Source organism: Runella sp. MFBS21 (genome assembly GCF_029433105.1).
In the GTDB taxonomy this organism is placed as follows: Bacteria; Bacteroidota; Bacteroidia; order Cytophagales; family Spirosomataceae; genus Runella.
In genome coordinates this window covers 57,672-145,989 of the sequence record NZ_JARNTW010000011.1, presented here as the reverse complement: position 1 = coordinate 145,989, position 88,318 = coordinate 57,672, and the positions used below count along the sequence as shown (strand labels likewise).

Below are 88,318 nucleotides of genomic sequence, written 5' to 3'. Positions count from 1 at the left end.
TCCGACCTCTCAGGGAGGAACTGTTGGAAATGCGCAAACCATCTGTGCGAATTCTTCCCCAGCTGATGTAAGTTTATCCAGCCAAGTCGGAAGTGTTGTTAAATGGCAAAAATCCAGCGATGCGGCTTTTAGCAATCCGTCGGATATTGCTAGTACTTCTACCACGCTGACCAGTGCCTTGATAGGCAATCTAACGGCCGATACGTGGTTTAGAGCCGTTGTACAAAGTGGCGTTTGTGCCACTACCAATTCAGAATCGGTCAAAATTACCGTCATTCCTACTTCAGTAGGTGGTAGCGTGAATAGCGCTCAAACAATTTACGCGGGTTCTTCTCCAGTGGATATAAGCGTATCCAATCAAATAGGAAGTGTCGTAAAATGGCAATGGTCGTCGGATGCCACCTTTAGCAATCCTGTCGATATCGCCAGCACTTCTACTACGCTGACCAGCGCACAAATGGGAGCCTTGACGGCTGATACATGGTTCAGAGCTGTTGTGCAAAGTGGTGTTTGTGCTGCTACTAACTCTGCTTCGATCAAAATCACCATTAATGCGACGCCTACTATTTTTAACGTGGCAGGCGGCGGAAGCAGTTGTGTAGGTAATTCAGGCGGCAATGGTCCTACCGTATTAATCACCCTGTCGGGGTCTCAAGTGGGCACTAGTTATCAACTCCAACGCGATGGTAACAATGTAGGCGCACCTCAAGCTGGAACTGGAAATATTTTGAATTTTACGGGTCAACGTGTAGCAGGCACTTATACAGTGATTGCTACCTCTTCGGCCAGTTGTGTTGCACCTATGAATGGCTCAGCCTCAATCATCGTCGGTACTACACCAACGGCCTTCTCAGTAACTGGCGGCGGTAGTATTTGTAGAGGTAGCACAGCAGGGCTAGCGATTGGGTTGAGTAGTTCGCAAGTAGGGGTAAATTATCAACTGAAAAGAAGTAATATAGATTTGGGTAGCCCCATAGATGGCACCAGTCAGGCGATCAACTTTGGCAATCAAACCACGGCCGGGACCTATACGGTCTTAGCCATAGAGGCCAGCTCAGGATGTAGCCGTGTCATGACGGGGTCTAAAACTATAGTGGTGACCACTTGTACGGGTCGGGAAGGAGTAGCCTTGGAAGCAAACGAAGAATTCACCAACGAAGGGCAACTTTGGGCGGTGATTGCTCCCAATCCCATCACCTCCGAAAAACTAACGGTACAAGTAAAGGGAGTCATGAATCAGACCATTCAATGGCAATTGGTCAACACTCAGGGAGTGGTTCTGAATCAACATCAGTTTAAGGCGCAGACCCAGACTCATTCGCAAGAAATTAATGTGGCCCATCTCTCGACTGGCTCTTACTTGTTACAATTACAAACTCAACAGCGTAAGATTACGTTGAAGGTGATAAAAATCAATTAATCCTATTTAGGCAATCAGCCAAAATAACGAGTGTTTTTACCAAAAAGAGGCTGCCATAGCATAATTTTTGATGGTCTTTAACTGATAAGCGTCTAAAGTCGTTGATTTTCTATTTTTAGAGTGCTTTTTTGAGTTGTTTTTTGCTTTTTCGGCAAGGTAATGGTTTTAATATAACTGATATGTATATTTAGGTCAAAGACTCAGAAATATGATAATAGAAAAGAAATTGTGCCGTCATTGTGGGAGTGAAAATCTGAGAAAAAATGGTCTTTGTAAAGTTACTCACAAGCAAAAATTTCACTGTAAAGATTGCAATAAATAGGGTACTCTTGAATTAGATGAGGGGGTTACTGTGGCACGTAAAAAAGAGATTTTAGCTGCTTATTTTGAACGTCCAAGTATGCGAGGTATCGCTCGAATATTTCATATTTCCCGCAATACACTGCGAGATTGGTTAGTACAAGAGGGTGAAAAAAACTTGATTTGAGTGAAACTTTACAGGATGTTCCAACAAGTGGAGATATACTGGAATATGATGAGCTACAGCACTTTGTAAAAAAAACCAAAAAAGGTGGTTGTGGACAGTTATAAGCCGAAATACCCGAAAAATTATTGCATTTTTTATCGGTGATCACAGTTTAGATAGCTGCAAACGACTTTGGAAGCGGATTCCTCATCAATTTCGATTTCAACACAGCTTTATCGGACCGATTTCTATGATTCATGCAACTAATGGCGTATAAAAATCTTTATATTTTTCACGCTTCGGCGTTCCGATTTCGATGAACACAAGAAAATACACGATGAACAAGTTTGTTACAAACGTTATTAACGACAAGCATTTCATTCTTGCCTTCTGCTGTTTTTCGCAGATAATATTCTCGAATTTCGGGTGAGTGAACGCACCTCATCGCGATTTTTATAAGCATATGTGGCAATTCTTTGGGCATCTACTTTATCATTTTTACCTCGAATCATGCCCAGGCTATCCTTGATGTGAATGGGATGTTCAAGCCAAACCTTTGCTTGTTTTGAATGCAGGAAGTTTAGTAGATGGTTGGTATAGATACCCGTATGCTCCATGCAATACAAGCTATTGGCAAAAGTTGCGTTAGGGCATTGGATTTTCAGGTGTTTGAAAAATGATTCAATATCTTTTTTATCATTGCTTGATTGAAAATGAAATAACATTTTGTTAGCTACTACAACCGCAAAATCAAGCGTCACTTTTGAGATGTCAATACCGATGAAAAAATTAAAAATTTCCATAATTTTGAAATGATCGGAGCGCCGATGCGATTTAATGTTTTACTCAAGTCAGCAAGCTGTCACACATTCAATACGCCACGGGGCGCCCCGCTTGCTCATGGGTCTTAAACCCGAATTTCTATTTGAATCTTGTGCTACAGCAAACCAGTGGGGTCTTAAATCGATCGCCACGGGGCGCCCCGCATGAGTCTTACTCAGCCGAAGGCGATAAGGCATCCCCACTGGTGCTGGCTTACTCTCATTTTGAGAGCACTCCAAGTTATGATTATCTTGGAATTTTTATATCACACAAATCTAAAGGCCGATGCGGTGATTTTGGGCAGCCTATAACTACATCTTTGAGCAAACTCAGCAACACCAGCTTGTAGGTAAAGACAGTGGGCAAACCAATCACATGGAACGTTGGAACAATACCATTCGGCAATGGGTCGGAAGACTGACTCGTAAAACCTTATCTTTTTCAAAATTAGACTTTTTCAATGAACTCGTAATTAGGCTCTTTATTATTCGATACAATAACTATAAAATAGTTACCTAAAAACCACTACCAAAAACGTTTCTTCTTTACTCTAATTTATAAATATTCTTAATAAAAATCCCGACATCAATGATGTCGGGATTTCGATTTTATTCAACCCACCAATATACGTCAGTATACAGTTTCCTTATAATTATGAACCTCAGGCATGAACCAGCGATTTGGCTGCCACCTGTCGATCATTTTGATATATATTTTTAAGGCTTTGTAGTATATAATCTACGTCAGCAGGAGTGTTGTACTTACTAAAGGAAAACCTTACATTTTCTAGCTCAAGATTCGTTTGAAGAGCTGTCAACACGTGCGAATGTGAAGTATGTAAATTAGAGCAGGCACTTCCACCCGATACTGCTACCCCATAAAGATTCAATTGGCTAACCAATGACTCCGAAGAATTTAAGTTTGGAAATGCAACATTGAGTATAGTATATAAGCTTTTTTCAAGGGAATCACTTTCTCCATTAAATTTTATATCGCCCATAACGGTACTTGGTAAACGCGCTATTAAACGGTTTTTGACAAATGCAATATGCTTTTGATTGATTCTCAAATCTCTATACGAAATTTCCAGTGCTTTGGCCATTCCGATGATGTTGGGGGTATTTTCGGTGCCGGGACGAATCCCGCTTTCCTGAGCTCCTCCAAAAGTCAAGGCTTTAAATCCTCTTGGATTACGAATATAAGCAAATCCCACCCCTTTGGGCCCATGAAATTTGTGAGCTGACCCAACGACAAAATCCACCGGAATCGTTTGTAGATCAATGGGTAATTTGCCGATTGTTTGGGTAGTATCAGCTAAAAAAAGGGCTTTAAATGCCTGACTCAACGCTCCGATATGTGTCAAATCATTTAAATTCCCGATTTCATTGTTGCCATGTGCCAAACTAACTAAGCTCTTCAGAGGCAATCGCAATAACCGCTCAAGATGATTAAAATCTATGTTTCCTTTTTCATCTATATTTACCAAACTCAATGTTATTTTCTTTGCCTTGACCAATTGATTCAAGGGTTCCAATACCGCCTTATGTTCAATAGGGCTTGTTATGACATGCTGAACACCAAATGTCTCTATCGCTCCAGACAAGATGATGTTAAGTGCTTCGGTAGCACCTGAAGTAAAAAACGTCTGCCCAGGGGTCACGTTCAGATGATTGGCGACTGTTTCGCGGGCTTTATAAATAGCCTCTCTGACAGTTTGTCCATAAAAATGACTCGACGACGGATTGCCGTAATAACGAGTCAAATAAGGCATCATTGCTTCCAAAACATCTCTGTCAAGGGCTGTTGTAGCGGCATTATCGCAGTATACATTCATGCGCTGTTAGTATTTTTCGTCGTTATCCGTCAACATTAGGCTTCCCAAGTTTTATGTCTATACCTTTAACTTGGAAAGTTTAATTTTGCATAAACACTTATCTAGTATTTTTTTGGATAACGACGTTCTGAATCATGGAATAATAGCAAATTATGATACCATTAGGCAATTTTGATATGAGTTTGATGCCCTTCGAAAGAGTTTATTTTCTTTAATGGATTTTCAAAAAAATCCTCACCGAGTTCTATATATTCCGAACTCTGAACTTGGTCAAGCCATTGCCTATGTTTTTGCTCAAGGTAATTTTTTAGGGCTTTAGTAGCCTCTTCTAAGCTCACAAAATGATGAAGTTTTACGGACGATTGTATAAGTAAACCTCCCTCTCCTTCGTAGAGAAACATCCATCCATTTCTGTCAAAATCAAAGACTTGCGGATAGAATTTTTCTGTTTTGTCGTTTAGTGTTTCCTTAAAAATCCTAAATTTTGTTTTTTCTTTGCTCATGGTCTTTTTTGTTTAAATAGCTCATATCATTATTTTAGTAACTATAGATTATATATAGTAGTACATCAAAAAAAGTACCGTCAAGCTAGAAGCCCGACGGTATCTCATCCATCACTTTCCAGTTTTGGCAGCTTCATGTGCCGCATTAGCTACCAAATTGACATCTAACCGAAAATCGTTATCAATGGCCTTGTCACCAAGGTTTTCAAAGAAATTTGTAGAGCGAAACTTGATATTATATTTAGTTCTATCTACAGGAATATTTGCTTTTGCTGTAAGTTGGCCTTTCTCCGCTTTTACTTCAGCCGGGAATTTTACCTCGTGAGTGATTCCTTTGATGGTAAGTTTTCCCAAGATTTCGTAGCTATCCCCTCCTTTGGGTGTTACAGACGATATGGAGAAACTAGCTTTTGGAAATTTGTCAACCGCAAAGAAGTCATCGTTTTTCAAATGTTCAACCAACTTGGCATTGTAAGAAGCATCGGTTATGTCGGTAACCGTCAACTCTTTTACATTTATTTCAAAACTACCTCCTTTTAGCCTATTGTTGGCCCAAATCAAAGTTCCATTACTGAACGGTACAGTCCCCGAATGCTCTCCTGTCACTTTTTTGCCAACCCATACCAATTTACTTTTCTGATTGTCAACCCTAAAGGAAGTTTCTCCTTTGCTGGGACCTGCTATCGCTAAGCCTACTGTTGCAAAGATTGCAAATACAAACGATGCTGTTTTTTTCATGGTTTTAAATTTAAAATACAAAAACTATAATATATATATACTTAAAGCAAATACAAAAAGCTTAAACAAGCTTTACGTTAAAAGATGAAAGACTCAACCTAAGATTATTTCTTGAAAGAGGCAATCAACCGAAAAGTCAAATTACAAAACTGGGTTTCTAGATTTATCATACATTAGGCTGGAGCACCTTACAGGTGGTTTGCAGGTTGCTGGAAGTTCATAGAGCCTATCTCTCCCTTCACTCTTCATAAATCTTTTGGGTCAGTGGGTAGCGGTGGTTATTACCAACAGACCTTTTTAAACAAATACTCTTTTTTATCTACTGACTTAATTCCAGTGCAAAGGTTTCATTAAAATCTCGAATGTTCCAAATTTTTTTTTACTTTTTTTTTAAATAGATTTTTATTCTTTCTTTTTCCAAGCAAACCACTTGGCAATCATAAAAGAAACTACTCAGCTAATTGAAGACCGCAAAAATAAAAAATAATAAATTTGTTTGAATATAGAATAAATAGATTAAGTTTGCATCGCATATTCTTCTTACGAAGAAAATATTTGCTTTAATTTTAGTATATATAATCAATGTACTATATATTTTAAAAACAACTTTCCAACTAATGTCTGAATTAAACAAAAAACAAACTGCCCTTGGGGATGTCGCAGCTAGACAATTAGCAATCGCAACCCGTACAGTCCCACAGATGTCGACCATCACTCCACGTTGGTTGACTCACCTGCTCAATTGGATTCCTGTTGAATCTGGGGTATATCGCCTCAACAAAGTCAAAGATGCAAGTAGTGTTGAAGTAGATTGCTCAAATCGCGACGAAAGACCTCTACCTCAAACCTTTGTAGACTATATCGAAAACCCAAGAGAATACAACCTGAGTGCGGTCAATACGGTATTGGATGTGCATACCCGCGTATCCGACTTGTATAGCAAACCTTACAATCAAATCAGTGAGCAGCTACGTCTGACAATTGAGACAATCAAAGAGCGTCAAGAAAGTGAATTGATTAACAACAAAGAATATGGGCTTTTACACAGTATCGCCCCCTCACAGCGTATCAAAACCCGTACTGGAGCACCTACTCCCGATGATCTAGATGAGCTCATCACAAAAGTGTGGAAAGAACCGGGGTTTTTCTTGCTTCACCCTTTGGCTATTGCGGCTTTTGGACGTGAATGTACCCGCCGTGGTGTTCCGCCACCAACTATTTCATTGTTTGGATCGCAGTTTATCACATGGCGAGGTTTGCCGCTTATTCCCTCCGATAAGGTTCCTATTGAAAATGGAAAGTCCAAAATTCTATTGCTCCGGACAGGCGAAAGCCGTCAGGGCGTAGTAGGTCTCTATCAGCCTGGACTTCCAGGCGAACAATCCCCCGGTTTATCGGTTCGGTTTATGGGTATCAATGAGAAAGCGATTGCTTCTTACTTGATTTCGTTGTATTGCTCGTTGGCTGTATTGGTAGACGATGCCATTGCGGTATTGGATGATGTCGAAATTGGAAAATATCATGAGTACAATTACTGATACATTTGATTTTCCGAAGGGCAATGATTTTGCTTCGGACGACCTTACGGGTAGCCTCGAAAAGCTAGCTAATGATTTTTTTAAATCTTTACCTAGTACATTGACACCCACCGGCTTTCACTCGCCAAAACCTTCCTCCCAAAATTATGAGCAAGCAATAAGCCAAGTAGCTCCTTTCAACTTAGGAGACCCACAAACTAGCTTACCAGATCCTCATTTTGCAGGAGGACAAATCCCCAAGTCGGTGGCAGGGAGTGGAGTGTCACCTTCTGCACTTCATGCTGAAAGACTATTTGATGTGGGGCAAAACCAACCTGCACTTCCAGACCCTCATTTTGCCGGACAAGGTAGAGTACCTCAGTCGGTAGCAGGAAGCGGTATTTCGCCTTCGGCTGCCCACCAAGGAAATGCCGTAGACCTCAACAACCCACAGACTAGCCTCCCCGATCCGCATTTTGCAGGGCAAGGTAGAGTACCACAATCTGTGGCGGGAAGTGGCATTTCGCCTTCTATTGCTCCCCAAAATAGCATTTTTGAGGCTTTGCCCTTTGCCAATGATTATCCCTATGAAAATGGTTTATCAGAAGCTTTAGCTTCCATTAGTATATTTTCTACTCACCCTCAATTACCCATTTATACTCCCGCCGAATCTTCCTTCTATTTTTTGAAAGAAGCAGCGGCATTGCCTGTTGTTAGAGAAAAAACGAAATCTTTAAGTAGCCAAAGTACGATTGTGGCAAGTCCTCCTTTTGATGTTAATTTAATCAAAAAAGACTTCCCTATTTTACAAGAGCGTGTCAATGGGCGCCCCTTAGTGTGGCTCGACAATGCTGCTACTACCCAAAAACCCAAGCAGGTAATTGAACGCATCAGCTACTTTTACGAACACGAAAATTCTAATATTCATAGAGCGGCTCACGAATTGGCAGCTCGCGCTACCGATGCCTACGAAGAAGCCAGAGAAACTGTTCGGAAGTTTTTGAATGCGAGTTCTACCAATGAGGTCATTTTTGTAAGAGGAGCAACAGAGGCTATCAACTTGGTGGCTAAGAGTTGGGGAGAACAAAACCTACAATCGGGAGATGAGATAATAGTCAGCCATCTTGAACATCACGCAAACATCGTTCCTTGGCAGCAACTCGCGGCCAAAAAGAATTTAAAACTGCGAGTAATTCCAGTGGATGACGATGGACAAATCCTGCTTGATGAATACACAAAGTTGTTGAACTCTAAAACAAAGCTTGTTTCATTTACCCAAGTTTCTAACGCTTTAGGAACAGTCACCCCCGCCAAACAAATCGTTGAATTGGCTCACCAAGCGGGTGCAAAAGTACTAGTAGATGGTGCTCAATCAGTCTCTCACATGCGGGTTGATGTACGGTATCTTGATGCCGATTGGTTTGTATTTTCAGGACATAAAATCTTTGGACCTACAGGTATAGGAGTACTTTATGGAAAAGAAGCTATCCTCAACGAGACTGCACCTTGGCAAGGAGGAGGCAATATGATTAAGGATGTCACTTTTGAACATACTCAATACCATAATGCGCCTTCACGGTTTGAGGCTGGCACTGGCAACATAGCAGATGCAGTAGGATTGGGGGCGGCATTAGATTATGTGTCAAAGATTGGGATTGATCTCATCAACCAATACGAACATTATCTTCTGGTATATGCTACCAAACTTCTCAAGGAGGTTTCGGGGATACGACTCGTAGGAACAGCTGCTGACAAAGCAAGCGTATTGTCTTTTACCCTCAATGGATACACTAATGATGAAGTCGGTCAAGCACTCAACAAAGAAGGTATAGCCGTGCGAACAGGGCATCACTGTGCGCAGCCCATTTTAAGACGATTTGGACTTGAAAGTACCGTGCGCCCATCCTTGGCATTTTATAACACTTGCGCAGATGTAGATTTATTGGTCTCTACCTTACATCGCTTGCAGCATTACAGAGTAAAAAAATAAAGCGCCTATTTGACGGCCAATCATGTGCCTTTTTGGCCGTCAAATTCAATCTGTTTTCCCAATGTACAACGACCAGACTTTCATTGACATCCTCCATCAAACCCATAAAGCCGAATGGGAAGCGACCCCCAAGATACAAAACTCTATTGCTTGGCTAAACGACCTTTTTGAGTTTTTGTTTCCCAACAATCGTTTACACAAAAAAGAAACCTATATTGGTATCTTAAAGAAAAATCAAATCGACCTTGAAAACATATTACTTAGTTATTTAGATTTAGAAGTTGGGAAGATTGAGGAGATTGTGTCGTCTTTTTATGAATCGCTCGAAGCAATCTACCATAACCTCCGCCAAGATGCCAACAAAATTTATGAATTTGATCCCGCGGCTACAAGCATACACGAAGTAATTGTTTCGTATCCAGGGTTTTATGCCATTGCAGTTTATCGAGTTGCCCATCGACTTACTGAGCTTGATGTACCTGTTTTGCCTCGTATATTGAGCGAATATGCCCACCGCAACACAGGAACGGATATTCATCCAGCAGCACAAATTGGAGTGCCTTTTATGATTGACCACAGTACAGGGATTGTCATTGGAGCTACGGCTGTGATTGGAAACAATGTTTCTATTTATCAAGGAGTGACACTTGGAGCTTTGCAAGTAGCCAAAGAACTTGCCGAAACTAAGAGACACCCTACTGTAGAAGACAATGTAATTATCTACGCCCGTACCACTATTTTGGGAGGCAAGACCGTAATCGGCAAAAATAGTATCATTGGAGGAAGTGTTTTTCTCACTAAAAGTGTCGCCCCTAATTCCCATGTTTTCAACACACATCAGCTTAGAATAGAAGTGAAGCAGTAGAATCCGACATAATTCGCTCCACTTTTTATTATAAAACCACACTATTTTAGTATATTTAATATGTATATTTGGTATCTTTTAAACAATACAATCATATGAAACCTTTTGAAGCAACCTCGTTCACTTTAGGTGATACACTTACGCAAGAGCAAATTGTTTTTTTTAATAACAACGGTTTTCTTCACTTCAAAAACTTTATTCCGAAAGACATTGTGCAATTGTTTTTGAGTGAGGCCAAGCGAGTCGAAGAATTTTTACTGGCCAAGAATGTTGAGAAAATCAACGGAGTTCCCCTAAAATTCGGCAAAGATTTAGATGGGAGCCGCTTGATACAACGGCTTTGCTTTACTTCACAGTATAGTTCAGTGCTTCACGAGTATCTACAAGACTCTCGTATTCAGAACCTTACTCAACTACTTGGGGGCAATGCAAGAATCGGAGAAATCGAAAAAGATGGATTGGTTTTTAACCATTATGTAAGAGATGAAAACAGCAAATTTACCTCTATGGGATGGCATACAGACAGTCCTCGTGATTTGTTTTTAGGTCAAAAAATCAACAAAATGCTCAACATCGGCACCCACCTTGACGATTGTTTACAAAAAAATGGAGGCTTGAAAGTTTTACCTGGCACTCACAAACAAAACATTTTTCAGACTTTATTCCGTAAAAAACAATTTATTGATCATAATCCTGACATCAATGAAGTGGGTTTTGATATTGAAGCCGGGGATTTGACCGTTCATGACGGTGACTTATGGCATCGAGTGGAGGCTAGCTCTTTTATAGGTGAAAAGTCGCGTCGTCGTGTAATGTACATTCCGATTGTAACTGGTAAATATGACCCCAAACACGAAAATAGTAAAACGCCTCTTTATCAACGCTTTGCTAAATACGTAGTCAAATAATCCCTTTTACTTATGTCCATAACTCATCAGTATGCATTAGTCACCGGTGCTTCTTCTGGTATAGGGAAAGCCATAGCCCAACAACTGGCTCTAAGAGGTTATCATCTTTTGTTGATTAGTTCGAATCCTGATAAACTAAAGGCTACTTCTCAGGCAATGAAAACCGATTTCCCAAGGATAGACATTCAATTTTTTGCACAAGATTTGTCAAAAACTGAAGCCATAAAAGCAATTTATGAATGGAGTCTTCCTTTTCATTCCTCCCTTACTATCATTGTTAATAATGCTGGCTATGGTCTTGCTGGGCGATTTGAAGAAATTCCCATTCAAGAACAACTAAATATCATTGATGTAAACTTAAAAGCATTGGTTGAATTGACTTACGTTTTTATTCCTGTTTTGAAACGACATGACAATCGCAAGACCTTTGTGCTCAATGTAGCTAGTACAACCGCCTATCAATCTATTCCCTTTTTTGCCATTTACACCGCTTCCAAAACAGCCGTACTGTCTTTTAGCCGTAGCCTTAGATACGAGCTTCGAGATACAAACATATCGGTGTCGGTACTAAGTCCCGGAAGCACCAATACTGATTTTGTGAATCGAGCACGTATGAGTGAACACATCAAAAAGCTAGCTACCAAATTCAGTATGACTCCAGACGAAGTCGCCACCATAGCTTTGAAAGGGCTATTTCGGGGAAAAGCGGAGATTATTCCAGGCTTTTTGAATGTACTAAATGCCATTTTGCCGCGCTTTGTACCTAAAATTTGGGTAGAAAGTATTGGAAGTAATATCTATAAGCCCAAAAATTAGGCTAGGTCTATTGTAGTTTGTTAACTACAATAGAAGGTTTTTCTTCTAATATCTTTCTTAAGTAAATGTGCAAATTTCAAAACGAGCCAATCTAAAAACAATTCATTGATAATCAGACAATTAAATCACCTTAAATATCTCAATTACTATTAACGGACTGTGGCTTATGTTCCTATTTTTTAAACGCTTTCACATGTTCAGTTACGCCTAGTATGGTGTCGATATAAATATCTTTTTCGTTTTCTTTCAAATACCGAAGCAATGCGCGATGAGCTGTTAAGGATACGTCCAGAGAATGCTCTCCCCCTACTCCATGAAATAAAAACACCAGCAATTTTCCCTCATTTACAGCTTGTTTTACTAATTCAATCAACTGTTGACCCGTTTGGCCATTAATCATATAAGAATCAAAATCGTAGGGATTAATTTCCTCTATCTTTTGCATTCGAGCCCGCACTGCTCTTGCTCCAGAAAGGTCATTTTTTAACTCATTCATAAATTCTACACCGCCTACTTTGGTGTCGCCACAGGTAAAAGCAAAGGTTCGTTGTTTTTTTCCGTCTACTGATTCAAGGAGGGTATTAGTCAGTCGGATTTCGTCGGTGATGCGCTTGAGGGTATATTTACTGAGGTCATTTTCGGGATTTACCCAAGTTCGATTAGGTAAAGACGCATCGCAAGGGTGAAATAAGGTATGATTGCCTAGTTCGTGGCCACGGTTCGCCGCTTTTTTCCAATCATTCATTCGGTTTTTAAACCCAGGAAAAGCTCCTGCAATATAAAAAGTCCCTTTTAAACTAAGCGAATCAAGCTGAGGAATGGCATAGTCGAGATGCACATTGAGGGCATCATCGTAGGTCAGCACAACCGCGCATTTTTTTCCTTTCCAAGGTTTAGACTCGTCCAGATTTTCGGCATCTGTCCGAAAAGGTGAGGCTGGCAAACCTGCTGAATTATAAAAATTTACTCCTTCGGGATTGTCTTGCCAAGCATAACGTACATATTTAGGGTGCTTCACGGCTTCAGCCCAAAGCTCTATTTTATCTTTTCCAATGATTTTGGCGTTAGCCCACACAAATTTTTTATCATAATCAGCTACCGAAAACCACCTTAGAGGCTCTGTATCCTTTGCCACTATCCCGCCCGAAACATGGTCAAAAGTGAGAATAACTTTTTCATTTTCAATGGTTTGTGATTTCAAAACGGGCCCTGAGTATTCGATGTCTTTTTCGCCATATGCCAAGTTGCGTGCGGCCAAGGCTAAGCGTTGGCCAATATCTTTTTTGTTGAGTGGGTGAATGTCGTTCCATTCGCCCAAATCTATCGTTACCGTTACGGCGGCATTGGGTAAAGTAAGGGCCTTGTTTTGAGCTTCTCTCAGCCTTGCCCAACTGCTTTCGGTTGGAGTGTAATTAATGTCTTGAAAATTTGCCAATTGTACTACCAAAAATGGATGAGTAGGACTTTGCCAAAGCGCTCTCCAATTGTTAATCAATGCAGGTAGTAAGGCATCATAAGGCTCAGGACGCCCAGCATTGGTTTCTCCTTGATACCAAACAAATCCTTTGAGCTTCAAGGGCAAAATAGGCGCAATCATCGCATTGTAGAGCGCCGTGGGTTGATTTTGCTTCACCAAGCCCCCTCCTACTCCTGACCACCCTGTTGGCTGATATACTTCCCCCACCTTATATTGCCAAGTCCCTTTCAGGTCTATTTGTTCGTTGTTGGTCGTCATGAAATAGGGTTTATCAGGCACAAATCCCCCTTTGCCTGCTGTATTGGTAACCCTAATCACAAAGGTATTTTTTCCTTCTTTCAATACCTCAGCGGGGATTTCGTAGCGGCGAGGTGGGTATTGGTAAGTTACATTCCCTATTTTTTTCCCATTGACATACATCTCGTCGGCATCCACGATTCGACCCATGTATAATTTTACAGGTTTGCCCAACCAAGATTTGGGTACTTCAAACTCCCGACGAAACCACACAACACCGTTTAAATCTTTGAGTCCTTGGTCTTCCCAATAGCCTGGAATATTAAAATTTCGCCATCCTTTTGGTTGATAATCAACACTTTCCCAATGTTCAACCAATCCCGCATCTTGAACTTTTGGGCGGTTAAGCATTGCCATCGGCCTGATGCTCGAAGCATTTACGAAGTTTGTATCTTTGTTTTGAGATATGATTTTCTGAATATCTCCAAAATCCTTGTACCCACTTTCACTAATCCAAGCTTCTATGGGGGTTCCTCCTACCGAACTATTGATGATGCCAATCGGCACTTTGTATTTCTCGTACATATCACGCGCAAAAAAGTAACTTACGGCACCAAAAGTAAGTACATCTTTAGGATTTGCTTGGAGCCATTTTCCCGTCGGAAAATCTTCTTTGGGACCATTTAAGTCGGTGAGTGTCTGCACAAAAAAATTGCGGATGTCAGGATAGTTGGCGTTGGCGATGTCTTCAAAATATTTTTCTTTGACTCTTTCCATTGGCAATACCATATTGCTTTGTCCGCTACAAAGCCACACATCCCCAAAAGCGATATTTTTGAGAATGATTTGATTTTTGCCTTTTAACACCATGTCAAACCCCACTCCCGCCGACTGTGCGGGCAGCGTAATTTCCCATTGACCATTAGGATTAGTGGTAGTTTTAAACGTCTTTTTATTAAAACTCAATTCTACTTTTTCTTTGGGTGACGCCCAACCCCATATTTTCAGCGGCTGGTCACGCTGCAAAACCATATGATCCGAAATTAACTTTGGCAATCGGATTTGGGACCTGACCGACAAAGAAAGCGCAAGGCAGGCAAAGAAAGTATAAAATGACTTCATGAGTAATGGCTTCTTACTTTGATTTTTGGGGGACTTTCAATACTGCATCAAAAGCAGGTTTCGGCTGTTTTTTTCGGTCCCACAGCAGTGGGTAATTGGTGCGGTTAGGAATAGGATAATCGTTTTTCCAGGACATATCATCGTTAATTCCCCACATGGTTACGCGGTCGATTTTATCTCTTTTTCGGTAAAATATCTCAAAAAGTTGCGCATATCTATCTGCCAACGCTTTTTGTATGTTGTCTGGCAACCCATTGGGATAAGGATCTAAAAACGTCTTAAATTCTTCATTTTGAAACTGTTTTTCGCTCATCCCTTGCCCGATGATTTGTCCTTCTTTGGTCAGTGGTAACACATCTACGTCTAATTCCGTAATCATTACTTTTAGACCCAACGCCGCATAGGCTTCAATGGCAGCTTCAATATATTCGGTTTTGGGGTAGTTGAGTCCCCAATGACCTTGTATGCCGATACCATCGATTTTGATTCCTTCTTTCTGAAGCATTTTCACCATCTTCACAATACCATCTCTTTTGGAAGGTCGCCAGGCATTAAAATCGTTGTAGTAAAGCTCCGTATTAGGAGCGTACTGAGCGGCATATTTAAAGGCCAGTTTTACCAATTCTTCCCCACTCCCGATTCCTTTTACCCAAGTGGTAGGGCGGTAGTTGCCATCATCATCTATGACTTCATTGACCACATCCCAAGCATGTACTTTTCCGGCATACCTGCCAGCTACCGTTTTGATGTGCTCATGCAAGCGCTCCGCTACCGCCTCTTTTGACTTAGGTTTTCCACTTTCATCCTGAAAAAACCAAGCCGGGGTTTGATTATGCCATACCAAGGTATGACCTACGATAAACATGTTATTTTTTTGTCCAAAAGCTACATAGGCATCCGCAGGCTCAAACTTAAATACACCCGGTTGGGGATTGATAAGCCCAGCTTTCATGGAGTTTTCGAGGGTGATGGTATTAAACTGCTGCTCTACGATTAGCTGAGAAGCTTTGTCTTTTCCCGAAACAATGGCGTCATTCACTGCCACGCCCATTTTAAAAGCTCCTTTATAAGCTTCTTTGAGCGTAAGCTGCGCCCAAGAAGTATTTAGATTTAAAAAAAGAAGTACAAAAAGTAACGATTGTTTTTTCATAATTTTTAAAATAAAGACCATAGGTTTCTTACAAATAGTGAGTCTTTCGAGGCTCTTCCTTCATAAAGAGGGCGGGGTTGCTCAAATACTTATCTGAATTTTAAAGCACTTCCATTTTCAAAAAAGCGCATAAACTTTTACGAACAAACCGCCTTACTTCATAGCTTTGACATATCATGGTTCGAAAACTGTTTAGCAGACCTAAATAGTTTTTGAAAGAAATTTACACCAACTTATAGCAGGTTTGGAATAACTAAGCCTTGAAAAAAACAACAACTTTAAAGTAGAAACCAGTCGTGCTGGTCTATTTATTATCAAAAATCATCCTATTTGTACTTAAAACCATTTCTAACAAATAGCACTTAATCATTAAAAAGCATTTTTCTTGTGTAACATATTGATTAACAAATAACTAACCTTTAATATTTCTGTACTATATGAAAGCTAAGTGCCGCTTATTACTTCTCCTTATTTTGGGATTTTGTACTACTTTAGAGCTAGTAGCTCAAAAAAACAAAGTCCTTAAAGCACTCATTATTGACGGTCAAAACAACCACGATCAATGGCCCAAAATCACCTACATGATGAAGCATTATCTGGAAGAAACTGGAAAATTTACGGTGGATGTCCAGCGTACTTATTATACTTGGAACGGTGGAGATTTGGTCGAGAAATTCCCAATCGATGGTGTCCCCAAAACGGTAGCTCTCCCCAAACCTCGTATGGATTCAGCCTTTCACCCTGATTTTCATAAATACGATGTCGTCATTTGTAATTTTGGATGGAACGCCGCTCCTTGGTCGGATGGGACGCAAGCGGATTTTGAAAAATATATTCAAAACGGCGGCGGACTCGTGGTGGTACATGCGGCTAACAATTCTTTTCCTCTATGGCCCGCTTACAATCGGATGATTGGACTTGGTGGATGGGGCAACCGTACCGAAAAAGACGGCCCTTATGTGTACTATGACGAAACCGGCAAACTTATCAAAGATACCAAACCCGGCAATGCGGGCTCACATGGCGCACAAAAAGAGTTTTTGATTACGATTCGGGACTCAAAACATCCGATTACCAAAGGAATGCCCCTCAAATGGATGCACACCAAAGACGAAATGTATGACCGTCTGCGTGGCCCGGCCGAAAACATGGAAGTACTAGCAACTGCTTTTTCTCCCAAAGACAATAACGGCACAGACCGCCACGAGCCAATGCTCATGACTATCAAACAAGGTAAGGGACGTATTTTTCATACACCACTAGGACACGTTGATTATTCAGTAGAATGTGTAGGTTTTATCACTTGTCTCCAACGTGGCGCTCAGTGGGCAGCTACTGGAAAAGTGGATATCCCGATTCCTAAAGATTTTCCTACCGAAAGTGCCACAAGTCAGCGTAAATTTTCGGAAAAATAAATGGTATTTTCCCTACCCTTTTATGATAAAGAAGGGTAGGGAAAATACCATTTAGGGATTGGATATACCCACAACCTGATATACCTTCCCGTCGGCTTTTGTAAAAATAAAAAGCTCTCCTTTAGGGCCTTCTCCAAGTCTCAAATCAGGTTTGATTGTAGGATGAAGATCCAGAAAAGTTTTCTCCTCACCATCTATTTTCAGTAAAACCTCCTGGATATTGGCTTGTTTTCCAAGTTTTAATTGATCCGTTTCGACGGCAAATACTCGTCCATTGTTGATATCCCCAAAAATATACTTTCCTTTTAGCGCAGGTACAGCCGTCCCGTTGTACACTACCCCACCCGAAATAGCCTTTCCTTCATCATGGTCATACTGAACCACAGGATAGGTGTATTTGTTGCGAGGCTCGTCAGCAGGCAAGGCATAAACCCGATCCATTTTGCCTCGATGATTGATAACAAAAGTCCCCTCTCGCTCAGGCCATCCATAATCAGCTCCTGCCTTTGCAATATTCAGCTCCTCTATGTTGGTTTGTCCAATATCAACTACAATCAACCTACCATCAGTCGTCCAAGTATATCTATTGGGGTTTCGAAAACCTCGTATGTATACTTCACCCAATGTCTTTTCATTTTTGTCATTAGCAAAAGGATTGTTTTTGGGGATGCCATATTTGCCATTTTTACTATTGCGTCCCATAGGGTCAATCCGCAACACTGATGACCAAGGACGGGTATTGTCGGCACAAATAAAAGCAAAACCATTTTCGGAGGCTCCTCCGTCTCCTATTCCTACATATAGAAGTCCATAGTCACTACTGCCTTTGCGAGCTGTGGGGTTAAAAGCTATTTCCTGCATTCCATGAATTGGCGACACCATGTTAATACGGAATATTTCACGGCTTTTTCCCGAAAATGAACTAGCAGTTGGATTATCTATTTTCCACTCAGTGATTACCCACTGAAGCGTCACTTTGATAGAATCTGCATACCCAAAATCCGCTTTGGCCGAGTTAGGTTTTTCGGTATGAGTCGTATAAAATAACCCATTTTTATAAAATTCGGGATGAAAGGCAAAACTTCCAAAACCAGTAGCTAATCCTGGGATTGGAATAAAATTGGGACGTTCTTTGGCCATATCTAGGTAAACCTGCCATTGATTATCGACCAACTCGTACAATATTCCCCGCAAATCCACTATGAAAGTCCTTTCCTTAGCACCACCCCGCAAAACATCCATTTTCGTAATCCGAGCCAAAGGACCTTTGCTTGCAGTAAAAGGAGCTGTAGCAAAATGCTTAAGTTCCATCTTCCAGATAGCCGGCTGAATCTTAGCCTCAACGGGATTTGTAACAACTACACCTTTGTACGAATCTTTGGTGTTTTCTTTTTGCTGATTGGTGTGAATAAAGGCCAAAATTGACTCTATTTCTTGTGGTTTGAGATGAGTAAAAGTAGGCATCATTTGTTTGTATTCCTCAAAAAGAGTCGCCGCTCTGGCATCCCCCGCCGAAATCATCTCTGGGGCATTTGAAATAAACTTTGTAAGCCATTCGGAGGGTAAATCAGTCGTGGCTTTTTCTAGGCTAGGTCCGATTCCTTTTTGGGTGAAATTATGACAAGCCGTACAGTTGCTTAAGAATAATTGTTTTCCTTTTTCGACTACTTTAGGGTCGCTAGAATACCCTTCTTTTTTTGAAGAGGTGCTATTAGTTTGAGCATGAATGCTTATTGTTCCACAAAAGAAAAGAAAAAAGAATGCGTATTTGTGCCAATTTGTACTATAACTGAGAAACATTTGAAAAGGAGGTTATGGAAGATGTATCTTTTAAAGATAAAGCAAGTTTTCTTTTTAAGTTACCCCTTTTAACCAGTCTCCTCTTTCGTTAAAATGAAGGCATAGGGCATGCTACGCCTTCATTTAATAGTAAAATATTATTGTTTTTTCGGTTAATATAAATTCATAACTTCTACATTTTCCATTTAACCCAATAATAAACAGGAACGCCTACCCCCGCAATGATAAGCCCGGGCCAGGTGTAGGTGGGTTTGTAAATGATTAACAAGGTACAAAACGCCAGTCCCATTAAGATGTAAATGGCAGGCAAAATAGGGTAACCCCAGGCTTTGTAGGGGCGGTCGAGGGTGGGTTCTTTTTTGCGTAGAACGTAGATAGCGGCTATCGTCAATACGTAAAAAATGACAACCACAAACGAAATCATGTCGAGCAAATCGCCGTAGCGACCGCTCAGGCTCAGCGCTACCGCCACCAAAAACTGCAACCAAAGGGCGTATTCGGGAACGGCATTTTTATTGAGTTCGCCCGTTTTGTTGAAAAAGAGGCCATCTTGCGCCATGCTGTAATACACCCTTGCCCCCGCTAAAATCATTCCGTTGGCACAACCAAAGGAAGAAATCAGGATTAAAATCGCAATAACGGCCGTGCCACTTGCCCCAAAAATAGCCTGTGCGGCCACGATTCCAACGCGGTCTTTTTCGGGCGTACCCAGGGCTTCAATGGGCAAAACCGCCGTGAACATGAGGTTGATGGAAACATAAATGAACGTAACCACGGCAGTTCCTATCAGTAAACTCAACCCAATATTTCGTTTGGGGTTTTTGATTTCGCCCGCCACAAAGGTTACGTTGTTCCAAGCGTCGTAGCTAATCACCGTTCCGACCAACGCCGCCGCAATAGCTCCCCACAGCGCGGGCGTATCGGCATATTGCTCAAAGTTTCCTGCTTTGGTAAGTCGCTGCAAGTGAAAAGGTTCACTCCAGTTTGACTGCCAGATGTCGGGCTTGAGATAAATAAACCCGAACAGCGTAAGCCCCAATAAGCTCAAGAGTTTGGTGCTGGTAAAAATACTTTGAACGATTTTTCCCAGTTTTACTCCTTTGGTATTGAGGTACGTCAACAAAAAAAGTAAAACGATGGAAGAGAGCTGAGCAGGTGACACTTTAAAGGAATCACCTAGCTGAAAAGCCACTAAATCTTCGCTGAAAATAGGAAAAAAGTAGGCCAAAAACTTGAAAAAAGACACGCAAACGGCCGCTATTGTGCCCGTTTGGATGACGGTAAAAAGGCTCCAACCGTAGAGAAAAGCCACCAAACGGCCGTAAGCTTCCTTCAAATACACGTATTGCCCCCCTGCTTTGGGGTACATTCCGCTGAGTTCGCCGTAACTTACGGCTGCCGTTAGGGTCATAAAACCGCCAATGAGCCAGACGATAATGAGCCAACCCGCCGAGCCGACGTTTCGGGTTACGTCGGCGCTGACGATGAATATCCCCGAGCCAATCATGCCGCTCGCAGCGAGCAAAGCCGCATCGACGAGTCCTAGTTCGCGTTTAAATTCAACTTTTTCTTCTTGTTGAGACATAGGCTTACACCAGTTCGGCGGTGGTTAGGGGAGTGGCGGGTATTTCGGTCGGGATTTTGTCGTAAAGCCTCGGCAACGAAACATTAGGCAAATGAGGTAAAACCAGTTCTGCAAAGTAATTGGCTTCTTCAATCAGCGGAAAACCCGAAAAGATGAAAGCTCGGAAGCCCATGTCCATGTAACGATTGAGTTTAGTGACAATCTGTTCGGCACTTCCTACCAGCCCACTACCGCAGCCCGAAAAGACTTTTCCAATGTGGGTCCAGAGAATTTCTTCCGTGTAGCCCTCGTCGTCGGCCGTTTTACGGAACTCATCTTGTCGAATAACGCCTAACGAACGAGAGTCTTCGCCCCGCGCTCGGATTTCGGCGGCGCGTTTTTCATCAAATTTGGAAATCAGCTTTTTGGCATACGCCCGTGCTTCTTCTTGCGTTTCGCGGGCTACTACGTGAATTCGGAGGCCAAAATCTATTTTTCGACCGTATTTTGCCGCTCTTGCGGTCATGTCTTGCATGGTTGCGTACATGGCTTCTTCCGATTCTGGCCACATCAAAAACACGTCGCAGTATTTGGCGCATACTTCTCTCGAACCCTCAGAAGTTCCGCCAAAATAGAGCAGCGGGCCGCCGTTTTGGTAAGGTTTCACGGGGTCGGCGGGCATATCAAAGTTGTAAATTTCGCCCTTAAATTGGATGCGTTCCTGCGTCCAAGCTTGTTTCAGAATTTCGATGACTTCGGTACAGCGTTGGTACCTAAAATCGGCATTTTCGCGCGTACCTGGAAGGTCAGAATTAATGATGTTTAAGATAAGGCGTCCCTTCAGTTGGTGATCGAGCGAAGCCAACGCTCTTGCCAACATGGGTGGGTGGATTTCGCCCGTCCGAATGGCCGCCAAAAAAGTGATTTGACTTGTTTCTTGGGCCAATGCCGACGTAACCGTCAGCACGTCTTGGCCTACGGTATAAGCCGTTGGGTACAAAATATTGCTAAACCCTAGGCGTTCGGCTTCCAACGTGATGTCTCGACAATGGTCAAAACTACTTCTTCGAGTGCTGTCTAGTATGCCTAAGTATTCGGTATCTCCACCAATGATGTCATTAAACCATGCTATTTCGGCGACTCTTTGGGTGGTTCGGATGTCGGCCGTTGTTATTTTCGAAAGTGTCATTATTTTTTCTTGTATACTGTTTTTCCCTCTTTAATGGTTTCGAGAACGACCACGTCTTTGATTTTTGAGGGTTCAATCGTCAAAATATCGTCCGAAAGCACGACTAAGTCGGCCAATTTTCCTTTTTCAATCGAACCTTTGGTATTTTCTTCAAAATACTCGTAAGCTCCATTGATGGTAATGGCGCGCAGTCCTTCAAGCGGCGTAAGGCGTTCTTCGGGGCCAATGACCTTTCCCGAACGAGATTTTCGTTCGACAGACGTCCACAACAAAAACAATTGATTGATGGGTGTCACGCCAAAGTCGGTGTGATTGGTCGCAATGATTCCTTTGGTTTGGGCGGTTTTCAACGGACTCAAGAATTTCGCTCGGTCGTAGCCTAAGTTGGTCTCGTGCACATCGCCCCAGAAGAAGGCGTGGTTGCTAAAAAGCGAAGGTAAAAAACCGAGTTCTTTGTATTTATCGAGCTGGTCGAGGCGTACAAACTGCGAGTGAATCACGACGGGGCGGCGGCCGAGGCTGGTTAAGCCTAGCACCTTATTGGCATTCTCTACGGCTGTGATATACATGTCAATCGCCGCGTCGCCATTGCAGTGCACGTAAGGCTGAATGTTGTTGGCAAAAGCTTTGATAATCGCATCGTTGAACTGTTCCTGCGTTACTACTGGAAATCCACGGCATTCGGCATGGTCGCAACCCGGTACTTTGGTCAAATAAGCTTTGCCAAAAAAAGCGGTTTTTCCTTGGGGCGAACCGTCTGAGAAGAACTTAAACCCGTTGATTTTGAAGTGGTTTTTCAGCACTCCGTACTGGTAATTGGGATTATTGATGACTTTGTCAACAATGGGATACGAGGGTAATGCCTCAATATCAATCACTAATTCGCCCCGTTTTGAAGCTTCGCGGAGCAGCTCCAACGACTCAAAACTGCTGCTTCCGTCTTGGGCGGTAGTGACGCCAAAACTGGCGTAGTATTCCTGTTGCTCTTTGAGTTGGGCCAATCGTTCTTCTGTGGTTCCCTTACTTGAACCGCTCAGATTGACCCGCACCAATCCTTGGGCTTTTTCTTGGAGCAGCCCCGTTGGTTCTTTGGAGTTTTCTTTGCGTTCAATGACACCCCCCGAGGGGTCAGGTGTTTCTGACGTGACGCTTCCTGCTTTCAAGGCAGCCGAGTTGGCGACCGACATGTGCCCAGATACGTGCGTAATCACGACAGGGTTGTTGGGAAAAGCAGCGTCAAAATCTTCTTTGCGCGGGTGTCGTTTTTCTTCCAGTTGGTCAACGTCGTAGCCAAACCCACTAATCCAATCGCCGTCTTTGAGTCCCTTTTGGGCTTTAAATTTCTGCAACTCAGAGACGATGTCGGCAATTTTACGGATGTTTCCAACGGGCGGTGGGTTGAGGTTGGCCAAATTAGCCCTGCCAAAACTCATGAAATGGCTGTGGCCATCAATAAAGCCTGGCGTGACCGTTTTTCCACCCAAATCCACTACTTGGGTGTTTTTTCCTTTCAGTTTTTCAATGTCTTTGGTGGTGCCTACGGCCAAGATTTTACCCTCGTGCACCGCTACCGCTTGGGCAATGGAATTTTGGTTGTCCACCGTTATGATTTTACCGTTAATAAAAATCTTATCGGCGGAAGTTTTCTGAGCAAACACCGCCGTGCTTGCCCAGAAAAGTGAGATACTAAGAATGACTTTTTTCATCGAATGGTCAATTGAAATTTGGGAGTAGGTTTTATCTTGGGGCTAATTTGTTGTAAGCCAGTTCATTGCTCGGAACAGCCCATACGTAGTTGGCCGCCGTCGGCAATACTTCGGGCGCAACGCCTGCATTACCGACTTTGGCGGGTAGTTTTTGGACTCTTCTCAACAAATCAGGCGTTCGGAAACCTTCTCCCAACAATTCAATGCGACGTTCGTTAAGAATCGTTTCGATTAATTCTTCCTTGGTTGAGATGCCTTTGGTAAAGGAGTAACTCGCATCCGAACGGTTCCGCACCGCTTTTAGCAAGGCCGTGGCCGTGGGTAAATCACCCGTTTGGGCAGCGGCTTCGGCATAGTTAAGCAATACTTCGGCATAGCGAATGAGCGGGACGTAGTCGGAAAAAGGAGCTGAGTTTTTAGGAAATTTTCTCAATAGCTTTTGTCCCGTCGCATTGGTGGAAATCAATCCTTTACGGGCATCCGTAGAGGTGGCAGAGGCAAACACAGGATCCGCTACAATCCCTGCCGTATTTAGGTAAATAACGGGCGTTAAGTAGTTGGCCGACAACGAACTTTGTAAGCCAGGTGCTTCGGTCGGGTTAATGTACGGAATGGTCAAAAGTACTTCATTGCCAACGTACGAACCCCCGAAAACAGTGGCGATGTTGGCTTCTAATTTATGCGTCAACGTGCCCGAAACGTACTGGTAAGGAGCGGCATCCGAAACGAGTTTTTTAGCGTCGGTAACCACGGCAGCATAGTCGCCTTTGACCAAATTAACGCGTGTTTTCAGGGCAATCGCCGTTGCTTTGTGGGCTCTCGAAGCGACCAACAACGACGTAGAGTACGTCACGGGCAAATCAGCTTCCGCCTCGTTGAGGTCTTTCAAAATTTGGGTATATACTTCGGCGACGGTACTAAACGCAAAGTCGTTGTTTCCGCCCGAGGTTTCGGCTTTTAAGCGAAGGGGCAGGGCCGCCGCTGTACTGCTTTGGAGGTAAGGTTTTGCGTAGGTTTGTACCAAACTGAAATAAGCAAACGCCCTTAAAAACTTAGCTTCTGCAATGTAATTTTTCCGTAAATCATCGGTCAATACCGTGGACGTACTCAGGTTTTCAATCAAAATATTGGCCGAGTTGATGGTCGTGTAGGCCGAACTCCAAACGGCATTTACGAAATCGCCCGAAGACGTAATCGACTGGTTCCAGACGTTGGCGCCCGTGGAGTTGTTCCCATCGTTTTGGCTAAATTCGTCCCCTCGTTGTTCATTAAAGACCACATGACGACCTCCAAAATAGGATTGACTCCCAAAGAGTGAATACAAGCCGTTGACCTGTGCCAAAATTTTGGCAGGCGTACTGTAGGCGGCGTCTGTCGAAATGCTAGTGACGGGGACAGGATTTAGGAGGTTTTCGCGGCAGCCTGAGAGCGAGCCGATTAGGGCCGCAGCAACCAGAAATGAGCGACCAACATTGATTGTATAGAAAGATTGTCTTTTCATTTTTTCAAAAAATTTGGAGCAGTGATAAAAAAACACTCAAAAGGTTCTTAGCACTAACTGATTTTGAACGACTAACAATTAGAAGCCAACGTTTAAGCCCAACGTGATGACCGACGCATTGACAGGTACATTCTGGTCTTTTCCAGAGTTAACGGAGTTTCCATTGATTGAAATTTCAGGGTCGGAGCCAGTGTATTTCGTGAAAGTGAGGATGTTGGAAGCCTGAACGTACGTTTTGATGGACGATACATACTTCGAAAACGAGCCATTTTGGAGTGGTATATTATAGCTGAGGGCGATGTTTTTCAGTTTCAGAAACGAGCCGTCTTCAACAAAAGCAGAGTTGGTCGAAGAGAAACCGCCGCTGAAGCTGTCGCCCCACACGAGCTTAGGTACATCGGTGACTTGGCCTGGGGTAGTCCAACGGTCTTTGATCCACGTGCCGTTGTTGAAATAGCGTTGGTCAGAAAGTGTTCCTTTGGTTCCGTTGTAGAGTTTATTTCCTCCCGAGAAAATCAGCCCAATGGCCAAATCGAAGTTGCCGTACGTCAAGGTATTGTTGAACCCGCCGTAGTAAGTTGGTAACGACGGCCCCTGAATACGCCCGTCTTTGTAGTTGTCAATGGCCGCAACGGTCGTTCCTTCAAGCGTAGTAAAGGTACGTTTGAGGGCATCGTACTGAACTTGTTGGTCGTTGGCATTGAGGTAGATACGGTTGCCGTTGGCGGGGTTGATGCCCAGCGAAGGAACGGCAAAAATTGAACCTGCCGAATAACCCACGCGGGTGATGTTTTGAATCCCAAACGTGCTGATGACGGTTGGGTAAATGTCGCCTCCCGTGCCTAAGGCCGTCACGCGGTTTTTGAGGGTAGCAATGTTAAAATTGGCATTCCACTGAAATTTCTTGCCGTTGATAATGCTACCGTTGATGGCAAATTCAAACCCTTCGTTGTACAACGAGCCTACGTTGGCCGCGATGGAGTTGCCAGGGATTCCTTGTGAAAGCGACTGTGGCGCGCTCAAAATCAGGTCGTTAATGGTGTTTTTGTAGTAATCGGCTTCCAGCGTAAATCGGTTGTTCAAAATGCCGAGACTCAGACCAATATCGGTTTTCTTGCTCGATTCCCACCGTAAATTGGCGTTTCCTGCTTGCCCAAAAAACAACGTTGGTACGCCTGCGTAGGTACTCGAACTATACTGGGAAAGGGAAGCATAGTCGCTCAAGCTACTGTTGCCGACTACGCCATAACTTGCCCTGATTTTGAAGGAGTTGATGTAGTTTTTGAGCGGCGAGTTTTGGTAAAAGCTTTCTTCCGATACGTTCCACCCAACCGAGCCCCCTCCGAAATTACCCCATTTGTTTCCCGCTGCCAAGGCCGATAGCCCATCCCGACGGAAGTTGAGGCTTACTAAGTATTTGCGGTTGTAATCGTAGTTGACGCTGCTGAAGAATGACAACAAACCGTTTTCTGACTGAATGGTAGAAGAAGGAGTGATGTTGGTAAAACCGCCTTGATACGAGGTAAAGAAAGGGTCGGAAAGTCCCGTGCGCGTTGCTCCCCAGCCATCGACTTTGCGGTAGATTTCTTCGTGCCCGAGCAATACTTTTAGATTATGAACATTCGCGAAAGTAGTGTTGTAGGTAAGGGTGTTGGTCCAGTTGGAACGGAAAAAGGTGGTATTGGAGTTTGATGCGGTGCCTCGCGTGGCAAAACCGTCGCCACTTTGTAAGTTACGAAACTCTTTGTTTTCAATCACCAAATTATTGATACCATATACGGTCTTGAATTTGAGGTCTTTGAAAAGTTCCACCTCCGCAAAAATGCTCCCTAACAACGTGTTATTTTCCGAAGAGTTCTTATCAAGGTCGAGAATTGTCTGCAAGTTGTAAGCATTAAATACGCCCAAAGCGGTGCTGTTGGGGCCGTAACCGATGTTGCCGTTGGCCGTGTTGATATTGTAAGTTCCGTCGGCGTTATAAACGGGCACGTTCGGTGGCAAAATGTACGTCATACGAGCCAACGGTTGTAACCCAATGTACTGGGTATTCACGCTATTTCCTGAAGAACTTGCCACGGAGTTGGGGCCAATTCCACCTGAGTTAGGACCTGCGTTGACAGAATTAGTGAAAGAGAAATTGGTACCAATCGTAATGCTTTTGTTCAGTTTGTGGTCTAAGTTTACCCGTGCCGTTTTGCGGTCAAACGTATTGGTTTTTAGAATCCCGTTTTGTTTGGTGTAATTGACCGACACAAAATAGCTGGTCGCGTCGTTGGCACCCGATACATTCAAGGTGTGGTTTTGCGAAACGCCTGTTTGATAAGCGACATCGTACCAGTTGGTTTCGGTAGTAGAGCCGTCGGCGTTTTTGCCTAATACAAATCCCGGCGTCAGACCTGCATTGGTACGGGCTTCGTTTTTGATGGTTACGTAGTCTTCGGCGTTGAGTAGTTGAGGCAAATTAAAAGGCTTACTCCAGCTTACCCACGTATCATAAGTTACTTTTGTTTTGCCTTTTTTGCCTTTTTTAGTGGTAATGACGACGACACCGTTGGCGGCCCGAGACCCATAAATGGCTGCGGAGGAAGCATCTTTAAGGACATCAATAGACTCAATGTCATTGGGGTTAATGTCGGCCAACGGGTTGTTTCCAACTGAACCTCCCGCCGAACCTGTAAATACGGTTACGCCGTCAACAATAATCAGTGGATAAACCGATGAGGTGATGGAGTTGATACCACGGATGCGGAAAACGGGCGTGCTGTTCAAAGCGCCACTGGGCTGGACGATGTTGACCCCCGCCGCTTGCCCACCTAACAATTGGTCAAGACTTTGAGCTGGTCGATTTTCTAACTGCGCCGCCGACACCTTCACGGCTGAGCCCGTAAATGCTTTTTTGCTTTCACTACCGTAGCCCGTTACGACCACTTCCGAAAGCTGCTTGGCGTCTTCTTCGAGGTCAATGACAATGGGGCTAGATTCTACTTTTACTTCTTTGGATTTGTAACCGATAAAACTAACCACGAGCGTAAACGGAAATTTCTGCCCTGTTTGCAGGTGAAAAGCCCCTTCCTGGTTGGTAGAAGCACCGTTGGTTGTCCCTTTGATTTGAATGGTTGCACCGATGACGGGCTCATTGGTGCGTTGGTCAAATATGCGCCCGTTTAATTTGGCGTTGATGGTTGGCTCGCTGTTTTGAGCGTGGAGGGTGTACGTTCCCAAGAATGCCAACGCCAAGAGAAGTATGGAGACTGTTTTTCTCATTTTTGTCAAAATGTTAGGTGAGTTAAAACGAAACTGGCAATTAAAATACTTAGACTATATTTTTTATATATAAATAAAAAACGGTGCAAAAATATTCTCCTTCTCAGGGGTTTTCCCTTAGAAGTATCACGTTCGACTCATTAAATAAGGATTGTTAAATGCCTATAATGCAGTCTTTGCACAAATAAACTCACATCATTGCGCTCTTTAGCCTACTTTCTTTATCTAGGAAGAAGAGACGTGCAAATGTGAGCTTATTTGAAACAAAAAACAAAAAATAAATATGATTTTTTTTAGTAAAACAACCCTTTTCTCTATCTGTTTATAGTACTAAAAATAGCACGTCTGATAAGTAGAGTATTGCTTGAGTGATTCATTTCTTTCGCGAAAAAAGCGTTGGATTGAACGAAACCATCAAATAACTCCAGACGGGAGTGGTGGTGGTGTTTCGTATTTTTTTTAGTAGCAACGTACTGGACGTGGGGTCATAAAACGATAGTCCATAATTGACGTCAACGTAAGTTGTTGGTTTATAATTGACGGAAAAATCAGCTTCGTATCCGAGGTATTTTTGGGCTTGGTTGGTCAAAGCGTATTGGCTGTAAAACAATTGGCTGTCGAGCCGGAACTGTAGTTTTTTGTTAAGGCGATAAAACAAAAAAAGATAGGGGTTAAACAAGCCTTTGTTGGCTACATCGGCGGGGAATTTTGCGTAAAAATTCATGTTACCCATAAATTTCCACGCAACCCCGTAGGCGATTTCGTACGAATTAGAATAGCCACTTTTAACATCGGCTGGATTACCGCTCAGAAGTTCAGTGCCCACCCTCAACGTAAATTTTTTAAGGGTAGCGCTGACCTCGGGTTGAATATAATAGGCCCTTACGCGCTGATTTTGTTGGTTTCGTCCGTATTGGTAAAAGGCACTGAGCGTGGTATAAATACCTTTTAGGTTGTATTCCAGTCGCCCCCCCGTCGCGTAGCGTTTGGCATTAAAATAGGTTTTGTCAAAGAGCTCTGCCGAATTGATGAGGGTGTAAGTGAGTTGATGATGGCTTCCTTTTAGTTGATGAACCAACAAATACTGATACTTATGCGAAGCCACGGGCGAATAACTAGCCTCGAAGCGGTTGCCGTAATTTCGCGTGAAAAAGGCAGCGAAATCGGTTCGGAACGAACGGGTAACGTACTGAAGCCGAATGCCTTCGTGCGAACGATGTTGCTGTGACCAAGGAGCGGCCGAAAACATCCGCCCGTTGTCTAATTGAAAGTTTTGACGCCCGATAATGGCCGAAAAATGCTTCCCTACCTTTGGTTCAATGTACAATTCATTAAAATTGACACTACCCACCTGTGAGCCAATGCCATTTTTCAAGAACAAATGGATTTCCTGAAAGGAGATTCTGAGGTTGAAGCTTTTGCGTACGTTGTTGATATTTAATCTGTTGCGCTGACTGATGAATGTCGTTGGGTCAAATGTTTCTTCCGAAGAAAGCCGATAGTTTTCTTTAAATTCTAGGCGCGGACGTATTTCTACGCTGACTGAAATGTCGTTTTTTATCGAATCTTGTGCGGGTGTTTGAAAAAACAAAAAGAAAGAAAAAATAACCGCTACCATATTCTAAGTAGATTATTGAATTTAGTTTGCATCCTTTTGTTATTTTCACTTCACAAGACAAGTAATAGGCAATTTTTTTAAGAATTAGAACTATCCTTTTCGGATGCATTGTCCCAATATTTTATTGAAAGTAGATGTTTGTAAATCAAGAGATGTGGGGCAGTGCCATGAATCAGTCGAACAAGCTGCTATCGTGAAGACAGCACGGCCCAATCGGCAACAAATTTCTCTTAGCGACTGTACCCCTAGCCGTAAAATGCAAACTCAAACCAGTTGTTTATGGACATAAAATCAAAATACTTGCGGCATATCCTTCAACATTCTTATCACTATCTATCCTACTTTACTTATCTATAAAAAAGAGATATACAAAAGTGAATTTATTTGAAACAAAAAACAAAGATTAAAATATAATTTTTTTAGCAAAAAAACCTAATTATCTATCTATTTTTAGGACTAAAGCAATATGTTTATTGGATACAATGACGCTGTAATTTTCTTTGTTTGCTCGATTGGCTATCCCAAAAATACCTCAAGCTATTCGAACAAATAACGGTTCTTTGTAAGAGCTTCTGCTTACTCCTCTGCTTTTTGTATCTGTGCTTGCTCATAATAAAATCAATCTCCTTCTCAAAAAGGAAGGTATCATAAAAGCACAGATTTATGTTGTTTTTTGAGTTAAATGAGATGTTTCTTTTGAACATATCACCCCCTAAATCATTTTAACCTACTTGCAAAAAAGACTTTTGGGCTTAGGTATAAAGTGGAAAAGTAAATATGACCGTGAATCGAGTGGAGGAGATTTGTCAAAACAATTGGCATATGAGTTTAAGATAATATCAACGAACCATCAAAAACGAGGCTAATTTTGCCGCTGGTTTATCTAAACTTGTTCCAGAATTGCAGCAGAGAGTGTTGGCAGGAGATGGCGCATTAAGTAAAACAGTAATACAGAACCTTGCCAAAAGAGAAGATATAAAAGATGGAGAGGTCAAAACGATTGAAGATATTTGTATCCTGAAGGGAGTAAAGAAGAGGAGATAACCCAAAGGAAAAAGAAATTTCTAAGCTCGTTTTAAATAGGACTAGCAGAAGTGATTACAATCAATTAATGCAAAAGACAAAAGAACTAAAAAAAACCTATAAACACCTTAAAATCAACCGATAATCTATAAGTACAAAACTTGCATTTATAGCTTATCGGTTGATCGTCGTGACCTTGCCTCCAATAAGAAATTGATAAAAAAACAGTAATTAAAATCATTTTTTAAGTTTTATAGACAACATGATAAATGAGATGAAATTCTCTCAAAAATTTACCAAATTCGATAATGCAAACTACCCGCAGAAATTTTCTTAAGAGTTCTTTAGGTCTGGCATTGGCGTCGTCTTTCGATGTCTCTGCAAAAAAAATAAAACCTCGCTTGGCTTTTTCAACCTTGGGCTGCCCGACTTGGCCTTTGTCAAAAATTGTCCAAACTGCTGTGGCTACCCAATACGAGGCCATTGAAATCAGAGGCCTAGAAAAAGAAATGTATCTACCCAAGCGCCCTGAGTTTAGTACAGACATTGCCCAAACTCGTCAACTCTTTGCCGATAATAAACTCAAAATATGCAATTTAGGTGCTTCGTCTAATCTGCATTTTATGGATACTACGAAGAGACAAAAAAACATGGACGAAGCCAAACGCTTCATTGACCTTGCGCATGAGTTGTCGTGTCCGTATGTGCGAGTTTTCCCCAATGACTTACCCAAAGATCAAGACCGGGAGCAAACCATTAATCTTATCAGCGAAAATTTATCAGAACTGGGGCGCTATGCTAAGGAAGCAAAAGTGACAGTATTGCTCGAATCGCATGGTCAGGTGATTTGGAAAGATGTGTTGCTTCAAATTATGCAACAAGCCAATCACCCGAATGTGGGTCTCATTTGGGATATTTTCAATATGTGGTCAATCACGAAAGAATCTCCAACTGAAGTGTATAAGACGCTCAAAAAATACATTGTTCATACCCATATCAAAGATGGAAGTATGGTAAATGGCAAACCTGCTTATACATTTGTAGGAAAGGGTGAAGCACCGCTCAAAGAGGCCATTGATGCTCTCAAATCGGGAGGGTATAAGGGCTACTACAGTTTTGAATGGGAAAAAATGTGGCACCCAGAAATTCCTGAACCTGAATTGGCTTTTGCTGATTATCCCCAAGCAATACAGCAATATTTTTAGAAGAAAGCACAAAATGTATTTCCTGTCTCTATGTTTACAAAAAAGAATATTTGCCTGATTGTTTTGGTGGGTGTGGCTTGGGGGTTTCAAAAATTAGATAATCGTATCGATTGGCCAGAATACAATGGTGATGGAGCTCGCAGTCATTATTCACCTTTGACCCAAATCAACAAAGACAATGTCGGAAAGCTAAAAATGGCTTGGAGCTATGCGTCGGGAGGAGCTGATACCCTCCAAAACCGTACGCAGATGCAATGCAATCCCATTATCATTGACGGTATTCTTTATGGCGTGTCTGCCAATACACAGGCGTTTGCGATAGAGGCAGCTACGGGTAAAGAACTTTGGAAAACTGATTTCACGGATAATGGTGGCACCACTAGCCGAGGAGTCACCTATTGGGGAGAAGGGGCAGATAAACGCATTTTTTTTGGAGCAGGTAGATGGCTTTATGCCTTGGATGCCACTTCCGGAAAACTTGTTGAGGGATTTGGTGACAAAGGTAAAATAGACCTTAAGATTGGCATTGAACGTCCAGGTGCCGATAACTATGTGGTGTCGAATACCCCCAATACAATTTATAAAAACCTCCTAATTACTGGTACGCGCGTCTCCGAAAGTGAAACCGCCTTATTAGGAGATATTCGGGCTTATGATACCCGAACAGGTAAATTGGTGTGGACATTTCGTACCATTCCCCAAAAGGGAGAGGCCGGCTATGAAACTTGGTCGCCCGAAAACCCGCGCCAACGAATCGGTGCAGCAAACAATTGGATGGGAATGGCGATTGACCGAGAACGAGGAATCGTATATGCTCCAACCGGCTCGGCAGCCCATGATTTTTACGGGGCAAACCGAAAAGGAAATAATTTATATGCAAACTGTTTACTCGCCTTGGATGCCGCCACTGGTAAAAGACTTTGGCACTATCAACTCGTGCATCATGATATTTGGGATCGCGACCCGCCAGCACCACCCAATTTGTTGACTATTACTCGAACGGGCTCCGATGGTCGTCCCAGAAAAATCGATGTTGTGGCTCAAATTACAAAACAGGGATTTACGTTTGTGTTTGATAGAGTGACGGGCGAACCTATTTTTCCTATCAAAGAAACCTCTTTCCCACAAAAAGCGGTAGTAGGTGAACAACCCAGTCAGACCCAGCCAATTCCCCAATTACCGACACCATTTACCCGACAATCATTTACCGAGAAAGACATCAATCCGTGGGCTTCTAATCTTGACTCTGTGAAGCTAATGCTTCGTAAGGCTCAAACAGGAACACCTTATATTCCTTTGAGTGAAAAAATGACGGTATTTTTTCCGGGTACCGATGGAGGGGCCCAATGGGGGGGCGCCGCCGCAGACCCCGATGGTGTACTGTATGTGCCAGCTAAAGAAATCCCGGTTCATATGACTTTGATTCGTCGAAATCAAGAAGACAAAAACACAGCTCAAACCAATAACCCTTATCGATTGTATTGTTCGGCTTGTCATGGATTAGAGCGCAAGGGAAACCATGATGGTTCATATCCTTCTTTGTTACAGTTAGACAAACGACTTTCAAAAGCCCAAACCTTGAAATTATTGATGACAGGACGTGGAATGATGCCTTCTTTTTCGCATATCTCTGTTGCTGAACGTAATTCTATCATTGAGTTTTTGTACAATAATACCACCGCTGGAAAGCAAATAGTTACCACCCAAAAAGACGTAGTTCCCTATCAACACACTGGTTACAATCGGTGGTATGATAGTGAAGGCTATCCTGTTAGCACACCTCCTTGGGGCACACTCACGGCGATTGATCTCAATACGGGCAAACATCGCTGGCAGGTTCCGTTGGGCGAGTATCCCGAACTTACAAAAAAAGGAATTGCACCTACTGGTACCGACAACTATGGAGGACCCCTCGTGACGGCAAGTGGATTGATTTTCATTGCGGCAAGTCGCGATGAAAAAATTCGCGCTTTTGACAAAGAAACCGGTAAAATCATATGGGAATATACCTTGCCAGCAGGAGGATATGCTTCGCCTAGTACTTATGTTGTGAATAATAAACAATACATTGTGATTGCCTGTGGAGGTGGAAAACTCAAAACCAAATCGGGCGACAAATACGTGGCATTTTGTTTAGAAAATTAAAAAATTACCTTCTGAAATAGGGACACGCGTGCTTAAATAAATATTTGTATGTTTCGTATCTTTCCATTTTTGCTCATTATTGCAGTATTGGTAGCCTTCTATCCACGTTTTGATGAGAAAACCAACGTCGATTGGGATGATTACTTGGGCGGTCCCGACCGCAATCATTATTCTTTATTAAGTCAAATTGATACCAACAATATAACCCAGCTTGAAGTCGCTTGGTCGTACGCTGCGCCCGATACAGGGCAGATGCAGATGAATCCCATCATTGTGAAGGGTAAATTGTACGGTATTTCTTCTGCTTTGCAGGTATTTGCTTTGGATGCTGCTACCGGGCAAGAGATATGGCGATTTGGTGCCCCTTTTAAGTCGGGAGTAAGTACAAGTAGAGGGGTAACTTATTGGACAAATCAGCAAGGTGACGAACGTATTTTGTTTACTTCGGGACATTGGTTATATGCCTTAAATGCTACCACAGGACAACCCATTGATAGTTTTGGTGAAGCAGGGCGTATAAGCCTACGTACAGGTTTGGGAGAATCAGCTAAGGAAAAATTTGTCATTTCTAATACCCCAGGTACCGTTTTTGGAAACCTTATTATCATGCCTATGCGACTATCAGAAGGAGCTGACGCGGCACCGGGGCATGTACAGGCATTTGATATCCAAACAGGTAAGTTGGTTTGGGTATTCCATACAATACCGCAACCGGGAGAATATGGCTATGATACTTGGCCTAAAAACACCTGGAAAAATACAGATGTTGGCGGAGCCAACAACTGGGCTGGTATGGCCGTAGATCGTCAACGGGGCATCTTGTTTGTGCCAACAGGCTCGGCAGCGTTTGATTTTTATGGCGGCAATCGTAAGGGAAAAAATCTCTTTGCTAATTGTCTGCTTGCCCTTGATGCTCGCACAGGCAAACGACTCTGGCATTATCAATTTGTTCATCATGATGTATGGGATAGAGATTTTCCTTCTCCACCTAATTTAATAACGGTCACTCACAATGGAAAACGCGTGGATGCAGTGGCCCAAACAACAAAATCGGGACATGTGTTGGTATTTGATAGATTGACAGGAAAATCGCTTTTCCCGATCAAAGATGTTGCCGTAGAACAAAGTAAGTTACCAGGGGAATCCACTTGGCCTACTCAGCCCCAACCCGCTAAACCAGCGGCATTTGCGCGGCAATCGTTGACCGAAAAAGATTTAAACCCTTACAGTAAAGATCATGACTCGTTGGTTACGGTCTTTAAAAGCCTTAAAAAAGGGTACATGGCTCCTCCTAGTAAACAAGGTACGCTGATTTTTCCGGGCTATGACGGAGGGGCAGAGTGGGGAGGAGCTGCCGTTGACCCCAATGGCATCATGTACGTTAATTCCAATGAAATGGCGTGGGTGTTGACGATGGTCGATACTCCAAAACAAAGTGAATTGGCGCACCTGAGTGAAGGAGCCAAAACATACACTTTGTATTGTTCGGCCTGCCACGGGCCTGAGCGTAAAGGTAATACCAAAAGTGGGTATCCTTCTTTGGTTGATATTCAGTTGAGACAAAGTCGTGATTATGTCAAAAACATTGTGAGCAATGGAAAAGGAATGATGCCTGGATTTACGACGTTGAAACCTGAAGAAAAAGCGGCTCTGGTGGCATTCTTGTTTGGGGATGAAAAACAGGAGGCGACCGGTACCATCAATAACAAAACCAAAAATCCAGTCATCCCCTACAAAACAACTGGCTACAATAAATTTTTAGATAGCCAAGGATATCCGGCCATTGCTCCACCTTGGGGTACCTTAAACGCCATCAATCTCAATACGGGTGAATACGTTTGGAAAAATGTATTTGGTGAGTATCCCGAACTAAAAGCCAAAGGAATACCTCAAACAGGTAGTGAAAACTACGGTGGCCCGGTGGTTACGGCGGGGGGACTGTTGTTTATTGCTGCTACCCGTGATGCTAAATTTAGAGCTTACAACACACGAAATGGCAAATTGCTATGGGAATATCAACTACCTGCTGCGGGTTTTGCTACGCCAAGTACTTATCAAGTTAATGGTCGCCAGTACGTAGTAATCGCTTGTGGAGGAGCCAAATTGGGTACCAACAAAGGAAATCAAGTAATAGCCTTTGCTTTGCCCTAAAAAATAGGGAATAAAACCTCACTGATAGAATACTTTAAAACTAATGATATGAAAATTCGATTTTTTATACTTTTAGGGATTATTCTGGGCGGTAGTTGTGTAGCCCAACAAGCGGTGGTACGCCAACCAAACGGAGCGCTCACCTTGACCAAAATCCCCAATTCACGTCCTCGAAATATCATTTTTGTCCTTACTGACGATCATCGGTTTGATGCCTTGGGTTTTCTAAATACCCAGACATTTGTCCAAACTCCCAATCTTGACCGTCTTGCCAAAAACGGCGCTTATTTACCCAATGCTTTTGTTACAACAGCTTTGTGTTCGCCTTCGAGAGCCTCGATTTTGACGGGTTTATATGCCCATAAGCACCGCGTGGTTGACAACAACAACCCTGTTTCGAAAGACCTAGTTTTTTATGCTCAGTATCTTCAAAAAGTAGGTTATCAGACCGCCATGATAGGAAAATGGCATATGGGAGGGGAATTTGACGATCCCCAACGTGGCTTTAATTATTGGGTTTCTTTTAAGGGGCAAGGCTCTTATTTACCCGAAAAAAATGGCTTCAACGTCAACGGTAAAAAGGTAGCACAAAAAGGCTATATCACAGATGAGCTTACCGATTACGCAATGGAGTTTCTCCAAAATCGCAAAAAAGATAAACCCTTCATGCTGTATCTTTCTCACAAAGGAGTACATGCTGATTTTATCCCAGCCCAGCGTGATAAAGACCGCTTCAAAGACCATACTTTCAAACCACCGGTAAGTATGGCAATTGATAGCCAAAAAGATGCCCCTATGTGGCTTCAAAATCAGCGTAACTCTTGGCATGGCGTCGAATACCCTTACCATAGCCAATTGGATATTGGCGAATATTACAAACGTTATTCTGAGACTCTTCTTGGAGTGGATAATTCTGTAGGACGTGTATTGGAGTACTTAGAAAAAGAAGGGTTGTTGGAGTCAACACTTGTGGTTTACATGGGCGACAATGGATTCATGTTTGGGGAGCATGGGCTTATTGATAAACGTACAGCCTACGAAACCTCCATGCGCGTACCTATGCTCGCACATTGCCCTGATTTGATTAAGCCCGGAACGGTAGTGAAAGAAGTAGTAGCTAATATTGACATAGCACCTACCTTTTTGGAAGTAGCTGGCTTGAAATCCCCGGGCTATATGGATGGAAAAAGCTTTTTACCTTTTCTGAAAGGACAAACGCAGCCTTGGCGTACAGGACTCTTGTATGAATATTATTGGGAACGCAATTTCCCCCAAACCCCAACCATGCACGCTTTACGGACCGACCGTTATAAATACATTCATTATCATGGTATTTGGGATACGGATGAGCTCTATGACTTGCAGGAAGACCCTCATGAAATGAATAATTTGGTCAACCAAAAAGAGCATCTACCCACAGTAAAAAAACTCAACAAAGAGTTGTTTGGAATTTTACAGGAAACAAATGGTATGATGATTCCCTTTTATGAAGACCGAGGAGGAAAAAATGATTTACGGAATAAAAAGGGAACCAAAGCAGCCGAATTTCCTGTGTATTTAGAAAAATAATATAAAATATAATATTCGATGACTAAAAAAGTGCTGTATTGGTACAGCTGCATAGTAGCTATTCTCAGTTGGTCGTGTAGTTCTACATCCCAATCTGAAAAAGCAAAAGCAGATAGCATTGCTGCTTGTGTATCTCATGGAATGCCTTCAAGAACAGCTACCAAGGCTTCGACTAATGACCTTACTGACAGTATACACCAAGGAAAAGGAAGTTTGGAAGGGATGGTTTGGATTGCGGGGGGGAAATTTCTGATGGGGTCAGATGAATTCGAAGACTCTCGGCCCATACACGAGGTCAGTATTAAGGGTTTTTGGATGGACGAACATGAAGTAACCAACGCTCAATTTGCGAAGTTTGTAAAAGCCACTGGTTATAAAACAGTGGCGGAGCGTGCCCTAGATCCTAAAGATTTCCCTGGAGTGCCAACTAATCAATTATTACCTGGGTCAGCAGTATTTAGTCCTCCGTCAACGTCGGTTTCTCTCCAAAATCCCTTGCAATGGTGGAAGTATGTAGTAGGGGCTAACTGGCAGCATCCATTTGGGCCTGGGAGTGTACTAAAGGGTCGAGAGAATTTTCCCGTAGTACACGTTTGTTATGAAGACGCGCTAGCTTATGCAAAGTGGGCGGGCAAGCGCCTTCCTACGGAGGCTGAGTGGGAATTTGCCGCTCGTGCAGGGCAGTCCCAACGGATGTATTACTGGGGAGAGGAACTCAAACCCAAAGGCAAATGGGTGGCTAATATTTATCAGGGAGATTTCCCTCACAAAAATTTGCAAGAAGACGGATTTGCCAATGCCTCCCCTGTTAAAACATTTCCTGCCAATCGTTTAGGTCTCTACGATATGGAAGGAAATGTATGGGAATGGTGCAACGATTACTATCGTCCGGATTATTATCGAAATAGCTCTTCAGCCAACCCCCAAGGGCCGGCGGATAGTTATGACCCCGACGAACCGGGAGCTGTGAAGCGCGTACAAAGAGGAGGGTCATTTTTATGTAGTGATCAGTATTGTGTAAGATACAAAGCAGGAAGTCGAGGAAAAGGAGAAATAAGCAGTGGGGCAGATAACCTGGGATTTCGCTGTGTAAGTGATCAAAAAGCGCCTTAGTAAAAAACTAATCTGGATCGTTCCAGAATATTCAATTCTCAGGCGCTTTCAAAGTCCTAATTTAGTAGCAGCATTGTGCTCCTTGATGTCTTCGATTCGGGTGTATCGTTGAATCATCAAACTCGTTTTGTGTTTGGATTGTCGCATAATTTCCGAATCATCCGCTCCGTTGATTTTGGCTATAGTTATGAAAGAAGCTCTCAACGAGTGGGCCGAATAGCGCTCCCCGAAGTATTTCTTAACTATCTCATAAACAGTCATATCATTTAAACGTTCGTCCGTAATTTTATCACCTTTACGCACTCTCATAAATAAGGGGCCAGTGACTTTTTCCAAACGACTTATCCAATTTTTTAAAGTTCGGATAGGACAAAAGTCGGCTTCAGGACTAAAGAAAAAAGCTTTTTCTTCTGCTTCCCCATACTGATTGGTTTTGCTTTTGGATAAAGAGATAATCGCTCCCTCCTCGCTAAAATGTACGTCTTCAATATTCAGACTCACCAGCTCCGAGCGTCGATAAGCCCCAGCAAATCCCAACAAAATCAAGCACTTATCACGTAGACCTCCATTGGTCGTAGTTTCAATTCCTCGTAGAATATTTTTAAGTTCTTTCATCTTAAACGCAGGAGCTTGTTTCTGACGCACGCCATTCGTTCGCTTGATACCTTCCATCACTACCCGAAAAGCCCTGTCTTTAGTCGGTAGATCAAGATTATTCAACTCATGAAGTTTACGAATAGCTGATAATTTTCGATTGATACTCGCCCATTTATGCGTATCCGCCAGATGTGTGACGTATGCTGCCAATGTAGTAGCTGAAGCGGGCGTTTCAACTTGGCCATTTTCAGCACACCAACTTCGGTAATACTTAAGATCGCTTTGATAGGCTCGTTTTGTATTAGCCGCTCCTTCCAAGCCTTTACGAGCGTAAGCAGCTACTTTGTTGGCAAGTGGCTCTGAAATATCTACCTTATTATATACAGGGATAATCGGTGTTTGCTTTTCCATTTTGGATAAAAATATAATAAAAACAAAGATATACCTTAGTTAAGATAAGGTTCCATTTTATCGTAGGTAATTATTAATAAATTTACCATCTTCAATACCATGAAAAACAGGTTGGTTAGGCTTATTTTTTTTAGCCAAGCAGGGCAAAAAATATGACAAAAATTATATATACTCCCTTGTTTGACTCATAGAAAATCGTGCGGTATGTTCCTGTTGTGGTACTTCGCAGTTGCGAAACGTGAATACAACAAAGATATACTCCAATTCTCCCTGTCGGGCATGAGAAGCCAATTAAAGGAGTCTCGCAGTCTTTAGACGTGGGAGGATGTCAATTCCCAAAATAACCCTTTATTTTCAGTTATATCGCTTTGAGATGTGGCTTTTATGGCTATGAATCTCAAAGCTATTCTTCTGTTTTTGACTATAGTCTGCACATCGCTGATAGGCAATGCACTTGAGCACCCTGGGGGGATGCATCCCAAAGCGCAACTTACGTTTGTAAAAGCTCAAATACAATCTCAACGCCAACCTTACTATGATGCTTATAGGCAGCTAATTGCCTATGCCGATTCTGCCTTTGCACATCCAATCCATGCCTTGGCTGATTTTAGCGTACCGGGGTATTATGTCAATGCCGAAATGCACCGTAAAAATTCCAAAAGCCTTAACTCAGATTCTTTTGATGCCTATGCTTGTGCGTTAGCATATCAATTGAGCGGACAAGCCAAATACGCCGAGAAATCTCGTTCTATCCTCAAAAACTGGGCCGAACTAAACACTCAATATTCGGAAGCCGACGGAAGCTTGGTGATGTCATATGCGGGGAGTGGCATGGTGATGGCAGGCGAATTATTGATGTCTTATCAAGGATGGAAAGATGATGAACGGCTAGTGTTTAAAAAATGGGTCAAGGGTGTTTATCTAAAGGCTTGCAATGAAATCAGAAATCGTAAAAACAACTGGGCAGATTGGGGACGATTTGGCTCTATTCTTTGTGCTTATTTTTTGGATAACACAGCCGAAATCGCCGAAAATATCCGCCTTATCAAAAGCGACCTTTTCCATAAAATAGCCCCCGATGGCAGCATGCCCGAAGAGACCCGCCGTGGAGCCAACGGGATTTGGTACACTTACTTTTCGTTGGCACCTATTACGGCAGCTTGTTGGATGGCTTATAATGCAACGGGCGAAAATCTTTTCTTTTTAAGCCAAGACAACCGTTCTCTCAAAAATGCCCTCGACTATCTTTACTATTATAATTTGAATCCCCAAGAATGGAAATGGTTTGAAAATCCGCGTCCTGGTTCTCCCGAAAACTGGCCTGGGCTGCTGCTTGCTTCAATGGCTGATATTTACCAAGATCAACGGTACACTACATACGTCACAGCGGTTCAGCCTATTATCAATACTACGCATCATTTTGCTTGGGTATTTCCTACTTTAATGAAAGTTCAACTCAATGGATATAAGTAACATAAACCCCTAAATCACAACTCTTTATCTTCTATTATAGCATTTATTTTTGACTCCTTTAATCTACAATTTGTTATATGAAAAAAGAAAACACCCTAAATCGCCGTCAATTTGTTGGAAAAGCCTCTTCGGCTTTGGCGGGTATCATGATTGTACCTCGATTTGTGTTGGGTGGCAAACGCCCCGACGGCTCCAAATACTTAGCCCCTAGCGATATGATTTCTTTGGGTTTTATCGGAACCGGCAAGCAAGGGCGCAGTCTTACCAATTCGTTTTTGAGCACGGGAGAAGCCCGCATTGTAGCTCTCAGCGAAGTATATAAAGCCAAAGCTCAACTTACTTTAGATCGAATCAAGGCATATTATGAAAAAAATACCGGCCAAGGTTCTTATTCCGAGATTCCAGTTTACAATGATTTTCGGGAATTGCTTGCGCGCAAAGACGTAGATGCGGTGGTGATTGCTACCCCCGACCATTGGCACGCTGCCATGGCCGTCAGAGCTGCTGAAGCAGGGAAGGATATTTATTGCGAAAAGCCTCTTTCTCTGACTGTTAAAGAAGGAAGAGCAATGGTAGAAGCCGCTCGTAAACACAAACGAGTATTTCAAACAGGAAGTATGCAACGCTCATGGCCCGAATTTCGCCAAACGGCCGAGCTGATTCGCAACGGCTATATCGGCGAAATCAAAAGCATCAAAGTAAACGTCGGCCCTCCTCCACTAGCCTACAACCTACCCGCCGAGCCGATTCCCGATGGCTTGGACTGGAATGCTTGGCTGGGGCCTAATTTGCCCGTAGCTTTCAACTCAGAGTTGGCTCCTCCTACTTCTAAAGACGTGTTTCCAAATTGGCGCAATTACAAAGAATTCGGCGGTGGCATGGTCACCGATTGGGGTGCACATATGTTTGATATTGTACAATGGGCTTTGGATATGGACGATAGCGGGCCGGTAGAAGTCATTGCACCCGATGGCAAAGACCATCCTTTCTTAACTTATCGCTACGGCAATGGCATCACCATGACCCACGAAAAATGGGATTGGAGCAACGCCATCTTGTTTACAGGAAGTGAAGGAGAAATCAGAGTACAAAGAAAAAAACTCGAAACTACTCCTGCATCGCTGAAAGATAAAGTAATCGGAGAAAATGAGAAGCATGTCTATAAAAGTGAAAACCATTATAAAGACTTTTTTGATGCCATGCGCAAACGTAGTAAGCCTATTTGCGATGTTGAGATTGGGCATCGTACGGCCTCCGTTTGCAACATCGGGAACATCGCCTATCAACTTAAGCGCCCTCTACAATGGAATCCTAAAAAGGAAACTTTTAAAAACGACAAAGAGGCAAATGCTCTTCTCGGACGGGAAATGAACAGTACTTGGGGAATTAAGATTTAGGTTTTAGTGAATCAAAACACAAACCGATGACAGGAGTGAGTGTCTCCTGTCATCGGTTTGTGTTTTTGTGAGCATTCTATTCTGACACTTCAAGGCTCATTTTTTACACTTGGGTCAAAAGCAAATAGCCATTATTTATGCGTCCTTTACTTTTGGGGAGTCATTGATAATGACTACAACCAAACACAGCCATTTTAAACAAATTCTCAACCATGAAATCCTTTTTTCTCGCCCTAGTGGCAAGCGTGTCTTTTTACACTCATGCAATACCTACAGAAGAAAAAGACAATACCCAATTAAAAGCCCAAATAACCGCCAATCATCGTTCTCAGCTATGGATTGGCGTCGAAAAACCCACTGAACACTATCTAGAAGTACGACTTATGGATGAAAAAAATAAGATATTACACCGAGGTTTCATAAAACGAGGTAATTCTCATTTTGTCCAAAAATTAAACCTTAAAGAGCTCAATGATGGTGTTTATTTTTTATATATCAGCACTGAAAAAGAGTGCATTACAAAAACTATATTCATAAGAACATTTTATTCATCCTACCCCACAACTGTGGTTTTAGGGTAGGATTTGTATATTTTCTAAAAGCCCTGCTCCCATTTTAGGAAGCAAGGCTTTTTTAGATTTTTTTACAACAAAGTACTAGGGCAAACGTATTCGGTGAGGGGTAATTTGTGGGTGGCCTTGAGAGCCGCAAAACCTCCTTCTACGTCAACGAGGTTTTGAAAACCACGGGCTTTCAGAATAGAAATCGCAATCATCGAACGGTAGCCTCCTGCACAGTGAATATAAGTGGTGGTGGTGGGAAGGAGACGAGCCATATTTTCATTCAAAAAATCTAACGGTAAGTTCTCAACCCCAATCACATGCTCGGAGTCATATTCGCTTTTCTTTCTCACATCAAAAACCGGAGTAGAAGGTTGTTTCAGGTAGAAATCGGCAAAATGATCGGCCGAAATAGTAGCGACCTCATCTATCTCTTTTTGTGCTTCTTTCCATGCCTCAAAGCCTCCTTCCAAATACCCAATACAATTGTCATATCCGACTCTTGCCAAGCGGGTTATGGCTTCTTGCTCTCGTCCTTGCTCAGTCACTAAAAGAATAGGCTGCCCAATATCAGCTATCAATGTACCCACCCAAGATGCAAATTGGCCGTCAAGTCCAATATTAATGGAATTGGGTACAAATCCCTTGGCAAATATTTGTGCCTCTCTTACATCCAAAATAAGAGCTTCCGTTTCGTTGGCCGCTGCTTCAAAAGCGGCTGGCGTCAGCGCTTGAGTACCTCTTTTCATTACCTCTTCCAGACTTTCATAACCTTTGATATTCATCAGTACATTTTGGGGAAAATAGCTTGGTGGCGCAACAAGCCCCGTCAATATCTCTTTGATGAATGCTTCTTTGGTAAGAGTGGGATTAAGAGCATAGTTGAATAATTTCTGATTTCCGAGCGTATCCGTGGTTTCCTTACTCATTTTTTTGCCACAAGCACTACCCGCTCCATGGCCAGGATATACGATGAGATCATTAGACAAGGGCATTATTTTATTATGGAGTGATTCATACAAATGCCCCGCCAGTTTTTCTTGGGTCAAATCACTCACTACATGTTGCGCCAAATCTGGGCGTCCTACGTCTCCAATAAACAAAGTATCGCCGGTAAAAATGGCCATTTCTTTGCCTTCTTCATCAATCAACAAAAAACAGGTAGATTCCATGGTATGACCCGGCGTATGAAGGGCCCTGATTTTTATTTTTCCTAACTGAAACTCCTGATTATCTTCGGCAATTAGGGCCGGATATGCCGGTTTTGCCAATGGACCAAATACAATCGAAGCACCTGTTTGATTGGATAAGTCTAAATGTCCTGATACAAAATCAGCGTGAAAATGAGTTTCAAAAACATATTTGATGTGAGCACCGTCGTTTTTGGCTTTTTCGATAAATGGCTTGGTATCACGAAGAGGGTCAATCACCGCAGCCTCACCTTCTGATTCAATATAATAGGCCGCTTCGGCCAAACATCCAGTATAAATTTGCTCTACTTTCATCGTTGTATTTGTTTGGTTTTTGTTCTTTTTCGATGAAGCAAAAGTAGAGGCTAATACGAAGGCTTTTTGTAACATTTAGCACATTCAAAAACTGATTGTTGTCAGTTTTTGGAATAAACAAATTTCAAATCAAAAATTATTTTCAATTGTAAATCAGCAAATTACCCCCTCAATCTTCGCTGCTTCCCAGCCTATGATAGCGGCCTTTCTAGGACTTCCCCAATGGTATTGTCCTAAGATACCATTTGACTGTATTACGCGATGACATGGTATAAGAAAGGCTACGGGATTGTCGCCAATAGCTGAGCCTACCGCTCTAGCTGCGGATGGTTTTTCAATCTGCTGTGCTATGTTTCCATAGGTTGTCAATTTTCCTTTAGGAATTTTGAGAAGCGCTTCCCATACTTTAAGCTGAAAATCAGTACCTTTTAAATGCAATTTGATTTGAGGAAGTTGCTGCCAATCTTCTTGGAAAATCAATAAAGCATTTTGTTGGTGTTGGTCAAGAATAGACCGATAGGTAGCTTTGGGGAATGCCAATTGGAGGGCGTCAAAAGCATTGTTTGCTTCATCATCAAAAGCCATATAACATACTCCTTTAGGGGTCGATGCTACCATAATATTACCAAAAGGAGTTTGGGCATAACTATAATTGATTGTGAGATTTTCGCCTCCATTTTTGTATTCGCCGGGTGTCATACCCTCAATATTTACAAACAAATCGTAAAGACGCCCCGTGCCCGACAAGCCCGTTTCGTATGCCACTTCAGAGAGAGAAGTTTGGGAGTGATACAACAATTGTTTGGCATGTTCTATGCTCAGGTATTGTAAAAATTTCTTCGGACTTATTCCCGCCCATTCGCTAAACAATCTTTGAAAATGAAAAGGGCTCAAATGCACCTCTTCTGCAATCGCCTCTAAACTAGGCTGTTGTCGAAAACTCCGTTGGATATACGCAATCGCTTCCTCAATTTTTTTGTAGGTAATTGGGTCTTGAGTTGTCATCACAATTTTTGGTTGATTCTTCTACAAAAGTAGTGAGTACGAAGCCCCGTCAAAACCCGAAAATTGCGGTATTTACTTGCTTTTTTTTGTCTTGCTACTTTCACTGAACCCTAAAATAACTGCCATGTAGGCCGTTGGGTTATTGGGTGTGCGTTTGCCAGCTTGTATCTCCATATCGGCGTTGATAAACAAGTTGGCTAGGTCTTCGTTTTGTATAATTTTGCTCTGCTGCAATCTAGAAAAATCATAAGCTTGAAGGCGTTCTTGGAAATATTTCCAGCGGTCATCCATGTTCATTTTACCGAGTTCCTCACGTATTTCTTGTAGCTCGGCCAATGCTTTCGACTCTTGCGTATTGATGATAAATGAAATGTGAGTCACCTTACGACCTGTCTTATGTATTTGGTAGGTAAATGATAAATCTGTCTTGGCCGAAATCTCTTCCTGACTTGGATCTAAGACACGTCTTTTAAACTGACCAAAATCATCGTAGGTTTCTTCGGTAGCCGAAATCAATTCGCGCAAATCATCTACCGAAATCTCTGACCAAGCACCTCCGTTAAAATTTTTCCAACGTGACAAGATTTCGTACAATCTTTGTGAATAGGTCTTATTGAGCGACAATGCAATAGCGAGTTCGTATTCGGTGTAGCCACTTTTGATTTTGGCGATATGCGGCAAGACTTCGTACGAAACCCCGATTTCAAACACTCCTTCTTTAGCACTATATTTTGCCGATGAGAATACATTATAGGCACTAAACTCTTTTTCTTCGTCATTGCGGAGCCAAATCTGACAATTTCTCATCAGTGACTGCGTCATTGCTAATATCTGTCGATAATTGTTTGTAATCAGTTTGGCTGGAATTCGGAAGTACTTGTTTTGACGCAACTCCGCATCGGCTTCTGTGATTTGATTCATTACTATATAAAAAACTCGCTTCTCCAACAGTGAAAAATTCTGTCGACTCATGATTACTCCGTTGGGCTGGCGATTAAAGTGTCTGAGCTTTATCATTCAAACTGCAATTAGGTTTGGACTAGCTAAGGTAGCTATCTTTTCTGTCAATACAATGAGATTGTCAGAATTTGTGATTGTTTTGCTACATTTTGACAGAATTACGCACAATACACTGAAATTCAGCACATTATAAACAAAGTATTACATCCAAATTTTTCTTAATTGCTTGGTTTTAATAGAATCTTTGTTCTTTCTTTTCATTTTTAAGAAGCAAAATCTCTAATAATGAGAATTCAAACATATTAACAACCACATAAACTACTGAAAATAAAGCATTTACGCAAGCATATATTTTATTTTCGACTACATTTTGACAGAATTAAGCCTTTTCCTCGCCTTTTTCGCTCATTATCTACTTGTTATGTTTTTTCAAAGTGGTTTGGTATCTTAAATTTTGTTTCAAAATTTTAATCATTTCTTTTTAGGATATATTTTCTATCTTAAAAAATAGTTTTTTCGTCCAAAAAATTGCAAATACTTAACCACTATCGTTCCTTCAAAATTAGGGTAATATTAAATTCTGTCAATAAATTCTGTCAGACATATTTAAAGACAGAGTTTGACTACATTTTGACAGAGTTTGACTACATTTTGACAGAATTAGCTACTACATTTTGACAGAGTTCGACTACATTTTGACAGAGTTCGACTACATTCTGACAGAGTTCGACTACATTTTGACAGAATTAGACTACATTTTGACAGAATTAGACCCTGTAACCAACTATTATTCAGTAACTTACAAGCCCCTTAAATCATCAATATTGTAAATCATCAATTCTTCAATAAAAATATGACAATTTTTAAATCAAAATCAATGGGGCTAAATAGGGGGTTCTTTTTAGTCCGAACTCGTTCCAAAATCGTAGAAAATCAAAAATCAAATCAAAATCAAAAAAGATGATTCGACGCCAAAAAAAGAAGGCGTCAACTAAAAATATAGTTATTATTCAAAATTATCCTCATACTAAGTTGGGATAATTTTGAGCAACGAATCTTTTTTTAAGTGATTGTCATAAGTTTTCTACAAAAAAATTAAATTTGTAAAAAAATAGCGACAATCACTTCTTTAATCCATGATAAGCCAAAAAGAGGTTCTTAACTTTCTAAAGCACAACCCAGCTCTCACTATCACAGCATTGGAAAAAGAGGCAAGTATTCCCAAAGGAACTATCGCCCAAGCCCTAACAGGTACTCGTAACCTCGCTGAGAAGCATTTGATAGCTCTTTATCCAATACTCACCAAATATGGCTATTCTGATTCTCTCTACGAAAAAGCAAGGGTTATCTCTATCATCAACCACAAAGGAGGTGTTGGCAAAACTACCACTACCTCATCGTTAGGAGAAGCCTTGGCTCGTCGTGGATTTAGAGTACTGCTGGTTGACTTAGATCCACAGGGCAATCTAAGCCAAATTCTTGGCGTCGATAGTCCCGAAAGTCAAGTAGCTCATGCTTTACTCAATCACCACACACCTCTACCAATCGTCGAAATATCAGATAACCTTTCTCTCTCACCATCGGATATTGAACTAGCCGATGCCGAAATACAGCTTATCTTGAGTGTAGGTGGTGATTTACGTCTCAAGAACAAACTCCAACCGCTACTGACTCAGTTTGACTATGTACTCATCGATTGCCCGCCCTCGCTCAATAAACTGACCATCTCGGCCATGAATGCCTCCAATAGCTGTCTCATTACGTTATTACCTGAGATGTCGGCTGTAAAGGGCCTTAATTCGCTTTTACAACGGGTTATGGAAGTCAAAACCAACCTCAATGCCGACCTAAAAGTAGATGGCATTGTGTTTACGATGGTCAAGAAAAACAGCGTACACGATGGCATCAAAGAAAATGTCAAAGAAAACGTACCTATTCGCGTATTTAAAACTGAAATAAAACACCTTGTAGATTTTCAAAAGTCTCAGATTGTGCAGAAATCCATTGCTAAATTCTCGGACAACTCAGAAGCTGCCAAAAATTACCGTGACTTCTGCAATGAATTCATTGACTATCTTCAAATCGTAAAATAACCTCGCTCGCATGGCCAAGCTAAACATCAAAAACGCCATTGGCGAAAAAACCAAACAGGCACTCAACAACAGCTACATTAGTTCTGAACAAATCAAACAAAACATCGTGGTTTTGGAAGAGTTACGGACTTTTATCCCCTCTCCCACTCTCGAAGAATATGACCAACTGGAACAAAACATTCTTAAAAACGGGTGTAAAGATGCGCTACTTCTATGGGAAACTACCCAAGGTGAAATCGATTCCAGCAGCCTCTCCCCTACTGCTCCTGCATATGTATTGGTAGATGGACACAACCGTTATCAGATTTGTAGCAAGAGAAACATTCATTTCAACGTGCAGGTTATGAGTTTTCACTCCATCAAAGAAGTGAAAGACTACATGATTGATTTACAACTTGGTCGTCGTAACCTGACTCCTCAACAAACTTCTTATTTTAGAGGATTGAGATACAATTTAGAAAAAACAGACAGGGGCAGATATGACCGCAATGAGCATAAGTCCCAAAATGGGAATTATGATAAAGACTCTCTTTCTACTTCCGAAAAATTGGCCAAAGAATACAACGTAGGCCGTAATACGATTTTGAGAGATGCTGAGTTTGCGACTGGCTTAGACAAACTCGACAATAACCTCAAAAACGCCGTTTTAAGCGGCGAAATGAAAATGGGTAAGTCAGATATTCAAAAACTGGCAAAAGTCGAACAGAATGAACTTATAGCGTCTACAGAGGTACTCAGTAGTTTGCTCTCTCCCAAAGAAGATACTATTTTAGCGAATATCAAAGCCAAAGGCTCTTTCGAGAGCACTAAAAAACAACTTTCTAAAATTACAGATAAAGTTTTAAACTCAAATCCTACTCCCAGCCCCAAAGATTTAGACAAGCTCATTGAAATTGCTACTAAGCTTAAAGGGTTGTTGTGATCAACCTCTTTTCATCAGTAAGTTTTAAAAAATCAATATCATAAATCCCATTTTGGGACTTATGATATAAGTCATTGATATACAGTATTTTAATTTGAAAAATTTTAAAAAAATAGTGAATTAAGGCCCAGAAACTTGGATTTCCATTCTCTACTTACGTTCGTACACTTATTAAGGATACGTGCCAGTCTAATATCAAGTTTTAGCGTAAATATTTGATCGAAAACACTTTCGGAATCAGGGTTTGCGTAATATTTTCATATGCACATTTTAAATAGCAAAATCAACCTATTTTTGCATGTTCAGATGTGTAAAAATAGGTTGATTTTATCTTCGTATCTAGCATAGTTTTATGCTTAAATAAAACGAATAACTGGAAAAAAGAACCTAAGATGTAGAGAATTTTGAGGTCTCAAAGTAGGGAGGATTAGTCTAAACTAAGGAGTAAAAACCATAAATCCCATTTTGGGACTTATGGTATAAATGTCAGATTATCAATTAGTTTATGATAATGTTTGAATTTATACTAACTTATAGTTTTCGAATTCAAGTAAAGTCCCATAGCCAAACTCCGCCTCGATAATTTTATGCTTGCCTTTTAGTTTTTTACTCAAAATCTTTACCAAATTGAGACCAAATGAGGTGCCCGAACTAAACTGTAAAGCATTGGATTTTCCGACGCCATTGTCCGTAATTTGAAGGCAAAGTTTTTTGGTAGATTCTTCCCAAAGAGCTATCTCGACTATGCCAGAGCGATTGTTAGGGAAAGCATATTTAAGTGAATTCGTAACAAGTTCATTTACTATCAATCCAAGTGGAATAGCACTATCCACATCCAAATGAATAGGTTGAAGCTGGTATTGGATTATCACCCGATGAGTATCGCCAAGACCAAAAGAATCCAGAAGGGATTCGCCTAGATGTTGTAAATAATCTGACATATCCACAGCGGCGAGGTTATCACCCATATAGAGTTTTTGGTGAATAAGCCCCATTGCATCCACGCGGTTTTGCCCTTCTTTGACGGCATCGAGAGCAGCTTCATCTTTGATATAGCGTGATTGTAGATGCAAAAGACTCGACAATACTTGCAGATTGTTGCGAACGCGGTGATGAATTTCTTTAATTAAAAACTCTTTTTCTTCGTTTCGTTTGCGTAAAATACGAATCAAGCGAAACAAAAGTATCCCTGCGATGATGGCTACTATCAAAAAAAAGCCTAAAGCCCAGAGTTTTAAACGTTCTTCGGCAAGTTGTTTTTCTTGGAGAAGGATTTTATCTTCTTTTTGTTTTGTTTCAAATTGCGTTTTCAGCTTCGACATTTGAAGCGTGTTTTGCTCATTAAGTAGCTCTTGACTAGTGGTGGTAGTGAGTCGTTGATAATAGTATGCAGAGTCATATTTAGTCAAGCCCGCATAGGCGTCGGCAAGGAGTTGATAGTTTTCGACAGCCTTGTCGAGTTGCTGCGTCTGGTCAATGAGGCGTTGGTTTTCCAAATGATAGGGGAGGGCGGCAGCATAGTTTTGGGTGAGGTTATAAACATGCCCAATATTGCCAAGACACGACAGTACCAAGCTCGTAAAACTGGCTTTTCGGGCGATATTGAGACTTTCGCGGTAGTCTTCTAAGGCTTCTTGGTAGCGTTTTTGGTATTTGTAGACATTGGCTCGGCTATTGAGCGAAAGAGCAATATCGATTTGAGAAGCCAAGCGACGGCGGAGTGTAAGGCCTTCATTTTGATATTCAAGGGCCTTGGGATAGTTGCCCAATTGGAGCCACGCATCGCCCAAAGCCTGAGCTGTATAGGCTAAATCTTCAAGTCGGCGATTTTTTTTCTGAATCTCATATGCTTTTTCGGCGTATTTGATAGCATCCTCAAATTTTTGTTGTGAATAAAAAATAACCGAGATATCGCTGTTTGAACTTGCGATGCCGACAGTATCATTGAGTTTTTGATAGATTTCGAGTGCTTTGAAAGCATAGACCAGTGCCTTTTCAAAATCTCCTAGGTAATTGTAAACCCAGCGGATTTTGCTGTATACATAGGCGATGGATTTTTGGTTGTTTTGTTTTTCAAAACCATCCAATGAGAGATGAAAATAATACAAGGCCGAATCTGGCATGCTCAGATTTGCGCAGACGCGTCCAAGATTCATTTCGAGCTCAGGTATCCAGGTTTCGGCTTGGGCACTTTTGGCTAGAGCATAAGATTGGTGTAAAAAGTCTTTTACTTTCTTAAAGTCGTGATTGTTTTGTTCTTGTGCTAAATTATAAAAACGTCTTATTTTGAGGGTATCATTGGCTGAGTACCCTTGCATTTTATTATTCAATCTCCCAGAAGCTTTTTGACAGTAGCCTCGAAAAAACAAAAACACCAATAAGACTGGTAGTATGTATTTTTTCATAAGGGGGCTTAGCTTATCTTCCGTAGACGACTCATTATTTCTTCTTTGATGGATTTGCTAACTGGAATGCTCTGTTTTCCAATGTAAAGATGGGCATCGCCAATCTGGTCGACTTGCTTAAGGTTGATGATATATGAACGATGTACTCGCAAAAATTCTGGAAAATTGGCAAGCGCTTCACTGAATTTACCGAGCGTTTGAGATATTTGAATTTCTTGGGTTTTGGTATAAACTTTACAGTAGTAATCGTCGGCTTCTACCCACAAAATGTCTTCATAAAACAAAGGCTCCATCCGGTCTTTGACTTTAACAAAGATACGGTCGTTGAGACCATTTGGTTTAGAGGGGGCTTGGTTTTGGGAGAAAGGACAAGAGGTATTAACGTCAGAAAACTGTTTTAGGGCTAGTTCGATGGCATATTTCAGGTCTCGTCCTCGATAGGGTTTTGCCAAAAAAGCCGCAGGAAATGTATTTTTTGCTTTTGAAAAGGTAGACTCGTCGGTATTACTAGTCAAAAATATAACAGGAACTTCTATGAGTGTAAAGATTTGTTGTACGGTTTCGATACCGTCCCATTGTCCTGATAGCTGTACATCCATAATAATCAAATCTGGGGAACTATCTTTTACTTTTTGATAAGCTTCTTCGCCACTTTCAAACAGACCTATCACTTGGTAGCCCATTTCGGTAAGGCGGTCTTCTAAATCTGTACCAATGATAGGGTCATCTTCAACAATCAAAATTTGTATGTTATCCATAGGTGCGTTGAGGTTTGCCCTTGGATTTTATACACTTGTCATATATAAAACACCAACATCTAATAGGCAAGGTGTAATTTGCCTAGATTAGATATTTTTTAGGGTTAGGTTATTTTGCATTAAGGGTTGAGTCATCAAAGTTTGTTAAAACACAAACTCAATACAAGTAACAACATCTTTTTGAAATAATGGAAATAATTCTTGAATGGTTTCATCAAAACCAAAATTTGGTAGAGAGTTATTTAATGGTCAATTAGCCTTATAAGTAAAAGAGCAACTGCCAAGAAGGCAATTGCTCTTTTGTACTGCTAAGTATGAATTGTGGTAGCGTGTCAATTAGGGTAAAATAACGGCTCCACCTTAATTGCCATAATATTGGAGGGTAAGCGTCGTAATATCATCAAACTGATAATGGGTTCCAATAAACTCTTTTAAGGTGGCCTTTACCGTAGTGTTGATTTCTTTAGGAGTATTATTCGGACCAATAGAGGCTACTAATTCTTCTACTTTTTTCATCCCAAATCGATCTCCGGCTTCGTTGTTGGCATCTGTTACTCCGTCGGTATAAGTAAACAAGGTATCTCCGGGCTGAAGCGTGAGAACTTGGGTATGATAGTCGTAGGTAGGATCTATTCCTAAGGCCATTCCGGTTTTTTTCTTGACGACTTCTACAGTACCGTCTTTGCGCAAAATAAGCGGAGGCTCATGACCTGCATCTACATATTCGACGACGCCCGTCGTGAGGTCAAGTACTCCCACAAAAGCAGTCACAAACATAAAAGAGTCATTGTCTTCCGACAAAAACGCGTTTACTTGTCTTACTTCTTCGGCGATATTCTCAAAACTGCTGTGAAGAAAGTGGGTTTTGAAAATAGCCTTGGTAATGGCCATAAACATACAAGCCGGAACTCCTTTGTCGGACACATCCCCGATGATGAAGAAAAGATGGTTTTCGTCCATCATAAAAAAGTCAAACAAATCTCCTCCCACAGACTTGGCAGGTTCAAGAAATCCGTGCAAATCAAAATCTTTGCGATGAGGGAAGGGCGGAAAAATCTTTGGTAACATTGCCTGCTGAATTTCGCGAGCAATCAGCAAATCATTTTGAATTGAGACCAGTTGGTCGCGTTCTTTTTGATGCTGAATGAGCATTTCGATATGCCCTACGGTTTTATCAATGGTGATATCTAAATCCTCAAAATTGATGGGTTTCGTTATAAAATCAAAAGCCCCGAGGTTCATGGCTTTGCGGATGTTGTCCATATCGCCGTGAGCTGAAACCATGACTGCCTTCACTCGTGGATTGTTGATAGTGTTGAGTCTTGTCAAAAAAGTCAGGCCGTCCATCTCGGGCATGTTGATATCCGACAGCACTATATCAATATCGGTGTGTTGCTCCAAAACTTCGAGAGCTTCGATGCCATTGTGGGCAAAAATAAACTCATATCTTCTTTCTCGGATTTGTTTTCTGAATCGGGTTTGAATCAGCATTTCCATATCCAATTCGTCGTCCATACTGAGTATCTTGATAGCCATGTCTTAGTAATTTTTAATGAGTTTTTCTTAGGAATGAGAGTAACAAGAATTCTTGAGGTTTGGTTTAAGATAAATCTAGGGGTATCTGAATCGTAAATTCTGTAAACTTACCTTCTTCTGATACCACTTCCAACTGTCCTTTGTGCATAATCGTAATAATATCTCGACTCAATGCCAATCCTAACCCTGAGCCTTTGCCGACGGGTTTGGTAGTAAAAAAAGGCGAAAATACTTTTTCTTTGATAGAATCAGGTATTCCGTTGCCATTGTCTTTGATTTTGACTTGGACAGTCTGGGCGAGGCGCGTCGAGCTTACCGAAATTTGAGGAGCAAATCCTGCGCCTTCTCCTTTACGTTTTTCGTTGAGGGCATAGCAAGCGTTGTTGACCAGATTGAGTACTACACGACTTATCTCCGTGGCAGCTAGTTTGACTTTGCCTACGCTTGGGTCAAACTGAAACACAAACGATACATTGAAAGCCTTGTCTTCACCACGTACTCCTTGATAAGCGAGTTTGGTAAACTCTTCCAGCAATTGATTCAAATCTACGGGTTCAAATTTTGCACTTTGGTTTTCGGTACGGGTCTGGGCGAGCATACTTTGAATAATACGCGTGATACGCCCTCCATTTTCACTGATTTTGACGTTGATTCCGACCAGCTTGTCTAGCAAAAAAAGTAAGTCTTCTTCTTCTTCCGTGAGAGGTGTGTCTTGTTTTTTGTCGAAAATCTCTTTCATCTCATGAACCAAATCAACCGATAATTTGGAAAAATTGTTGATGAAATTGAGTGGGTTTTGGATTTCGTGCATGATCCCTGCGGTAAGCTGACCGATTTCGGCTAGCTTATTAAGTTGTACAAAACGTTCTTTAAACGTTTCATCATCTTCATGGGCGTGTTGTTGCTCTTTTGGAAGAAAAGCAGTGTTTGGTGGAGCTTCACTCGATTGATTCGCTTTTTCCATGTTAACATTGATTATAAAGAAGACGATTTTACGGTAGGTAATACAATCACTACCTCCGTAAACTCACCTTCTTTTGAATTGATACTAATTTTCCCTTTGTGCAATTCTATAATGTCTTTACTCATAAATAATCCCAGACCTGTACCTTTTGAGGTAGGTTTGGTAGTGAAAAAGGGGCTAAATAGTAGGGCTAAATCCCTTTTTGGAATACCTTTCCCATTATCTTTAATTTTGAGTGCTACTTCCTCTGATGCTACTTCGGTAGTGATAGTCACCAGAGGTTCAAAACCCTTATTTAGTTTGCTTTTCTCCGCGAGGGTATACAGGGCATTGTCTACAAGGCTAGTGATGACATCGCCCAATTCGGGAGGTAAAATGTTGGTTTTGGCAGGTTGTTTATCCAAATGTATGAGAAGCTGCCCGTTGAAATCCTTGTTGGTATTTTTGAATTCTTGGTAAACAGCTTTGGCGCGATTTTCCACAAAATTGTTAAGGTCTGTTTCAAAAAAGTCTCTCGATTTTTCTTTCAGAAGCTTTTGCATGTCTTTGACGATACGTGTGGTGCTGCTGCCGTGGTCGTATATTTTTGAAATACTGCTTTTGAGTACATCTAATAAGTCATAGGCATCATCTTTTAAATCGTCTGACAATTCTGCTTGGTATTTATCAATAAGCTCTTGGAACTCGTCGATGAGCAACTTAGACGATTCCGAGAAGTTGTTAATGTAGTTGAGAGGATTCAAAATGCGGTCCACAATTCCTTTGGTAAGCTGCCCAACCGATGCCAAGCGCTCTTGACGAATGAGTTCTTCTTGGGTTTCTTTGAGATTGCTCAGGGTTTTTTCAAGGTTTTCCAACAAACGGGTTTTGATATAAGCCGCAATAAGGTGCTCCTTGAGGTTTTTGATCATATTGAAATCTCGCTGGTCAAAAGCGCTAGCACGGGCGCAGTTTTCGAGCGTGATAAAACCTTCAATGTGATTGTCAACTTTGATAACAATCGTAATCATTGACTTGGGAGTGACGAGTTGGTCAATCATATTGTTGAGCTTATCGTATTTGATATCGTTTTTGAAATAGATATCTTCATATACCTCGATAGCTTCGTCTAAGTAGCGTTTTTCGGCTTGTTCGGGAGTCAATTGTACGGCTCCTAAAAGTGATAACTCACTGAATCCATAAAGTGCCTTGAAACGATAGCCGTTGGTGTCTTTGTCATAAATCAACGCACTGGCGCAGTCCATGTTGCGAATCACTTTGAGGCGGGTCAAAACCGTTTGAAACAAATTGCCAAAATTGATTTCAGTATTGATGGCCTGTACAATAATGTCTATCTTTTCGAGTTGGTCATTTTTATTGGTAAGTTCATCCGACTGTTTTTCTAGTTCTACTTTTTGGCTAACTACCTCTTCTGTACGCTCTTGGATAAGATTCTCTAGCTCTAGCTTTTCTCTTTCAAGCACTCTCAATCGCCATCTCACCGAAAAATAAATGGCCGTGCCAATCAGAATACCGTACAGTAAGATAGCCCACCATTGGAGATACAAAGGCGTAAGTACCCTAAACAGAACAACAGTTTCTTCGCTTTCGATACCATAAATATTACGCGCTTTGACCTTAAACTGATAATTGCCCGGTGGGAGGTTGGTATATTCTTTTTGAGATTGGGTAGTCCATTCTGACCATGCTTGATCAAAATTTTCGAGATAGTACTGAAATTCCAAGATTTCGTTGGCATGAAAACTCGGTGCCGCAAATTCGAAAAGAATGTTGTTGTCTTGATAGTCCAATTCAATCCTACGCACAGCCATGTTATTTTGTTTGGCGATAGTATCGGTAGGGTATCCATTGTAAAGAATCTGATTTCCTTTGCTGATTTTACGAATCAACGAGGCATACTCACGATTGTAATCGCGGCTTGTTTTGAGGTCAAATTTGATGAGTCCTTCGGCTCCTCCAAACCAAACTACTTGATTGACATCAGGATAAATCACTCCAAAAGAAGTCTCAGCCAGGGGTAAGAAAGGCGTAGCAATTTCTTGGTAAGGTTTGGTTGGTTGGTCAAGTTTTTGATAAAGTGTAATTACTTTTTCATCACCACGAGTGGTCCAGAGGTTTTTGGCTTGATCTTCTACGATGATGCCATTCCAATAAGCTGCGGATGAGTTTTTGGTCTGGAATAAATTAAAGGATTCAAAGACATCTTTGGTAGGATTGTATCTAAAGACGCCTTTTTGATTGTAAGCGATGAGTCCTTTGGAAGTAGCTACGACGCGGTTGTTGACCATCACAGATAGGCCCTCTTGGGTAGTATATTTCTTAACCTGATTGGAAGCTACATTGAATTTGATAAGCCCTTCGGTGAGGGTTTCAAGCCATAGATTGCCGTTTTCGTCTTCCGTGATGTTCATGATTTGTTCCGTTATTTGCGGAACGAGTTTGTAGCTTTGACCTTTGCCCGAAGTCGTAATCATCCCTAGACCGTTTTGTTGTCCTACAAATACGTGGTTAGGATTAGATTGAGAAGTATAGACACAAAGGGAATAAAAGGGAGTGATTTGCTGAACAGAATTATTACCGACCAATTTCAATAAGCCTTTGTTTGTCGCAATCCACAGTCCTGTTGACGACTTAGCCAATCCGAAGCAGCTTGCGTTGATTCCTGCTATATTGTTGACCAAAAATCCATTTACAGAAAAAAGACCATTGAGCGTACCCACATATAAGCGGCCATTGTAGCGACTGATAGCCTTCACTTCGCCTTTCAAATTACTAAACTCATTGAATCTTTCGATAGGCGAAGCTATCTCAATTTGCACAATCCCATTGTTGAGGGCAAGCCAAAGCATGCCGTCACGGTCCGAAAACATGGCGTTTACCTGAAGGTCTTGGAGGTAATCATTGTCTTTGATTCGGTTTTTGATTTGTCCTTGAGGCGATACTTCCAAAACTCCTTGGTTGAGTGTGCTAATGGCCAAATCTCCATTGTCGAGTACGGTACCCGCTGATGTTTGATTGGAGGTAAGGTACTTATTGGCTTCACAATCAAATACTTGAATAGTGTTGTTTGTGAGTTTGAACAAGCCTTGACTACTTGTGAGCAACAAAAACTCATTGTTGCTTATTGGAAAAACAGCCGTTAAGTCAAAGAGGGTAGGAGTGGAGGGAGCCTTGGAAATAGGAATGAGACTTTGCCCTTCGATAAATTGTGGACCACTGTCTTTAAGCAATACAATGATTTTTTCGTTGGCATAAAACGACGACATAATCGTGCCATTGACCTTAAACTCTTTTAACCCTTTGGGTGTTAGCAAAAAAATGTGTCGTTGGGAGATAAAATAGATACCTTCATTGGTTTGAAAAATATTGATAATAGCCCCGAAATTTGTTTTGACATCTTTGCTCAAACTTTCGAAATATAAGGTACCGAGGCTATCGGGTTTGAGATAACCAAATTCGCCCAATGCTCCCACAAAAACTCTTCCAAATTTGCTCACGTGTAAGGCCGATACTTTTGTGATATTTTGGGTAGGAATCGTACGCCATGTTACTCCGTCGTATTCTAGCACTCCTGCAAAGTTTCCAAAATACATCAAGCCGCGCGTGTCTTGGGCAATCGCAAAGTTTTGGCCGTGAGCATTGTATTCTTTAGGAATAAACAATCTGCTGAGCGGAATTCCTTTCTCAGTAGTGTTGTCGTTGACTTGAGCATTGATACTTGTTACCCATATCATCAGACATACCACTCCCCACACCTTCAAAATCAAGGAAGGCCAAGAAGGTACATAAGAGCTATGGGTAATTGATATAGTGTTTTTCATTGATACAAGAGTCATATTATTCGCCTTCATGAATAAGAATGCTACTTTTTTCTATTTCATCTTGGGCAATTAGATTATATACTAAATACGGATCCAATAAAATAAGCTCAGTGGCTTTGAGGGCCTTTATCGAATGCAGCAAACTATGAGGAGGGGGCACAGGGGACCGATACCAATAGTCGTCTTTGCTGAGCAATAGATGCGTACCGTCTGATTCATGAAGCTCGATTTCGCCCCTTCTGACCAACACGCAAGGCAAGCCATCGCTACAATAAGGTTGCATAAATATAATCTCGCCTTCGTTAAGATGAAGACTGACTCGCTGATTGGCAATCGTGAGCAATTCGTCACTTGGGATGTTTTCAAAAAGCTCTAATGGTCTAATATGAGAGAGCTTATAGACCAATAACTCGTCTTTTTTTAGCCCTTTTTCAATTTTTTCACATAACAACACCGAGCTTTCTGCTTCATGTAAAAGTGCTGTTTCTTTAAACTCTGCAAATGATTCGGGATAAAGTTGATACAACACATATAGGGCTGATTCGGCCACAATCACCGCGTCTGAATTGGCACAAGCAATGAGTATATATCTATGATCTGACTCTGGAAATCTTAGTAAATGCTGGATGGCGATGGCCTTGAGCGATTTAGAGATTTGAGAGAAATCTTTATTGATAATATCCAGAATACGCTCTTCTACCGTCAAGTTTTGTTGAGGATAATTGGCTTGGCATTTCTGCAATTTTTCGTTGAGCGGAGTATCCTCAAAAATAGGTACCAATTTTACCCTCAAATCTTCGGTAAGTGACATATTGAAAACCTCCTGCAAAAAGCCCTTGGTATCTTCTCCTTTGTTGTCGTATAGTTCTTTGATGAGTTCAAAACCCTGCTCACCGTTGAGAATATCAAGGAGCGTAAAAAGCTTTGGCACCATTTGGCGGTTTTCGGCCGAGATGGCTTTCCGTAGTTTGATGAGGTCTTTTTGGGTAGAAATATCTCTTCGGGCTGCAAGGAGCCAAACAATCAAGGCTGCTCTTTCGTCGATTTCGGCATTGATATGGGGGCGTTCGAGAGAAGTGGCGCGGTGGTTTAGGTTTTTGAGGGCTTCATATACCCGGTCTCTTATCTGAGGGTCAGGGTGGTTGATTTTGGCCCGCAAAATCCGCAAAGAAGCAGGGCTGATGATTTTTTCAAAAATACCAATGATGGTTAGCTGTGTAACTTTATCGTTTTCAACACGATTAAAATAACGCTCAAGTTCGCCAATCACCGGCTCCCCAATACGAGCTAAAGCCAAAGAGGTTGATTTGGCGAAATATTTTGAAGGTAAGTTGTTGAACAAATAAGGCCAAAGTTCACTTTTTTTGATATTGCCTGCGGCCAATATGGCCGCTTGCCTTACTTGAGTGTTGGGGTCTTGTAGCAGCGTTTCGAGGTGTTTGTAAGCAAAATAGCGTCCTGATTTTTCTAACAAATACACCGATTTCAATCTTTCTTCAGAGCGAGGAGAGGTAGCTAATCGAATTACTTTCTCAAAGTCATAGCGCTGGTTTATTTCTGTGATTTTGCTAAAATGAGGTGATGAAAGTATCGATATTTTGTGCTTTTGATAGGCTTTTTTAAACTTGTTGACATCCATGAGCAAGTTTTTTAGCACATTGCGATAGAGGTTTTGGGTCTTGAAAGAGATTGACAACCAGCCCAAAAGCACCAAAACGAAGAAATAAGACAAATAAACACTGTCTACAAAAGAAAAATAGGTAAGCGCCATCAACAAAACTCCCGCCACTATATTGCCCATTGCTTTGGGGCCGCCTTCGATCCGACTTTGTAGCTCGATGCGTTCGTCAGGGACAATAGGTTGAAATAAAAGTTGAAAAGAGGGGTCATTGATAGATTTACGGAAGGTGCTCATAAAAAAACGAGCCATTGCTACAAAGGCAAAAAAGACGTAGTTGTTGCCATAAAAAGACCCATATAACGCCGCAAATACAAAAAATACGGTAAGTGCCAAGGGTAGAATGATAAGGCCGAGTTTGAGGCCGTATTTTTCGATGACTCTTCCGTACAAAAAAGTCTTGATGAGTAGCTCAATAATAGCGCACAGTCCAAAAAAGAATCCTAGAAAACTGGTTAAACTTTCTTTGTTGGGAAACACATTTTTGGACTCTACTGCAAACATAAACTCCACATAAAACAAACCTACCACCGGCATCAGCGCAAGCAAAAAGATGGCTGTATAGTAAGGAGATTCAAAAAAATAGCGGAGTGTTTTGCGTTCGTTTTTGGAAGGTGCCCGGGCAATGATGGCAAGCTCAGGCTCATATTTTTTACCAATTGATACCATCACTACCAAGCATACTATCAGTACAATGACAGAAATATACAGAAGTTGATTGGTATCGATAAATTGTAATAACAACGGAATTGATAAATAACTTATAATCGACGAAAACACATCGCCAGTGGTGATAAAGCTAATGAGGCGCTTGGCTTGCTGTAGATTGAAAATCCGCGAAACAATGGCCCAGAAGGCAATTCCGTTGACAAAAACAAAAACCCGATTCCAAAGAAATAGAAGAAAGTACACCCATTTACTACCCGTCAAGAAATGCAGAACTAATAACCCCACTACCGATACAATCAGAAAGACAATAAGTCCCAGAGCCAATTTAGAAAAGTATACTTTCTCTTGAATTTTGGCAACAATAAACCCCAACGCATACACAATGATACCACTTGCGATGTATACTTTAGGGAGCATGGTGCGATCAAAACTATTGATAAACAACGACATACTCGCCGTATAAAAGATGGCGACCGATACTCCCATAAAAAAAGAATAACGCATGAAAGGTAAGACCATAGAGAGATCTCCTGCCTTCAAGTTGAGAATACCATATATCGCTTTTCTTTTGAACATTAAAAAAGAGGTTTTATAAGTCTAATTTCATTAAGAAAAAGGGACGCTCGGGCATTTCGGGGATGTTTCTTAGTTGCGAAATCAACGAAAATCCTAGTCTTTGTAACGACTCCAAACGCGATAATTGAGGAAAAGCAATCATTACTTTTGAGCCGTATTGTGTTGCTACTTTGATACGTTCTTGGTCGAGGATTTTGGCAAAGCCTCTTCCGCGAAAAGCGGGATCGACTACCAGCCGATTGATAGACGCAATAGGAGGGTGATCAAACAATAGCCCGTGCTCTGGATGCAAAAAATCATTATAAGGAACATCCTCTAAATCATCATGAAAACTCAACCGAGCAGCTGCCACGATGGTGTTGTTTTGGGTAATAATCCAATGAATGGCTTGATTGTCAATGCTATCAATCCACGCATCTTGTGAAAAAAAACTGGAACTGATTCCGTTTTCATGACGCCAAGCTTTGATTCTGAATCGGCCTATTTCTTCTAGTCGTTCAGGAAAATGCCCTTCATGAAGCTCAAATCCGTTAGGAAGGGGGATTGTTTTGTTGTTTTCCATCACCATTAGTTCCATCACGTTGGGTAAAGCATTCATATTCATTTAATGTCGAATAAAATACCAATTGAAAAATTTCGATGTTCTTGTGGAAACCTGGATGCACCTACGATGTTATCGGCCTCTCTGATGCCGGGTACAAAATATTCTTTGTCCAAGAGGTTGTTGACGGTCGCTTGTACCGATACGCCCTTAAAGAGGTTGTGATAAGTCACAACGCCGTCTAGCACCAGATAAGGATCAAACGATTGAATAGGGTTGCGGCTTCCTGAAGTACCAGCACCAGACTTACGCGCGCTTACGTAGTGAGAGGTAAGGTTGAAATGCCAGCTTTTGTTGAGCTGATAGTTGGCACCTATATTGAAAGAAAAATTGGCAATGTCGCTGACTCTAAGCCCCGATGCCAAATCAGTAGGATTGGTATAGGTAAAATTGCTCCAGATGTTGAGCTTTTCGGTTTGGTAATTGGCTTCGGCTTGTATGCCCCAAATGCGTTGCCGACCAATCCCCTGGAATTGATTGGTGCGAGTGCCATTTTCGAGCACGACCGTCACGAGTCCTACAGCATTGCTATAATTGGCGCGATAAGCGGCAATGTTGATATTGGCTTCTTTGGATATTTTATAATAAACACTAAACTCCATGTTTCGCACTTTTTCGGGCTGAAGGGTGGGGTTGTTGAGCCGCCGATCGGAGGTGGTTCCGTATTTTTGTAAATAAGAGGCATCCTTGAAAGCTTCGGCATAAATGCCTTTGAAAATAAAGTTTCCCTTACTATAAATCACTGACAAACGGGGGTTTACGACTACGCCATATCCTCCGCTTTTACGGACGCGATTGTTGTCAAGGCGCAAACCCGCTACTAAATTTAAAGACGGAGAATAACGATAAGTGGCCTGGGTATAAATTCCCAAATCAAGAGCACGGAAATTGTTGCCTCCCCGAAGGGTATCAGCTGGGAAGCCAATGTCGTCGGGATTAGGAGTCGCGGAAGTAATATAATTCCCTTGAATGATACTGTTTCGGTACTCTACGCCACTGTTGATGTCGAGCGTAGGCAAAGGACTCCACAAAGCCCGCAGTTCGTTGCGGAATTGATTTGACCCTCGATAATAATAAACAGTAGAGTAAGTAGGCGTAGTACCCGCTGCTAAGTCAGCGATACCGAGGCGATTGTTGTAATAGCTCCGATAAGAAGCAAGATTGGTACCGCCGTCAATTTCATGTAAGCGATAAGAACTTAAAATAACAATCTGAAATTTTTCGCTTAGCACTTTATTATAAATACCGGCTAGACTGCGGTACAAAGTAATCCACCGTGAGAGATTGCGGGTGCTGAGGCGGGTTTGGTTGGTATACCAAGGGGCGGCTCCTTCGTCGGTTCGCCAAGAGGAAGTAAGAATGGTAAATTCTTTAAATTCCATTTTGCCTTTGATGTACCAATCCCTCGAAAAGTCGTTGAAAGAAACAGGCTGGTTATAAGCGTTTCCGTTGAAAAGCTGATTGTCAAGCTCGGCCGCTTTTTGTTGTCCTTTGGGAGTAAGTTTGATAGCACTGATGGCGTTGTTGGCATATTCGACCGTATATAAGTCAGAGTTGGGGTATTTGGTAAGAAGCTGTGTACTAGCGGCGTAGGTTTGAGCAGCGGTACCCGTACGATTCAAATGGCTTGCATAGTCGCTTACTTCACGGGTGCCATAATTCCACTCAGGGTATTGGGAGAGGTTCATTTCATTTGATTCAAAAAACCTTCCTGATACCGAAATCGCCACGTCTTTGGTTTTGGTAGCGACTGTGGCGTCAAGGTAGCGACTGTTCCAAGTGCCGTACCTGCTTTGTCCTTTTACCTCAACTTTATTGTTGGCATCGATGATTTCGGCGTATTTTTTGGTGATAATGTTAATGACACCCACAAAAGCATTGTTGCCATACATAGTAGCAGCAGGACCATACACTACTTCAATGCGTTCGATGTCTGACAAAGGGTATTGACGCGAAATAGGGATATTGTCGGAGGCCAAGTCATTTTCTTCAATACCATCGATTAGCATGAGCATGCGGTCGTTGGAAGTAGAGCGATATCCTCGACCGTAGAAATTGGAGTAGCCGGGGCCGTTGCCTTTGGCGATATCAAATCCTGAGAGGTCGTGTAGTACTTGTTCGAGATTTTGATACCCTCGCTTGATGATATCTTTGTCGGTAATCACGGTCACGGTGGCGGGTACTTTCAAGACATTTTCGGCGCGCTTGGACACCGACGTAATTTGAATGATGCGTTCTTGGGAGTCTTTTACGTATTGAAAAAGCTCTTTAAATTGGGGTGAAGACGCAAAATCAGGGACAAAACTGGGGTTGATAGCCAACAAATTCTGTATCGACCGACTCGCTTGCTGCGTAGAGTCGAGAGCCAGGTATGTCATAGCCAAAATTTTATAAGCTTGTACTTTGGCATTGGGCGAATAGCCGGTTTTCAAACAGGGTAAAAGAATCGAGAAAACTTCATCAAAATTTCCAGTGGTGAATTTTTTTTCGGCATCAGGAATATCCACTGACTCCTCGCATGATTGTCCGTATATTCTTCCAACCTGTAAGCTCAGTGCCATTACCCCCATTATTATCGCATAAAAACGTAAATTTTTTCCCATATCACAGGTCATTTTCAATAAAACAAATCATTACTTATGGGCCGAGATTTTGTTGAATTCGACGTCTTTTCCCACGTACTTGTTCCACTCTTCCACGGTCATGTCTCGGGTTATTTTTTTAGTTACCTCTTTGTAGAGGTCGTTGATGTTGATATCCCATACGCGTACGGTGCGGTCGGCGCCGTAGGCAATTAGTTTTTTGCTATCTATGGTGAACCGAATCCCAGTGACCCAGTTGTTAAAGTCATTGATGATGATAGGTTGCTGCTGACGACTGATTTCGTCAAAATTGAAAAGATGTACCGACCAGTCGTAGCTGCTCGTAGCAACTAGGTTGCCGTCGGACGAAAACACAATGTCGCTGACGATTGAATTGTGCCTCCCTACTACAGATGTACCTGAATATTCGACGATTTTATCGTTTTCATAACTCCATAAATAAAGTCCTCCGTTGCTATTTCCTGTCATTAGCTTGCGACCGCTAGGGTTGAAAGCAAGGGCCGTGACACGAGGCGCCATGCCATTGAATGCAAAAAAATCGGGTGCTGCTTTAAGATTCTCAAGGGCAAAAGCAGCTACTTTTCCTTTAGACCCGCATAGCAATTTTTTGCCATCTGGACTCAGCTGCGCACAAAAAATGTCGATATTGGTTTTGACATTCACCAAAGAATCAAGACCATTAGGCTTGATATTCCAAGTACGGATGTTGCCATCTCCACTGATAGAGATGAGCTTAGTTAGGTCTTGGCTAAGCAATAGCGATTGAATAGGACTACGGTGGGCCTTTATTACGGTTGGAGTAGGGGTAGGTTGGTCTAGATTCCAACTGACGATAGAACCTTGAGCACCTCCTACAATAATTTTGTTTCCGTTGAAAATCACTGTGCGGAAGCTTTCATTGGTTTTTGCCCCTCGGCTGAGGGTTTTGAGAAGCTGAGGTTGGGACGTATTAAAATCCCAAACTTTGGCAGTGGCATCGTCGCTTACTGAAACAAATTGAGTACCCACAATATCGTTTTTAATAGCCACTGACCTTACTACATCACTGTGCCGACGCAAAATCAACTTAGAACTTGAGCCTGCAGCTTTAGCTAAGGCATTGAAAATGTCAGGATTATTTTTTTCGCCACCACTTTTTAGGTTGAGGTCATAAGCATGGAGGGCCAGCAAAGCGGGAAGACCGTCTTGGGCGTTGTCGGGCATTTGGGTGGCTTGGATGGCGATTGAACGAGCAATGGCCTTCACTTTTTGATTTTCTGCATCCTTGCGAGCTTCGTCGGCAAACTTCCTTTGTGTTTCGGCGTCTTTTCTGGCTTTTTCGGCTTCGTCTTTGCGTTTTTCGGCTTCACCTTGAGCTATGACGGCTCTTGTACGTTGGCTTTCGGCGTCGCGTTTGGCACTTTCGGCACTGATGCGTTGTTGGGTAGCCACTTTTTGGGCTTGGATGGCCTCTTGTCTTTGAAATTCAGCTTTTCTTTGCTCGGTTACGGCGATGAGTTTTTGCTCCTCGGTAAGTTGTTTTTGAGCTTCAGCAATTTCCTCTTGTTGTTGAGCTATTCTTTTTTGAGAAATAGCCTCTCTTTTCTGTATTTCGGCTTTTTTCTGTTCAGAGAGAGCTATTTTTTCTTTTTCTAAAGATTCTTTTTCACTTTGCTGGGCTTGGTTTCTGAGAATAATAGAAACAATCAAAAATAGTAGTGAAAGCAAAGAGCCTAGCCCTAAGATGAGGGCAAATTGTCGGGTCCGCTTGACTTCCTTCTTGTGTCGAGTTTCTTTGTTCTGAACCTCAAAATCATATTGATTACGACTGTATTCAAGGTAGTTGATAGCTCGTTCAAAATAAGGGTCATAGCGAGTGGCCCATTCTTTGGTAGGGCGATTTTCTTTGAGCCATTTTAGCCCTATTTGGAGTTCGGGATTGACCCAAAGCCCCGTTTTTCCTTGTTGATATTGCTCCGCCGAAAAACTCAATTTTTTATAAAGCTTTGCCGATTCAGTTTCTTCTTCTACCCACATTTTGAGGCGTTTCCACAGATAAGTGATGCGCTCGTGGGTCAAGTCAATGACCGAATTGTCGGCTAGTGGAGTGGAATAGGAAGGAGATAAAAAAGAAGTACCTACTTCTCGTAATCTATCAATGACATCGAGCAGTAAAAATTCAGGAGCAGCGGTTATTTTTTTGACATTGGCCAAAGTCGTAGGGGTGACTACGCCAGCATCGCCCGCTCCAAGCGTAATAAGTGCTTTGAATAGCTTTTCGGTGACTGCTTTTCGTTTGGCATCGAAAATATCCTCATAAATTTGTTCGGCATGTAGAGAAAGCGCATCTGACATGGTACCAATGGCCTCATAATCAGACTCATCAATGCTTTGTTGGTGGGTTTTGACGGTTTGCCAGTGATCCCAAGTACGCATAAGTGCGTGCTGAAGTACGGGCAATTGATCGGTCTTGTTGCCAATATCTTTAAGGAGCCTTTCAATGAGGTCGGGGGAGATATTGACGCCGACCGTATCAAGCGGCCCACTAATAGCTAGCACAATTTCGGCGTGGTTCATCTTTGGTAAAAGATAATACCCACGATTGATGGCTTCGGTAAGACCGTTGTAGTTGGTACAATAATCCAAATAATCGGAGCGCATCGTCAGAGCCACATAAATAGGCAAACTGCGCTGATTAAGAATCCGAACCAAAAACTCAATGAAAAGGATGGTTTCGTCGCGGTCGGTTTGAATGGTGGCCTCCTTTTGACGATACCTAAACACCTCTTCAAACTGGTCGATGACAAATAGGATATTTTTTCCAGCAAGCAGCTGAAAAACGCGATTGATACCATCGGAATCATTGAAAATCAAAGATTCGAGATTGTTGACAATATCAGGAGAAGAACCACCAATATTAAATCTGTTGAAGTATTCACTGATAACTCCAATGAGATTTTTGATAGGTTCTCCTCCTGGCTTTAGCAATAAAATATGCCATCCTTGCTCAGGGGTAAGGTCGAGCGGCGATTTTTCTAAAGAGGGAATAAGCCCTGCTTTGATAAGCGACGACTTCCCACTTCCCGAAGATCCAATGATTGCCAAAAACCTTGATGCGCTGAGTTTATCCCGTAATTTTTTGACGTGGCTTTCTCTCCCAAAAAATAGACTTGCATCTTTTGAGTCAAAGCTTCTTAATCCAGGAAAAGGGTTGGCATAAGGTCGGTGGGTGGTCATATTTCAAAAAAACGGTCATTGGCCCTTGTTACTAGGGGCTTTTGATGTCAACAATAAAGATATTTCGATTTCGATTGTTGGAATACTCGTACTTAAACTCACTTACTCCATTGATAGTGAGATAGATACCTAGCCCTCCAATGGGCCGTTCGTCAAGGGGCAGATCAAAATCCTCTTGGTCGGGCAATTCGCGAGTCGTAGGGTCGAAGGGAGCCGCATCATCTTCAAAGATTACTTTGAGTTGATTGTCGGCTACCTCCGTTTTTACATCAATGATGCCCTCCAAACCAGCGTTTTGGTAGCCGTATAAGATGATATTGGTGGCGATTTCGTCGATGGCCAATATCAAATTGTACGTGGCTTTTTTGTCTAATCCCGCTTGTTGGGATATTTCTTTGACGTATTGCCGTAGAGGGTCAAGAGAGTCAACATGGGCGGGAAAGGTTTTTAATTCCATTTGCGTAAAGACAAATTTCGTACCTGAGTTTGGAAAGGTTTATGCTGCTTTTGCTCTATTTAAGCAGGATATTGATCCACGATGTTTACGCTGTGGTGTAGACCTGTCTTTTCGAGTGTATCTACGATAGACTCCTGTGGCTTCACTACATAAATCGTAAGACCTACCCCGATTTTTTGTTTTGAGAAAATCAACACCCGTAGCCCTGCCGATGACATAAAAGCGAGGTTTTCCATATCCAAAACGAGTTCAGTGGGGGATTCGAGCGCCACTTTTTCGATTTCTTTTTGAAAAACCCGAGCTGATAAAGAATCTAGCTCGCCCGATAAAGTGAGCTTAGCTACTTTGTCGACTACTTCAGAGGTTATTGTAAAATCCATGATATGAGAGAATTTTTTGGTTGAGAAAGAAAGAGTTTATTTGGCCACTAGCACTACCACCGATCGTGAACCTACAAAGAAAGAGGATTGGTCTTCTAGGATAGGTTCTTCGCCAATGGCGTGGATGTCCTGAGAATTGCTCATGTCAGTATTGGCAAAAACGTGCCACTTGGCGCCGCCTTCCAAAACCGGCAGCTCAAAATGCAGCGGTTCCCAATACATATTCATTGCTACATAAATAGTGTCGTCGGTGATAGTACCTCCTTTGGCGTGATTGCCACAAAGCATGAAGCCTAATGTCCGGCTGGACTCCGACCAGTCGGGACGCCAAGCATGGGTACCGTGGAAGCTAATATCTGGTAGCCCGCTACCTACATAATCGTAATGACGGAAGTGGGTAGCACTACGCAACACGGGGTGAGCACGGCGGAAACGCAAAATCAACTGAGCATACCGAAACAAATCAGCGTTGGAGTTGAGCAAGTCCCAATTGAGCCAGTTCCATTCGGTGTCTTGACAGTAGGTATTATTGTTGCCTCGTTGGGTATGCCCCATTTCATCTCCCATCAAAATCATGGGTGTACCTTGGCTTACCATCAAAATCGTTAAGGCATTTTTGATTTGCTTATGACGAAGAAAATTGATGGCTGCGTCGTCGGTTGGGCCTTCCCATCCGCTGTTCCAAGAGTTGTTGTCGTTGGCTCCGTCGTTGTTGTTTTCGCCATTGGCTTCGTTATGTTTGTCATTATAAGCAAACATATCATGCAACGTAAACCCGTCATGACAAGCCACAAAGTTGATACTTGCGGTAGGCCCTCTTGACGAATACAAATCAGGGGAGCCTTGGATACGTTGGGAGATTTCGCCCACAAGGCCAGTATCTCCTTTTAAGAAGCGGCGAACGGCATCGCGGTATTTTCCGTTCCATTCGGCCCACCGACCATAGGCAGGGAATGACCCTACTTGGTACAATCCACCCGCATCCCAAGCTTCAGCTACCAATTTACATTTGGCCAATACAGGGTCGTAGGCCAGAGATTCCAGCAAAGGAGGATTGCTCAATGGACTACCATCTTGGGCACGTCCTAAGATGGCGGCCAAGTCAAACCTGAACCCGTCGATGTGGTATTCGGAAGCCCAATAACGTAGGCAGTCAAGTACCATATTTCGTACCACAGGGTGGTTGCAGTTGAGGGTATTGCCCGTACCAGAGAAGTTGAAATAATACCCTTCTGGCGTAAGCATATAGTAGGTCTTGTTGTCGATACCCCTAAAAGAAATCGTGTGACCTCGGTGATCTCCTTCGGCAGTGTGATTGAACACTACATCTAGAAATACTTCGATTCCGTGCTTGTGGAGTTCTTTGATGAGGGTTTTGAGCTCATCGACCTGCATCCCAAACTTCCCAGTAGCAGCATATCCTGCTTTAGGCGAGAAAAAGTTTACGGTGCTATAGCCCCAATAGTTGACGAGCATTTCGCCATTTTCGGGATTGACGCGGCTGTTTTCCCATTCGTCAAACTCATAAATGGGCATCAATTCGATACAGTTGATACCCAATGATTTAAGGTAGGGAATCTTGCTACGAATACCGCTAAAAGTACCGCCGTTTTTGATGTCGGCAGAAGGGTGACTCGTAAAGCCCCTAACGTGCATTTCGTAGATAGACAAATCTTCAATGGGGGTTTCGAGAGGGTGGTCGTTTTCCCAGTCAAAATCCTCAAACGCAAGTCGAGAGCGATAAGGATAGATGTTGTCCCAGTTGGGTTCGGCTCGCCAAGTATCACGCCCTCCAAGTACCTTAGAATAAGGATCACTCAAGATGATGTTTTTGTCGAATCGGTAGCCTTGTTCTGGAATAAAAGGACCATCCATACGATAGCCATATTCAAGTCTTTCATAATCAAGGTCGAAGACCGTCATGCAAAAAACATCCCCGATTCTGAATTCGTCAGGAAATGGAATTTCGGCATAAGGTTGGGCTTCACCTCTCTCAAAAAGTACCAAAGTACAAGAGATTGCAGCACTTGAATACACACTAAAGTTGACTCCATTTGGGACCATAGTAGCCCCAAATGGAAGTGGACGCCCCCGTCTGAATTTGATACCCTCATGCTCATGAGTGGGGTAATAATCAATCCGAATATCTGCCATATTTTTAGCCTTGTTTTAGCGATTCTATTCCTTCTTCTATAGTAGCTACGATAATGAAGAAGTTAATAAAACCAGTATTAGACATTACGTCTTGAATTTCTTCTGATACTCCCACCAAGACCACTTTGCCGTTTTGGGCTTTGATTTGGCGATAAATCATCAGTAATACCCGCAAACCAGCACTGGAAAGAAATTCAACTTTACTTAAGTCGATGATGACTTGCCCTTGTCCTTTGATAGCGTTGATGGCCGCTTTCTCAAATTCGGGTGCGGTTTTGCTGTCGATATTACCTTCTACCTCAATGACAGCAATGCTCTCAACTATATTTTCGGCTATTTTCATGTCGTTTATGAATAAGAAGGTTTACTGAACAGGAGTCAAAAGAACTTTTACGCGTACACGCTCGTCGGTTTGAGGAAGCGTCACGGTCAAAGCATTGGCGTCAAAATCAGTGTATGGCTCATCGTTGATATAGCATTCGCTGATATATACACTACCTGCGGGGAGAATATCTGGCGATACAAAGAGTTTGTTGTCTTTGAAACCGTTGGGATATGGTTTGAAATAGAAATAAGTAGGCTGCTTGGTAATCAGCAAGTTGGTGTATACTGCCGACAAGAAGCAAAGCTCTGTGCTGTGGTAAGCACTCATAGAGTGGCTTCCTTTGAAGCGTTCTGTACCCAAGAGATAAGGCATACCATTGCCAAAGACGTTGAAGTAAACGCCGCCGTCGTCGGTATCTAGGAAGAATGCATTATAGAAGGCTGCTGACTCACGGGCATATTTGAGATAGTCTTCGTCTTTGAGGATACCATGCAAAATCATGTAGGCCAAAATCGCCTGCTCTTGCTGCCACCATGCTTTGCGGTCATGCCATACAAATTGATGACGGCCATTGGTAAGGGTTTCGCGTTCTACTACATCATACCATCCGCCGCGTTGCTGGTCAGAACCTGCGGCTGGCATCAAAGAGGCAATTTTTTTAGCAAATTCTAAATAAGAATCTTTGGCAACTAATGATTGCATCCGCATCAAGTTCCAAGCGATTTTGAGGTTGTGACCTACTACGGCGCGGTTTTGTTGCCATCCCCAAGTTTGGTCTTTGCTCCAATCTTCGAAGAATTTTTCTTGAACAAATGGGCTATTTTCATAATCAGGGAAATACTTAGTGATGGTATCGAAAGTATATTCCAAGAAATCAGCGTATTTTTTCTCGCCTGTTGCCAAATACAAGTTGATAAGATAAGCAGGGGCGTGGTCACCTACGGAGTTCCAGTTTTTGCGGGCGCGATTGTGAGCCAACGACTCCGCGCGAGGGTCGAGGGTAATAGGATCGATGTGAGAGAAGTAGCCTTCTTGCTCGTTGTCTTTGAAGTATTTTTCAAAGAGTTCGATGGTTTTTTCGATATCCCACATGATGCGCGGGTCTCCAGTGAGGCGGTAGGTCTGCGTAGGGCCAGCTAAAGCGTAGATTTGCTCATACATCGGCAACGAATCCCAATCATCGCCAAACTCCGAAGTGAGCAATTTGGTTTCTTTTTGTCCTTGTACTTTTACGCCATGATACCAATATACCAAATCAGCGTCTTGGTCATAAAAACGCATGTGGTCGCGGAGGTATTCGGTTCCGAGTTCGGCACCTTCCAAAAATGCCTCATTTCCCGTAATCATGTACGCCGATGCAAAACCATACACCATACGAGAGATGGTATCGGTTTCTTGCAAATAATCCCCTTTTTTCGAGCCTGCTAGGTGTAGCATGGTTCGGTAGTTTTTGTAATTGATTTCTTCTTGGGGATAGTTAAACTGCCATTTGAGGTAGCTAGAAGCAATCGATGAGATTTGATTAATCCACCAATCTTGGGCTTCGTGGCGGTATTCAAGTGGGGCAGTACTAGGGAAAATTATCCATTGTACCTCAAATACATAATCTCCCCCCTCAACTGGTGGATAGAAAGTACCATAAGAAAACACAAATTGCCCCGGTTTTGCAAGTAAATCATGCATGACACCCGAAGCATCTTGGTAAGATTCATCTAAGTTGCGGAAGGTACGAGCATACGTAGAAGGAAGTAAATTTACTTTGAAAACACGCTTATCAGATGTTTCGACGGTGTACCATTTTTCGGCGGTATTATATTCCAGAACATAGCCCGCAAGGGTATCTGAAAATGTAAAATCGAGTTTCATGAATTGAGTATGTTAGAAGTTTAAATAAAGAACGATTATGATTGGCTAGCTTCGTCCACGTATCCTTGCGTGATTTCGATGATATTACCTTCAGGGTCTTTTACCCAAGCCGTTTTCCAGCCAGGGATAAAGTCATCGAAGGTCAACGGCCCTAGCGTGATTACTGCATCTGAACCCATTTCGGCGAGTTTGGCATCCACATCTTCCACCGAAAATGCTAAATGACGAATTCCTTGATAATGAGGGCCATCTCCTTCGGCAAGGGGGATGGGTCTTTCTTCATCAGGCGGGAATACTTCAAAATAGAAATTGCCGGCGTCTTTCAAGAAAACAAGTTCTTTACCTTCTCCCAGCGAAATGGTACGAGCTCTTTGGAAACCAAAATATTTTGAATAAAAGCTTTCAAAAGCACTTAGATCTTTGACCGTGACAGCTACGTGAAAAAAAGAGGTTTGAATCATGAGTGAGCGTAGGTTTAGGCTTTTTCTGAAAGGATTTCGATGATTTTTTTTGCAAAAAAGTGCGCATGTCCTCCCGAGCGTCCCGTTACCAAGTCGCCATCTACGACTACATCTTCGTTGGTATAGATAGCTCCGTAGGCTTTAGCATCACCAATGAGGTTGTTGTGACAAACCAAATGGCGCCCTTTGACTAGTTCGGTAGCAGGTGCTACTAGCCACAAGCCATGACAGATGATTCCTTTTAAGATGGTAGGTTCGGCAAATACCCTTTTCAAAAACTCAGTAGCTGGGGGGATTTTTTCTACATCTTCGGTGTATCTCAACCGATCCGAAACCATGCCCGAAGGAACGATAATAGCCGAGTAGCTCTTCAATTCTTCATCGCTCATGTTTTCAAAACTTTCCCAGCAATCCATCGGCACTTTGTGCTCATGACCATGAAAAGTGATTTTGGGCTGTCCCCACAAGCGAGTCAAGAAATGAACCTCTGCACCCTCTTCAGGAAATCTGTATTGGTAATAAAATATTTCGTTTTCGTAATAATCGGCCTCAAACAAGATTCCGATTTTTTTCCCTTTGAGTTTCATAAGGTACAGAAAGTTAGATTAGGAAAGAACTTCCACTAGTTTGTCGCCAAAAGCAATCGATGATTCTACCGAAAGCGCCGTAACGAACGGATGATCATAATGTACTTGTGGTTTTTGGCGGTTGGCAGTAGGGTCAGAATATACCCGGCCATTAGGACCTACGGCGTCTTCTACAATCACCAAAAGTGGGAAGGCAAAGCCCTGCGTCACGATGTCGGTGCCAGGGTTGGCTTCGTTGGCTCTTACCAAAGGATAGTTCATCATACCTGTGAAGTCCCATTCGCGGGGGTGAGCTACGACTTTATTACCATAGATGATACTGCGGTGAAGGGTATCACTTTCGCGGGCCCATACAAAAGCACCGACGGCGTAGCATAGTGCTCCAAGGATTTTTCCTTGCTCATAAGCAGCCACGCAAAGTTGATGCACAAAAGGATTTCCCACAATATCAAGAGCAGAGCCTGGGCCTCCCACAAGCACAAGTGCATCATAGTCTGACATGACGGCATCTTCGATTTTGAGGGGGTTATCCCACTCGCCTGTGTCAAGGATTTCATTGCAACGGTCTACTACTTCGGCAGGGTTGACGTTGTAGTTTTGCATAGGGTCAATAAAATCTTTGTCCATACTCAAAACCATCGGGAGAGGAGTAATCCCCTTTGGTGTGGCAAGAGTCAAGTCAAAACCAGCTTTTTTGAGGGCATCCCAAGGGGCTTGCAATTCTTCGGCCCAAAGACCAACGTTCGATGCTAAAATCAAAACTTTCTTGCTCATGATGCTTTATTTTTAATCTATTAAAGGTTGTATGTTTAGAGTTTATTTGAGTCCTGAATAGTGACGGAATATTTTGCCGTCTTTCATATAGAGGGCGTCATATACTTTGGAAGGACCATTGGTGGTATTGATAGTGGCTTCCAAAAAGATACTATCGTCGGTAATCGCCAACTTTTCGGTAGAAATAAACCCCCGATAAATGTATTTGAGATAATCGCCAAGTTGCTGGAGAAGAGCTTCTTTACCTTTCAAATGAATCGGCTCATCGGCCACATGCAGAATCATCTCGGCATCATCATGATAATCATGCTCCACAAGTACATTTACGTCGTTGTCTGCGAGCAGTTTTAAATGGTTTTCATAAAATTCTTGGTTAGTCATAGTGATCTATTTTTAGAGCTTCATAATTGATTTTTTGAGTAATACTTTAATAAGATGCAGAAGATAAGCTTCATGAACAGCGGGCTCGTTTTGGAAGGTGAGCGCTTCTGCTTCGAGTTTTTCGAGGGCGTTTTCTACATCATTAGAACTAACGGGAGCACCTAGGAGTGCTTTTTCGACTTCTTCGAGCCTTACAGGAATCGCAATACAACCCGACAAGGTAACACGGGCGTGAGACACTAGTCCGTCGGTTTTGTCAAGAGCCACAGCAACGCCACAAATCGTACGACCTCCTCCCAGAAAACTCATGTTTTCGTAAGAAGAAGCACCCGTAGGCGCAGGGATATGTACCTCTCGGATAAGTTCGCCTTGTGCGAGGTTTTTGACTCCGCCTTCCTGATAAAAAGTGGTAATAGGAGTAATACGCTCTTGGGTAGCATCCACAATAAGAAGCTCGGCGTCGAGAGTCATCAGGGCCGCCAATACGTGCCCGTGCAAAGCTCCGCCATAATAAAAAGCGCCACCAATGGTACTATTGTTGATGGCATGAGGGTCTCCAATAGCGGCCAAAGCTTGACCTAGAGCAGGATAAGCACCCAAAGCTGGATTTTTGATTAAATCGGCGTAAGTGGTCGTCGTCCCAATCACGAGGGTGTTTTGTTCTTGCACAACTTTATCCAATTCTGGAATATTTTTGAGGCTAATGACTGCTTTGGGGCTGAGGAGGCCTTTTTTCAGTTGGCTTACAAAAGCCTGGTCTCCCACCAGTACTTGCGAGCCGTTTTGCTGGATGAGTTTGAATACTTCGTCTAAAGTAGACGGCGCGGCGTATTCAAACGGATTGATAGTCATGATGATTGAATCAAAAAGGTTAGGTAGAATAAATGGCTTGCCAAATCTTCTCAGGGGTCACGGGCATATCTATGTGCTTGACTCCATAGTCAGCTAATGCATCGCATATGGCATTGACTACCGCAGGGGCCACCGGAGGATTGCTTACGTCGCCTACGCCCTTTACTCCCAATGGATTGGAAGGAGAAGGCGTGACGGTTCGGTGAAGTTCCAAATGAGGAATCCAGCTCGAACGTGCAATCGAATAAGTATCAAAATCATCGGTCAATACTTGGCCTGTTTCGGGAGAATAGCGTGCTTCCTCTGACAAAGCTTGGCTTATTCCTAGCAAAATATTGCCATGCGTTTGGCTACGTACCACTTCGGGGTTGATGACTACCCCAAAATCATCGACGGCGATGTAATTGACCAATTCAACAGCACAAGTGTCTTTATCTACTTCCACTATGGCTATGTGAGTTCCAAAAGGAAAGTTGAAGTTTTTGGGGTCAAAATAAGCCGTTGCCTCTAAGCCTGGCGACATACCTTCTGGCAAATCCCATCCAAACCATAGCATCAGTGCTACCTGTTGGAGCGTCATGACGGCTTGTTCGGGAGCAGGAATTCCAATTACTTTTCCTTCTTTGTATTCAATCAGATCAAGTGGCATCTTAAACAGATAAGCGGCGTATTCGCGGGCTTTCTGAATCACCATTTGGCAAGCTTTTTGGACAGTCACCCCTTCCACACTCAAAGACCGGCTTCCGTAGCTTGCTTGACCATAATACAGCGGCAAATCCGTATCAGAGTGCTGGATAGTTACGTAGTCCATTGGAATTTGTAGCTCTTGGGCCGCAATCTGCGCAAACGTCGTATCTTGTCCTTGACCGTGAGGCTGCGCTCCCGTAGTGATAGCTACCTCGCCTGAAGGAGCAATATGAATGTAAGCACTTCCCCAGGTACCACTCATCAAACCTTCACCGCCCATTTTGGCCGAATTTCCAACGCCTGCTACGGCTACATACGAACCTATCCCCAGTCCTAGAAGTTTGTTGCGTTGGAGTGCATCTGCTTTCATTTGGGAGAGGTTGGCATAACCTGCCTTTTCGAGGGCTATGTCTAAGTTTTGTTCATAGTTGCCAGAATCATAAGTCCATCCCAAACCATTTTCAAACGGGAATTGGTCGCTTTTAACCATGTTGATACGTCTTACTTCGGCCGAATCCTTCCCAATCTCTCTGGCAAAACGCTCGATAGCTCTTTCTATCAAGAAGATGGCCTCGGCCCTTCCTGAGCCTCTCATAGGAGCCGTGGGGACTTTGTTGGTATAGACTACGTTGATTTCGTAAGAAGCGTGCGGAATCGCATACGCTCCCGTGATACTTCTTCCAATCAAGGCGAGTGGCTGCCCAGGCGCATTGATCACAGGATAAGCTCCCACGTTGCTATATGCCTTGCAGCTTAGAGCAGAGATTTTTCCGTCTTTGGTTCCAGCGATTTTGATATGCTGGATTTGGTCTCTTGATTGGGCTGTATTGCGAGAAAAACCAGCGCGAGTATCTACCCATTTCACGGGGCGACCTAGTTCGCGTGCCATCCACAGTACAAGAGGGGTATCGGGGTAAAGATTGCCTTTACAGCCATTACTTTCTCCTATGTAAGGTACAATTACTCGCAGCTTATTATATGGAATTCCCAATACATACAACGAAATCAGTAATCGATGCGGATAGGGGATTTGGGTATTAGTCCAGATAGTGTGCTGATTGGTGGCGGGATCGTGTTGAGCAAGTACCCCTCTCACTTCCAGCGTATTGTGCATAAGTCGTTGGTTGTAGATTCGCTGCTCTACTACTACTTCCGACTCGTCGATGGCAGTTTGAGTAGCGTCTTTGTCCCCAAAAACTGTATGAATCATGATATTGTTGGGGGCGGTCTCGTGCAGTTGAGGTGCCCCGTCTTTTACGGCTTCTTCGGCATCCAAGATCACCGGAAGTGCCTCGTATTCTACCTTGATTTTGTCGAGGGCATCGTAAGCTTGTTGGCGGGTTTCGGCCACGACGGCGGCCAATTGATCCCCCACAAACCGAACTCGGTCTTTGGCAAAAACCGAATGCGAGCCCGGTACAATTCCTGAAGGGTGGGGCAAGAAATGACTTTCGGTGAAAGGAGGAATCCAAATCACCGGCATGGGCATTACTTGCTGGGTGTCTTTCCAGGTAAAAATCCTTACCACACCCGGCATGGCTTCGGCCTCAGAAGTATCGATGCTCAAAATATTGGCATGACCATGAGGACTTTGTAAAATGGCTGCATGGAGCATATTGGGAAGCGACATATCCGCGATAAACTGGGCGTCGCCTGTGATAAGCTCTTTGGTTTTGCGGGTTTTGGGAGATTGCCCAATATAAGACGTGGGAGGTGCTTGCTCATTGGTAGAAGTTTCGCCTCTGAGCTCGGCAGCAGCAGCTTTGATAGACTCCACTACTTGCTGATAGCCCGTTTCGCGGCTGAGGTTACCCTGAAGCCATTGTTTAATATCGGCATCACTAGGGGCGGGGTTTTGGCTCAACAACTCTACCGCCGACATAATCGTACCAGGGGTAGAGAAACCATTCTGAACGGCGTGATTTTCCCAAAAAGCCTTTTGAAGGGGGTGTAGTTCACCGTTTTGGGCAAGACCTTCGATAGTCGTAATATCACTCCCTTCGGCTTCTATGGCAAGTAGCTGGCAACTTTTGGTCGCTTTGCCATTGACCAATACCGTACAAACCCCACAGTTTCCTGAGTTACAACCTACTTTCGTTCCCGTTAGATGAGCTGAATCCCGTAAAAAATCTACCAGAAGTGCGCGTGGTTCTACATCGCTAGCATATTCTTTTCCGTTTATTTTTACTTTTAAATCCATGTTTTTGAGCAATTATACTCTTATTGGAAAGTTTGAAAATATAATTAGGCGAGAGAGCCGTCGGGGTGCTGCACCATACCTGCAAAGTGAATGGCAATCTGCCCATTGCGCAATACCCAACTATCAGCAAAGCGCATCTGACTTACACCGTCTTTGGTAGTCATGGTGATTTGTTCGGTAATCATGAGGGTTTCGGGGTCTTCGGTTTCTGCCCAAAAAACAATGTCAGACTCTAGACCATCGATACCCAAAATCCCCTGCATATGCTCGCGGATTTGGTCGCGACCTTTGTAGATAATCGGTGTTTTCATGAAGCTACTGATGAGCAGAGCATCATCGGTATATTGGTCCAATAAAGCTTCAATATTTTTGTCCAAAATGAATTGAATATGTTCGCGATACATATTCCCTAGTTTGGTATCGGGTACGTTTTTCATGTGTTAGATTCCGTTGAGTTTGTGGTTAACTTATTGATTTTGAAAAACAAACAACATATAATTGGACATGTGAAGCGTAAGCTCCAGACCATAGCCAGGGTATTCTGCTTTGATGCTATTGATGAGATCTTCGCCGCGTAGCCCTTCATTGACTTTGGCTTTGGCAAAATTCAAATACCCACTCATAGTGGGAATAATAGAGAGGTCGGTAGGGTCGCCGTGGCCAGGTAAAATATGCTCATATCCTTTGGCTTCAAAAGATTCAAGCACTGCAATCCAGTTGTCGAAGCCATATTCGCCTGCTTGGGTACGTTCTCCAAAGTAGGGGTAGGCTTTGTTGTAGACAAGGTCTTGAGCCAACAGGATTTTATGGTCAGGAATCTCAACTACCAAATTGACAGGGCACTCCGTTTCGTAAACTTTCTGGAGATTGATGGTAATTCCGTCAAAATCTATGGCGCCTTCTTCCAATGGTATAGTAGGCAATACTTTATTAGAAGGAATGACATCGGGGGTTTCGGGGTGAAGGCTCCGGTGATAGCCCAACAAATAATCTGCCAACGCATTGATGATTCCAATCACTTCTGGAAAGGCACTGATAGGATAGCCCTCAAAGGAAGCTGCCCCAAACCAATGGTCAGGGTGATGATGGGAAATCAAAATTTTATCCAAAGGTTTGTTGAGGCTATCAATATAAAGCCGCAATTCATCCGCATGAGGTTTCAGTTGAAGCGTGTCAATAAGCAAAAGCTTATTGGGTGTTTCAATGATTTGTGCATTTACCATTTCACCGTCTTCAGGTGCCTGAACACAATGAATGGTAAATGCCTCATTCTCAATCTTTTTGATATTGATAAAATTAAAAGACATGATCGGGCTGGGTTTAGGGAGATTATTTGTTTGTTAGAGTGTAGCCGAGCCTTCGTAGTATTTTAGGTCATCTACGGTGTATTTGGTAATCAAAGCTGTATCATCGGGGCCAGCTTTTACTTCCCAAGTTTGGTAGGCATCCAAGGTGATACGCTTGCTATAAGCATCGGGTGCATTCCATACACTTGCTTCCCATTTTACCACCACTTTTACCACTGCAGTATCGTCGGTGATGGTAGGTTCTACGAGTTTGAGAGTGTGTACTTCGTCAAAAAATATGCGAATAACTCTCTGAAACCATCCTTCAAAACCCGCATGTCCATAGACAGTTGCTTCAGGGAAAACCATCTCAAGACCGTCGTCGATGAGAAGAGGGAGAAGTTCGACCATTGGAGCATGGACATCTAATTTTCTGTACCAAACAGCAGCAAGTGTTTCGATAGATTCTTTGGTGAGCATATAAGTTTTTTCGTTGAATGTTGAGTAAAAAAATTGATATAAATGGCAGCTTTTGAATGATTTTCTGCTGCCTATGAAGTGCTAAAAAATAGGTTTAGCACTTACCGATTTACTGAGAGCAATTGGTCTTGACCCAGTCGGGTTTGTAATCTCCTTCTAGTACCAAATCAATCAAGAACGGTTCGTCGTCGGCGAGCATTTGCTCAATAGCCGGCAAAATTTCCTCTTCTTTTTCGACTCTGACGGCTTTGACTCCCATCGACTGTGCCAAAATGTCGAATCTGATAGCGGGATAAGATAAGTCAAAGGGTAGGGGATAAGGGTGCTTGTCGATGTTGCGTTCTTTCCAATATACATCGATGTTGAGCTGTAGTAGTTTGTAGGAACCGTTGTTACAAACCACAAACTTGGCACCTGCTTTATGCCTCACTGCCGACCACAGAGTTTGGATGGTGTACATACTTCCTCCATCTCCCGAAAAGCCAATCACGGTTTTGTTGGGTTGAGAGAGTTTGGCACCGATAGCACCTGGAAAACCAATTCCCAAAGAACCACCTCTTGTTACGAAATAATTGCCCGGAACACGTGGCGGAATATAGCGAGTGATAGCCGGAGAGCTCGTCAAAGCTTCATCAAAAATGATGGCATCTGCGGGAAGTTTTTGAGCCAAAATTTCGGCAAACTGTGACATTTGCAAAGGCGATTTCCCTTTTTGGGCTTGGTCTTTTGCCAATTCAGCTGCTAGTTTGGCGGCTTTCGCTTCGCCAATTTTTTGAGTTCTTGTGGCAGCGGCTTCCCTAAATTTGTCGCTCATGGTTGCTTCTAGTTGATCGGCAAGGGCTTGGAGAGACAGCTTAGGGTCGCATACAACACCTAAATCAACTCGGTGATTTTTAGCGATTTCATAACTATTGAGGTCAAAATGAATCACTTTTGCACCGGGAGCGTAGATATCCCCTTCTTCGGGAAATACCTCAGGCATCATGTAAGTACCCACAATGAAATTAACATCTCCTTTGCTCGTGATAGGATGACTATAAGACCCAAACATGTGTCCAGTCGTGCCTTGGTAGAGGGGATGAGTAGTGTCGATGATGACATCCCCAAAATCTACCCCGTATATTTCGGCTCCAACGAGTTCGGCTACTTTTGTGAGCTCAGGAATCGCATCCGAATAGGCCACCCCATCTCCGATAAAAATCATGGGTGTTTGGGCTGAAAGTAGCGTTTGGGCTGCTTCCGAAATCAAACTTGGGTCGGGTAGTACCTTGGTAGATGGAATACAAGTCGGAAAAACTGTCTCCTCATTGATTTCATCCAAAATATCCATCGGTAAGCACACATACACAGGTCCCATAGGAGGAGTAGCTGCGATTTTGATGGCTTTACGAAGGGTACGAAGAAGCGATTTAGAAGAAAGGGCTACCGTCGAAAATTTGGTAACAGGCTCCATCATCGCCACCAAATCGTTAGCCATTTGCGAATCCATATTCATGTATTGGGTGCCAGCATCGGAGCCAATCACCACCAACGGCGCATGGCCTCTTTTGGCTTGATAGAGAGCTCCTACGGCATTTCCAATACCGGGAGAACTGTGCAACTGTACCAAAGTGGGACGTTGGGTATGGCGAGCGTAGCCGTCGGCTATCATCACTGCAATACTTTCTTGCAAAGTCAGGATGTATTTCATGTCGGGGTACTCAGCTACGGCATCCAAGAAACCTTGTTCTACCGTACCCGGATTCCCAAACATGAAATCCATACCATCGGCCAAAAACTGCTCAATAATTTTCTGATTACCAGTTTTACCACCCATATCTTTTCATTCCGTTATCAAGGACATTTACAAACTGTTCGCCAAACTCAAAAGAACACTGAAGTGAGCGCGCCGTAATAAAAGGATAGTCCACAATGACAGAAGTCGCTTTGCCAAAGTTTCCGTGGAATTGCCCGTCTGGTCCTACCGCATCAGCTAGGATATATTCCAAACAATACGGCGGCGGCCCCATGTTGAGGTCGGTATTCAAGAAGCCCGTACCATCATGATAATCGTATTCGATACAGTGGCCTGTTACGTGTTTGCCTTTGATGATAGAAATACGCTCATTGAAATCACGTGCAAAAACCAAAGGTGCTACGCCATAGCAAATGGCTCCAATAGGTAAATTCTTTTTGTAAAAAGCCAGAATAAGATCATGAACGCGCTGATTGTTGACCATATCAATGATAGGTCCACTTCCACCTACTAGCAGCAAAGCGGCGTATTCGGAGGTGTATGCTTCTTGAGCTACTTTGAGGTCTTCGTAGTATTGTTCGAAGGCTCTCAGGAAGTTGGGCGTTGAAAAATAAGGTCTTTCGGGAAATTCTTCCGACAGATTACGACGTTGTTCGAGGCGGTTAGTAGCTTCAAAAGCTTTTACCTTTTCGGCAGCTTCGGGGGTAGTTACACATACGCCGAGCGGAGGATCTACGTATGTAGTGTCGTAGCTTGGAGGTAGTGCTTCGGCCTTTTTACCCTTGGGAGTAATAAACTCCACGGTATAGCCAGCAGCTTCCAATTTTTCGAGGGGGCCTACTAGTTCAACACCCCAATACCCGTATTCAGACAGGACAGCCAAGATTTTCTTTGACATAAAATCGAAAAAATATAAATGAAAGATATGTTAAACTATATTCAATACTTCTGAAAAATGGTACTCCTTTGGCACTCATTGTTGGTTAATATACCTCTCCTGTTTCCATGTGGGTAGTGGGTGGTCGAGGCATGCTTTTTTTGCGTTTAAGTGCGATTTCGTGGGCGGTATCATAGTGGTTACGCATTTGATACCAACTGAACTTATCAAGGGCGCTTTCCATACGATTACGTTCTATTTCTTTGGTGCGGCGTTTCATTTTGATGAAACGATACATTATATCAGTAAGCTGCTCTACCGATTCTTGGTAAGTTTGAGACTCACGATTCACCACAAAAATCCCTCGGTCATCATGATCTCTCATGGTCTGAGTCACAAAATTCCCAAAACCTGATAGGTTGCTTGTCACCGTCGGAACACCCCTTACAACGCACTCTTGCGGAGTGTAGCCCCAAGGCTCATAAAAACTCGGAAAGATTCCTAAATGACAACCACACACAAACTGTCCGTAATCCAGCCCAAAGAAAGGATTGGATACCGAGATGAATTCTGGATGGTACACCACCTTCACCTTGTCTTGTTTGCTGTTGGAGAGGTTGTGTTTACGACATTGCGCTACGATTTCGTCTTCTTCTACCAAATCGTGAGTAAGCAAAGATGGCAATTGCTCGGTTTTCCAACTGAGCATCGTTCGAACTCGCTTGTGTTGGAGGTATTCGTTTACAAAACCATTCAGATCTGGAAGTTGAACTGATTGACTAGAAACAATGCTTTTAAATAACTGACTACCTACTTCTTTTTGAATATTTTTACAAACTGCTTCGAGTTCGTTGAGTACTACATGCGAATTTATCGCCGTTGCATTGACCGACCGTGTGTTGCGATTTGAAATCACAAACATCACAATAGTGGTATCAATTCGGGCTTTTTTCATTTTTTTGTTGAGTAATGAAAGCGCATCCAACGTCATATCAAAGCCTTTGTTTTTGTACTCAAATCGCCCCGACGTAAAAAAATAAATGGTTTTGTTGAGGTCGAAAGAATAACTCGGAAAGAAATGCCCCATCACAAACTTATGAATGTGTTTGCGGTATTCGAGGTGTAAATTTTCGAGCTTATGTAGCGCAAAGCGTTCGAGTTTGATACCATTGGGAGTCACTAAATCGGGGACTCTGCCCAAAAAATAAATGCATTCTTTGGCAATGATTTCGCTAATCGTGGTAAATGTACCAGCACTCTGTGCCGCCATTCTCTCAATCACCGCTTGGGGTTCGATTCCGTAACGTTGGGCTTCTTGTCTCCAATCAATTATCTCCAATTTACTGCGGAAATCAGCATCGTTTTGGGCAATATAGCGCCCCAAAAGCGTGGCATGAGTCGTAAACACCGTGGCGATATTGACTCTACTGGTAAACAACTTAGGCAAACCGCTACTTGCCATCCATTCATGAAAATGAGCGACAACTTCGCCAGCTTTGTCAATCTCACTTACATATTCGGTCAAAAAAATGCGCACCATTTCACCGAAAGCAAGCACCTGATTGGTCAGTTCTTCAGAGCCAAAGTGTTTTATTTTGTATTCTCGCTGAAACTCTGCTTTGATGGAGTCTAGCCGGTTCCAAATACTACTAATATCAAATAGTAATACTTGAGGTTTGCCAGTGACTAAGAGCCAATAACCAAAGTGCACATTTAGACCCATTTCTTGAAGTTTTTTGACGGTTTTGCCAATGGGCGAATCATCTAAATGATAAATAGGCTCAAATTCAATGGCCGTTTTTTTGTTCAAAAAAGGCCCCATCAAAAAATAACCATCCCCCCATTTTTCCATCATTGACGGGATTTTCGAGCGAATAACCGTATGAATGCCTCCCACTTGGTTACAGACCTCCCAGGAAACTTCAAACAATTGTTTCTTCTTCGAATTTGTCATTAAAGATGTCAAATGCGTAATAAGGTTAGAGGATTTTCAGTAAATGAGAATCACCGTTATCAACGGAAAAATAAGGATATACGTACTAAAAATACTATCCTGACTTCTCGCTGCTAAAATGTAAAACTGGAAAAAAAGATACCTTGACTCTAATGGCCAATTACACTAATTAATAAGGACACTGGGGTTTAGATGGAACTAGGGTTAAGGTTAAATTCATGAACGTTGAATAAATTAATTAATATTGAGTTTTCTGCACTAAACGTTGATAGCTCAAAGTTGACTTATACCTCTTTCAATAACAAATGTTTTCAGTGAATGGGTTGTTTTTTCCATTGAAACACTCCCTTAGTTCAGGGAATGGCTTTTTGACTACTTGTACTAACCGTAATACACTTCGGATATAGGAAACAAACTATACGATATAAAATGAGCCTAATAATGGAATAATATCTATTTTTAATGTGATTTTTATTGGTAAACTTTGAACTTAAAAATATACCAAAAATAATATTTTTATACTTTTTTCAGTGAATGTAGCTTTTTTGCCAGTGAAAATAGGATTAGGTACAGCTACTCGACGAATTTCTAATGGTTTTATGGTATAAAATTTTAAAAATGGGTTAGAAGGGAGATTATTTGGCATATTGTTTGACAAATACTAAATTCTTTTCAATCTGCTCATGAGTTCTTCTCTGGATGACTTACTGATTGGGATTTGCTTGACCCCAATATGAATCGATAGCTCTCTGATTTGCTCTACGTGTTTTAGGTTTACGATAAAGGAGCGATGAACTCTGATGAACTCTGGGCGATTTTCGAGGACCTCACTCAATTTGCCTAAATTTTGAGTAAGCAAAATACTATTTTCTTTTGTGATCACTCTACAATAATAATCTTCTGCTTCTACCCATAGGATTTCATCAAAAAAGATACGTTCCATTCGGTCTTTGGTACGTATAAAAAGTCGGTCACTTAGTAGGAAGTTTTGCTCGGTGCGTTGATTTTGTTTGTTGAATTTGCACCATCTTTCTTGGTTGGCAATGGCAAGCTCAATCGTATATTTAAGGTCACGGGTACGAAAAGGCTTGGACATAAATGCCGCTGGAGCGGTATGCTTCGCTTTAAGGAAAGTATCCGTATCAGCGCTGCTAGTAAGATAAATGACGGGTATTTTATATTTTTCAAGGATTCGCCGTGCCGTTTCTACGCCGTCCCACTCACCCGTTAATTGTATATCCATCACGATCAAATCGGGCATTGATTCGCCAAGGGAAGTGATTGCGCTTTCGCCCTCCGAAAAAGGGCCAGTTACTTGATACCCCATTTCTTGAAGCTGCTCTTTGAGATCTGCTCCAAAAATAGGCTCTCCTTCTACAAGAAGTATGTTTACGTTTTTCATAATGCGAGGTTATTACGTGCCGAACTTCGCCTTTTTACTCATTGATTTGGCTGATAATCAGGTAAATCAATGAAAAAAGCTAATTCAAAAAACTTTTATCAAGTATTAAGTGCAGTAAAACCTTTCACAAAAATAGAAGAAAATTCAATATATACTAATCCAAACTTTAAGTTTTTGTAGGAAGATAAAACTAAGTTTTGGATATGATATTCGTTTGAATAAAATATAACGTATTGACATGATTCCATGAGTAAAAATACTCAGGTAGAATAAGTAAGTTAACTATACTGTATATACGCACAAAAAATAACATCCCCGCTGTTTTTACAGCGGAATGTTGAGGCATAAGGTCTGAAAGTATCAATCACAGAGTAGGGATAAAAAAATTATAATAGTTTTACTTAGGTGAGATTCAAAAGTACTACTTATTCTTAAAAAAAATTAGAAGTAGTTATTCCCCAAAGCAGGGTTTTGAGAATATAATCAAAATGGTAATACTTAAAAGATGAAATTCGCACTAGTTAGTTGTTTAGTATTGGGGTTGGTATTTACCACAAAAAGCCAAACCACACCTTTGCCTGT

General features: G+C 42.3%; 62 protein-coding genes, 1 pseudogene and 1 riboswitch (1 of these 64 running past the window's edge). Of the genes and pseudogenes, 19 read left to right on the top strand and 44 right to left on the bottom strand.

Annotation, left to right across the window (positions count from 1 at the left end; genetic code table 11):
* Positions 1 to 1,420: T9SS type A sorting domain-containing protein (locus P1X15_RS20215; protein ID WP_277339949.1), on the top strand; the 1,420-nt coding region annotated here is incomplete at its 5' end.
* 843 nt (positions 1,421 to 2,263) lie between these two features.
* Here the strand turns inward: P1X15_RS20215 and P1X15_RS20210 are convergent.
* The gene (locus tag P1X15_RS20210) at positions 2,264 to 2,689 is read right to left on the bottom strand and encodes a transposase (protein ID WP_277339948.1); all 426 of its coding nucleotides are present in this window, start codon (positions 2,687 to 2,689) and stop codon (positions 2,264 to 2,266) included.
* A 328-nt stretch (positions 2,690 to 3,017) separates the two neighbouring features.
* On the opposite strand from P1X15_RS20210, the pseudogene P1X15_RS20205 reads away from it, so the two are divergent.
* Positions 3,018 to 3,227: pseudogene (locus tag P1X15_RS20205) on the top strand (IS1 family transposase); the annotation flags it as partial.
* Positions 3,228 to 3,369: 142 nt separating this feature from the next.
* Here the strand turns inward: P1X15_RS20205 and P1X15_RS20200 are convergent.
* The 3 genes from P1X15_RS20200 to P1X15_RS20190 form a co-directional block, all read right to left on the bottom strand.
* Positions 3,370 to 4,542: a cysteine desulfurase family protein gene (locus P1X15_RS20200; protein ID WP_277339947.1), complete on the bottom strand. Its 1,173-nt coding sequence runs from the start codon at positions 4,540 to 4,542 to the stop codon at positions 3,370 to 3,372.
* A gap of 161 nt (positions 4,543 to 4,703) precedes the next feature.
* Positions 4,704 to 5,045 (bottom strand): hypothetical protein, encoded by a 342-nt coding sequence (locus tag P1X15_RS20195; RefSeq protein ID WP_277339946.1) that lies wholly within the window; start codon positions 5,043 to 5,045, stop codon positions 4,704 to 4,706.
* Between the two features lie 111 nt (positions 5,046 to 5,156).
* Entirely contained in the window at positions 5,157 to 5,783 is a 627-nt protein-coding gene (locus P1X15_RS20190; RefSeq protein WP_277339945.1) for a YceI family protein, read from the bottom strand.
* A gap of 160 nt (positions 5,784 to 5,943) precedes the next feature.
* Positions 5,944 to 6,037: riboswitch (SAM riboswitch) on the bottom strand.
* Positions 6,038 to 6,400: 363 nt separating this feature from the next.
* Between P1X15_RS20190 and P1X15_RS20185 the strand changes: the two genes are divergently transcribed.
* The 5 genes from P1X15_RS20185 (at position 6,401) to P1X15_RS20165 (ending at position 11,879) form a co-directional block, all read left to right on the top strand.
* Entirely contained in the window at positions 6,401 to 7,321 is a 921-nt protein-coding gene (locus P1X15_RS20185) for a family 2A encapsulin nanocompartment shell protein (RefSeq protein ID WP_277339944.1), read from the top strand.
* Positions 7,305 to 9,290 (top strand): family 2A encapsulin nanocompartment cargo protein cysteine desulfurase, encoded by a 1,986-nt coding sequence (locus P1X15_RS20180; protein ID WP_277339943.1) that lies wholly within the window; start codon positions 7,305 to 7,307, stop codon positions 9,288 to 9,290. Before P1X15_RS20185 ends, P1X15_RS20180 begins: the two co-directional genes overlap by 17 nt.
* Positions 9,291 to 9,351: 61 nt before the next feature.
* Positions 9,352 to 10,155, top strand: a complete 804-nt coding sequence (locus tag P1X15_RS20175; RefSeq protein WP_277339942.1) for a serine O-acetyltransferase — start codon at positions 9,352 to 9,354, stop codon at positions 10,153 to 10,155.
* Positions 10,156 to 10,250: 95 nt separating this feature from the next.
* Entirely contained in the window at positions 10,251 to 11,063 is an 813-nt protein-coding gene (locus P1X15_RS20170; protein WP_277339941.1) for a phytanoyl-CoA dioxygenase family protein, read from the top strand.
* Between the two features lie 12 nt (positions 11,064 to 11,075).
* On the top strand, positions 11,076 to 11,879 hold the full coding sequence (locus P1X15_RS20165; RefSeq protein WP_277339940.1) for an SDR family oxidoreductase: 804 nt from the start codon (positions 11,076 to 11,078) through the stop codon (positions 11,877 to 11,879).
* Positions 11,880 to 12,051: 172 nt separating this feature from the next.
* Here P1X15_RS20165 and P1X15_RS20155 read toward each other — a convergent pair whose 3' ends face one another.
* Positions 12,052 to 14,715 (bottom strand): sialate O-acetylesterase, encoded by a 2,664-nt coding sequence (locus P1X15_RS20155; RefSeq protein ID WP_310586034.1) that lies wholly within the window; start codon positions 14,713 to 14,715, stop codon positions 12,052 to 12,054.
* Between the two features lie 13 nt (positions 14,716 to 14,728).
* Complete coding sequence (locus tag P1X15_RS20150) at positions 14,729 to 15,865, bottom strand: endo-1,4-beta-xylanase (protein WP_277339939.1); 1,137 nt, start codon at positions 15,863 to 15,865, stop codon at positions 14,729 to 14,731.
* A gap of 437 nt (positions 15,866 to 16,302) precedes the next feature.
* On the opposite strand from P1X15_RS20150, the gene P1X15_RS20145 reads away from it, so the two are divergent.
* Entirely contained in the window at positions 16,303 to 17,280 is a 978-nt protein-coding gene (locus tag P1X15_RS20145) for a ThuA domain-containing protein (protein WP_277339938.1), read from the top strand.
* Positions 17,281 to 17,331: 51 nt separating this feature from the next.
* Here P1X15_RS20145 and P1X15_RS20140 read toward each other — a convergent pair whose 3' ends face one another.
* From P1X15_RS20140 to P1X15_RS20110, 7 genes are all read right to left on the bottom strand, one after another.
* Positions 17,332 to 19,080 (bottom strand): PQQ-dependent sugar dehydrogenase, encoded by a 1,749-nt coding sequence (locus tag P1X15_RS20140; RefSeq protein WP_277339937.1) that lies wholly within the window; start codon positions 19,078 to 19,080, stop codon positions 17,332 to 17,334.
* A gap of 172 nt (positions 19,081 to 19,252) precedes the next feature.
* Complete coding sequence (locus P1X15_RS20135) at positions 19,253 to 20,665, bottom strand: APC family permease (RefSeq protein ID WP_277339936.1); 1,413 nt, start codon at positions 20,663 to 20,665, stop codon at positions 19,253 to 19,255.
* A 4-nt stretch (positions 20,666 to 20,669) separates the two neighbouring features.
* Entirely contained in the window at positions 20,670 to 21,833 is a 1,164-nt protein-coding gene (locus P1X15_RS20130; protein ID WP_277339935.1) for an LLM class flavin-dependent oxidoreductase, read from the bottom strand.
* Entirely contained in the window at positions 21,833 to 23,539 is a 1,707-nt protein-coding gene (locus P1X15_RS20125) for an amidohydrolase (RefSeq protein ID WP_277339934.1), read from the bottom strand. Before P1X15_RS20125 ends, P1X15_RS20130 begins: the two co-directional genes overlap by 1 nt.
* Positions 23,540 to 23,570: 31 nt before the next feature.
* Positions 23,571 to 25,040: a RagB/SusD family nutrient uptake outer membrane protein gene (locus P1X15_RS20120; RefSeq protein WP_277339933.1), complete on the bottom strand. Its 1,470-nt coding sequence runs from the start codon at positions 25,038 to 25,040 to the stop codon at positions 23,571 to 23,573.
* Between the two features lie 78 nt (positions 25,041 to 25,118).
* Positions 25,119 to 28,304: a SusC/RagA family TonB-linked outer membrane protein gene (locus P1X15_RS20115; protein WP_277339932.1), complete on the bottom strand. Its 3,186-nt coding sequence runs from the start codon at positions 28,302 to 28,304 to the stop codon at positions 25,119 to 25,121.
* Between the two features lie 373 nt (positions 28,305 to 28,677).
* A complete protein-coding gene (locus tag P1X15_RS20110; RefSeq protein ID WP_277339931.1) occupies positions 28,678 to 29,922 on the bottom strand; it encodes an alginate export family protein in 1,245 nt (414 codons plus the stop codon).
* Positions 29,923 to 31,253: 1,331 nt separating this feature from the next.
* Here P1X15_RS20110 and P1X15_RS20105 point away from each other — a divergent pair.
* The 5 genes from P1X15_RS20105 to P1X15_RS20085 are packed head-to-tail and all read left to right on the top strand — an operon-like array spanning position 31,254 to position 39,128.
* Positions 31,254 to 32,150 carry a sugar phosphate isomerase/epimerase gene (locus tag P1X15_RS20105; RefSeq protein WP_277339930.1) on the top strand — a complete coding sequence of 299 codons (897 nt, stop codon included), beginning with the start codon at positions 31,254 to 31,256 and terminating at the stop codon, positions 32,148 to 32,150.
* Between the two features lie 30 nt (positions 32,151 to 32,180).
* A complete protein-coding gene (locus P1X15_RS20100) occupies positions 32,181 to 34,295 on the top strand; it encodes a PQQ-binding-like beta-propeller repeat protein (protein ID WP_277339929.1) in 2,115 nt (704 codons plus the stop codon).
* A gap of 48 nt (positions 34,296 to 34,343) precedes the next feature.
* Positions 34,344 to 36,446, top strand: a complete 2,103-nt coding sequence (locus P1X15_RS20095; protein WP_277339928.1) for a PQQ-binding-like beta-propeller repeat protein — start codon at positions 34,344 to 34,346, stop codon at positions 36,444 to 36,446.
* A gap of 48 nt (positions 36,447 to 36,494) precedes the next feature.
* Positions 36,495 to 38,015 (top strand): sulfatase, encoded by a 1,521-nt coding sequence (locus tag P1X15_RS20090; RefSeq protein ID WP_277339927.1) that lies wholly within the window; start codon positions 36,495 to 36,497, stop codon positions 38,013 to 38,015.
* Between the two features lie 18 nt (positions 38,016 to 38,033).
* Positions 38,034 to 39,128, top strand: coding sequence for a formylglycine-generating enzyme family protein (locus P1X15_RS20085; RefSeq protein ID WP_277339926.1), 1,095 nt, complete (start codon positions 38,034 to 38,036; stop codon positions 39,126 to 39,128).
* 48 nt (positions 39,129 to 39,176) lie between these two features.
* Here P1X15_RS20085 and P1X15_RS20080 read toward each other — a convergent pair whose 3' ends face one another.
* Positions 39,177 to 40,136 carry a site-specific integrase gene (locus P1X15_RS20080; RefSeq protein ID WP_277339925.1) on the bottom strand — a complete coding sequence of 320 codons (960 nt, stop codon included), beginning with the start codon at positions 40,134 to 40,136 and terminating at the stop codon, positions 39,177 to 39,179.
* Between the two features lie 390 nt (positions 40,137 to 40,526).
* Between P1X15_RS20080 and P1X15_RS20075 the strand changes: the two genes are divergently transcribed.
* The 3 genes from P1X15_RS20075 (at position 40,527) to P1X15_RS20065 (ending at position 43,587) form a co-directional block, all read left to right on the top strand.
* Positions 40,527 to 41,609: an alginate lyase family protein gene (locus P1X15_RS20075; protein WP_277339924.1), complete on the top strand. Its 1,083-nt coding sequence runs from the start codon at positions 40,527 to 40,529 to the stop codon at positions 41,607 to 41,609.
* 77 nt (positions 41,610 to 41,686) lie between these two features.
* Entirely contained in the window at positions 41,687 to 43,006 is a 1,320-nt protein-coding gene (locus tag P1X15_RS20070) for a Gfo/Idh/MocA family protein (protein WP_277339923.1), read from the top strand.
* 212 nt (positions 43,007 to 43,218) lie between these two features.
* Complete coding sequence (locus P1X15_RS20065) at positions 43,219 to 43,587, top strand: hypothetical protein (RefSeq protein ID WP_277339922.1); 369 nt, start codon at positions 43,219 to 43,221, stop codon at positions 43,585 to 43,587.
* Between the two features lie 62 nt (positions 43,588 to 43,649).
* Here P1X15_RS20065 and P1X15_RS20060 read toward each other — a convergent pair whose 3' ends face one another.
* The 3 genes from P1X15_RS20060 to P1X15_RS20050 form a co-directional block, all read right to left on the bottom strand.
* Positions 43,650 to 45,071, bottom strand: coding sequence for a rhodanese-like domain-containing protein (locus P1X15_RS20060; protein ID WP_277339921.1), 1,422 nt, complete (start codon positions 45,069 to 45,071; stop codon positions 43,650 to 43,652).
* 153 nt (positions 45,072 to 45,224) lie between these two features.
* Positions 45,225 to 46,076 carry a methylated-DNA--[protein]-cysteine S-methyltransferase gene (locus P1X15_RS20055; protein ID WP_277339920.1) on the bottom strand — a complete coding sequence of 284 codons (852 nt, stop codon included), beginning with the start codon at positions 46,074 to 46,076 and terminating at the stop codon, positions 45,225 to 45,227.
* 72 nt (positions 46,077 to 46,148) lie between these two features.
* Positions 46,149 to 47,093 (bottom strand): replication initiation protein, encoded by a 945-nt coding sequence (locus tag P1X15_RS20050; protein ID WP_277339919.1) that lies wholly within the window; start codon positions 47,091 to 47,093, stop codon positions 46,149 to 46,151.
* A gap of 1,079 nt (positions 47,094 to 48,172) precedes the next feature.
* Between P1X15_RS20050 and P1X15_RS20045 the strand changes: the two genes are divergently transcribed.
* Together P1X15_RS20045 and P1X15_RS20040 are read left to right on the top strand one after the other, a co-directional pair.
* Complete coding sequence (locus tag P1X15_RS20045) at positions 48,173 to 49,129, top strand: AAA family ATPase (RefSeq protein ID WP_277339918.1); 957 nt, start codon at positions 48,173 to 48,175, stop codon at positions 49,127 to 49,129.
* Between the two features lie 10 nt (positions 49,130 to 49,139).
* Positions 49,140 to 50,051 carry a hypothetical protein gene (locus tag P1X15_RS20040; protein ID WP_277339917.1) on the top strand — a complete coding sequence of 304 codons (912 nt, stop codon included), beginning with the start codon at positions 49,140 to 49,142 and terminating at the stop codon, positions 50,049 to 50,051.
* A 521-nt stretch (positions 50,052 to 50,572) separates the two neighbouring features.
* On the opposite strand, the gene P1X15_RS20035 is transcribed toward P1X15_RS20040, so the two are convergent.
* The 27 genes from P1X15_RS20035 to P1X15_RS19905 form a co-directional block, all read right to left on the bottom strand.
* A complete protein-coding gene (locus P1X15_RS20035; protein WP_277339916.1) occupies positions 50,573 to 52,456 on the bottom strand; it encodes a histidine kinase dimerization/phosphoacceptor domain -containing protein in 1,884 nt (627 codons plus the stop codon).
* A gap of 8 nt (positions 52,457 to 52,464) precedes the next feature.
* Positions 52,465 to 53,214 (bottom strand): LytTR family DNA-binding domain-containing protein, encoded by a 750-nt coding sequence (locus P1X15_RS20030; protein ID WP_277339915.1) that lies wholly within the window; start codon positions 53,212 to 53,214, stop codon positions 52,465 to 52,467.
* 360 nt (positions 53,215 to 53,574) lie between these two features.
* On the bottom strand, positions 53,575 to 54,750 hold the full coding sequence (locus tag P1X15_RS20025; protein ID WP_277339914.1) for a PP2C family protein-serine/threonine phosphatase: 1,176 nt from the start codon (positions 54,748 to 54,750) through the stop codon (positions 53,575 to 53,577).
* Positions 54,751 to 54,814: 64 nt separating this feature from the next.
* Positions 54,815 to 55,714 (bottom strand): sensor histidine kinase, encoded by a 900-nt coding sequence (locus P1X15_RS20020; RefSeq protein WP_277339913.1) that lies wholly within the window; start codon positions 55,712 to 55,714, stop codon positions 54,815 to 54,817.
* An 11-nt stretch (positions 55,715 to 55,725) separates the two neighbouring features.
* A complete protein-coding gene (locus P1X15_RS20015; RefSeq protein ID WP_277339912.1) occupies positions 55,726 to 59,535 on the bottom strand; it encodes a sensor histidine kinase in 3,810 nt (1,269 codons plus the stop codon).
* Between the two features lie 16 nt (positions 59,536 to 59,551).
* Positions 59,552 to 62,458, bottom strand: a complete 2,907-nt coding sequence (locus P1X15_RS20010; RefSeq protein WP_277339911.1) for a hypothetical protein — start codon at positions 62,456 to 62,458, stop codon at positions 59,552 to 59,554.
* 13 nt (positions 62,459 to 62,471) lie between these two features.
* Positions 62,472 to 63,056 carry a GNAT family N-acetyltransferase gene (locus P1X15_RS20005; RefSeq protein ID WP_277339910.1) on the bottom strand — a complete coding sequence of 195 codons (585 nt, stop codon included), beginning with the start codon at positions 63,054 to 63,056 and terminating at the stop codon, positions 62,472 to 62,474.
* A 2-nt stretch (positions 63,057 to 63,058) separates the two neighbouring features.
* On the bottom strand, positions 63,059 to 65,662 hold the full coding sequence (locus P1X15_RS20000; RefSeq protein ID WP_277339909.1) for a TonB-dependent siderophore receptor: 2,604 nt from the start codon (positions 65,660 to 65,662) through the stop codon (positions 63,059 to 63,061).
* A gap of 30 nt (positions 65,663 to 65,692) precedes the next feature.
* Complete coding sequence (locus tag P1X15_RS19995) at positions 65,693 to 68,878, bottom strand: hypothetical protein (protein ID WP_277339908.1); 3,186 nt, start codon at positions 68,876 to 68,878, stop codon at positions 65,693 to 65,695.
* A gap of 31 nt (positions 68,879 to 68,909) precedes the next feature.
* Positions 68,910 to 69,335 carry an ATP-binding protein gene (locus P1X15_RS19990; RefSeq protein ID WP_277339907.1) on the bottom strand — a complete coding sequence of 142 codons (426 nt, stop codon included), beginning with the start codon at positions 69,333 to 69,335 and terminating at the stop codon, positions 68,910 to 68,912.
* A gap of 59 nt (positions 69,336 to 69,394) precedes the next feature.
* On the bottom strand, positions 69,395 to 69,715 hold the full coding sequence (locus P1X15_RS19985; RefSeq protein WP_273211687.1) for an anti-sigma factor antagonist: 321 nt from the start codon (positions 69,713 to 69,715) through the stop codon (positions 69,395 to 69,397).
* 36 nt (positions 69,716 to 69,751) lie between these two features.
* The gene (gene glgX, locus P1X15_RS19980; RefSeq protein ID WP_277339906.1) at positions 69,752 to 71,869 is read right to left on the bottom strand and encodes a glycogen debranching protein GlgX; all 2,118 of its coding nucleotides are present in this window, start codon (positions 71,867 to 71,869) and stop codon (positions 69,752 to 69,754) included.
* A gap of 4 nt (positions 71,870 to 71,873) precedes the next feature.
* A complete protein-coding gene (locus P1X15_RS19975; RefSeq protein ID WP_028666378.1) occupies positions 71,874 to 72,212 on the bottom strand; it encodes an STAS domain-containing protein in 339 nt (112 codons plus the stop codon).
* Between the two features lie 21 nt (positions 72,213 to 72,233).
* Entirely contained in the window at positions 72,234 to 74,060 is a 1,827-nt protein-coding gene (locus tag P1X15_RS19970) for an AGE family epimerase/isomerase (protein WP_277339905.1), read from the bottom strand.
* Between the two features lie 35 nt (positions 74,061 to 74,095).
* Positions 74,096 to 74,521, bottom strand: a complete 426-nt coding sequence (locus P1X15_RS19965; RefSeq protein ID WP_277339904.1) for a VOC family protein — start codon at positions 74,519 to 74,521, stop codon at positions 74,096 to 74,098.
* Positions 74,522 to 74,535: 14 nt separating this feature from the next.
* A complete protein-coding gene (locus P1X15_RS19960) occupies positions 74,536 to 75,108 on the bottom strand; it encodes a DJ-1/PfpI family protein (RefSeq protein WP_028666375.1) in 573 nt (190 codons plus the stop codon).
* Positions 75,109 to 75,126: 18 nt separating this feature from the next.
* Entirely contained in the window at positions 75,127 to 75,882 is a 756-nt protein-coding gene (locus tag P1X15_RS19955) for a type 1 glutamine amidotransferase domain-containing protein (RefSeq protein ID WP_277339903.1), read from the bottom strand.
* A gap of 42 nt (positions 75,883 to 75,924) precedes the next feature.
* On the bottom strand, positions 75,925 to 76,263 hold the full coding sequence (locus P1X15_RS19950; RefSeq protein WP_277339902.1) for a nuclear transport factor 2 family protein: 339 nt from the start codon (positions 76,261 to 76,263) through the stop codon (positions 75,925 to 75,927).
* A 12-nt stretch (positions 76,264 to 76,275) separates the two neighbouring features.
* Entirely contained in the window at positions 76,276 to 77,115 is an 840-nt protein-coding gene (locus tag P1X15_RS19945; protein WP_277339901.1) for a xanthine dehydrogenase family protein subunit M, read from the bottom strand.
* 19 nt (positions 77,116 to 77,134) lie between these two features.
* Positions 77,135 to 80,002: a molybdopterin-dependent oxidoreductase gene (locus tag P1X15_RS19940; protein ID WP_277339900.1), complete on the bottom strand. Its 2,868-nt coding sequence runs from the start codon at positions 80,000 to 80,002 to the stop codon at positions 77,135 to 77,137.
* A 44-nt stretch (positions 80,003 to 80,046) separates the two neighbouring features.
* Positions 80,047 to 80,439, bottom strand: a complete 393-nt coding sequence (locus tag P1X15_RS19935; RefSeq protein WP_028666370.1) for a nuclear transport factor 2 family protein — start codon at positions 80,437 to 80,439, stop codon at positions 80,047 to 80,049.
* Positions 80,440 to 80,469: 30 nt separating this feature from the next.
* Complete coding sequence (locus P1X15_RS19930; RefSeq protein ID WP_277339899.1) at positions 80,470 to 81,309, bottom strand: MBL fold metallo-hydrolase; 840 nt, start codon at positions 81,307 to 81,309, stop codon at positions 80,470 to 80,472.
* A gap of 33 nt (positions 81,310 to 81,342) precedes the next feature.
* Positions 81,343 to 81,768, bottom strand: a complete 426-nt coding sequence (locus tag P1X15_RS19925) for a hypothetical protein (protein ID WP_277339898.1) — start codon at positions 81,766 to 81,768, stop codon at positions 81,343 to 81,345.
* A 109-nt stretch (positions 81,769 to 81,877) separates the two neighbouring features.
* Positions 81,878 to 83,584 carry a thiamine pyrophosphate-binding protein gene (locus P1X15_RS19920; RefSeq protein WP_277339897.1) on the bottom strand — a complete coding sequence of 569 codons (1,707 nt, stop codon included), beginning with the start codon at positions 83,582 to 83,584 and terminating at the stop codon, positions 81,878 to 81,880.
* Positions 83,574 to 84,401 carry a type 1 glutamine amidotransferase domain-containing protein gene (locus P1X15_RS19915; protein ID WP_028666366.1) on the bottom strand — a complete coding sequence of 276 codons (828 nt, stop codon included), beginning with the start codon at positions 84,399 to 84,401 and terminating at the stop codon, positions 83,574 to 83,576. Before P1X15_RS19915 ends, P1X15_RS19920 begins: the two co-directional genes overlap by 11 nt.
* Positions 84,402 to 84,486: 85 nt before the next feature.
* Positions 84,487 to 86,334: a glycogen synthase gene (locus P1X15_RS19910; RefSeq protein ID WP_277339896.1), complete on the bottom strand. Its 1,848-nt coding sequence runs from the start codon at positions 86,332 to 86,334 to the stop codon at positions 84,487 to 84,489.
* Between the two features lie 661 nt (positions 86,335 to 86,995).
* Positions 86,996 to 87,736 (bottom strand): LytTR family transcriptional regulator DNA-binding domain-containing protein, encoded by a 741-nt coding sequence (locus tag P1X15_RS19905; RefSeq protein ID WP_277339895.1) that lies wholly within the window; start codon positions 87,734 to 87,736, stop codon positions 86,996 to 86,998.
* A gap of 505 nt (positions 87,737 to 88,241) precedes the next feature.
* On the opposite strand from P1X15_RS19905, the gene P1X15_RS19900 reads away from it, so the two are divergent.
* On the top strand, positions 88,242 to 88,318 hold the 5' portion of the coding sequence (locus tag P1X15_RS19900) for an SGNH/GDSL hydrolase family protein (protein ID WP_277339894.1). It continues 1,162 nt past the right edge of the window; 77 of the gene's 1,239 nt are visible here — the first part of the coding sequence; the start codon lies at positions 88,242 to 88,244; the stop codon falls past the right edge of the window.

What these genes read in the sequence shown, in the direction of transcription:
- P1X15_RS20210 (WP_277339948.1), bottom strand. Translation starts at nt 2,689, where the DNA reads ATGGAAATTTTTAATTTTTTCATCGGTATTGACATCTCAAAAGTGACG.
- P1X15_RS20200 (WP_277339947.1), bottom strand. Translation starts at nt 4,542, where the DNA reads ATGAATGTATACTGCGATAATGCCGCTACAACAGCCCTTGACAGAGAT.
- P1X15_RS20195 (WP_277339946.1), bottom strand. Translation starts at nt 5,045, where the DNA reads ATGAGCAAAGAAAAAACAAAATTTAGGATTTTTAAGGAAACACTAAAC.
- P1X15_RS20190 (WP_277339945.1), bottom strand. Translation starts at nt 5,783, where the DNA reads ATGAAAAAAACAGCATCGTTTGTATTTGCAATCTTTGCAACAGTAGGC.
- P1X15_RS20185 (WP_277339944.1), top strand. Translation starts at nt 6,401, where the DNA reads ATGTCTGAATTAAACAAAAAACAAACTGCCCTTGGGGATGTCGCAGCT.
- P1X15_RS20180 (WP_277339943.1), top strand. Translation starts at nt 7,305, where the DNA reads ATGAGTACAATTACTGATACATTTGATTTTCCGAAGGGCAATGATTTT.
- P1X15_RS20175 (WP_277339942.1), top strand. Translation starts at nt 9,352, where the DNA reads ATGTACAACGACCAGACTTTCATTGACATCCTCCATCAAACCCATAAA.
- P1X15_RS20170 (WP_277339941.1), top strand. Translation starts at nt 10,251, where the DNA reads ATGAAACCTTTTGAAGCAACCTCGTTCACTTTAGGTGATACACTTACG.
- P1X15_RS20165 (WP_277339940.1), top strand. Translation starts at nt 11,076, where the DNA reads ATGTCCATAACTCATCAGTATGCATTAGTCACCGGTGCTTCTTCTGGT.
- P1X15_RS20155 (WP_310586034.1), bottom strand. Translation starts at nt 14,715, where the DNA reads ATGAAGTCATTTTATACTTTCTTTGCCTGCCTTGCGCTTTCTTTGTCG.
- P1X15_RS20150 (WP_277339939.1), bottom strand. Translation starts at nt 15,865, where the DNA reads ATGAAAAAACAATCGTTACTTTTTGTACTTCTTTTTTTAAATCTAAAT.
- P1X15_RS20145 (WP_277339938.1), top strand. Translation starts at nt 16,303, where the DNA reads ATGAAAGCTAAGTGCCGCTTATTACTTCTCCTTATTTTGGGATTTTGT.
- P1X15_RS20140 (WP_277339937.1), bottom strand. Translation starts at nt 19,080, where the DNA reads ATGTTTCTCAGTTATAGTACAAATTGGCACAAATACGCATTCTTTTTT.
- P1X15_RS20135 (WP_277339936.1), bottom strand. Translation starts at nt 20,665, where the DNA reads ATGTCTCAACAAGAAGAAAAAGTTGAATTTAAACGCGAACTAGGACTC.
- P1X15_RS20130 (WP_277339935.1), bottom strand. Translation starts at nt 21,833, where the DNA reads ATGACACTTTCGAAAATAACAACGGCCGACATCCGAACCACCCAAAGA.
- P1X15_RS20125 (WP_277339934.1), bottom strand. Translation starts at nt 23,539, where the DNA reads ATGAAAAAAGTCATTCTTAGTATCTCACTTTTCTGGGCAAGCACGGCG.
- P1X15_RS20120 (WP_277339933.1), bottom strand. Translation starts at nt 25,040, where the DNA reads ATGAAAAGACAATCTTTCTATACAATCAATGTTGGTCGCTCATTTCTG.
- P1X15_RS20115 (WP_277339932.1), bottom strand. Translation starts at nt 28,304, where the DNA reads ATGAGAAAAACAGTCTCCATACTTCTCTTGGCGTTGGCATTCTTGGGA.
- P1X15_RS20110 (WP_277339931.1), bottom strand. Translation starts at nt 29,922, where the DNA reads ATGGTAGCGGTTATTTTTTCTTTCTTTTTGTTTTTTCAAACACCCGCA.
- P1X15_RS20105 (WP_277339930.1), top strand. Translation starts at nt 31,254, where the DNA reads ATGCAAACTACCCGCAGAAATTTTCTTAAGAGTTCTTTAGGTCTGGCA.
- P1X15_RS20100 (WP_277339929.1), top strand. Translation starts at nt 32,181, where the DNA reads ATGTTTACAAAAAAGAATATTTGCCTGATTGTTTTGGTGGGTGTGGCT.
- P1X15_RS20095 (WP_277339928.1), top strand. Translation starts at nt 34,344, where the DNA reads ATGTTTCGTATCTTTCCATTTTTGCTCATTATTGCAGTATTGGTAGCC.
- P1X15_RS20090 (WP_277339927.1), top strand. Translation starts at nt 36,495, where the DNA reads ATGAAAATTCGATTTTTTATACTTTTAGGGATTATTCTGGGCGGTAGT.
- P1X15_RS20085 (WP_277339926.1), top strand. Translation starts at nt 38,034, where the DNA reads ATGACTAAAAAAGTGCTGTATTGGTACAGCTGCATAGTAGCTATTCTC.
- P1X15_RS20080 (WP_277339925.1), bottom strand. Translation starts at nt 40,136, where the DNA reads ATGGAAAAGCAAACACCGATTATCCCTGTATATAATAAGGTAGATATT.
- P1X15_RS20075 (WP_277339924.1), top strand. Translation starts at nt 40,527, where the DNA reads ATGAATCTCAAAGCTATTCTTCTGTTTTTGACTATAGTCTGCACATCG.
- P1X15_RS20070 (WP_277339923.1), top strand. Translation starts at nt 41,687, where the DNA reads ATGAAAAAAGAAAACACCCTAAATCGCCGTCAATTTGTTGGAAAAGCC.
- P1X15_RS20065 (WP_277339922.1), top strand. Translation starts at nt 43,219, where the DNA reads ATGAAATCCTTTTTTCTCGCCCTAGTGGCAAGCGTGTCTTTTTACACT.
- P1X15_RS20060 (WP_277339921.1), bottom strand. Translation starts at nt 45,071, where the DNA reads ATGAAAGTAGAGCAAATTTATACTGGATGTTTGGCCGAAGCGGCCTAT.
- P1X15_RS20055 (WP_277339920.1), bottom strand. Translation starts at nt 46,076, where the DNA reads ATGACAACTCAAGACCCAATTACCTACAAAAAAATTGAGGAAGCGATT.
- P1X15_RS20050 (WP_277339919.1), bottom strand. Translation starts at nt 47,093, where the DNA reads ATGATAAAGCTCAGACACTTTAATCGCCAGCCCAACGGAGTAATCATG.
- P1X15_RS20045 (WP_277339918.1), top strand. Translation starts at nt 48,173, where the DNA reads ATGATAAGCCAAAAAGAGGTTCTTAACTTTCTAAAGCACAACCCAGCT.
- P1X15_RS20040 (WP_277339917.1), top strand. Translation starts at nt 49,140, where the DNA reads ATGGCCAAGCTAAACATCAAAAACGCCATTGGCGAAAAAACCAAACAG.
- P1X15_RS20035 (WP_277339916.1), bottom strand. Translation starts at nt 52,456, where the DNA reads ATGAAAAAATACATACTACCAGTCTTATTGGTGTTTTTGTTTTTTCGA.
- P1X15_RS20030 (WP_277339915.1), bottom strand. Translation starts at nt 53,214, where the DNA reads ATGGATAACATACAAATTTTGATTGTTGAAGATGACCCTATCATTGGT.
- P1X15_RS20025 (WP_277339914.1), bottom strand. Translation starts at nt 54,750, where the DNA reads ATGGCTATCAAGATACTCAGTATGGACGACGAATTGGATATGGAAATG.
- P1X15_RS20020 (WP_277339913.1), bottom strand. Translation starts at nt 55,714, where the DNA reads ATGGAAAAAGCGAATCAATCGAGTGAAGCTCCACCAAACACTGCTTTT.
- P1X15_RS20015 (WP_277339912.1), bottom strand. Translation starts at nt 59,535, where the DNA reads ATGAAAAACACTATATCAATTACCCATAGCTCTTATGTACCTTCTTGG.
- P1X15_RS20010 (WP_277339911.1), bottom strand. Translation starts at nt 62,458, where the DNA reads ATGTTCAAAAGAAAAGCGATATATGGTATTCTCAACTTGAAGGCAGGA.
- P1X15_RS20005 (WP_277339910.1), bottom strand. Translation starts at nt 63,056, where the DNA reads ATGAATGCTTTACCCAACGTGATGGAACTAATGGTGATGGAAAACAAC.
- P1X15_RS20000 (WP_277339909.1), bottom strand. Translation starts at nt 65,662, where the DNA reads ATGGGAAAAAATTTACGTTTTTATGCGATAATAATGGGGGTAATGGCA.
- P1X15_RS19995 (WP_277339908.1), bottom strand. Translation starts at nt 68,878, where the DNA reads ATGACCACCCACCGACCTTATGCCAACCCTTTTCCTGGATTAAGAAGC.
- P1X15_RS19990 (WP_277339907.1), bottom strand. Translation starts at nt 69,335, where the DNA reads ATGGAATTAAAAACCTTTCCCGCCCATGTTGACTCTCTTGACCCTCTA.
- P1X15_RS19985 (WP_273211687.1), bottom strand. Translation starts at nt 69,715, where the DNA reads ATGGATTTTACAATAACCTCTGAAGTAGTCGACAAAGTAGCTAAGCTC.
- glgX (WP_277339906.1), bottom strand. Translation starts at nt 71,869, where the DNA reads ATGGCAGATATTCGGATTGATTATTACCCCACTCATGAGCATGAGGGT.
- P1X15_RS19975 (WP_028666378.1), bottom strand. Translation starts at nt 72,212, where the DNA reads ATGAAAATAGCCGAAAATATAGTTGAGAGCATTGCTGTCATTGAGGTA.
- P1X15_RS19970 (WP_277339905.1), bottom strand. Translation starts at nt 74,060, where the DNA reads ATGAAACTCGATTTTACATTTTCAGATACCCTTGCGGGCTATGTTCTG.
- P1X15_RS19965 (WP_277339904.1), bottom strand. Translation starts at nt 74,521, where the DNA reads ATGATTCAAACCTCTTTTTTTCACGTAGCTGTCACGGTCAAAGATCTA.
- P1X15_RS19960 (WP_028666375.1), bottom strand. Translation starts at nt 75,108, where the DNA reads ATGAAACTCAAAGGGAAAAAAATCGGAATCTTGTTTGAGGCCGATTAT.
- P1X15_RS19955 (WP_277339903.1), bottom strand. Translation starts at nt 75,882, where the DNA reads ATGAGCAAGAAAGTTTTGATTTTAGCATCGAACGTTGGTCTTTGGGCC.
- P1X15_RS19950 (WP_277339902.1), bottom strand. Translation starts at nt 76,263, where the DNA reads ATGACTAACCAAGAATTTTATGAAAACCATTTAAAACTGCTCGCAGAC.
- P1X15_RS19945 (WP_277339901.1), bottom strand. Translation starts at nt 77,115, where the DNA reads ATGACTATCAATCCGTTTGAATACGCCGCGCCGTCTACTTTAGACGAA.
- P1X15_RS19940 (WP_277339900.1), bottom strand. Translation starts at nt 80,002, where the DNA reads ATGGATTTAAAAGTAAAAATAAACGGAAAAGAATATGCTAGCGATGTA.
- P1X15_RS19935 (WP_028666370.1), bottom strand. Translation starts at nt 80,439, where the DNA reads ATGAAAAACGTACCCGATACCAAACTAGGGAATATGTATCGCGAACAT.
- P1X15_RS19930 (WP_277339899.1), bottom strand. Translation starts at nt 81,309, where the DNA reads ATGTCTTTTAATTTTATCAATATCAAAAAGATTGAGAATGAGGCATTT.
- P1X15_RS19925 (WP_277339898.1), bottom strand. Translation starts at nt 81,768, where the DNA reads ATGCTCACCAAAGAATCTATCGAAACACTTGCTGCTGTTTGGTACAGA.
- P1X15_RS19920 (WP_277339897.1), bottom strand. Translation starts at nt 83,584, where the DNA reads ATGGGTGGTAAAACTGGTAATCAGAAAATTATTGAGCAGTTTTTGGCC.
- P1X15_RS19915 (WP_028666366.1), bottom strand. Translation starts at nt 84,401, where the DNA reads ATGTCAAAGAAAATCTTGGCTGTCCTGTCTGAATACGGGTATTGGGGT.
- P1X15_RS19910 (WP_277339896.1), bottom strand. Translation starts at nt 86,334, where the DNA reads ATGACAAATTCGAAGAAGAAACAATTGTTTGAAGTTTCCTGGGAGGTC.
- P1X15_RS19905 (WP_277339895.1), bottom strand. Translation starts at nt 87,736, where the DNA reads ATGAAAAACGTAAACATACTTCTTGTAGAAGGAGAGCCTATTTTTGGA.